The sequence below is a fragment of the Streptomyces sp. NPDC029292 genome (genome assembly GCF_055569295.1).
This window is the reverse complement of the sequence record NZ_JBVHXR010000019.1, coordinates 159,435-250,413: the sequence shown is the minus strand read 5'-3', so window position 1 is coordinate 250,413 and position 90,979 is coordinate 159,435. Positions and strand designations below refer to the sequence as shown.

Annotated in this window: 90 protein-coding genes and 2 pseudogenes; 34 read left to right on the top strand and 58 right to left on the bottom strand. The window is 71.1% G+C overall.

The features are described 5' to 3' along the window. Positions 1-107: 107 nt before the first annotated feature. The 4 genes from ACZ4WS_RS35225 to ACZ4WS_RS35210 all read right to left on the bottom strand — a co-directional run bounded on the left by ACZ4WS_RS35225 (position 108) and on the right by ACZ4WS_RS35210 (position 7,569). Entirely contained in the window at positions 108-1,550 is a 1,443-nt protein-coding gene (locus ACZ4WS_RS35225) for a GNAT family N-acetyltransferase (RefSeq protein ID WP_467986886.1), read from the bottom strand. 161 nt (positions 1,551-1,711) lie between these two features. Next, complete coding sequence (locus ACZ4WS_RS35220; RefSeq protein ID WP_467986885.1) at positions 1,712-4,363, bottom strand: DUF7824 domain-containing protein; 2,652 nt, start codon at positions 4,361-4,363, stop codon at positions 1,712-1,714. Next, positions 4,360-5,763: an SWIM zinc finger family protein gene (locus ACZ4WS_RS35215; RefSeq protein ID WP_467986884.1), complete on the bottom strand. Its 1,404-nt coding sequence runs from the start codon at positions 5,761-5,763 to the stop codon at positions 4,360-4,362. The genes ACZ4WS_RS35220 and ACZ4WS_RS35215 overlap by 4 nt, the downstream gene beginning before the upstream one ends. Positions 5,764-5,973: 210 nt before the next feature. After that, entirely contained in the window at positions 5,974-7,569 is a 1,596-nt protein-coding gene (locus tag ACZ4WS_RS35210; protein WP_467986883.1) for an alkaline phosphatase D family protein, read from the bottom strand. On the opposite strand from ACZ4WS_RS35210, the pseudogene ACZ4WS_RS35205 reads away from it, so the two are divergent. After that, positions 7,568-8,011 (top strand): annotated as a pseudogene (locus ACZ4WS_RS35205) (EamA family transporter); the annotation flags it as partial. The gene ACZ4WS_RS35210 and the pseudogene ACZ4WS_RS35205 overlap by 2 nt on opposite strands. 498 nt (positions 8,012-8,509) lie before the next feature. Here the strand turns inward: ACZ4WS_RS35205 and ACZ4WS_RS35200 are convergent. Both ACZ4WS_RS35200 and ACZ4WS_RS35195 read right to left on the bottom strand, forming a co-directional pair. Then, the gene (locus tag ACZ4WS_RS35200) at positions 8,510-9,343 is read right to left on the bottom strand and encodes an alpha/beta fold hydrolase (protein WP_467986882.1); all 834 of its coding nucleotides are present in this window, start codon (positions 9,341-9,343) and stop codon (positions 8,510-8,512) included. A 112-nt stretch (positions 9,344-9,455) separates the two neighbouring features. Then, complete coding sequence (locus ACZ4WS_RS35195) at positions 9,456-10,109, bottom strand: NADPH-dependent F420 reductase (protein WP_467986894.1); 654 nt, start codon at positions 10,107-10,109, stop codon at positions 9,456-9,458. 113 nt (positions 10,110-10,222) lie between these two features. On the opposite strand from ACZ4WS_RS35195, the gene ACZ4WS_RS35190 reads away from it, so the two are divergent. Both ACZ4WS_RS35190 and ACZ4WS_RS35185 read left to right on the top strand, forming a co-directional pair. Beyond that, the gene (locus tag ACZ4WS_RS35190; protein ID WP_467986881.1) at positions 10,223-11,107 is read left to right on the top strand and encodes an RNA polymerase sigma-70 factor; all 885 of its coding nucleotides are present in this window, start codon (positions 10,223-10,225) and stop codon (positions 11,105-11,107) included. A gap of 265 nt (positions 11,108-11,372) precedes the next feature. After that, positions 11,373-12,134 carry a GntR family transcriptional regulator gene (locus ACZ4WS_RS35185; protein WP_467986879.1) on the top strand — a complete coding sequence of 254 codons (762 nt, stop codon included), beginning with the start codon at positions 11,373-11,375 and terminating at the stop codon, positions 12,132-12,134. 73 nt (positions 12,135-12,207) lie between these two features. On the opposite strand, the gene ACZ4WS_RS35180 is transcribed toward ACZ4WS_RS35185, so the two are convergent. From ACZ4WS_RS35180 to ACZ4WS_RS35170, 3 genes are all read right to left on the bottom strand, one after another. Then, positions 12,208-13,365 (bottom strand): ROK family transcriptional regulator, encoded by a 1,158-nt coding sequence (locus ACZ4WS_RS35180; RefSeq protein WP_467986878.1) that lies wholly within the window; start codon positions 13,363-13,365, stop codon positions 12,208-12,210. Between the two features lie 121 nt (positions 13,366-13,486). Next, entirely contained in the window at positions 13,487-14,149 is a 663-nt protein-coding gene (locus ACZ4WS_RS35175; RefSeq protein ID WP_467986877.1) for a response regulator transcription factor, read from the bottom strand. Positions 14,150-14,163: 14 nt separating this feature from the next. Then, positions 14,164-15,354 carry a sensor histidine kinase gene (locus ACZ4WS_RS35170; RefSeq protein ID WP_467986876.1) on the bottom strand — a complete coding sequence of 397 codons (1,191 nt, stop codon included), beginning with the start codon at positions 15,352-15,354 and terminating at the stop codon, positions 14,164-14,166. A 108-nt stretch (positions 15,355-15,462) separates the two neighbouring features. On the opposite strand from ACZ4WS_RS35170, the gene ACZ4WS_RS35165 reads away from it, so the two are divergent. The 3 genes from ACZ4WS_RS35165 to ACZ4WS_RS35155 are packed head-to-tail and all read left to right on the top strand — an operon-like array spanning position 15,463 to position 17,624. Further along, positions 15,463-16,398, top strand: coding sequence for an ABC transporter ATP-binding protein (locus ACZ4WS_RS35165; RefSeq protein WP_467986874.1), 936 nt, complete (start codon positions 15,463-15,465; stop codon positions 16,396-16,398). Between the two features lie 2 nt (positions 16,399-16,400). Continuing rightward, positions 16,401-17,126 (top strand): ABC transporter permease subunit, encoded by a 726-nt coding sequence (locus ACZ4WS_RS35160; RefSeq protein WP_467986873.1) that lies wholly within the window; start codon positions 16,401-16,403, stop codon positions 17,124-17,126. 54 nt (positions 17,127-17,180) lie between these two features. Then, on the top strand, positions 17,181-17,624 hold the full coding sequence (locus ACZ4WS_RS35155) for a hypothetical protein (protein WP_467986872.1): 444 nt from the start codon (positions 17,181-17,183) through the stop codon (positions 17,622-17,624). A gap of 24 nt (positions 17,625-17,648) precedes the next feature. Here ACZ4WS_RS35155 and mug read toward each other — a convergent pair whose 3' ends face one another. The 14 genes from mug to ACZ4WS_RS35085 form a co-directional block, all read right to left on the bottom strand. After that, on the bottom strand, positions 17,649-18,200 hold the full coding sequence (mug, locus tag ACZ4WS_RS35150; protein WP_467986893.1) for a G/U mismatch-specific DNA glycosylase: 552 nt from the start codon (positions 18,198-18,200) through the stop codon (positions 17,649-17,651). Continuing rightward, positions 18,197-19,639 carry an adenylosuccinate lyase gene (gene purB / locus ACZ4WS_RS35145; protein ID WP_467986870.1) on the bottom strand — a complete coding sequence of 481 codons (1,443 nt, stop codon included), beginning with the start codon at positions 19,637-19,639 and terminating at the stop codon, positions 18,197-18,199. The genes mug and purB overlap by 4 nt, the downstream gene beginning before the upstream one ends. Positions 19,640-19,719: 80 nt before the next feature. Next, on the bottom strand, positions 19,720-20,955 hold the full coding sequence (locus ACZ4WS_RS35140) for a cytochrome P450 (protein WP_467986869.1): 1,236 nt from the start codon (positions 20,953-20,955) through the stop codon (positions 19,720-19,722). 24 nt (positions 20,956-20,979) lie between these two features. Further along, the gene (locus ACZ4WS_RS35135; protein WP_467986868.1) at positions 20,980-22,374 is read right to left on the bottom strand and encodes an NAD(P)/FAD-dependent oxidoreductase; all 1,395 of its coding nucleotides are present in this window, start codon (positions 22,372-22,374) and stop codon (positions 20,980-20,982) included. Further along, positions 22,364-22,603: a ferredoxin gene (locus ACZ4WS_RS35130; RefSeq protein WP_467986866.1), complete on the bottom strand. Its 240-nt coding sequence runs from the start codon at positions 22,601-22,603 to the stop codon at positions 22,364-22,366. The genes ACZ4WS_RS35135 and ACZ4WS_RS35130 overlap by 11 nt, the downstream gene beginning before the upstream one ends. Positions 22,604-22,643: 40 nt before the next feature. Then, on the bottom strand, positions 22,644-23,288 hold the full coding sequence (locus tag ACZ4WS_RS35125) for a hypothetical protein (protein ID WP_467986865.1): 645 nt from the start codon (positions 23,286-23,288) through the stop codon (positions 22,644-22,646). A gap of 151 nt (positions 23,289-23,439) precedes the next feature. After that, the gene (locus ACZ4WS_RS35120) at positions 23,440-23,778 is read right to left on the bottom strand and encodes a DUF4326 domain-containing protein (RefSeq protein WP_467986864.1); all 339 of its coding nucleotides are present in this window, start codon (positions 23,776-23,778) and stop codon (positions 23,440-23,442) included. A gap of 51 nt (positions 23,779-23,829) precedes the next feature. Beyond that, on the bottom strand, positions 23,830-24,612 hold the full coding sequence (locus ACZ4WS_RS35115; RefSeq protein WP_467986863.1) for an SGNH/GDSL hydrolase family protein: 783 nt from the start codon (positions 24,610-24,612) through the stop codon (positions 23,830-23,832). Between the two features lie 119 nt (positions 24,613-24,731). Next, positions 24,732-25,745, bottom strand: coding sequence for a hemolysin family protein (locus ACZ4WS_RS35110; protein WP_467986862.1), 1,014 nt, complete (start codon positions 25,743-25,745; stop codon positions 24,732-24,734). Next, entirely contained in the window at positions 25,742-27,067 is a 1,326-nt protein-coding gene (locus ACZ4WS_RS35105; RefSeq protein WP_467986861.1) for a hemolysin family protein, read from the bottom strand. The genes ACZ4WS_RS35110 and ACZ4WS_RS35105 overlap by 4 nt, the downstream gene beginning before the upstream one ends. 159 nt (positions 27,068-27,226) lie before the next feature. Beyond that, entirely contained in the window at positions 27,227-27,652 is a 426-nt protein-coding gene (locus tag ACZ4WS_RS35100; protein ID WP_467986860.1) for a GNAT family N-acetyltransferase, read from the bottom strand. Between the two features lie 84 nt (positions 27,653-27,736). Continuing rightward, positions 27,737-28,654, bottom strand: a complete 918-nt coding sequence (locus ACZ4WS_RS35095) for an LLM class F420-dependent oxidoreductase (RefSeq protein ID WP_467986859.1) — start codon at positions 28,652-28,654, stop codon at positions 27,737-27,739. A 38-nt stretch (positions 28,655-28,692) separates the two neighbouring features. After that, on the bottom strand, positions 28,693-31,260 hold the full coding sequence (locus ACZ4WS_RS35090) for an ABC transporter permease (protein WP_467986858.1): 2,568 nt from the start codon (positions 31,258-31,260) through the stop codon (positions 28,693-28,695). 7 nt (positions 31,261-31,267) lie between these two features. Continuing rightward, the gene (locus ACZ4WS_RS35085) at positions 31,268-32,149 is read right to left on the bottom strand and encodes an ABC transporter ATP-binding protein (RefSeq protein WP_467986857.1); all 882 of its coding nucleotides are present in this window, start codon (positions 32,147-32,149) and stop codon (positions 31,268-31,270) included. A gap of 219 nt (positions 32,150-32,368) precedes the next feature. Here ACZ4WS_RS35085 and ACZ4WS_RS35080 point away from each other — a divergent pair, with 219 nt between their 5' ends. Both ACZ4WS_RS35080 and ACZ4WS_RS35075 read left to right on the top strand, forming a co-directional pair. Further along, positions 32,369-32,608 (top strand): toxin-antitoxin system HicB family antitoxin, encoded by a 240-nt coding sequence (locus tag ACZ4WS_RS35080; RefSeq protein ID WP_369256349.1) that lies wholly within the window; start codon positions 32,369-32,371, stop codon positions 32,606-32,608. Between the two features lie 4 nt (positions 32,609-32,612). Then, the gene (locus ACZ4WS_RS35075; protein WP_467986856.1) at positions 32,613-32,987 is read left to right on the top strand and encodes a fic family toxin-antitoxin system, toxin component; all 375 of its coding nucleotides are present in this window, start codon (positions 32,613-32,615) and stop codon (positions 32,985-32,987) included. On the opposite strand, the gene ACZ4WS_RS35070 is transcribed toward ACZ4WS_RS35075, so the two are convergent. Both ACZ4WS_RS35070 and ACZ4WS_RS35065 read right to left on the bottom strand, forming a co-directional pair. Then, positions 32,988-33,674, bottom strand: a complete 687-nt coding sequence (locus ACZ4WS_RS35070; RefSeq protein ID WP_467986854.1) for a class I SAM-dependent methyltransferase — start codon at positions 33,672-33,674, stop codon at positions 32,988-32,990. A gap of 79 nt (positions 33,675-33,753) precedes the next feature. Beyond that, complete coding sequence (locus tag ACZ4WS_RS35065) at positions 33,754-34,440, bottom strand: esterase/lipase family protein (protein WP_467986853.1); 687 nt, start codon at positions 34,438-34,440, stop codon at positions 33,754-33,756. Positions 34,441-34,555: 115 nt separating this feature from the next. On the opposite strand from ACZ4WS_RS35065, the gene ACZ4WS_RS35060 reads away from it, so the two are divergent. Further along, positions 34,556-36,832, top strand: coding sequence for a helix-turn-helix transcriptional regulator (locus ACZ4WS_RS35060; protein ID WP_467986851.1), 2,277 nt, complete (start codon positions 34,556-34,558; stop codon positions 36,830-36,832). 92 nt (positions 36,833-36,924) lie between these two features. Here the strand turns inward: ACZ4WS_RS35060 and bioD are convergent, their stop codons facing one another. The 3 genes from bioD to bioB are packed head-to-tail and all read right to left on the bottom strand — an operon-like array spanning position 36,925 to position 40,175. After that, positions 36,925-37,641 carry a dethiobiotin synthase gene (gene bioD / locus ACZ4WS_RS35055; protein ID WP_467986850.1) on the bottom strand — a complete coding sequence of 239 codons (717 nt, stop codon included), beginning with the start codon at positions 37,639-37,641 and terminating at the stop codon, positions 36,925-36,927. Between the two features lies 1 nt (position 37,642). Next, complete coding sequence (locus ACZ4WS_RS35050) at positions 37,643-38,932, bottom strand: adenosylmethionine--8-amino-7-oxononanoate transaminase (RefSeq protein WP_467986849.1); 1,290 nt, start codon at positions 38,930-38,932, stop codon at positions 37,643-37,645. Further along, a complete protein-coding gene (gene bioB, locus ACZ4WS_RS35045; protein ID WP_467986848.1) occupies positions 38,925-40,175 on the bottom strand; it encodes a biotin synthase BioB in 1,251 nt (416 codons plus the stop codon). Before bioB ends, ACZ4WS_RS35050 begins: the two co-directional genes overlap by 8 nt. A 160-nt stretch (positions 40,176-40,335) precedes the next feature. Between bioB and ACZ4WS_RS35040 the strand changes: the two genes are divergently transcribed. Further along, positions 40,336-41,460: an 8-amino-7-oxononanoate synthase gene (locus ACZ4WS_RS35040; RefSeq protein ID WP_467986847.1), complete on the top strand. Its 1,125-nt coding sequence runs from the start codon at positions 40,336-40,338 to the stop codon at positions 41,458-41,460. 18 nt (positions 41,461-41,478) lie between these two features. Here the strand turns inward: ACZ4WS_RS35040 and ACZ4WS_RS35035 are convergent, their stop codons facing one another. Both ACZ4WS_RS35035 and ACZ4WS_RS35030 read right to left on the bottom strand, forming a co-directional pair. Continuing rightward, a complete protein-coding gene (locus ACZ4WS_RS35035; RefSeq protein ID WP_467986846.1) occupies positions 41,479-41,703 on the bottom strand; it encodes a DUF397 domain-containing protein in 225 nt (74 codons plus the stop codon). Positions 41,704-41,715: 12 nt separating this feature from the next. Continuing rightward, a complete protein-coding gene (locus ACZ4WS_RS35030) occupies positions 41,716-42,573 on the bottom strand; it encodes a helix-turn-helix domain-containing protein (protein WP_467986844.1) in 858 nt (285 codons plus the stop codon). A 212-nt stretch (positions 42,574-42,785) separates the two neighbouring features. On the opposite strand from ACZ4WS_RS35030, the gene ACZ4WS_RS35025 reads away from it, so the two are divergent. Continuing rightward, positions 42,786-43,244, top strand: coding sequence for an ATP-binding protein (locus ACZ4WS_RS35025; RefSeq protein ID WP_467986843.1), 459 nt, complete (start codon positions 42,786-42,788; stop codon positions 43,242-43,244). Between the two features lie 8 nt (positions 43,245-43,252). Here the strand turns inward: ACZ4WS_RS35025 and ACZ4WS_RS35020 are convergent, their stop codons facing one another. Continuing rightward, positions 43,253-44,170 (bottom strand): LysR family transcriptional regulator, encoded by a 918-nt coding sequence (locus tag ACZ4WS_RS35020; RefSeq protein WP_467986842.1) that lies wholly within the window; start codon positions 44,168-44,170, stop codon positions 43,253-43,255. A 122-nt stretch (positions 44,171-44,292) separates the two neighbouring features. On the opposite strand from ACZ4WS_RS35020, the gene ACZ4WS_RS35015 reads away from it, so the two are divergent. Then, positions 44,293-44,910 (top strand): LysE family translocator, encoded by a 618-nt coding sequence (locus ACZ4WS_RS35015; protein ID WP_467986841.1) that lies wholly within the window; start codon positions 44,293-44,295, stop codon positions 44,908-44,910. Here the strand turns inward: ACZ4WS_RS35015 and ACZ4WS_RS35010 are convergent. The 4 genes from ACZ4WS_RS35010 to ACZ4WS_RS34995 all read right to left on the bottom strand — a co-directional run bounded on the left by ACZ4WS_RS35010 (position 44,849) and on the right by ACZ4WS_RS34995 (position 47,416). Beyond that, positions 44,849-45,382 carry a DUF6328 family protein gene (locus ACZ4WS_RS35010; protein WP_467986892.1) on the bottom strand — a complete coding sequence of 178 codons (534 nt, stop codon included), beginning with the start codon at positions 45,380-45,382 and terminating at the stop codon, positions 44,849-44,851. The two genes, ACZ4WS_RS35015 and ACZ4WS_RS35010, sit on opposite strands and share 62 nt — an antisense overlap. 79 nt (positions 45,383-45,461) lie before the next feature. Next, positions 45,462-45,935, bottom strand: a complete 474-nt coding sequence (locus ACZ4WS_RS35005; protein WP_467986839.1) for a C40 family peptidase — start codon at positions 45,933-45,935, stop codon at positions 45,462-45,464. A 532-nt stretch (positions 45,936-46,467) separates the two neighbouring features. Next, the gene (locus ACZ4WS_RS35000) at positions 46,468-46,773 is read right to left on the bottom strand and encodes a hypothetical protein (protein ID WP_467986838.1); all 306 of its coding nucleotides are present in this window, start codon (positions 46,771-46,773) and stop codon (positions 46,468-46,470) included. Positions 46,774-46,780: 7 nt separating this feature from the next. Further along, positions 46,781-47,416, bottom strand: coding sequence for an ATP-dependent Clp protease proteolytic subunit (locus ACZ4WS_RS34995; protein ID WP_467986837.1), 636 nt, complete (start codon positions 47,414-47,416; stop codon positions 46,781-46,783). A 165-nt stretch (positions 47,417-47,581) separates the two neighbouring features. Here ACZ4WS_RS34995 and ACZ4WS_RS34990 point away from each other — a divergent pair, with 165 nt between their 5' ends. Next, positions 47,582-47,860 (top strand): type II toxin-antitoxin system Phd/YefM family antitoxin, encoded by a 279-nt coding sequence (locus ACZ4WS_RS34990; RefSeq protein ID WP_467986836.1) that lies wholly within the window; start codon positions 47,582-47,584, stop codon positions 47,858-47,860. Positions 47,861-48,022: 162 nt separating this feature from the next. Here ACZ4WS_RS34990 and ACZ4WS_RS34985 read toward each other — a convergent pair. Next, a pseudogene (locus tag ACZ4WS_RS34985) lies at positions 48,023-49,146 on the bottom strand (ABC transporter permease). On the opposite strand from ACZ4WS_RS34985, the gene ACZ4WS_RS34980 reads away from it, so the two are divergent. From ACZ4WS_RS34980 to ACZ4WS_RS34945, 8 genes are all read left to right on the top strand, one after another. Then, positions 49,145-49,351, top strand: coding sequence for a hypothetical protein (locus ACZ4WS_RS34980; RefSeq protein ID WP_467986835.1), 207 nt, complete (start codon positions 49,145-49,147; stop codon positions 49,349-49,351). The pseudogene ACZ4WS_RS34985 and the gene ACZ4WS_RS34980 overlap by 2 nt on opposite strands. A gap of 132 nt (positions 49,352-49,483) precedes the next feature. Continuing rightward, on the top strand, positions 49,484-49,786 hold the full coding sequence (locus ACZ4WS_RS34975; protein WP_054229180.1) for an urease subunit gamma: 303 nt from the start codon (positions 49,484-49,486) through the stop codon (positions 49,784-49,786). 16 nt (positions 49,787-49,802) lie between these two features. After that, positions 49,803-50,114, top strand: a complete 312-nt coding sequence (locus tag ACZ4WS_RS34970; RefSeq protein WP_467986833.1) for an urease subunit beta — start codon at positions 49,803-49,805, stop codon at positions 50,112-50,114. Continuing rightward, the gene (locus ACZ4WS_RS34965; RefSeq protein WP_467986832.1) at positions 50,107-51,828 is read left to right on the top strand and encodes an urease subunit alpha; all 1,722 of its coding nucleotides are present in this window, start codon (positions 50,107-50,109) and stop codon (positions 51,826-51,828) included. The genes ACZ4WS_RS34970 and ACZ4WS_RS34965 overlap by 8 nt, the downstream gene beginning before the upstream one ends. Then, positions 51,828-52,508, top strand: coding sequence for an urease accessory protein UreF (locus tag ACZ4WS_RS34960; protein WP_467986831.1), 681 nt, complete (start codon positions 51,828-51,830; stop codon positions 52,506-52,508). Before ACZ4WS_RS34965 ends, ACZ4WS_RS34960 begins: the two co-directional genes overlap by 1 nt. A 142-nt stretch (positions 52,509-52,650) precedes the next feature. Then, positions 52,651-53,334, top strand: a complete 684-nt coding sequence (gene ureG, locus ACZ4WS_RS34955) for an urease accessory protein UreG (protein ID WP_467986830.1) — start codon at positions 52,651-52,653, stop codon at positions 53,332-53,334. After that, on the top strand, positions 53,331-54,089 hold the full coding sequence (locus ACZ4WS_RS34950) for an urease accessory protein UreD (protein WP_467986829.1): 759 nt from the start codon (positions 53,331-53,333) through the stop codon (positions 54,087-54,089). The genes ureG and ACZ4WS_RS34950 overlap by 4 nt, the downstream gene beginning before the upstream one ends. Before the next feature lie 137 nt (positions 54,090-54,226). Continuing rightward, a complete protein-coding gene (locus ACZ4WS_RS34945) occupies positions 54,227-55,822 on the top strand; it encodes an alpha/beta hydrolase (RefSeq protein ID WP_467986827.1) in 1,596 nt (531 codons plus the stop codon). Positions 55,823-55,868: 46 nt separating this feature from the next. On the opposite strand, the gene ACZ4WS_RS34940 is transcribed toward ACZ4WS_RS34945, so the two are convergent. From ACZ4WS_RS34940 to ACZ4WS_RS34920, 5 genes are all read right to left on the bottom strand, one after another. Continuing rightward, entirely contained in the window at positions 55,869-56,894 is a 1,026-nt protein-coding gene (locus ACZ4WS_RS34940) for an NAD-dependent epimerase/dehydratase family protein (protein ID WP_467986826.1), read from the bottom strand. A gap of 43 nt (positions 56,895-56,937) precedes the next feature. After that, entirely contained in the window at positions 56,938-57,663 is a 726-nt protein-coding gene (locus ACZ4WS_RS34935) for a lysophospholipid acyltransferase family protein (RefSeq protein WP_467986824.1), read from the bottom strand. Between the two features lie 100 nt (positions 57,664-57,763). Then, the gene (rocD, locus tag ACZ4WS_RS34930; RefSeq protein WP_467986823.1) at positions 57,764-58,990 is read right to left on the bottom strand and encodes an ornithine--oxo-acid transaminase; all 1,227 of its coding nucleotides are present in this window, start codon (positions 58,988-58,990) and stop codon (positions 57,764-57,766) included. Further along, positions 58,987-59,808: a dimethylargininase gene (ddaH, locus tag ACZ4WS_RS34925; RefSeq protein WP_467986822.1), complete on the bottom strand. Its 822-nt coding sequence runs from the start codon at positions 59,806-59,808 to the stop codon at positions 58,987-58,989. Before ddaH ends, rocD begins: the two co-directional genes overlap by 4 nt. 135 nt (positions 59,809-59,943) lie before the next feature. Beyond that, complete coding sequence (locus tag ACZ4WS_RS34920; protein ID WP_467986821.1) at positions 59,944-60,435, bottom strand: Lrp/AsnC family transcriptional regulator; 492 nt, start codon at positions 60,433-60,435, stop codon at positions 59,944-59,946. Positions 60,436-60,512: 77 nt separating this feature from the next. Here ACZ4WS_RS34920 and ACZ4WS_RS34915 point away from each other — a divergent pair, with 77 nt between their 5' ends. From ACZ4WS_RS34915 to ACZ4WS_RS34900, 4 genes are read left to right on the top strand one after another with little or no spacing between them, the layout of a single operon-like run. Further along, on the top strand, positions 60,513-61,268 hold the full coding sequence (locus tag ACZ4WS_RS34915; protein ID WP_467986819.1) for a LytR/AlgR family response regulator transcription factor: 756 nt from the start codon (positions 60,513-60,515) through the stop codon (positions 61,266-61,268). An 11-nt stretch (positions 61,269-61,279) separates the two neighbouring features. Next, positions 61,280-61,639, top strand: coding sequence for a hypothetical protein (locus ACZ4WS_RS34910; protein ID WP_467986817.1), 360 nt, complete (start codon positions 61,280-61,282; stop codon positions 61,637-61,639). A 3-nt stretch (positions 61,640-61,642) separates the two neighbouring features. After that, positions 61,643-63,370 (top strand): sodium/solute symporter, encoded by a 1,728-nt coding sequence (locus ACZ4WS_RS34905; protein WP_467986816.1) that lies wholly within the window; start codon positions 61,643-61,645, stop codon positions 63,368-63,370. Beyond that, complete coding sequence (locus ACZ4WS_RS34900; RefSeq protein WP_467986815.1) at positions 63,367-64,572, top strand: sensor histidine kinase; 1,206 nt, start codon at positions 63,367-63,369, stop codon at positions 64,570-64,572. Before ACZ4WS_RS34905 ends, ACZ4WS_RS34900 begins: the two co-directional genes overlap by 4 nt. 84 nt (positions 64,573-64,656) lie before the next feature. On the opposite strand, the gene ACZ4WS_RS34895 is transcribed toward ACZ4WS_RS34900, so the two are convergent. From ACZ4WS_RS34895 to ACZ4WS_RS34865, 7 genes are all read right to left on the bottom strand, one after another. Beyond that, complete coding sequence (locus tag ACZ4WS_RS34895) at positions 64,657-64,815, bottom strand: hypothetical protein (protein WP_467986813.1); 159 nt, start codon at positions 64,813-64,815, stop codon at positions 64,657-64,659. A 93-nt stretch (positions 64,816-64,908) separates the two neighbouring features. Continuing rightward, a complete protein-coding gene (locus tag ACZ4WS_RS34890) occupies positions 64,909-67,005 on the bottom strand; it encodes a serine/threonine-protein kinase (protein ID WP_467986812.1) in 2,097 nt (698 codons plus the stop codon). A gap of 39 nt (positions 67,006-67,044) precedes the next feature. Further along, complete coding sequence (locus ACZ4WS_RS34885) at positions 67,045-68,493, bottom strand: DUF6777 domain-containing protein (RefSeq protein ID WP_467986811.1); 1,449 nt, start codon at positions 68,491-68,493, stop codon at positions 67,045-67,047. 263 nt (positions 68,494-68,756) lie between these two features. After that, positions 68,757-69,710, bottom strand: a complete 954-nt coding sequence (locus tag ACZ4WS_RS34880; RefSeq protein ID WP_467986809.1) for a cytochrome c oxidase assembly protein — start codon at positions 69,708-69,710, stop codon at positions 68,757-68,759. Positions 69,711-69,814: 104 nt separating this feature from the next. Beyond that, positions 69,815-70,840, bottom strand: coding sequence for a 6-phosphofructokinase (locus tag ACZ4WS_RS34875; protein WP_467986808.1), 1,026 nt, complete (start codon positions 70,838-70,840; stop codon positions 69,815-69,817). Positions 70,841-71,031: 191 nt separating this feature from the next. Continuing rightward, positions 71,032-71,760, bottom strand: a complete 729-nt coding sequence (locus tag ACZ4WS_RS34870) for a type 1 glutamine amidotransferase (protein WP_467986807.1) — start codon at positions 71,758-71,760, stop codon at positions 71,032-71,034. 19 nt (positions 71,761-71,779) lie between these two features. Further along, on the bottom strand, positions 71,780-73,018 hold the full coding sequence (locus ACZ4WS_RS34865) for a MurT ligase domain-containing protein (protein ID WP_266417041.1): 1,239 nt from the start codon (positions 73,016-73,018) through the stop codon (positions 71,780-71,782). A gap of 154 nt (positions 73,019-73,172) precedes the next feature. Here ACZ4WS_RS34865 and def point away from each other — a divergent pair, with 154 nt between their 5' ends. Beyond that, positions 73,173-73,712 (top strand): peptide deformylase, encoded by a 540-nt coding sequence (gene def, locus ACZ4WS_RS34860; protein ID WP_467986805.1) that lies wholly within the window; start codon positions 73,173-73,175, stop codon positions 73,710-73,712. 24 nt (positions 73,713-73,736) lie between these two features. Here the strand turns inward: def and ACZ4WS_RS34855 are convergent, their stop codons facing one another. Beyond that, positions 73,737-74,381: a TetR/AcrR family transcriptional regulator gene (locus ACZ4WS_RS34855; RefSeq protein WP_467986804.1), complete on the bottom strand. Its 645-nt coding sequence runs from the start codon at positions 74,379-74,381 to the stop codon at positions 73,737-73,739. A gap of 170 nt (positions 74,382-74,551) precedes the next feature. On the opposite strand from ACZ4WS_RS34855, the gene ACZ4WS_RS34850 reads away from it, so the two are divergent. Then, a complete protein-coding gene (locus tag ACZ4WS_RS34850; RefSeq protein WP_467986803.1) occupies positions 74,552-75,781 on the top strand; it encodes an acyl-CoA dehydrogenase family protein in 1,230 nt (409 codons plus the stop codon). Here ACZ4WS_RS34850 and ACZ4WS_RS34845 read toward each other — a convergent pair. Genes ACZ4WS_RS34845 through ACZ4WS_RS34835 form a run of 3 tightly spaced genes read right to left on the bottom strand, consistent with a single transcriptional unit; the run spans position 75,778 to position 78,591 of the window. Beyond that, the gene (locus ACZ4WS_RS34845; protein WP_467986801.1) at positions 75,778-76,299 is read right to left on the bottom strand and encodes a cupin domain-containing protein; all 522 of its coding nucleotides are present in this window, start codon (positions 76,297-76,299) and stop codon (positions 75,778-75,780) included. The two genes, ACZ4WS_RS34850 and ACZ4WS_RS34845, sit on opposite strands and share 4 nt — an antisense overlap. Before the next feature lie 7 nt (positions 76,300-76,306). Beyond that, positions 76,307-77,521: a cytochrome P450 gene (locus ACZ4WS_RS34840; RefSeq protein WP_467986891.1), complete on the bottom strand. Its 1,215-nt coding sequence runs from the start codon at positions 77,519-77,521 to the stop codon at positions 76,307-76,309. 5 nt (positions 77,522-77,526) lie between these two features. Beyond that, positions 77,527-78,591: a type III polyketide synthase gene (locus ACZ4WS_RS34835; protein WP_467986800.1), complete on the bottom strand. Its 1,065-nt coding sequence runs from the start codon at positions 78,589-78,591 to the stop codon at positions 77,527-77,529. Positions 78,592-78,792: 201 nt separating this feature from the next. Here ACZ4WS_RS34835 and ACZ4WS_RS34830 point away from each other — a divergent pair, with 201 nt between their 5' ends. Next, positions 78,793-79,467: a transcriptional regulator gene (locus ACZ4WS_RS34830; protein ID WP_467986799.1), complete on the top strand. Its 675-nt coding sequence runs from the start codon at positions 78,793-78,795 to the stop codon at positions 79,465-79,467. 99 nt (positions 79,468-79,566) lie between these two features. Here the strand turns inward: ACZ4WS_RS34830 and ACZ4WS_RS34825 are convergent, their stop codons facing one another. The 5 genes from ACZ4WS_RS34825 to ACZ4WS_RS34805 form a co-directional block, all read right to left on the bottom strand. Next, the gene (locus ACZ4WS_RS34825) at positions 79,567-79,818 is read right to left on the bottom strand and encodes a DUF6213 family protein (protein WP_467986797.1); all 252 of its coding nucleotides are present in this window, start codon (positions 79,816-79,818) and stop codon (positions 79,567-79,569) included. A gap of 25 nt (positions 79,819-79,843) precedes the next feature. Beyond that, the gene (locus tag ACZ4WS_RS34820; RefSeq protein ID WP_467986796.1) at positions 79,844-81,238 is read right to left on the bottom strand and encodes an NADP-dependent succinic semialdehyde dehydrogenase; all 1,395 of its coding nucleotides are present in this window, start codon (positions 81,236-81,238) and stop codon (positions 79,844-79,846) included. Positions 81,239-81,335: 97 nt separating this feature from the next. Then, positions 81,336-81,800, bottom strand: coding sequence for an NUDIX hydrolase (locus ACZ4WS_RS34815; protein WP_467986795.1), 465 nt, complete (start codon positions 81,798-81,800; stop codon positions 81,336-81,338). Beyond that, the gene (locus ACZ4WS_RS34810) at positions 81,797-83,335 is read right to left on the bottom strand and encodes an ATP-dependent DNA ligase (RefSeq protein ID WP_467986793.1); all 1,539 of its coding nucleotides are present in this window, start codon (positions 83,333-83,335) and stop codon (positions 81,797-81,799) included. The genes ACZ4WS_RS34815 and ACZ4WS_RS34810 overlap by 4 nt, the downstream gene beginning before the upstream one ends. A 57-nt stretch (positions 83,336-83,392) precedes the next feature. Beyond that, complete coding sequence (locus ACZ4WS_RS34805) at positions 83,393-84,337, bottom strand: NAD(P)/FAD-dependent oxidoreductase (protein WP_467986792.1); 945 nt, start codon at positions 84,335-84,337, stop codon at positions 83,393-83,395. A 77-nt stretch (positions 84,338-84,414) separates the two neighbouring features. Here ACZ4WS_RS34805 and ACZ4WS_RS34800 point away from each other — a divergent pair, with 77 nt between their 5' ends. The 6 genes from ACZ4WS_RS34800 to ACZ4WS_RS34775 all read left to right on the top strand — a co-directional run bounded on the left by ACZ4WS_RS34800 (position 84,415) and on the right by ACZ4WS_RS34775 (position 89,715). Continuing rightward, complete coding sequence (locus ACZ4WS_RS34800; RefSeq protein WP_467986791.1) at positions 84,415-85,017, top strand: helix-turn-helix domain-containing protein; 603 nt, start codon at positions 84,415-84,417, stop codon at positions 85,015-85,017. A gap of 86 nt (positions 85,018-85,103) precedes the next feature. Continuing rightward, entirely contained in the window at positions 85,104-86,081 is a 978-nt protein-coding gene (locus ACZ4WS_RS34795) for an NADPH:quinone oxidoreductase family protein (protein ID WP_467986789.1), read from the top strand. Beyond that, the gene (locus tag ACZ4WS_RS34790; protein ID WP_467986788.1) at positions 86,078-87,286 is read left to right on the top strand and encodes an acyl-CoA dehydrogenase family protein; all 1,209 of its coding nucleotides are present in this window, start codon (positions 86,078-86,080) and stop codon (positions 87,284-87,286) included. Before ACZ4WS_RS34795 ends, ACZ4WS_RS34790 begins: the two co-directional genes overlap by 4 nt. Beyond that, positions 87,283-88,368: an acyl-CoA dehydrogenase family protein gene (locus ACZ4WS_RS34785; protein WP_467986787.1), complete on the top strand. Its 1,086-nt coding sequence runs from the start codon at positions 87,283-87,285 to the stop codon at positions 88,366-88,368. Before ACZ4WS_RS34790 ends, ACZ4WS_RS34785 begins: the two co-directional genes overlap by 4 nt. A gap of 174 nt (positions 88,369-88,542) precedes the next feature. Then, positions 88,543-89,406, top strand: coding sequence for a phosphatidylinositol-specific phospholipase C/glycerophosphodiester phosphodiesterase family protein (locus ACZ4WS_RS34780; RefSeq protein WP_467986785.1), 864 nt, complete (start codon positions 88,543-88,545; stop codon positions 89,404-89,406). Between the two features lie 114 nt (positions 89,407-89,520). Beyond that, entirely contained in the window at positions 89,521-89,715 is a 195-nt protein-coding gene (locus ACZ4WS_RS34775) for a hypothetical protein (RefSeq protein WP_467986784.1), read from the top strand. Positions 89,716-89,728: 13 nt separating this feature from the next. Here ACZ4WS_RS34775 and ACZ4WS_RS34770 read toward each other — a convergent pair whose 3' ends face one another. Further along, on the bottom strand, positions 89,729-90,862 hold the full coding sequence (locus tag ACZ4WS_RS34770) for a phosphodiester glycosidase family protein (RefSeq protein ID WP_467986783.1): 1,134 nt from the start codon (positions 90,860-90,862) through the stop codon (positions 89,729-89,731). Positions 90,863-90,979: the final 117 nt, after the last annotated feature.

Sequence of the window (90,979 nt, the reverse complement as noted above, 5' to 3'; positions counted from 1 at the left end):
CCCCCCCCCCCCCCCCCCCCCCCCCCCCCCCCCCCCCCCCCCCCCCCCCCCCCCCCCCCCCCCCCCCCCCCCCCCCCCCCCCCCCCCCCCCCCGCCGCCCCCGCCAACTAGTCCCGCACCACCTGCTCCCCACGCTGCCCCTCGTCATACGGCAGCCGTGATGTCACCGGAGTCGCGTCCAGACGGGCGGTGATGACCAGGGTGCCCTCCTCGATCTGGTAGTCGAGGGGGAGGCCGAGGCCGCGCATGGCAGCGACCATGCCGGTGTTGGAGGCCTGCGTGACGGCGTACACGCTCTCGCAGCCGGCCTCGACGGCCATCGTCACGAGGCGGCCGAGCAACTCGCTGCCGATGCCGCGCCGCTGCCAGTCGTCCTCGATGAGGAGCGCGATCTCGGTCTCGTCGCCGTCCCAGAGGAGGTGGCCGAGCCCGACGATGCGCCCGGATGCCGTCTGTACCGCGAGGGTGCGTCCGAAGCGGGGGCTGAGCAGGTGGTTGAGGTAGCGGTCGGCGTCGCCGATGGGACCGTGGTAGCGCATGCTGAGCGTGCGGGGCGAGCAGCGCTCGTGCATCGACTTGGCGGCCTCGAGGTCGGAGACGTCGGCGCGCCGCACGGTGATGGCGTTGCCCGCGGGCAGCGTCAGCATGTCCTGGCTGCGCGGGATCCGCGGACCGAGCCGCGCGTCCAGCTCCACCAGCGCCCGCGCCCGCGCGAACTCGGTCGGCGTGAACGGCAGATACGGCCGCTCCACCGTGATCACCCCACCCTCCGGCGCCCGCAGCCGCATCACCGTGTTCTCGAGCGCCCCCTCGACGGGAGCACCCTCCTCCGCGCGCCCGGCCCCCGGGGACTTGGCAGGCAGCGAGCGGATGGTGCAACGGCCGAGCAACTGCCGCAACGCGAGGGGCAGTTCCGCGGCGTCCAGCGCCGTACGCGTGGCCAGCCCCAGCACACGCGTCGGCGCGTCCACCAGATCGTGGGCGTCGGCCCGCTCGATCCAGGTCCCGGCGCCACCCGCCTGCGACACCGCGCGGGTGATCTCGGACGCGGACAGCTCGGCGGGAGCGCGCAGCAGGAACTCGTCCACCGTGCCGTCCGCCAGCGGATGTGTCTGCAGGCTCAGGATGTCGACCTGCCGCTGTGCCAGCGCCGTGCACAGCGCGGCCAGCGAACCCGGCGCGTCCTTCACCGTCGTCCGCATCCGCCACAGCACGGTTGCCTCGGCGGCGACCTCCGGCGTGGTCGTCGATGCTTCGGACTGCCCGGCCCGTCGCCCATCGGCGAGCGGCCGGGCACCGGTATCGCCCGTCGGCGGCGCGTGACCGTGGCGCCGTGCCCACCATGTGTGGAACCCGGCCGTGGCGACCAGGATCACGGCCGAGATCACCAGCAGGGCCGGTCCGTCGGGTCCGTGCCCGATCAGGTTGGCGGTGGCGTCCGCGACCGCTACCGCCGTGAACAGCGCGGCGAGTTCGACGAGGTCCCGCCGCCAGTGGTGGACGGGGCGACCGTGCTTCGCACGCGTCACATCAGAGATGTCTGGAGTCATGCAGCCACTGTGGAGGAACGGTGTTGCGTGATCACGAACGGTTTGTGACTGATCGGTAAAGTGTCGTTCTGCCCCTTTTGCAGTTCTTTTTACGGGCGTTTTGCTTCGGCCGGACGCGTGGGTTACATGCCTGGTCAGGGCGGTGGCCGACATGGCGCGCGTCAGGCGGCGGCCGGCTGCGTCAGCGCCGTCCGCAGCCGGCGGGCCTGCGTCACCAGCTTGGACGAGCCCCGCCGTCCGGCGGCCTGGGACAGATGCGGGAACTCACCGAGTGCCCCGGACCGCTCGGCGCACTCGGCGGCGACGGCCAGCAGATCCCCGAGCCCGCGGGCGGGCGTGGTGCTCGTCCCTTCCGTCGCGAGATCGGCCAGCAGGATGGGCAGCGCGTCGCGGAGCACCGCCCAGACGGTGGCGTACGCGCCGGTGGCCGCCGCCGTCCGTATCGACTCGGCCAGCCGCAGCGGCTTCACGGCACCCCGGCGCACCAACTGCCCGAGATCGGCGCCGAGCCGCCCCGCGTCGAGCTGTCCTCGCGCGGCCAGAACCAGCAGCGCGTCCACGGCGGAGAGCCGGTCCTCCGGATGCCGCGCTCCGAGCCCGTACGCCAGACACAGGTGCACCGCCTCGCCCGCTTCGCCGTCGGCTTCGGCGAGAGGCGGCAGGAGGGCGGCCCCTCCCCGGATCTCGCCCACGGCGACCGCGGAGAGGTCACGCAGCATCCGTGCCGCCACGAGCTCCCGCCGACCGGGCAGGACACCGAGCCAGTGCCGCGCTTCCATGGCGACCCAGTGACCGCAGTACTGGTGCTCCTTGAAGGGCGTCAGGGGGTGGTCGAGAGCGCGGAACTCCGGCGGGAACGACGGCTGCGTCTCGTCCAGTTCGCCGAGTTCGACCAGGATGCGGGCACCCGACGTCCGTCGTCTGCTGAGCGGCAGCACCGGGCCCTCATAGGTGAGCCACTGGGCGAGCCGCTCGCCCTCGGCAGTGCCCAGCTCCCGCGCTCGGTCGGCCGCCCCTTCGGCGCTCACGCGGTCGTCCCTGCGCACCCGCAGCAGTGCCTGCGCGAAGTCGGCCTGTCCGGGGCGTGCCCCGAGCCGCCGGTAGGTGTCCAGCCGGTCCACCAGGTCCGCCGCCTCCAGCAGCCCTGTGGACCAGGTCGGTGTGGCCAGCAGGAACGGCAGTGGCTCGATGCGGATCCGGTGGGCGACCTCCCGCAGCCGTGCGTGGAAGGGATCGGCGAGCCCGCTGTGCACACAGTGGGATCCCGCGACGCCGCGCTGCACCGCGTCGTGCAGCGAGCCGGTACGGGTGGCGCCCAGCAGGGTCGCGAGGATCAGTTCGAAGTCATGCACGTTGGCCCGGAAGTAGCGGTCGATGTAGTCCGGTTCGGCAGTCGCCCACCAGCAGCGCGCGGTGACGGGCTGCAACGCCTCGGCCAGTCCTTGCCTGTCCCGGTACGCATGGCGCACGAGTCCGTCCAAGGTGCGCTCGAACGCGTCGAGTTCACCGCCGGAGGCCAGCAGTGCGCCGACCTCCTCGGCGACCTCGGACACCGACTCCGGAGGCGGCGCGAGCCGCGTCCGCTCCGGCACGGGAGGCAGTACCTCCTCGTGGACGACCGGTGCGGAGTCCAGCGTCCCGGCGCCGAACAGCTGCTCGGCGCGGGTCCGCAACCCCTGACTCAACTGGGCTGCGGCGTCGACAAGTTCTTCCCGAACGCCGTCCGCGGCGTCGAACCTGCCGAAGTGCCGCTCCACGAGCTTCAGCGCGCGCTCCTGCATCTCCGTGTCCTCGTGTCCGAAGGCCTGCGCCGCCGCGGGCAGCAGTTCGGACGCGGTGGACGGATCGCGCCTGAGGACCTTGCCCAGCAGCATGAGCTGCGCCCGCACAAGCTTCTTCTCGGTGCGGAACAGCACGCCGGAGGACATCTCGGCGAGCTGCCGGGGCGTCAACTCACCGTCCAGCGCGAGGGCGGCGAGAACCGACTGCGCGTGCCACGCCACCGTCGACGTCGCGTCGGAGGCCAGCGCAGTCCAGTCGGCGGAGCGCTCCCGCTCCTCCTCCCGCGTCAGGTCGAGGCACGTCAACAGCCGCAGGAACACTCGCTGATCGGCGGGGGTGCCGCCGCGCAGCAGCCGGGCCACGCAGGTGTCGACCATGAGCTTGCGGTCGAGGGTGCCCTCCCGGGCGAGCTGCGCGAGCGCGTTGAACCAGCTGCCCGGCCCGTCACCGAACAGCCAGGCGACCCGGCCGGTCACCTCCACGGACTCGAACAGCGCGGCGACCATCTGGGCCAGGTGCGGCTCCTGGCGAAGACGTTCCACCACGGTGCCCCCGCCCCCGTGGTGCCACGTACTGCCGATGTGCTCGACCCAGCCCTCCACGTAGGCATCGGTCGTGGGCACATCACCACCGGACAGTTTCACCAGCCCGGCCAGCAGCACGTAGGGAATCCGGGACGTGACCGGCCGTTCGGCGAGGCGGTGGGTCAGGTCGCCGAGCCAGTCGGGCTCGCGGTCGTCGAGCACATGGAGGAGCACACCGGGGGAGGCCTGGGACCAGCGCATGTCGGAAGCCGCGATCCAGGTCGCCGCCCCGGCAGCGCCCCCGTGACACCCCGCTCCGGCCGCGTGCAGCGCGGGATACGCCTTGCGGGACCCCGGGCTCCACGGCGCGCCGCGCAGCTCCTTGCGGAGTTCCTTCAGCGCGGGCAGACAGGCCCGGCGCTCGGCATCGGTCATCGCGTCCAGGAGCCCTGTGACCTCGATGGTCTGCCCCTCCCGTACGGCTTTCATCAGCGCGTCGCCGCTCATCGTGCACCCCCGTCGACCAGAACCTCTGCCTGCCGCGCCATGGCTCCCCGCCGCACCATCCGCACCGCGAGCGCGTGCTTGCAGGGCCCACGACCTCCCCGGTACTTCGCCCACCACAAGCAGGAGCAGCTCAGGGTCCCGGCGTCGTCGCGGACCCGGTGCACATGCCCGTCGTCGGCGGTCACCGTGCCGAGGGCACCCTCCAGGACGACCGCCCCCGCGGCCACCAGCGCCCGGGCCGAACGCAGCCGCGGATTGTGGCGCTCCACGCGCTCGGCGTCGTAGGGCAGTTCGCGGTGGAAGTACGCCGCCTCCGCAGTGTCGTACCCCACGCGCCCCGACGTGCCCAGACGGACCAGGGCCGCTCGCACCCTCTCGCCCGGCAGCCCGGACGCGGCGGCCAGCTCGGCGACGTCGATGCGCGGCTCCCACGCGAGGAGTACGGCGATCAACTCCGCGTCCTCGGCGGCCTCGTCGGTGGCGAGGGCGTCCAGGACCCCGCCTTCCCCGGAGAACCCGCGGGAGGCATCCGGAGACAGGGTGAGCGTGAGTCGCATGCCGGGCAGAACGGCTTCCCAGGCGCCGGCGGCCGTGGCGTCACCGGAGACCGGTGGGCCGTACACCCGCAGGGCCGTCGCATGGCGCAGTACCCGCTGGAGGGCGATCAGCCGCTCCGGACCGGGCAGGCACACGGCCCCGGGCACCGGCCGGGTCGTCGGTCGCAGGCCGCGTCCCGCGGGCACCACCCAGCGCGCGCCGCGGGAGGCCCCGCGCGCGGTGGTGCGCGGAAGAGAGCGCAGGAACCGCACGGCCTCGGCCGCCGGCAGTTCGGCCCGCAGATCGAACCCGGCCGCTATCACCTGGGCCTCGGCGAAACCGCGCAGCCAGCGGTCCGGAAGCGGCACCTTCTTCTCCACGACGGGACCGTCCAGAGTCGTCACGGCCATCTCCTCGGGGCCGACCCGAAGATGCAGTGGATCGTCCGTGCCGACCCGTGAAAGTGCCTCGCGCAGCGGGTTGTTGACGTCGACATTGGTCGTGCCGTGTCCCACCTCGTCGCCGTCGAGGCCGGACTCCAGCACGTCCAGCCGCGCGTACACCCCGCCGCAGCCGGAGAAGGACTCGAAGCGCAGCCGGTCGCCGTTGCCCGTCACCACCGGGTCCAGTGACGCCGCCAACTGCCGCTGGTAGTAGCGGGCCGCCGCCACGTCGGCGACCGCGAGCAGCCCGGCGGCCGCCATCTGAGGCGACGTGAGGAAGCCCGCGAAGAAGCGCGGATGGTCCTCGATCCCCGTGGGTGTCGCACCCCGTGAGGTCTCAAGTCCCAGGCGCCGTCCGCTCGGTGCGGACTCCAGCGCGGAGGGTCGGGTATAGGCCACGGCCTGCATCGATCGCGTCATGGGAAAAACCGTAGAGGCGACCACTGACAATCGGCTCTGACCTGCGGGAACTTGCTCGTCGGCGGATGCCGGCCGGTGTCGGCGGACGGCGAACGGGGCCCCGCACCGGGGGATGACTCCGGTGCGCGGCCCAGCCGTTCGAGGGTACGGGAGTGGGACGGGCGTTGCCGCCCCACGCGCCCCGGCTGGCCAGTGGCCTCTCGGGCCCTGCTACTGCCCCACGCGCCCCGGCTGCAGCACCTGCGTGAACAGCACGGTTCCGTCCTGCTCGCGCAGCCGCACCGTCAGTTCGCCACTGTCGCCGTCGATGTCGACCTCGCCGAAGAACTGGTAGCCGCCGGCGGGCGAGACGTTCGAGGCGGTCGGCGCCTTCACGAACACCCGCTCCGGACCGAACGTGTTGTCCAGCGCGTTCGCGGGGAAGGCGCCGGCGTTGAGCGGACCGGAGACGAACTCCCAGAACGGCTCGAAGTCGGTGAAGGCGGCCCGCGACGGCTGGTAGTGCTGCGCCGAGGTGTGGTGCACATCGGCGGTCAGCCAGACCGTGCCGGTGATCCGGCGGTGCTTGATGAACCGCAGCAGCTCGGCGATCTGGAGCTCGCGGCCGAGCGGCGCGCCCGGATCGCCCTGGGCCACGGCCTCGATGTTCGGTTTCCCCTCGGTCGTGTCGGGCACGACCAGACCGAGCGGCATGTCCGCGGCGATCACCTTCCACACGGCACGCGACCGCGACAGCTCTCGCTTGAGCCACTCCAGCTGCTCGGCGCCGAGGATGCCCTGCGGGTCGGTGGTCTGGTTGTCGGGGGAGTTGGCGTTGCGGTACGTCCGCATGTCGAGCACGAAGACGTCCAGCAGCGGCCCGTGGCGCATGACGCGGTACACGCGGCCGTCCTGGTCGCCCGGTCGCAGCGTCGAGAGGGGGAAGTACTCGCTGAACGCGCGGCGGGCGCGGGAGGCCAGTACGTCGACGCTCTTCTCGGCGTAGCGGGTGTCCGAGGCGGCGATCACCTCGCCCGGGTACCAGTTGTTGCGCACTTCGTGGTCGTCCCACTGGATGATGGACGGCACCTGGGCGTTGAAAGCCCTGAGGTTGTCATCGAGCAGGTTGTAGCGGAAATTGCCGCGGAACTCGGCCAGGGTCTCGGCGACCTTGGACTTCTCCTCGGTCGTGATGTTCCGCCAGGTGCTGCCGTCGGGGAGCGCCGCAGTTGCCGCGATCGGGCCGTCGGCGTAGATGTTGTCGCCGCTGCACAGGAAGAAGTCCGGGTCCAGCGCGGCCATCGCGTCGTAGATCCGGTAACCGCCGATGTCCGGGTTGATGCCCCAGCCCTGCCCCGCCAGGTCGCCCGACCACAGGAACCGCACTCCGCCGCGCCGTCCCACCGGTGTCGTACGGAAGGTCCCGGTCACCGGTTCGCCGGTGCGCCGCGGGTCGTCGGGGTCGGCGAGCAGGACGCGGTAGTGGATCTGCTCGCCCGCGGGCAGACCGCGCAGCCGTGTCGTGCCCGTGAAGTCCGTGTCCGCGCCGAGCAGCGGTCCGTGCCATCTGCGGGGGTTGCGGAACGACTCGGTCGCGGACGTCTCGACGATCATCCGGGCCGGCCGGTCGGACCGGACCCACACCAGGCCGGAGTCGGCGGTGACGTCTCCGGCCTGGACGCCCCACCCGGCCTTCGGCCGCCCGGAGAGGGCGAGCGCCGGTGCCGCGCCGAGTGTGGTGGGCAGGGCCAGCGCCGCGGACGCGGCGAGGGAGCCGCGCAGAACACTGCGGCGACCGGGGAAGGGGCTCTGCGGTCGGTGTGACATGAATGCGCCTCCAGGGACGGATTCGGCCAGTGTGCAGTGCCACAACTACTGGTGCGCCGCAGCGCACACGGAAACCACAAGTGAACAACTCGTCGGAGGCTCCTTCACCGCAAACAGCGTCCTGGGCCACTACCCGTACGCGGGCGGCCAGTTCCTGCGCTACGGCCTCGCCTGTGTGCTGCTCCTGCCGCTGGTCGGCCGGGGCGGCACGGTACCGCTGCGACGGCTGGCGCCGCGCCAGTGGGGGCGTCTCGCGCTGCTCGCGGCCGTCGGCATGATCGGCTTCAACATCTCGGTGATCGCCGCCGAACGCACGGCGGAACCGGCGGTTCCCGGCGTCTTCGTGGGCTGCGCCCCGGTGGTCGTGGCCGTTGTCGTACCTCTTCTGGAGGGCCGCCGCCCGCAACGCCTGGTCCTGTACGGCGCGTTGCTCGTCGCGGTGGGCGCCTTCACCGTCCAGGGGTGGGGGCGCACGGACGCGACGGGGATCGCGTACTCCGTGTGCGCGCCGGCCGGAGAGGTCGGTTTCGCGGTCCTGGCCGTGCCCGTCCTGCGGCCGCTCGGGCCACGGCTGCTGTCGGCCACCGTCTGCGGGATCGTCGCCGCAGAGTCGGCGGCGGCCGGAGTGCTCAGCGGACGCGCCGCGTGGCTTCGGATGCCGGACGCCACCGAGGCCGCCGCGCTGCTGTGGCAGGCGGCGGTCGTCACGGTCGTCGGCTTCGTGTGCTGGTACATGGGCATGCAGAGAATCGGCGCGGAGCGCGCCACGCTCTTCTCCGGCCTCATCCCCGTCGCGGCCGCCTGCACCGCGCCGCTCGTCGGTACGGGCGCGTACGGCGCCGCACAGGCCGTCGGCAGCGCCCTGGTCGGCGCCGGAGTCGCCCTTGGATCCGGTGCGTTGGGCCTCGCGGGGCGACGCTCAGCGGCTTGCCTCAAGCGCTCAGCGGCTGCCGTCGAGGATGACACGGGCGACGAGCGCCGGATCGTCGTTCATCGGGACGTGCCCGCACCCGGGCAGCCGCACCAGCCGCGCCCGGGGAATGATGTGCTTGGCGCGGATCCCCTGGCGGCGCACGAGCAGCCGGTCCCGGGTGCCCCAGGCCACGGTGACCGGGAGCCCGGGGATGTCGTCCGTGAACTGGACGGAGCTGCCCGCCCGGAGAGTCTCGGCGAATCCCTCGGCGTGGGCCAGCGCAAGCGTCTCGGCGACCACGGCCTCGGGTGAACGGCGGCCCGGACGGGCGTAGATGGTGCTCGTCAGCACCGTCCGCCCGGCCGCCGTACGCGAGAGCCGCTCGACCACCGGGAGGGGCAGCCGCCGCGCGGCCTGCCGCATCGCGATCAGCACGCCGAACGCGTACCGCCGCTCGACCGGCGACCAGAAACCGGCGGGCGACAGCGCCGTGACGGACCGTACGAGCTTCTCGCGCCCCAACTCCAGGGCCAGCAGGCCGCCCAGGGAGTTGCCCGCGACGTGCGGCCGCTCGATCTCCAGCGCCTCGCACAGCGCGCCGAGCGCGGGCACCACCGTCGACAGGTCGTGCGTGAGCCCGTCGGGCAGCGCCGGGGACTCGCCGAACCCGGGAAGGTCGACGGCGATGACGTCGCGCTCGGTGGCCAGGATGTGGATGACCGGGTCCCAGGCCTGCCGGTGGTGACCGATGCCGTGCAGCAGGAGCAGGGGTTCACCGGTGCCCACGCGCGCGTAGGACATGGTCACGGTCCTCGGGCCGCGCGGAGAGGGGAGGCTGAAGGAGACCGTGGTGGCGGACATGGGGCTGCTCCTCGTCTGGGACACGCTGACGGACCGTCTTGTAGACAGCTTGTCAGCAACCGCTACCGACGGGTAGCCCCCGGTCGCCGCGAACCACGCGCGCGTACGGCACTCAACGCGCCCGGCGCACCTCCAGGTTGAACTCCGCGTCGCCGAAGTGCTGGAACAGGGCGACCCACAGGGGCAGCATCATCTCCACGGCGCGTGCCCGCTGGATGCCGCCCAGGTCGAACACCCGGTGCGGGGGCCAGCCGAACTCGCCCAGCATGGCCGTCACCCGCTCCTTGGCGTCCGTGTCCTCGCCGCAGACGAACACCTGATGTTCGCCCGGGATCAGTGCCGGATCCACCATCACGTGGCAGTTGACGGTGTTGAGGCTCTTCACCACGCGCGCGTGCGGGAAGGCGCGCTGGATCTGCTCACCCATGCTGTCCGACTCGACGGGCGACAGTCGCAGCTGACCGTCCTCGAACGCCATGGGGTTGGAGACGTCGACGACGACCTTGCCGGCCAGATTCTCCTCGCCCGCGGCCCGCAGCACGTCGAGCGCCGCCCGTCCGCCCACCGCGTTCACGACCACCTCGCCGAACGCCGCCGCCTCGGCGAACGTACCGTGGCTCGCCCGGGGACCCGCGTTCCCGGCCCACGCCACGGCGCCCGGATTGTCCTTGGTCCGCGAACCCAACGACACCTCGTGACCCAGCTCGACCAGCTTGCCGCCGAGGGTGCGCCCCACTTCGCCCGTGCCCAGAACCGAGTACCGCATCGCCACTCCTCCGGTGCCGAGGCCGCCGGCCACCGGCGGCCCGCGGGTCATTGTGCTCCGGTAGGCACTGATTCCGCCTGGACATGGCGCGATGTGTCGGATGGGATGGAACCGTGGCCACCGACATCGCGACCGAGGTCTTCGAAGAGCACCGTCCCGTCCTGATGGGCGTCGCCTACCGCATGCTCGGCCGGGTGGCCGACGCGGAGGACGTCGTCCAGGAAGCCTGGCTGCGCTGGTCCGGCGCCGACCGGACCGAGGTGCGCGAACCGCGCGGCTACCTGGTGCGCATCACCACCCGGCTCGCCATCGACCGGCTGCGCCATGTGCAGTCGCGCAACGAGGCGTACGTGGGACCGTGGCTCCCCGAGCCCTACGTCACCGACTTCGGGGACACCGTCCCCGACACGGCGGAGCGGGCCGTGCTCGCCGACTCCGTGTCGCTCGCCGTCCTCGTCGTCCTGGAGTCCCTGTCGCCCCTGGAACGCGCGGTGTTCGTCCTCAGGGAGGCGTTCGGCTACCCGTACGCGGACATCGCCGCCGTCCTCGACCGCGGCGAGCCCGCGGTGCGCCAGCTCGCCGGGCGGGCGCGCAAACACGTCGACGAACGGCGGCCGCGCTACGAGGTCGATCCGGCCGAACGCCGCGATCTGACCGAGCGGTTCCTCGCGGCGGCCGCCGGGGGCGACCTGGAGGGGCTGATGTCCCTGCTGGCCCCCGACGTCCGTCTGGTCGGCGACAGCGGCGGCCTGTCCAAGGCGCCGCTGCGGGTCATCGAGTCCGCCGACAAGGTGGGGCGCTTCATCCAGGGCGTGGCGCAGAAGGGTGTCCCGGACGGGTCGTTCCGCCTCCTGGAGCTCAATGGCGGCGCCGCGGTCCTGGCCCTGTCCGGCGAGAAGCCCGACAGTGTCTTCCAACTGGATGTCGTGGACGGCCGGATCCAGTGCATCTACATCATGCGCAACCCCGAGAAGCTGGTGTCCCTGGCCGCCGATTAGCCACACCGGCCCACGCGCCGCCCCTGTAGGGCATCGAAAGCCTCCGTCTCCTGGACGGGGGCTTTCCGCGTTGTGTCGCGAATATCGCCCAGCACGAACACCCTGTGAACGCTCTGCGGCACCGCATCTGTGCAATCCGTAAGGGATCGAGGATTGGTCTTGACCAAGGGTGAGGGCGGCCCTATGGTCGCAGGGATAGTGCAGGAACCTTTAATAAACAAGGGCGCTAAAACGCCGCCGGGCCACGGCGATTGCGGAGGACAGGGTGGGGACCCAGCAGCTCGAATCGGTGCCGGAGCCTAAGTACCGGCATCTCAAGACCGTGCTCAGTGAGGCACTGGACTCCGAGTTCTCCGTGGGCGAGATCCTGCCCAACGAGCGCGACCTGGCGGCCCGGTTCGGTGTCGCCCGCGCCACGCTGCGCCAGGCTCTCGAACAGCTCGAACTGGAAGGGCGTCTGCAGCGCCGTCGCGGGGTGGGCACCACCGTCGCCCCGCCGCGCGTGGGTGTGGCCGTGGGGTCCGAGCAGCACGCCTGGCCGGGCGCGGCCGGCGACGCCTGGCAGCCCATGGACTGCTCCGTGGCGGTCCCGCCCGCGTCGGTCGCCGACATCCTGGAGACGAGCCACGGCGAGCAGGTGCACACGGTGCGCCGCTCCCGGGTGACGCACGGCCAGCCGGTCGCCGCCGAGCTGCTCTACATCCCGGCATCCTCGGTGCCCGACCTGTCCGCGATCGACGCACCCTCGGGTACGGCACGCGCGCGTGCCGTGCTGCGCGAGCTGCAGCGCCTTGAGCTGGAGGGCCAGGACCGCGCCGTGGAGCTCGGCTCGGCCCGCGCGGACGACGCCAAGGAACTCGACCGGCTGCCCGGAGCGCCCGTCCTCGTCGTCACGACCCGCTTCTTCGCCGAGGGGCGCACCGCGGCGGTCTCCGTGGCCACGTACCGCGCCGACACCTGCCGGCTGACCTTCGGCGACTCCGGCGGCGTGGAGATCCACCACGACCCGGAGCGCCGGGCTTCCTGAGCCGCGCAGCAGACTGCCGGCAGAGCCGCACCCGTCGCGTCCTGGAACACTCCGGGGCGCGACGTTTCTGCTCTCAGTGCCGCGCGGTCACGGTTCCCTCCACCGCGAACAGCTGTTCCTCCACATGGTCGAGGGCCAGCCGCAGCGCTCCCGTCGCCACGGCCGCCTCGCCCAGGAGGGAGAGCGCCACCTTCGGAGGGCGCAGACAGTAGCGCGCGAGCTCGCGCCGCAGCGGCTCCAGTACGCCGTCCAGGCCTGCCGCCCAGCCGCCGATGACGACCAGCTCGGGGTCGAGGGCCAGCACGAGGGCCGCGACGTCGTGCACCAGACGCTGGATGAAGCGGTCGACCGCCGCGCGGGCCCGGTGGTCGCCGTCGCGGGCGTGCGCGAAGACCTGGGCGACCGCCTGCTCGTCGAGCGGGTGCAGCGGCTCGTCCGTCGTGGAGAGCAGCGTCTCGGGAGTCGCCCCCCGGCCCAGCAGATGCAGCGCGCCGATCTCCCCGGCCGCGCCCCCGAAGCCCCGGTGCAGCCGCCCGCCTATCAGCGAACCGGCGCCCGGACTCAGCCCCGCCAGCACGAACACGACGTCGTCGGACTCGGTGGCCGCGCCCTTCCAGTGCTCGGCGACCGCCGCCGCGTTGGCGTCGTTCTCGACCAGCACCGGGCACTTGAAGGAGCGACTCAGCCGCTCGCCGAGGCGCAGGCCCGTCCACTCCGGCAGTGCCGTGCCCAGGCGTACGGTGCCGTCCGCCTCGACGATCCCGGGGCTGCCCACGCCGACCGCCCGCAGGGCGCTGCGGGCGACGCCCGCCCGGCGCAGCAGCTCGGCGACCGCCGTACGCAGCCGTTCGAGCCGCTCGTCTGCCGACGCGGTCTCGTCCACGTCCTTGGACATGGCGCCCATCACGCGGCCGTCCAGATCGGCGAGCAGGGCGGCGACGCGGTGCGGGCCGATCTCCAGGCCCAACAGATGGCCCGCCTCGGCCCGGAACCGGAACCTGCGTGCCGGACGCCCCTGGCGTCGGGCGGCACCTTCCTCGGCCGCCTTCTCGACCACGAGTCCGTTCTCGATCAGCCCTTCGACCACGCCCTCGACCGTGGGCCGGGACAATCCCGTCACCCGGGTGATCTCGGTGAGGGTCGCACAGTCCGTGGCACGCAGCGCGTGCAGCACCACCGCGGAATTGATCCTTCGCAGCAGAGAGGGGTCCCCGCCGGTCAACCGCCCCAACGTCCGTCCTCCCAGCTCGTGCGCGTGTTGGGCGGATCGTACTCGGCGCCGCGCACCCCGGCGAGTGCCGGGGACCCCTTACCTACCGAGGAGTCGGAATCGACCTGCCGACGGGTCGGAATCAGCCGGGTGCCACGAACCCCGACTCGTACGCCGCGATGACCGCCTGCGTACGGTCCCGGGCCCCCAGCTTCGCCAGTACGGCGCTGACGTGGGACTTGACCGTCTCGGTCCCCACGATCAGCCGCGTGGCGATCTCCGCGTTCGACAGCCCCCTGGCCATCAGCCGCAGTACCTCCGCCTCCCGCTCGGTCAGCGCGGCCCGTTCCATGGCCGCCCGCGCCGCGGGATTCCCGGCACTGTCCCCGTACTCGGCGGCCAACTGCCGTACGGAGGCGGGGAACAGCAGCGACTCGCCCTCGGCGACCAGCCGTACCGCGTGCACGATCTCGGCGGGCCGCGACCGCTTCAGCAGAAACCCGTCGGCACCCGCCCGCAGCGCCTCGTAGACGTACTCGTCGTTCTCGAACGTCGTCACCACGAGGATCTTCGGCGGATCGCTCACGGTGCGCAGCACCGCGCGCGTGGCCTCGATGCCGTCCAGCAGGGGCATGCGGACGTCCATGGCGACCACGTCGGGCCGCAGCTGCCGCACCAGCGGGATCACCGCGGCCCCGTCGGCCGCCTCCCCGACGACCTCGATGTCCGGCTGCGCCTCCAGGATGGCGCGCAGACCCGCGCGTACGAGGGGTTCGTCGTCGACGAGCAGAACGGTGACCGGCATCCGGCCAGCGTAGATCAGCGCAGCGGCAGCTCTACATGCACCTGCCAGTCACCTTCGTCCGGTCCCGTCCGCGCGCGACCGCCGAGCAGCGCCGCACGCTCCCGTATGCCGCGCAGACCGCTGCCCCGGCCGGGCCCCGATATGTCCGCGGTCAGCGGATTGCGGACCTCCAGGCCGAGGGCGCCGTCCGCGACCTCGATACGGACCCGGACCGGGACGCTCCCCGCATGCCGCAGCACATTGGTGAGGGACTCCTGGAGGATGCGGTAGCCCTCCCGGGACACCGGCCCCGGCACGGTCTCCACCGGGCCCGTCACCTCGGCGTCGACCTTGGCTCCGGAGGTACGCGCCGACTCCAGAAGCCGGTCGGCCTCGCTCAAGGTGGGGCGGCTGCTCGCGGGGCGCTCCGCCTCGCGCAGGATGCCCAGCACCCGGTCCAGGTCTTCCAGGGCGGCCCGGCCGGTGTCCTCGATGGCGCCCAGGGCCCGGTCGGTGAACGCGGGGTCGCCGGCCGCCCGTGCCGCGCCCGCCTGGACCACCGCGACCGTCAGCGCGTGACCGATCGTGTCGTGCAGCTCACGGGCGATGCGGCTGCGCTCCAGGAGTTGCTCGGTGCGCTCCTCCAGGGCGGCGAGCCGCTCGGTGGGGGAGGGGCCCAGGAGACGGCGCGCGATCGCCGTGATCAGCTCGCCCAGGCCGACGACCCCGCCGTACAGGGCGAGCAGCGGTACCGGGACGAGCAGGGCGTAGGCCCAGTGCGGGTGCAGCATCGACACCACCGGGTCGTCGAGTGGTCTGTATCCCGAGGCCACCCTGGCCAGATCGACGGCGATCATCGGCAACCAGACGGTGAGGGGACCCGTGACCCACCCGAAGGCCATCCGTACTTCCAGCCAGAGCACGGTCCGCCACCGGTCCCGCCAGGTGACCGACGGAGCGACCGAGAACACCGCGTCCCCGCCGCCCCGCTCACCCGGCGCCAGCATGAACTGCGCCTGCACGCCCTCGCCCCGCCGCACGGCCGGGATCAGCCCCAGCGGAATCAGCAGCACCGCGGGCACCCAAGGCTTCGACATGTCGATGAACAGCCACACACTGACGAACAGCATCGGCACCCACAGGTGCAGCAAGCGTGTGTACGTCGTCCCCCGGACCAGCGGGTGCCAAAGGGTCCCCCGGACCGGCGGACGCAGAAAGCGGGCCATCCCGTCATCGTGCCAGGCTGCACTGACAGCGGGCTTCCCCCGAGCGGGGGAGACCATCTCCACCCGCGGGGGAGGTGACGCCCCCTCAGCAACGGCCAGGCTGGGGCCATGACCAGCATCGACGTCCAAGACCTCACCAAGGAGTACGGCAGCAAGCGCGCCGTGGACCACCTCACTTTCAGTGTCCTCCCCGGCCGCGTCACCGGTTTCCTCGGCCCCAACGGCGCCGGAAAGTCCACCACCATGCGGCTCGTGCTGGGCCTGGACCGGCCCACGTCCGGCACCGCCACCATCGGGGGCCGTCCCTACGCCGCGCTCGACGAGCCGCTGCGTCACGTGGGTGCCCTGCTCGACGCGCAGGCCGCGCACGGATCGCGGACCGCCCGCGACCATCTGCGGGCGCTCGCCGCGAGCAACCGCATCCCCGAACGCCGGGTGGACGAGGTGCTGGAGGAGACGGGGCTCGCGTCCGTCGCGCGGCGCCGGGTGAAGACGTACTCCCTGGGCATGCGCCAGCGTCTCGGCATCGCGGTCGCGCTCCTCGGCGACCCGTCCGTGGTGCTGCTCGACGAACCGTCGAACGGGCTCGACCCCGAAGGGATCATCTGGATGCGGGAGTTGATGCGCCGGCTCGCCAAGGAGGGCCGCACCGTCCTCGTCTCCAGCCATCTCATGAACGAGACCGCGTCCTTCGCCGACCACTTGGTCGTCCTCGGCCGGGGCCGGCTGCTCGCCGACATGCCCATGAGGGAGTTCATCGACGCGCGGGTGCGGCCCAGCGTCCGCGTGCGCACCACGGACGGCGGGGCGCTGAACGGTCTGCTCGCACGGCACGGCCACGAGGCCGTCGAGGGTGAGGACGGACGGTGGACCGTGCTCCACGCGCGCGTGGAGCACATCGGGCGCCTCATGTCCGACGCGGGCGTACCCGTCCTCGAACTCGCGGCGGAGGAAGGCACGTTGGAGCAGGCCTACCTGGATCTGACGGCCGCCGAGACCGAGTTCGCCGCCACCCCGTCCCCGACGCAGCCCCTGGAGGCCTGACCATGCCGTTCGCGCCCGTGCTCCACGCGGAGTGGATCAAGATCCGCACGCTGCGGTCGCTCGTCTGGGGACTGCTCGCCGTCCTCCTCGCCACGACGGCCTTCTCCGCGATCGCCGGCCTCGACGACTCCGGGGACCAGGACTTCGACCCGCTGTTCTCGGCGTTCTTCGGCGTCACCTTCGGGCAGATCGCAGCGATCACCTTTGGTGCGCAGGCGGTCTCGGCCGAGTTCCAGGGCGGAGCCTTGCGCCTCTCGCTCGCCGCGGTCCCCGACCGCGTGCGGTGGTTCATGGCCAAGGCGGTGGCCATCGGTGGACCGGCGCTGATCGTCGGTCTGGTGACGGGAGGCGTGAGCCTGGTCGTGGGCAAGGCCGTGCTCGGAGCGGGGGCGAGCGGGCTGACCTGGGGTGAAGAGCTCCGTGGTGTGGTCGGCTGCGGCATTTACGTGATGCTGATGGCCCTCCTCGCGGCCGGAATCGCAGCCCTCCTGCGCAGCGGAGTCACCACGTTGAGCATCCTGATCCCGTTCCTCCTGATCGTCTCCTTCGTGGTCGGGACGGCATCGGCCGGCGTGGCCGACTTCCTGCCGGACAAGGCGGGCCAGGTGGTCTTTCACGAGTCGTGGGACGGCGCGCTCGGGCCGTGGACGGGGCTCGCCGTGACCGCAGCCTGGACGGCGGTGGCCTTGGCGGCCGGCGCGTGGAGCCTGCGGCGCCGCGACGCCTGAGGCAAGGCCCTGACGGCACGCCAATTGTCAGTGGCAGCCGCTTTACTGGATCTCATGACCAGCGCAGAGCAACTCGCCGCGATCGTGAGGCTGTGCTCCGAGGACTTCCCCGCGGAGCACAGCCGGTCGGGCGTCGGCACCGGGGGACCTGGTTACCACGTCGTCGAGTTAGCGACGAGCGAGGAATTCTGGGAGGACGACGGCACGGCCCGGGAGGAGACAGAGGAGCAGTACGAGGCTGATCGCGACGGTCTCGCGGAGCTGCTCACCAACCGCTGGGGGCATCCCCAGGTCTTCAGTCTGGCAAGCATGTTCGAGCGATCCGAGGGCGGCGAGGACATACCCGAGCCGTGGGGCACCCTGAGTGCGCATGTGCCGGACGTGCACCTCTGGACGGCGGACGGGCACGGCCGCTGGGTGGCCCTCGGTGTCTCGCAGTGGGACAAGGAACTGCCGTTCCAACTCGTGGCAGTGATCACGGAGATCGACCCGCCGTGATCACGGCGATCGACCCGCCCTGACCTACCGTTGAGTCTGCGCGGCCTCCCGCAACCGCCCGAACTCCTCCGCCATCGTCGCCGCCGTCCAATGGGCGTTGAGCCCACTGGGATTCGGCAGCACCCATACCCGGCTGGCCCCGATCGTCCGCTCCTGGGGGCCGACTTGGGCCTTGCGGTCGTCGAAGGCCGCTCGATACGCGGTCACGCCCACCACCGCCAGCCAGCCCGGCCGCAGCCGCTCCACCTTGGCACTCAGCAGCCGCCCGCCCTCCCGGTACTCCGCAGAGGTCAGCTCGTCGGCCCGAGCGGTCGCGCGCGCCACCACGTTCGTGACGCCGAGCCCGTACGTGAGCAGCTCGCCCTGCTCCGACGGCTTCATGAGCCGGGGCGTGAACCCGGAGAGGTGCAGTACCGGCCAGAAGCGGTTGCCGGGGCGGGCGAAGTGATGGCCCGTCGCGGCCGTCATCAGCCCCGGATTGATACCGCAGAAAAGCACCTTGAGGCCGTCCGCGACGACATCCGGTACGAGCCGGTCGCGGGCGGCCTCAAGGTCCGCGGGAGTCAGCCGCGTCAGAGGATCGCCCCCGGGGTGTAGCCCGCGGCCTCCGGGTGCTGCTTCACGATTTCCTCGATACGGCCGACAATGGCGGCGACCTGGTCGGCCGCGGCGCCCGTGAAGGACAGCTTGTCGGCCATCAGCTCGTCGAGCTGGGCGCGGTCCAGCGGGATGCGCTCGTCCGCGGCGAGCTTGTCGAGGAGTTCGTTGCGTTCGGCGCCCTGCTCGCGCATGGCGAGGGCGGAGGCGACCGCGTTCTCCTTGATGGCCTCGTGCGCGACCTCGCGGCCGACGCCCGCGCGCACCGCGCCCATCAGGACCTTGGTCGTGGCGAGGAACGGCAGGTAGCGGTCCAGCTCGCGCGCGACGACGGCCGGGAAGGCGCCGAACTCGTCGAGGACGGTGAGGAAGGTCTCCAGCAGGCCGTCCAGCGCGAAGAACGCGTCCGGCAGCGCGACCCGGCGTACGACCGAGCACGACACGTCGCCCTCGTTCCACTGGTCGCCCGCCAGCTCGCCGGTCATCGAGGCGTAGCCGCGCAGGATCACCATCAGGCCGTTGACGCGCTCACAGGAGCGGGTGTTCATCTTGTGCGGCATCGCGGAGGAGCCGACCTGGCCCGGCTTGAAGCCCTCGGTCACCAGCTCGTGCCCGGCCATCAGACGGATCGTCTTGGCCGTCGAGGACGGGGCGGCCGCCAGCTGCACCAGCGCGGTCACGACCTCGTAGTCGAGCGAGCGCGGGTAGACCTGGCCGACGGAGGTGAAGGCCTGCGAGAAGCCGAGGTGCCGGGCGATGCGCTGCTCCAGGTCCGCGAGCTTCGCCGCGTCCCCGCCCAGCAGGTCCAGCATGTCCTGCGCCGTGCCCACCGGGCCCTTGATGCCGCGCAGCGGGTAACGGCCGAGCAGCTCCTCGACCCGGCCGTACGCGACGAGCAGCTCGTCGGCGGCGGTCGCGAAGCGCTTGCCGAGGGTGGTCGCCTGCGCGGCGACGTTGTGCGAGCGGCCCGCCATGACCAGTTCGGCGTACTCGCCCGCGAGCTTGCCAAGGCGTGCCAGGACGGCCACCGTACGGTCTCGCATGAGCTCCAGCGAGAGCCGGATCTGCAGCTGCTCGACGTTCTCGGTGAGGTCCCGGGACGTCATGCCCTTGTGTACGTGCTCGTGCCCGGCGAGGTCGTTGAACTCCTCGATCCGCGCCTTCACGTCGTGCCGCGTGACCTTCTCGCGCTCCGCGATCGAGGCGAGGTCCACCTGGTCGAGGACGCGCTCGTAGTCGGCGATGGCGGCGTCGGGCACCTCGATCCCGAGGTCCTTCTGAGCCCGCAGCACGGCGAGCCAGAGCTGGCGCTCCAGCTTCACCTTCTGCTCGGGAGACCAGAGCGTGGCGAGCTCGGCGGAGGCGTAGCGTCCGGCGAGGACGTTGGGGATACGGGGCTTTGCGGGCGCGACAGTCACGTGTAGGGAGTTTACCCGGCGTCCGGTGGGGCTCTGTACGTCCACACAGTTCAGAGAGCCCAGGTCAGTCTGGTGAAGCTCTAAGGACGGATGCCGTCACAGGCGATCGGCAGATGGCGCGGGCCGCGGAGGACCGCGTTCTGCCGGTAAGGGGGCGGGTCCTCCAGGAGTCGGGGGTTCTCCAGCCTGCGGGCCAGCTCGCTCAGCGCGAGCTGCGCCTCCAGCCGGGCCAGTGGGGCGCCGAAGCAGCCGTGGATGCCGCTGCCGAAGCCCAGGTGCTGGATGTCCCCGCGGTCCGGGTCGAACCGGTCCGGATGCTCGAAGCGGTCGGGGTCGCGGTTGCCCGCAGCCAGCACCAGCCACAGCGACGCGCCCTTGGGGATGGTGACACCGCGGACCTCGATGTCGGCGAGTGTGCTGCGCTGCGGCACCAGCTGCACCGGTGGCTCGAAACGCAGCAACTCCTCGACGATGGGGACGGACAGCATCGGGTCCTCGCGCAGCCGCTTGAGGACGTCAGGGTTCCGCAGCAGGGTCAGCATGCCGTTGGTGATGAGGTTGACCGTCGTCTCATGACCGGCGATCAGCAGGAGTGCCGCGGTGCTCAGGACTTCCATCGTCGTCATGGCACCGTCAGGACCCTGCGCGGTGGCCAGCTGCGACAGCATGTCGTCGCCGGGCTTCTTGCGGCGTTCCTCGATGAGCCCGGCCAGATACATGCCCAGCTCCGTGCGGGCGTTGTGCGAGACCTTGGCGCGCTCGTCGGAATCGGCGCCCGGGTCGGGGTCCAGGCTGGCGGCGATGATGTCCGCCCAGGAGTGGAAGCGCGCCTCGTCCTCGCGCGGCACTCCCAGCAGCCGGCAGATCACCGTCACGGGGAACGGGTAGGAGAACTGGTCGACCAGATCGATCCGTTCCGGGGCGTCGATACCGTCGATGAGCCCGGAGACGATGTCCTTCAGCTCGCCGTGTATCTCGTAGACACGCCGAGGGGAGTGCGGGGGCCCGAACGGCCGGTTCGTCATACGCCGCAGCCGGTCGTGCTCCGGAGGGTCGAGCCGCAGGAAGCTCGGCGGCAGGGCCGACTCCTCCTCCGTGTCGGCGGCCAGCGGATCGCCCGCCGTCGCCTTCAGATTGCGGGCGTCGGAGCTGATCCGCGGATCGTGGAGAAGGCTCTGGATGTCGTAGTACCTGCTGACGACGTACGGCCCGTCCGCGTCGTGGTACACCGGCGTCTTACGGAGCTCCTCGTACAGGGGGTACGGATTGGCACGGTGGGCGTAGTCGGTGATCTGCCGCAGGATGGCTTGCGTCATGAGTGCGTCCTCGTGAGCGTCGGATCAGTGCCTGGCGGGGGTGAACGTCAGCCGCCGGTCGTCCGGCGCGTATCCGCTGACGGTCACGGTCGGGCCGTGCGTGGGCAATGACGGGTCGGGGAAGTCCGCGTCCACCGGCTGCTGCCCCTCGGGGCGACGGTCCACCGTGGGGAAGGACGGGGGGAATGGCGCCGTGGTCTCGATGAGCTGCTGGTAGAACTGCAGCCACTTCGTCTGGTCGAAGGTGACGGCGCCGATGACGCGTCCCTGATACCCGTACACGCCGGTGAATCTGCGCTCGTTGAGGGCGCCCTGCGCGATGAGGATCTCCTCCCCCATCGACGGCACCCCGACGGACTTGATGTTCACACCGAACTGGGAGGACCAGAAGGCGGGCACCCAGATGTGGGGGCGGCGGTCCGTGCTTTCGCTCACCATGTTGTGTGCCGCGGTCTCGGCCTGCGCGACGGCGTTGCCCCAGTGCTCCAGGGACAGGAACTGGTACCCGAACAGCGGATGCGGGGATCGTGCGACGTCGCCGGCCACGAAGATGTCGTCGGTCACGATGCCCCGGATGTCGAAGGCCCGGCAGCCCGCGTCGCACGCGATGCCCCGAGGGCCCGCGCCGAGGCCGGATCCGGAGAGCCATTCGGTGTTGCGCTGGGCGCCGAGGGACACGACCACCACGTCGGCCTCGACGGTGTTCCCGTCGGAGAGATGGGCGACGCGGACGCGGTTCGCGGAGTCGCCCTCAAGGCTGGTCACCATGACGCCGCAGCGCAGGTCGACGCCGTGCTCGCGGTGCAGCTCGGCCGCGACCTTGCCGATGACTCCGCCGAGCGCTCCGACCAGGGGTGCGTCGGCCCGTTCGGCCACGGTGACCGCGATCCCGCGTTCCCGGCAGGCGGAGGCGATCTCCGAGCCGGTGAACCCGGCGCCGATGACGAGCACGCGGCGGGGGCCCTGCGCGAGCGAGCGCTCCAGTGCGTCGGCGTCGTCGCGGGTCCGCAGCACGAACACCCCGTCGAGCTCGGCCTCATTCTCCTGCGGCCACGGTCTGGCCCGTACACCGGTGGCGATGAGCAGCCGGTCGTACTCCACCTCGTCGCCGTCGGCCAGCCGTACCCGTCTGGCCGCCATGTCGAGACCGGTGGCCGGCACCCCGAGGCGCCACTGTGCGTCGATCGCCCGGCGGCGGGGGAGGAGGGTGCGGTCCGCCGTGGCCTTGCCCAGCAGGACCTGCTTGGACAGCGGGGGGCGGTCGTACGGCTCGTACGGCTCGTCCCCGATCATCGTGAGCGAGCCGGCGAACCCCTCCTCGCGCAAGGTTTCCGCGGCCCGCAGTCCCGCCAGGGAGGCGCCGACGACGACGATGCGCCCTTCGCGCTTGAGCCGGTCCAGGTATCCGTCAGTTGTCACCGGTTGCCTCCCGGTCGGGTCCGGGGGTCTCGTCCAGGTCGTCCGCGGCCACCATGATGGCCTGGACGGGGCACGCGGCGACGGCTCGCGCGACTTCGTCGCGCCGCTCCTCCTCGGCCTGTGGGTCGTAGAGCAGGGATTCCTCTCCGTGCATGGCGAAAACGTCGGGAGCGAGGAAAGCGCACTGCGCGTATCCCTGACAGCGGTTGAGATCGACGACAAGCCTCACCCAGGATCAGCCTCTCCGTGGCCACTTCGCCCCCTGCGTCTCAGGATGCGCGCGAGGGCGCAGAGCCGCTCGCCGAGGAGCCCGAGGGGCCGACGCGCAGGATATGGATGCTGACGACCAGCGCCCAGGCCGGGAACACCAGCTCGGACCAGGGCAGGCCGGACCCCGCGACGAGCAGGACGAGGCCCGCGAGGTATCCGAAGACGGCGAGCGGACGGGGGAAGGTGCCGAGGCGGTGTCCGATGTTCGAGGTCGTGAAGACGAACACGGCCGCCATACGGAGCGCGTACGTCGTCATCAGCGTGTACGCGAAGTGGCGGCCGAAGCCCGAGGGCGGAGTCTCGTTCAGTACGGTGCCCGCCGCGGCGCCGGCCCCGAACATGGTCGCGACGAAGACCAGTCCACTGCCCAGGAACACGGTGGCGATGAATCTGTCCTCGGCGTCGCCGACCTGTGCGCGCAGGGCGCCCATGAACCACAGGAAGAAGATTCCCGCGAACGGGAGGATCTCCAGTGCCACCCGCACCGCCCACCGCTCGTCCGGTTCGACCGTCGCGCTGGCGGCGTTCCCCGCGGGGATGGCGATCCGTATCAGCACGATGGCCGCCGCCAGCAGTACCGCGAACACCGTCCCTGCCATCCCGGCGGCCCGCGGCGTCCGCAGCCGCTCGTCCTTCGGCTCCATCGACGCTCGCCTTCTTTCCCGATTCCCCTCTCGTCCCCTCTCGCTCCAGCAAGCAGGTACGGGCGCGCTCACGCCACCGGGGACACCCGCGGGGGTGACAGCCCGGGCAGGCCGCGGCCGGCAGCTGCCCCTGCCCTCCGAGTCCGCGGCCCTACGAGGCGTCGGCCAGCTCCGCCAGGATGTCGCCGTGGCACAGCTCGGGCGCGCACCAGCAGGCCAGCGTCTTGCCGCGCAGGGCGGGCACCTGGGCGAGGAGCTCGGGGCGTTCGAGGAGATACGCCCGGTACTTGGCCATGATTTCGGCGCGGGTGCCGTCGCGTTTCTTGGTGGGGGTGTCGTAGGCGAACGGGTTGTAGAGCGCGTGCTGGGGGAGGTCCCAGTGGCCCATGGTCCAGCGGCGGCCGATGTAGACGAGGTCCGCGGGGGCGTGTTCGAGCCGGGGACCGAAGTCGTGGATACGGCCCTTGAGGTTGATCACGGTGGTGGGCATGGAGATCCCTTCGGCCGTAGGTCTACTCCACGGTGTCTACTCCACCGGTGTTTACCTCACGGGCCCCTCGTACGGCAGCAGCTCCGGCCGCTTGGCCGGGCGTCCGTCACCCGATGAGCGCCCTGACAGCCGCCGTCCGATCCAGGGCAGCAGGTGCTGCTTGGCGAATCGCGCGTCGGCCGTGCGGCGGGCGACCCAGCCGGGCGGCGCCGTCGGCGGCATCGGCGTACGCCAGTCCGTGTCCTGCGGCTCGTAGCCGAGCGTCTGCCAGACGGCTTCCGCGACCCGGCGGTGCCCCTCGGCCGTCAGGTGCAGCCGGTCCACGTCCCACAGCCGGGGGTCGGCGAGCGAAGGCGCCCCGTAGAGGTCGACCACCAGCGCGCCGTGCCGCTCCGCGAGGTCGTCGACGACGGTGAAGAGCTCCTCCATGCGCGGCCGGAACCGTGCCTGCACCGGACCGGTGCGGCCGGGGCTGCGCATCAGGACGAGCTGCTCGCACGAGGGGGCCAGCCGCTCCACGGCCTCCTCCAGGAGGCCGCGGACGCGTCCCATGTCCACCTTGGGCCGCAGCGTGTCGTTGAGCCCGCCGACCAGCGTGATCACGTCGGGCCGCATCGCGGCCGCCACGTCCACCTGCTCGTCGACGATCTGGCCGATCAGCTTGCCGCGCACCGCGAGGTTGGCGTAGCGGAAATCAGGGGTCCGCTCCGCCATCCGGGCCGCGAGGAGATCGGCCCAGCCGCGGTACGAGCCGTCGGGCAACAGGTCCGACATGCCCTCGGTGAAGGAGTCGCCGACCGCGACAAGGCTGGTGTAAGTGGCATTCGTCTGCATGGCGGAAAAGATGGTAACCCGCGTGCATACTCGTCGGTCGGTCGGGCCTCCGACTCCCGTCGGCCGCCCAAAGACGCAGGCCACTTCCGGAAGGCACAGGCCACCGCCCGGAGGTCACCTCACACCTGTTGCCCGAACAGCTCCCGCAGCACGTCCTCCATCGTCACCAGTCCCGCGAGCCGACCGTCGCTGCCCATGACCGCGGCGAGATGCGTACGACTGCGCCGCATCGCCGTGAGTACGTCGTCCAGCGGTGTGCTCTCCCGGACGCGCGCGATGGGCCGCATGTCCTGCACCCGGAACGGCACGTCGCGCGGCATCTCGTCCAGCGCGTCCTTGACGTGCAGATAGCCGACGATGCGGCGGCCCTCGTCCACGACGGGGAAGCGCGAGAAGCCGGACTCGGCGGACAGCCGCTCCAACTCCTCCGGGGTGACGCCCACGTGCGCGTAGACGATGCGTTCCAGCGGGAGGACGACGTCACGCACGGGCCGGCGGCCCAGTTCCAGCGCGTCGTGCAGCCGCTCCTGGGCGCGGTCGTCGATGAGTCCCGCGGCACTGGAGTCCTTGACCAGGCGGGCCAGTTCGTCGTCCGTGAAGGTCGCGGCGACCTCGCCCTTCACATCGACCCTGAGCAGCTTCAGCAGCCCGCTCGCGAAGGCGTTCACCGTGAAGATGACCGGGCGCAGCGCGCGCGAGAGAGCCACCAGCGGCGGGCCGAGCAGCAGCGCCATGCGCACCGGCTCCGCGAGCGCGATGTTCTTCGGCACCATCTCGCCGAGCAGCATGTGCAGATACGTCGCCAGGGTGAGCGCGATGACGAACGAGACCGCGTGGCCCGCGCCCTGCGAGACGCCCACCGCGTGGAACACCGGCTCCAGAAGGTGTGCGATCGCGGGCTCGGCCACGATGCCGAGGACCAGCGTGCACAAGGTGATGCCGAGCTGAGCGGCGGCCAGGAGAGCCGACACGTGCTCCAGACCCCACAGCACGCTGCGCGCGCGCCGGTCGCCCTCCTCGGCGTACGGCTCGATCTGGCTGCGGCGCACCGAGATCAGCGAGAACTCGGCCCCCACGAAGAAGGCGTTCACGACGAGCGTCGCGAGGCCGATCAGCAGTTGTACGGCGGTCATCGCTCCCCCTCCTGCTCGGTGCGCGGCGCGTGCAGCAGCACCCGTGCCGCCCGCCGGCCGGACGCGTCCACCACGTCGAGCCGCCACCCGGCGACCTCGACGGTGTCCCCGGTGGCGGGAATGCGGCCGAGCTCGGTCGCGACGAGACCCGCGAGGGTCTCGTACGGCCCGGCGGGCGCCCGCAGCCCGACCCGTGCCAGCTGGTCGGTGCGGGCGGAGCCATCGGCCGAGTACAGCGCGCGCCCTTCTTCATCCGTGCCGACCGGGGCCAGGTCGGGCGTCTCGTGCGGGTCGTGCTCGTCCCGCACCTCGCCGACGACCTCCTCGACGATGTCCTCCAGCGTGGCGACCCCGGCGGTGCCGCCGTATTCGTCGATGACCACGGCCATCGTGCGCTTGCCGGACAGCCGGTCGAGGAGCCGCTCGACGGTCAGCGACTCCGGTACGAGCAGGGGTTCGCGCATGATCTGGGCGACGGGCGTCTGCGCCCGGCGTTCGGCGGGCACGCGCAGCACGTCCTTGATGTGCGCGACGCCGACGACCGAGTCGAGATTGCCGCGGTACACGGGGAAGCGGGACAGACCCGTCGCCCGGGTCGCGTTGGCGACGTCCTCGCAGGTCGCCTGGACGTCCAGCGCGATGACCTGGACGCGCGGGGTCATCACGTTCTCCGCGGTCAGATCGGTGAGGTACAGCGTGCGCACGAACAGCTCGGCGGTGTCCGCCTCCAGGGCGCCCTCCTTGGCGGAGTGCCGGGCGAGGGCCACCAGTTCCTGGGGGCCGCGCGCGGAGGCCAGCTCCTCGGCGGGTTCGAAGCCGATGCGTCGTACGAAATGGTTCGCCGTGTTGTTGAGATGCGTGATGAACGGGCGGAACGCGGCGCTGAACCAGCGCTGCGGCGTCGCCACCCGCTTCGCCACCGCGAGCGGCGAGGAGATCGCCCAGTTCTTGGGCACGAGCTCTCCGACGACCATCAGGAAGACCGTCGACAGAGCCGTACCGATGACCAGTGCCACCGAGTTCGACGCGGAGGGCGAGACGCCGATCGACTCCAGCGGGCCCGCGATCAGCTTGGCGATGGACGACTCGGAGAGCATGCCGACCACCAGGTTGGTGACGGTGATGCCGAGCTGGGCGCCGGACAGCTGGAAGGTCAGATTCCGTGCGGCCTTGAGGGCGCCCGGCGCTCCGCGCTCACCACGCTCGACGGCCCGCTCCAGCTCGCTGCGCTCGACCGTGGTCAGCGAGAACTCCGCCGCGACGAAGGCGCCGCAGGCCAGCGAGAGCAGCACCGCCACCAGGAGGAGGAGCACTTCGGTCATCGGGTCACCTCCGTCCCATGATCGGACAGGGGCGAAGGGATCGCGCGATGTCGGGTACTAGGAGGCTCGCCCATGGGCGGACGCTCACACCTTTCATTGGGGGATCGAGTGATCCTCCAATGGTAAAGGATGGGCAAAGCGCTTTCTTCGGTGGTAGCCCTAGTCGGTGAGCGGCTTCACCCAACGGCGCCACTGCTCCTCGGGCGCGTACCCGGCGGCTCGCCACGCATGCTGCGCGGACTCGTTCCGCTGGAGCACCATCGCGTCCCCACGACGACCCCCGAGGCGTACGAAACGCTCCTCGGCGGCGGCCAGGAGCGCCGAGCCGATGCCCAGGCGCCGCCGCTCGGGATGCACCGCCAGCCGGTAGAGATGGCACCGCCAGCCGTCGAATCCGGCGATCACCGTGCCGACCAGCTCGCCGTCCTGTTCGGCGAGGATCAGCGCCTCGGGATCGCGGCCGACAAGCCGCTCCACGCCGTCCCGGTCGTCGCTGATGCTGGTTCCCTCGGCGGCCACCTTCCAGAAGGCCAGCACGGTGTCGAGGTCGTCGGGCGTCGCGGCCCGTATGCGCAGGTCGGTCATACGGTGATCCCATCACGCACGGCGGATCGCGACCCGGAATTCCAGCATGCGGACCGCCGGCTCACTCCCCGCGCAGCGCCGTGCTCACTCCCCGCGCAGCGCCTCGACGACGGGAGCGAACACCTCCATGTTCGGCTCCAGAACGGTCAGATACGAGAATCCGTACCGCTCCCGCTGCGCCCGCACCTGCTCGACGACCTGCTCCAAGGAGCCCACCAGGACGATCGGCAGCTCCAGGACCTGTTGTTCCGTCAGGAGAGGAATGCGGGGCAGCCACGGCTGAATCGCGGCACCGCGGTCGTCGGTGACGATGACGATCTGGATCAGCAGGTTGAACTCGGCGGGCTCCTTGCGGTCGGCGGCGAACCGTTGGTACGCGGCGACGCGTTCGTCGAGTTCCTCGGCCGTGAGCGGATCCAGCCTGCCGCTCGGATTGGTGCGCGCGCCGGTGAAGGCGGCGATGTCCGCGTGCTCGGCGGTGAGCCGAAGCATCCGGTCGCCCTTGGCGCCGATCAGCAGCGGCACATGTGGCTTCTGCGCGCCCTGCGGCATCGGGGTCCCCCCGCTCGAGCGCAGCCGAGGGTGGAGGAGCTCGTCCGAGCCGAGCAGCCGGTCCAACTCCTCGACCGTACGCCGGAGATGCTCGACCCGCTCACCCGGCGAGCCCCACGGGAGGCCCGCGGTGTCGTGCTCCGCCTGTACGTACCCCGTGCCCAGGCCGAGTTCGAGGCGGCCGCCGGTCAGCGCGTCCGTGGTGGCCACCTCGCGGGCCAGCAACGTGGGGTTCCAGAAGCCCGCGTTGAGCACGAACGTGCCGAGGCGGGGCCGCTCGGTGGCCTCGGCCGCGGCGACCAGTGAGGGGAAGGGGGCGGGCATGCCGAGATGGTCGGCGACCAGGATCACGTCGTAGCCGAGTTCCTCGGCCCGGCGGCACTTCGCGCGCCACTCGTCGGCGGGTGCGGGGGTGAGCATGTTGACGCCGAAACGGAAGGGACGCGGCATGAACTCTCCTTGCCCAGGGGCGAATTGACGCGAGTCAATCACTCGTGGGCGATCGCCGCCAGCACGTTCATACGGGAGGCGCGCAACGCCGGCAGCAGCGCCGCCACGATGCCCACGACCGCCGAACCGACCACCACCGCGATGATCGTCGTCCAGGGGATGGCGAGCGCCTTCATGCCCTGCAAGGCGAGTACCTGCTGTACGCAGACGCCCCAGACCAGCCCCAGCGCGAGACCCAGGACGGCACCGAACACCGCGATCACGACTGATTCGAGGCGGATCATCCGGCGCAGCTGGCGCCGGGCGAGCCCGATGGCACGCAGCAGCCCGATCTCCCGGGTGCGCTCCACGACCGACAGGGCGAGGGTGTTGACCACGCCGAGCACCGCGATGACGATCGCGAGTCCGAGCAGTGCGTACACCAGGTAGAGCAGCACGGCGATCTGATCATGGATCAGTTTCTTGTAGTCGGCCTGGTCGCGGACCTGTACCTGCGGATACGGGTCGAGCGTCTTCTCCAGACGCGCGCGCAACTGGTCGGCGCCGGTGCCCGAGGCCGCGTTCACATACAGCGCGGAGTCCTGTCCACCGGGCACGTACCTCTCGATCGTGCCGAGGCCGAAGTACAGGCCGCCCTGCATCCCGAAGCCCTCGGCGGCGTCCTGGTCGCTGAGCGCGCCGACGGTCAGCTCGGTCTTCCGCCCGGCGGGGAACTCGACGGGGATCGTGCTGCCGACGCGCACGTCGTGCTTCTTCGCGAAGCCCACGTCCATGGCGATGTGCCCGTCCGCGAGCGCCACGGCGGTGTCCCCCTGCGCGTACTTGATGTGGGCGACGTCGTCGAGCCGCGGGTCGTAGCCCGCGGCGGTCGTCTCGATCCGCTTGCCGTCCGGCAGCCGCACCGCGACGGGCGTGAACCGCTGGCGGACCACGAGCCCGGCGCCCTGCGTGCCGCGCACCTTGTCGGTGAGCTCCTGCGAGAACGGCACGAAGTTGCTGTTCTGGATCACGAAGTCGGCGCCCAGCGTCTTGTCGATCTGCTGGTCGAAGGACTTGGTCATGGACGCGCTGGCCACGGACATGCCGCCGACCAGGGCGAGGCCCACCATCAGGGCGGCGGCGGTGGCTCCCGTGCGCCGTGGATTGCGCAGCGCGTTGCGCTGGCTCATCCGCCCGACCGAGCCGAACAGGGCGGGGAACGCGCCGCCCAGGACCCGGATCACCGGCCGTACCAGGAGCGGGCCCGCGATCACCGTCGCGATGAGCGTGAGGACGACACCAAGTCCCAGCAATGAGGCGGACGTCGAGGTCTTCGACGACGCGGCGCACCCCGCGAGCGCGGCGGCACCGGCCGCGCCGACGACCGAGCCCACCACGGCCCGCACGCGCAACGGACGTCCCACACCGGCGACTTCGGCGTCCGAGAGGGCCGCCATGGGGGAGACGCCCGCCGCGCGCCTGGCCGGGAGGTACGCCGCCACGAAGGTGACGCCGACTCCGACGACGTACGCCGCGACAGGTGTCGCCCAACCGATCACCATCTCGGTGGACTTGAGGTTCATGCCGAACGCGGTCATGAGCTTGATCAGCCCCAGCGCGAGCCCGATGCCCGCGGTCAGGCCGAGCGTCGAGCCGACCAGACCGAGGAGCAACGCCTCGGTGAGCACGGACCGGCGCACCTGCCGCCGGTCGGCGCCCAGCGCGCGCAACAGGCCCAGCTCGCGGGTGCGTTGCGCGATGAGCATCGAGAACGTGTTGACGATCAGGAAGACGCCCACGAGCACGGCGATCCCGGCGAAGCCGAGCATCACGTACTTGATGACGTCCAGGAATCCGCCGAGATCGGAGGCGGCGGACTTGGCCTGCTCGTCGGCCGTCTTCAAGTCGTAGGTCTTCGTGCCGAGCTCGGCGGCGATGCGCTGCTTCAGCTGGGCGTCGCTGACACCCGGCGCCGCGTCCACCGAGATGCTCGTGGCGGCTTCGGTGCTGCCGAGCAGTTTGGTCTGCGCGGTCGGGGTGTCGAGGAACATCAGCGCGGCACCGGGGTTGGTGGTGGTGAAGGTGGCGATCCCGACGATCCTCACCTTGAACGAGCCGGGCTGTGCCTGCACCGTCAGGGGGTCGCCGACGCGGACGTGCTTCTTCTTGGCGGTGTCCGCGTCCAGGAGTGCCTCGCCGTCCCCCTTCGGCTCATGGCCTGAGGTCAGCTTCACCGGACTGCGTTCGGTGACCTCCCAGTTGGTGACGATGGTGGGGGCACCCGTGGTCGGCCCGACCGACTCGTTCTTGCGGTCGACGACCGTGGCGTTCTCGACCGCCGCGTCCACATGGGTGGCCGCGACGCCGTCGACCTTCGCCAGGCGGTCCGCGAGCGCGGCGGGCACGGTCTCGGTGGCGCCGGTCGGAATCTGCGAGTTGAGGTCGTTCTTCGGCTCGACGGTCACATCGGCCGAGGTGGAGGCGAAGAGCCGGTCGAAGGTGCGGGTCACCGTGTCCGAGAAGATCAGGCTGCCCGCGACGAACGCGACGGACAGAACGACGGCGAGCGCCGAGAGCAGCAGCCGTCCCTTGTGCGCGAGAAAGCTCCGCAGTGTCGCCTTGAGCACGACCGCCTCAGTCCTTGTCGAGGGTTACGTCGCCGGAGCCGCCGGAGTCGCCTTCGGAGGTGGCGTCGCCGTCGGGAGCCGCGTCACGGGTGCCGCCCCCGCCGTCGAAGGTGACCCGGATCGTGTCAAACCGCTTCATACGTTCGAGCACCGCCTCCGCCGTGGGCCGCTCCATCTCGTCCACGATCCGCCCGTCCCCGAGGAAGAGCACCAGGTCGGAGTGGGCGGCCGCGCCCGGATCGTGGGTGACCATGACAACCGTCTGGCCCAGCTCGTCGACCGCCTCGCGCAGGAAGCCGAGGACTTCGAGCCCCGCGCGGGAGTCGAGATTGCCGGTCGGCTCGTCCGCGAAGATCAGCTCGGGGCGCGAGGCGAGCGCCCGGGCGCAGGCGACGCGCTGCTGCTGGCCTCCGGACAGCTGCGCGGGCCGGTGCTTGAGCCGGTCGCGCAGACCGAGCGTGTCGATGACCTGGTCCAGCCACTTCTGGTCCGGTTTCTGGCCCGCGATGTCCATGGGCAGAGTGATGTTCTCGGCCGCGTTCAGCGTCGGAATCAGGTTGAACGACTGGAACATGAAGCCGATGCGGTCCCGCCGCAGCCGGGTCAGCTCGCGCTCCTTCAGCCCCGTGATCTCGGTGTCGCCCAGCCACACTTGTCCGGCCGAAACGGTGTCGAGTCCCGCCAGGCAGTGCATGAGGGTGGACTTCCCGGATCCCGACGGCCCCATGACCGCGGTGAAGCGGCCGCGCGCGATGTCCGCGTCGACAGAGTCGAGGGCGAGCACCGTCGTCTCGCCCGAGCCGTAGGCCTTCGTCAGGCCACGGGCGCGGGCGGCGATCCCGTCGGCGTCCGCGAGCCCGACGGCTTGCTCCGCAGCAGGTGTGGACAAGGCCGCCTCCTAGGTCGTGGACGTCCCGACTCCCTTGTCCCGGCCGAGCCTAATGTGATCGGGGGCACACCCGGTATCCCCCCGAGGTGCCGGGCGGTCTCCGCCTCAGGTCGTGCCCCTGATATCCGTGTAAGGGGCACTCTCCACCGTCGCCTCTCCACCTCGCGTCCACCCGAGGCCCCCTTGCCGGTGCTAGCAATCCGGCGCTAGCTTCGAGGTATGGCGAAGACTCAGCTGAACGTACGGGTGGACGAGGGCACGGCCCGAGCCGCTCGCGAGCGAGCCCTGGAGCGTGGCATGAGCGTGAACCGCTACATCGAAGAGCTGGTCAGACAGGACACCGGGGAGGTGGGCCACACCTTCGTCGAGGCCGCCGCCGACTTCATGAAGCAGTATGAGAACGTCTTCGCCGAGGAATTCGGCGCGGACCGAGAAGGCGCGCGCGAAGGTCGTCGTTGATCCCTTGAGCAGTCTCAGAGTCGACCTTGCCTGGCTCCTCATGATCGCCGAACAGAAGACACCCGGAGATCCCCAGGTCACCGACTGGGGAGCCCTCGTCGCCGCCGTCAGCCGGCACGAGGCGGAGATATTCGGCATTCCCGTCTACGACAGCCCGCACGCCCGCGCCGCCGCGCTGCTCCAGCTCCTGCTGCACGTACCGGCACTCGAACGCTCCAACGCGATGTTCGCCTCGGCCGTCGCGTACGCCTATCTCGTCGCGAGCGGCCTCAAGGTCGTCACCTCTCCCGAGCAGGTGCGCGAACTGGCCCGCCTGGTGAAGAGCGGCGACGCCACGGTGCACGACATCGCACGCGAGCTGCGGCAGTGGAGTCTGTGACTACTCCGCGGGCCCCGGGCGCCACGCGCTGCCCAGCACGCAGTACGACGTGGGCAGCCGCGGCCCTCTTTCGGGCATCAGCATCCGCCGGTACGGGCCCAGTTCGAACCCGGCGTCCCGCAGCGCGGCGATCGGGTCGCGGGCCAGATGACAGCCGCCGTTGAGCCGCGGCCACACCGTGCGGTCCAGGCCGCGCTGGGTGTACGTCATCGCGCGCCCGCCGCCCTTGCCGTGCTCGAAGAAGCGCACAATGCCGCCGGGCCGCAGCACACGCCGTAGCTCGGCGAGCGTGCGCGGTACATCGCGGACGCTGCACAGCACCAGCGAGACCACGGCCGCGTCGAACGCCTCGCTCTTGACCGGCAGGGCCTCCGCCGCGCCCGGCACCACGTCCACGGGCACGTCGGAGCGCAGCGCCGCCTCCACGGCCAACTGCCGCAGCAGGCGCTCGGGTTCGATGGCGACGACCTCCGACACGGTGCCCGGATAGTGCGCGAAGTTCAGGCCATTGCCCGCGCCGATCTCGATGACCCGCCCCGACAGCCCGGCGAGCAGCCGGTCGCGTACCCCGCCCATGCCCAACCGTGTCTCGGCGGTCACGCTGATACGGGCGTAGTAGCGGGCGAACAGCGGATGGTGCACGGCGTCCCGCGTCACCTTGCCGGAGTCGGCTGATCCGAGTGGCATGCGCGGCATGACGGACCTCCCGGGAGGACGGGCCTTACCGTGATTCTCCCCCCTGGACGTCCGCCACACGCGCCGCGCGTCAGGCGATGAAGTCGCGCACCTGTTCGTAGACGCCGTAGTCGTTGTTCATGTCGGTGTGCGAGATGCAGCCGACCTCCACATTGGTGGCGCCGTCCAGGATCGCGCTGGTGTCCGGGGTGAGCATGTCGTCGCAGTTCGACCAGTAGCTGGCGTACGAGACGCTGCCCGGTGTCTCGTCACCGGAGTTCAGTGAGGTCAGGAACGAGCTGCCGGTGTACATCTCGGCGCACGACGTATACAGCCACTTGCACCACGAGGCGACGGTCGTCCCGTGGTTCACCCCGGCGGTGGACACGAAGTCGTCGACGTACGACGTCCCGCCGAGGTTCTTGAGGTAGTAGCGCGCGCTGAGCGCGCCCATGGAGTGCACGACCAGGTCCACCTTCGAGGCGCCGGTCTGCGCGAGCACGCTCTTGACCTCGGTGGCCAGTTGCTGGGCGGTGCTCACGTTCGACTGCGACCAGTCGTACGACCACGCGAACAGCTCGGAAGAGGAGTAGCCGTCCGCCTTGAAGTCGGCGACCCAGTCGTCCCAGCTGCTCGACGAACTGCTCAGACCGTGGACGAAGACAACGGGGTTGTGGGTGGCCGCCTGAGCGGGGGCGGCGGAGAGGGAGAGTGACAGAAGGAGCGCTGCCGCCACGGCGGAGAAGAACGTGGCGATACGGCGCATGCGGCGTTGCATGGTGCCTCCTGAAACGGGTGGGGTTGCCTGGAGTGTCAGGCGGGGTCTACGCGCGCCGCATCGGCGAAATCGCCGGTCTTTACTTGCCAGTTAACTCGCCAGTAACGTCATACGTGTGGTGACTTCGGTGAACCCCCCGCCTCTCCCGCACGCTTCGCCACCGCAGCTCACGCACGCGTGGCAGCGCCTCGGCCCCCAACTCCCCGACGACGTACGTGCTTCTGACGGCGTACGCCCTGCCGACGGGGTACGACACCCCGACGGCGTACGCGCTGCCGACGGCGTGCGATTTCCAGATGGCGTGCGCGTACGGGTCCTGCGCGCCGCGCACGGCGACGCACGCGCGGCCGCCGAGCTCGCCTCCGTGCTGACCGAGCGCCAACGCGCCGGTCTGGACCCGCTTCCCGCGCAGCCCCCGACACTCCTGCGCGGCTGCCGCCAGGAAGTCCGCGCCCTGCCCGACAGCACCCGCCTCCTGCTGCTCCTCGCGGCGGCCGATCAGCACCCGGTCGCCACGCACGCCTTCCTGCGCGCCGTCACCGCGGCCCGGCTCGACACCCGGCCCCTCGACCTCGCCGACACGGCGGGGCTCGCCCACGCCACGGCCGGCGGAGTCGTCTTCCGTGACCACTGGACCAGGATCGCGGCGTACGAGACCGCGTCCGCAGGGGACCGGCGCGCCGTTCATCAACTGCTCGCCCGAGTCCTGCGAGGAGAGGGTGAGTCACCGCGGCGGTCCTGGCACCGCGGTGCGGCCGCGCTCGGCCCGAGCCGACGGCTCGCGGCGGAGCTCCGGACCGCCGCACACGCGGCGCGCGGCGCGGGCGAACACGCCTTGGCCTGCGCCCTCGTCGAACGCTCCGCCGCGCTGTCGCCCGACCCGCAGGAGCGGACCCGGCTGCTCGCACGCGCCGCGGCCGACGCCTGGCGGTCGGGCGACGGCGACCGCGCCCGCCGCCTGGTCGTGTCCACTCACGACGAGGCCCTGAGCGGCCTGCTGGCGCTGCGCGCCGGGAACGCGACGGACGCCTTCGACGCGCTGCTGACCGCCGCGATGCGGTACGCGAGCGGCGACGCGGCGGCGTCCGGTACCCCCGACGCCCCCGCTCACCTCCTCGCCCGGGCCACCGAAGCGGCCATCTACACCGGCGACTTGCGGCGCTGCCGGGAGGCGGCCGCCGTCGCCGACCGGCTCGGGATCGTGCCGCCGGGCACGCTGGGCGGCCTCGCCGCCGCCTTCGAGGGCCGGTACGACGACGCGCGCGACGTGCTGAAGGCGTCGGCCGGGCGCTGCGGTCCCGGTGGCGACCCCACCCTCCTGATCCACTCCGGTATCGCGGCGCTGCTGCTCGGCGACCACACCGGAGCCGCCACCGCCACGGTGCGGGCGGCCGCTTCGGCCCGGGCCAGGGGAGAGGCGGTCACCGTGCCGCAGGCCATGGAGTTCCGGACCTACGCGGACTTCTGGACCGGGCGCCCGCGGGCCGCCGAGGCCGCCGCCCTGGAGGCGCTGCACCAGGCGTACGCCACCGGTCAGGACAACGGGGCCTGTCATCTGCAGGCCGCCCTCGCGATGTTCGCCGCCGTCACCGGTGACGAGGACGTCTGCCGGGAGCGCGCCGAGGCCGCCCGCTCCTACGCCCTGGCGCGCGGGCTCGGCCTGCCCGCCGCACTGGCCCTGTTCGCGCTCGCCTTCCTCGACCTCGGCGCCGGCCGCTTCGCCGCCTCCGCGGCCCGGTTGCGCGCCCTCGCCGGGTTCGGCCCCGGGCACGGGCACCGCGCCATCCGGCACCTCGCCACCCCGATCTACGTCGAGGCCGCCGTCCGCACCGGGGACACCAGGGTCGCCCGCGCCGCCCACGCCGACTACGACCATTGGGCGCGCACCATCCGCAGTCCCGACGAACTGGCCCTCAGCGCGCGCTGCCGGGGCCTCCTCGCGGGCGGTGAAGAGGCCGTGGAGCACTACCGAACCGCTCTCGACCTGCACGCCTCCGGCAGCCGTGATTTCGAACGGGCCCGCACGGAGCTGCTGTTCGGTGGTGCGCTGCGACGACTGCGGCACCGTACGGAAGCGCGCGATCGGCTGCACAGTGCGCTCGAAGCGTTTGAGTACTTCGGGTCGCCGCGGTGTGCTGCGCAGGCGCGGGCCGAACTCCGGGTCCTTGGTGAACCGGCCGCCCCGGTACGAGGCCAGGAGGCCCTCGTGGCCCTACTGACCGCTCAGCAGTTGATGGTGGCCCGTATGGCTGCGGAGGGGGCCACCAACCGGGAGATCGCCGCGCGGCTCGCGCTCAGCCCGCGGACGATCGATCACCATCTGCGGGGGGTGTTCGCGCGGTTGGGGATTCGGTCGCGGATCGAGTTGGTGAGGTTGCTGGGGGAGGGGTGAGGGGGCTCTTGTGGGGTTCGTCGGCTGCTGGTTGTTTGTGGCTGGTCGCGCAGTTCCCCGCGCCCCTTACGGGGCGCAGTCCCTCCCGCTTCTTACGGGGCGTAGGACGCCGCGAAGGCGCTCGCGTTCCAGTTTCCGCCCAGCTGGGGGGCCAGCCAACTCGGTGCCTCCGAACGGAAGTCGGCAGGTGTACGAGTCCCGGCGCCGGACGGCACCGCGCCGAGCAGCGGGGCGCCGGTCACCATCGGCAGGTCCGCGAGATTGCAACGCATCGCCAGATCGGGAGAGCTGGGCCAGCTGCCGATCACGACACCGGCGAAGTCCAGCCCACGGCCCCGTAGTTCATGAGCCGTCAGCTCCGTCGTGTTGAGTGTGCCCAGCCCTGCCGAAGCGACCACCAGTACCGGCGCGTCGAGCAGCCGTGCCGTGTCCGCCAGCGTGCCGCCCTCGTCGTCGAACCGTACGAGCAGGCCGCCCGCTCCCTCGACCAGCACCAGGTCGTGCTCGGTGGCCAGCTTGGCCGCGGCCTCCGCCACCTCCCGCGGGTGCACGGGCGCCAGGCGTGCGCGCCGGGCAGCGGTCGCGGGGGCCAACGGCTCGGGATACCGGGCGAGTTCGAGCGTGGTGACGGTGCCCGCGAGCCGGGCCACCTCGTCGGCGTCCCCGCGCTCGTCCGGACGTACACCGGTCTGCGCGGGCTTGAGTACGGCCACGGAGCGCCCGGCGGCGAGGGCAGCGGCGGCGACGGCGGCGGTGGCGATCGTCTTGCCGACCTCCGTGCCCGTCCCCGTGATCACCAGTACCGGCATGTCATCCCTCCCGCGCCGCCGCGCACACCGCGCGCGCGATCCGTGCCACGTCCTCGTCACCCGTGACGTACGGCGGCATCGTGTAGACGAGGTCGCGGAACGGCCGCAGCCACACGCCCTCGCGTACGGCGGCCGCCGTCGCCGCCTTCATGGCCGCCTCGTCAAGGGCGCGGTCGAGCTGGACGACGCCGATCGCCCCCAGGACGCGTACGTCCCGAACGCCCGGCAGTGACGCGGCCTCCGCCAGTCCTTCCCGCAGCCCCGCCTCGATCCGCTTGACCTCGCTCTGCCAGTCCTGCCCGAGCAGCAGGTCGATCGAGGCGCAGGCCACCGCGGCGGCGAGCGGATTGCCCATGAAGGTCGGGCCGTGTGCGAGCACCGGGACCTCGCCGCGCGAGATCCCGTCCGCCACCCGCGCCGTGCACAGCGTCGCCGCCATCGTCATATAGCCGCCGGTCAGCGCCTTGCCCACGCACATCACGTCCGGCGTCACGCCCGCGTGCTCCGCCGCGAACAGCGCGCCCGTACGGCCGAAGCCGGTCGCGATCTCGTCGAAGACCAGCAGCACGTCGTGCGCGTCGCACGCCTCACGCAGCACGCGCAGATACGCGGGGGAGTGGAACCGCATCCCACCCGCGCCCTGCACCACCGGCTCCACGATCACCGCGGCCAGCTCGTCGGCGTGCCGTTCGATGAGTTCGCGCAGATGGTCGGCGTACGACTCCTCGTACGCGACCGGCGGCGCGTCGGCGAACACCTGGCGCTGCAGCACGCCCTGCCACAGCTCGTGCATCCCGCCCTCGGGGTCGCACACCGACATCGGCTGCCAGGTGTCGCCGTGGTAGCCGCCGCGCCAGGTCAGCAGCCGCTGCTTGCCGGGGTGGCCGAGCGAGCGCCAGTGCTGGAGGCACATCTTGACGGCGACCTCGACCGAGACCGAGCCCGAGTCGGCCAGGAAGACGTGCTCGAGCCCCTCGGGTGACATGTCGACAAGGCGCTTCGCCAGTCGCACGGCCGGCTCGTGCGTGAGCCCGCCGAACATGACATGGCTCATGCGGTCCAGCTGGCCGCGCACCGCGTCGTTCAGGACCGGGTGGTTGTAGCCGTGGATCGCCGACCACCACGACGACATGCCGTCGATCAGTTCGCCCGAGCCGTCCGCCATCCGCAGCCGCACCCCGCTCGCGGACTCCACGACCAGCGGCTCCTGGCGGCCGGGCATCGGTCCGTACGGATGCCAGACGTGCCGCCGGTCGAGGTCCAGCAGCTCGCGCACGGACAGCTCAGGCATTGGGCGCGAGGTCCGTTCCGGCACCTCGGCGGCGTACGGCGACGAGATCCGTACGTGCGTCGGACGCCTGCTCTGTCGATGCGGCCGAAGCAGCCGAAGTGGCGGCCGGGACGGATCCGCACACACCGGCGCCGCTGTGGGATCCGCACACATCGCCACCGTCGTGGGATCCGCACCCCGCACTCTCGTGCGAGCCGCATCCGCCGCCTTCGTGGGACCCGTAGCCCCCGCCCACCGAAACCCGGTGCTCCGGCAGCGTCACCTCGCCCGCGCCCTCCACCTCGAACCCGGCGTCCGCGATCATGTCGAGGTCCGCCTTGCCGGCCTGGCCCTCACTGGTGAGGTAGTCGCCGAGGAAGATCGAGTTGGCCAGGTGCAGGGCCAGCGGCTGCATCGTGCGCAGGTGCACCTCGCGGCCGCCCGCGATACGGACCTCGGCGTCCGGGCAGACGAACCGGACCATCGCCAGGATGCGCAGACAGCGCTGCGGGGTGAGGTTCCACTCCTTGGCGAGCGGGGTGCCCTCGAACGGGATCAGGAAGTTCACCGGAACGGAGTCCGGGTCGAGCTCGCGCAGCGAGTAGACGACGTCGACCAGGTCCTCGTCGCTCTCGCCCATGCCCGCGATCAGGCCCGAGCAGGCGGACAGGCCCGCCGCGTGCGCCTTCTGCACCGTGTCCACCCGGTCGGCGTACGTGTGCGTGGTCGTGATGTCCCCGTACGTCCCCTCGGACGTGTTGAGGTTGTGGTTGTACGCGTCCGCGCCCGCGTCCCGCAGCCGCTCGGCCTGGCCGTCGGAGAGCAGGCCGAGGCAGGCGCACACCTCGACGTTCTCGTTCTGGTCCTTGATCGCCTTGATGGTGTCGGAGACCCGGTCCACGTCACGGTCCGTCGGACCGCGGCCGCTGGCCACCAGGCAGACCCGCTTGGCGCCCCCGGCGAGCCCGGCCGCCGCGGCCTGCGAGGCCTCGTCGGGCTTGAGCCAGGTGTACTTCAGGATGTCGGCCTTGGAGCCGAGTCGCTGCGAGCAGTACGAGCAGTCCTCGGGGCACAGGCCCGACTTCAGGTTGACGAGATAGTTGAGTTTCACCCGTCGGCCGAACCAGTGCCGGCGCACCTTGCCGGCCGCGGCCACCACGTCGAGCACGTCGTCGTCGGAGGTGGCCAGCACGGCCAGAGCTTCGTCCCGGGTCGGCAGCTCGCGCCGAAGCCCCTTGTCCACCAGCGTGTTCAGCAGGTCCATGAGGTCCGATCCTGGACCATGCGACCGCTCCCGGCCAAGGAGAGTTCGCACAAGAGAGTCGGTTCGACGTGTGGGTATTGCCACATCCTGGGCTGCGGGTCCGGCCGCTAGGGTCTGTGCACTGCCTACAAAACACCCGTCACGACGGTCCGGAGGACAGATGGCGTTCGGCTGGATCGACGAGCAGGCGCGAGCGCGCGGCCGGGCCGGACTCGTACGCACCCTGCGCCCCCGCCCCGCCGACTCGCCGCTCCTCGATCTCGCGAGCAACGACTACCTCGGTCTCGCCCGCCACCCGGAGATCACCGAGGCCGCGGCGGAGGCCGTGAGACGCTGGGGCGGCGGCGCCACCGGCTCCCGGCTCGTCACGGGCACCACCGAACTGCACGCAGAACTCGAACGCGAGCTGGCCGACTTCTGCGGCTTCGAGTCCGCGCTCGTCTTCTCCTCCGGATACGCGGCCAATCTCGCCGCCGTGACCGCGCTCGCGCCGCACGGCTCCCTCGTCGTCTCGGACGCGGGCAACCACGCCTCGCTGATCGACGGCTGCCGGCTGGCCCGCGGCACCACCCAGGTCGTCGCGCATGCCGACCCCGACGCCGTGCGCAAGGCGCTGGGCACCCATGAGGGGCCCGCCGTCGCCGTCTCCGACACGGTCTTCTCGGTGGACGGGGACGCGGCGCCGCTGTCCGAACTCGCCCTCGCCTGCCGAGAGTACGGAGCCGGGCTGATCGTCGACGACGCGCACGGGCTCGGCGTCCTGGGCGACGGCGGCCGGGGCGCTCCGCACGCGGCGGGGCTCGCGGGCGACCCGGACGTCGTCGTGACGGTCACGCTCTCCAAGTCGTTCGGCAGCCAGGGCGGCGCCGTCCTCGGTCCCGCACCGGTCATCGACCACCTGGTCAACGCGGCGCGCACCTTCATCTTCGACACCGGCCTGGCCCCCGCGGCGGCGGGCGCGGCCCTCGCGGCGCTGCGCCTGCTGCGCCGCGAGCCGGAGCGGGCCGCACGGGCCCGCTCGGTGGCGACGGCACTGCACACCCGCCTGACGGCCGAGGGCCTCGAAGCGGTACGACCGGACGCCGCCGTCGTCTCCGTGCGCGCGCCGTCCCCCGAACGGGCCGTGCGGTGGGCGGCCGACTGCCGAGAGGCGGGACTCGCCGTCGGCTGCTTCCGCCCCCCGTCCGTGCCCGACGGCATCTCACGGCTGCGGCTGACCGCCCGCGCGGACCTCACCGACGAGCAGGTCGGCGATGCCATCCGTGTGATCAGCGCGACGCGATGACGGGCAGCTCGGTGATGGTCAGCTCAGTGCGGCGATAAAACCCTCCCAGGCGGCAGGGGCGAAGAGCAGGGCGGGGCCCGTCTTGTTCTTGGAATCCCGCACGGCCACCAGTCCGGCCCAGGGTCCTGGGCCCGGTCGTGCGGTCTCGACGCAGTTGTTCATTCCCGTACTCCGGCTGCTGCGCAGCCATCGCACGTCGTGGAGTGAAGTACTGGAAGGTACGTACCGAGGCAATGCAGACATGGGGGTGCCTCCTTACACGCCGTCACCTATCCCGGCGATGTAGTCCAACGAGTCCTCGGGCGAAAGGGCGTGGAACTGAAGGGCGTTGAAAGCCTCGCTGTAGGCCTGAAGGTCTTCTTTCCGCTCGAGGTAGAGGCTACTCGTCAAGTGGTCGAGAACAACCACATCCAGATCAGTTGTGTTCGGAAATGAGAAGATTACGAAAGGGCCGGTGATTCCGATGTGAGCCCCTGCGGCGAACGGCAGTACCTGAAGTCGCACTTGAGGCAGAGCCGCCGCCTCCCGCAGCCGCAGCAATTGCCGCGCCATGACCTCGGGGCCGCCGACCTCCCGGCGCAGCACCGCCTCGTCCAGGACCGCGCTGAGCTCCAGCGGCGGATTCGAACGCAGCACGTCCTGCCGGGCCAGGCGCACCTCGACGAGCGCGTCGAGCTTGCCGTCCTCCAGTCCGCCCACGGCTGCGTGGGTGACCGCCCGGGCGTACTCGGGTGTCTGCAACAGCCCCGGCACCACGGAGGTCTCCAGCGTGCGCATTCCGCTGGCCTGCGACTCCAGACTGATGAAGTCGCGGTACGTCGATGGCAGGACGCCGCGGTAGGCGTGCCACCAGTGGTGCCGTCCGTTGCCTTCGGCTCCCGCCAACACGACCAGGAGATCGCGTAATTCGGGATCATCGACGGCGTACGCGTCCAGTAAGCGCTCTACGTCCGCCGGCTTCACCCCGCTGGTGCCGGTCTCGATCCGGCTCACCTTCGACTGGTGCCAGCCGAGGAGGCGGGCCGACTCACCACTGGTGAGGCCCGCTTGGGCGCGCAGCGCGCGCAGTTCGGCACCGAGCTTGCGGCGGCGCACCGCGGGACCGTGCTGCATGGCCGTACTCCTTACTCCTTCCGAGCCGCCCAAATACGCTCTGCCGTCGCAGAGTTCACCGCATCGAGCGACAGATATATGCATATCTCGGTGGATCGCACCTGTGACCGGCCCAGTAATGGCAGTCTGTCGCGAAGCACCAGTCCGGGACCGTACTCGAACCATCCGCTCCGTGTCGGGCTCCGGTCCCGTGGGAAAGGGACGACGTCGCCATGGCAGATCACCAGGAAGCATCCGTCACTCTGCCGAGCGATCCCGCCTCGGTCTCCGCGGCCCGGAAGTTCGTCGCCGACGTGCTGGCCGAATGGGGCCTGCCGTGCGACTGCGAAGTCGCCGACACCGTACGCCTGATCGTGTCCGAACTAGCCACCAACGCCGTCCAGCACACGCTCGGACAGTCGCCCACCTTCACGGTCGATGTCCGGCTCGACCGAGAAGAACAACTGCGCATCGGCGTCACCGACAGCCACCCGCGCTTCCCCAAGCGTCTGCCCGCCGCCGTCGCACAGGACAACGGCCGAGGCATGGTGATCATCCGCTGGCTGACCGCCGAGTGCGGCGGCAGACTCACCGTCCGGCCCACTCGGGAGGGTGGTAAGACCGTCTCCATCGAACTGCCGTGGACGGCACCGGTCCAGCCGGTGCCCGCCGGAGGCCCGCAAGAGCCCTGAGCGGTGGCCTAGTTGTGCTGTGCGGCGCGTCCGAAGGCGCCGCGCAGCAGAGCCCGGAAAGCATCGGCCGCGGGTGCCGCCTCATCGATCCGGTGGACGACCGAGATCGTCCGGCGCAGATCTCCCGGCTCCAGCAGCCGCGTCCCCACCGGTGTCGCCGCGGTCCTCGCTACCATCTCCGGTACGACCGCGACCCCGAGCCCGGCGCTGACCAGCGCGCACACCAGGGCGTACCCCGGGGTCTCGACCAGCACCGACGGGGTGGCCCCGGCCCGGGCGAGCGCGGCCTCCACGCCCTGCCGGGGCGGATGGTCCGGGGCCATGCTGATCAGCGGCTGCCCGGCGAGTTCGGTCAGCGGCAGCCGCGCCGAGCCGCCCGCGAGGACATGCCCGGGAGCGGTCACCAGCACCAACTCCTCGACCAGCACCGGCTCCACGCCCACGGACGAAGGAAGGGGTACGGGCGCCGCGGGCTCGTAGGTGTGGGTCAGTGCCAGGTCCACCTCGCCCGCCGCGACCGCCGAAATGCCGGCCGGAGGCTCGTAGTTCGCGACCGCCAGCTCCACGTCCGGGTGCGCCCGGCGAAAGGCGCTGAGTACGGGCGGCAGCAGATGGATGCCCGCCGTCTGGAAGGTGCCCAGCCGCAGCGTGCCGCCCGACAGGCCCGCCAGACGCGCCAGTTCGTGCCGGGCCCGCTCCATCTCGTCGAGAATCCTGCGGGCCCGCGTCACCAGCAGCTCGCCCGCGCCCGTCAGCCGCGCCCCACGATGGGACCGCACCAACAGGGTCGCGCCCGCCTCCCGCTCCAGCTTCGCCAGCTGCTGGGAGAGCGCGGGCGGGGTGTAGCCGAGGCGCTCGGCGGCCCGGGTGATCGACCCTGCCTCGGCGACCGCCACCAGCGCCGCGAGCCGCGTCGGGTCGTACATGGCACCTCTCCACTAGCTCTGCCGCACTCGTCCGGGCCTGAACGGGCCTAAACGATTGCTTAAGACAGACCCAGGATATTCGACATACCTTCTGAAGGCCCGGTGCGGGCAGCCTGGTGTTCATGAACGCACAGCTCATCGCCTTCACGGGGGTCGCCGCGGGCATGGTCGCCATGCCGGGCGCCGATTTCGCCGTCGTCGTACGCAACGCCCTGGTCTCGCGCCGGGCCGGGGTCGTGTGCGCGCTCGGGGTCACGGGCGGGCTGCTCCTGCATACGGCGCTCGCCGTCGCCGGGGTCGCCGCGGTCCTCACGGCCGTCCCCGCGCTGTTCCGGGCGCTACAGGTCCTCGGCGGCGCCTATGTGCTCTATCTCGGGGTGCGGACGCTGCGGTCGCTGGGACGACCGCGCGAGACGGTCGCGGACCAGGCGGCACCCCGGGCGCGCCCGCTGCGACAGGGCTTCGTCACCAACGCGCTCAACCCGAAGGCGCCGATCACCTTCCTCAGCCTGCTGCCGCAGTTCGTGCCCGCGGGCAGCCCCGCCATGCCCCGCACCCTGCTGCTGGCGCTGATCGTGGTCGTCCTCGCCCTGCTGTGGTTCCCGGCGGTCGCGCTGCTGGTGGACCGGCTCGGCCGGTGGCTGCGCCGGCCGCGTACCGCCCGGGCCGTGGAGGGATTCACCGGTGCCGCGCTGACGATTCTCGGTCTGGTGCTTCTCCTGGAGCCGCTGCGGGTCTGATGTCCCGCTGCAGCAGCCAGGGCAGCACCCGCCACAGGGCCAGGCAGACGGCGAGCGTCCCCGCGCCCGCGGCGATGCCGGCGCCGCGGCCCAGCGTGACGTCCACGACGAGCAGCACCGATCCGGTGAACGCCAGCATGAGCACGCTCAGACCGACGGTGGCCAGCCGCGAGGAGACCCGCACGATGGTCGGCTTGACGTTGCGCTGGAACAACGAGCGGTGCAGGGCGGCGGGAGCCGTGAAGAGAGCGGCGGCCAGGACCGAGAGCAGCAGCGTGGTGACGTAGGTGGCGCGCTGCACCGTGTCGAGGGACGGGAAGCGCTGTGTGAAGGCCAGCGTCAGCAGGAAGGCGAAGAGGATCTGCACTCCGGTCTGCGTGACGCGCAGCTCCTGGAGCAGTTCGGCGAAGTTGCGGTCGGCGCGTTCGAGGGGCGTCTCGTGGCGTGCCGTCCGGGGAGGCTGATCGACCATGGTGAACGAGTAACCGTTCGGTCCCCGGTTCACGCCCCGTCATGGGCGGCGGCGCGGGCCACCGCCCCTGACGGGCGGATCAGCTGACCCGGCCGTACCAGACGCTCTTCGTCCAGATCTTCTGGAGCTTCACGACCTCTCCGGTCTTCGGGGAGTGCCAGATCTTTCCCTTCCCGGCGTAGATGCCGACGTGGTACACGCTCCGGCCCGAGTGGAAGAACACGAGGTCTCCGGCCTTGCGGTGCGAGGCGGAGACATGGTGGGTCTTGTTGTACTGCGCCGCGGCCGTACGAGGCAGTTGCTTGCCCGCCTTCTTGTACGAGTAGAGCGTGAGCCCGGAGCAGTCGAAGCGGCGTGGCCCCGCGGCGCCCCACTTGTACGGGGAGCCCTTCTTGGAGGCCGCGACCTGAAGTGCCTTCGTCGCGAGGGTGGCCGCCTCGGCGTCGGATGCGACGCCCGGGACCACCAGGCTGCCGCCCACGGCGGCGATGGTGAGGGCCGAGGCCGTACCGGCCCTCGTCCACAGCGACGGGACACGATTGAGCGCAGTCATGCGCAACCCTTCGTCAGCCGCCTGTGAAGGATGACCTGTCGGATTCGGACTGGCGAAGTAGCCCGGCCGCGCTGTGCGGCTTCACCCCAAGGACCGCCCGGATCTCTCCGGCGGCCCGCCGTGCTGGGTCCTCCACTCCTGCCGATCCACTTCTGTCGACCGGTCATCCGGGCGGCGGCAGGACTCGGCGTCCGCCCGGACCGCCCCGCCGCTTCGGCGGGGGCTTGTCGTCGGAAGGGATCTTCACGCATCTGTGTCGCAAATGCCGAGCGGAATCGGCGATTTGTGGGGTTACTCACCACTCACCCGTTCGGGTGGACACTCCTCCGTTCGAGGGGGTGTTGAGGGGGTCGACGATGCCCGTACCAGCATCGGAACACTTCATTCCGCCTCAGCGCTACGCCCGTTGCGCAACTTCTGCGCGCCTTTGGAAGGACCGGTGTCTACGCCATCCGGGGGTACACCATCCGGTCCGTTTGAGACCCGGGCCGGACGCTTCGTCGGCGCGTGCCGCGGCCCGGGTGTGCCTGCGTCAACTGTCGGAGTCGGGGGGCAGGGTGACCCGGGCCGCCCGCCGCTCGCCGTCGAGGACGCGCAGGGCCTGTGCCAGGGTCGGGGCATGTACCTCGCTCTCGCCCCGCTGGTGCATCAGCGCGAGGGCGTCACGCAGCGCCGTCGCCTTGCCGACCAGCGCCTGAGCGGCCCTCAGGCCGCGGTAGGTGTCACCGGGGCGGGCCGGGTTGATGCGGCCGAGCAGATCGACCACGTCGAGGTAACGGTCGATCAACTCGGCCTCGGCGCGCGTCAGCGCGGGCAGCGGGGGCAGATCGGGGATCATCGGGCGATCACCTCGCGCCGGGCGCGGTGCGCGAGGCCTTGCGGCTCGGGATGATCCGGTCGACCAGTCCGTACGCCACGGCCGCCGGCGCGTCCAGGATCTTGTCCCGCTCGATGTCCGCGGCGACGCGCTCCGGACTCTGCCCCGTGTGCCGTACGAGCATCTCCTCCAGCATCCTGCGGGTGCGCACCAACTCCTCGGCCTGGATGGCCAGATCACTCGCCTGCCCCTGCACCGGTTCGGGGAACGACGGCTGGTGCATGAGCACGCGCGCACCCGGCAGTGTGAACCGCTTGCCCGGTGTGCCCCCGGCCAGCAGCACGGCCGCGGCCGACGCCGCCTGACCCAGGCAGATCGTCTCCACGTCGCAGGTGACGAACTGCATCGTGTCGTAGACCGCCGTCATCGCGCTGAACGAGCCGCCGGGGGAGTTGATGTACAGCGAGATGTCCCGGTCCGGCGCCAGGTACTCGAGGTGCATGAACTGTGCCATCACATCGTTCGCCGATGTGTCGTCGATCGGCGTCCCGAGAAACACGATCCGCTCCTCGAGCAGCTTCGAGTACGGGTCCAGGGTCCGGTGCCCCGCGCTGGTGCGTTCGGTGAACTCGGGCAGGACATAGCGGGCGGACGGGCTGTCCATGGCGCGCGCCTCCTCTGATCGACGTCCGTAAAAAATGTACAGGACGTACGTCTCTGGGGAAGGGGGCCATGCTGAGAGCGAAAGCGGCGGCGGCCGCCCTCCGTGGGTGCTCGCGGAATCTTCCGCTGACCAGGGGCGTCAGAGCCCCGGTCTAAGCTGGACGACATGGCCTACGAGATTCCGGTGACGCAAGCCAGGGCTGAGCTCGCCGATCTGATCAACCGCGTGGTGTACGGCGGTGAGCGCGTCGTCGTGACGCGGCACGGGAAGCCCCTCGTCGCCCTGGTCTCCGCCGCCGACCTGGAGCGCCTCGAAGAACTCCCGGATCCCGCCGAGGAGCAGGTGGTCAGCTCCCTCTCCAGCGTCCGCGAGGTCGCGTCCGCTCCGCGCGAGCGCCAGCGCTTCGGCATCGCCGCGGAGCACCGGGGGCCCAACGCTTCCTGAGCCGCAGGCGGTTCGGACAGAGAGACAGAGAGACAGAGAGACAGAGAGAGACCGTGCGCCCCCGTCCGCTAGAGCGGGGGCGCACGGACGGTTCTGTGGGGGTGGCCGGTCGGCGGGGGCGGATCGCCGGGCCGATCCGGGAGGGCGGGGCCTCGCGTCGGTTCACGCGGGCGTTTTCCGGCGCGGTTCATATGGCGGTTCCTGAGGGCCCTCTTCCTGGAGAGGGGTAACCGCGCGGGATCCTGGGGCTCGCCGACGCGGGCTTCGCCCGGCGATGGTCCCCGCGGTCGCGGGGCGAGCCTTGAGCGTGCTGCCCAGCAGTACCGCTCCCAGGCCGAGCACGGCCCACCAGGTCAGGGTCAGCGCGGGCCCGGTCGCGGCGGCGCCGTCGAAGAACGACACCGAGAACGACACCGAGCGCAGCAGCGACACGCTCGCGCCCTGCGGCAGCCACTGGCCGATCGTCCCGACCGGCACGGGCAGCATCTGCGGAGCGGACCCGCGCCGGAGAAGGGGTTTCCGAGCAGGACGACCAGGAGCGCGCCGAGCCCGATGCCGGCCGGCCCCATGAGCGCCGCGAGCCCGGCGACGGCGCCGCTCACCGCCGGCGTCGACAGGCTCAGCGAGACGGCCTCGGCCCACCAGTCACCGGAGAGGATTCCCAGCCGGCTGTGCGCGATCGCGGTGGCCACCAAGCCGACGGCGACGGCGGCACCGGTCAGTGCGGCGGCCGCCCGGACACCCCGCAGACCGAGCAGGGTGATCACCGATCCCGCGGCCACACCGGCCAGCGCAAGCGGGAGCACGCTCGCGGTCAGGGCCGCGCCGCGCGGGTCCTTCGCGGAGGCGGGGACCACGTCGACGGTCGTCACCTTCGTGCCCTGCGGAGCCTGCTGCGCCACCGTCGGCTGGAGAATCTGGGCGACGAGCGGACTCGCCGCGGTGGCGGTCAGCAGTTCGGGGCCACCCTGCGCGGTGGCGACGACCGCGCCGTATACGGTCCGGTCCTCGATGGCGTTCCGGGCGGCCGCCTCGTCGGCGTAGCGGTGGATCTCGAACGCGCCCTCGTGCCGCGCCAGTTGCTTCTGGAGCTGGGCGGTCGCGGTCGCGGAGCCCGCCACGCCGAGCGGCAGGTCGCGGGGTGTGGTGCGGGCGGCCGGCCAGGTGAAGGCCCACATTACCGGCGCCACCAGTGCGGGGATCAGCGCGATCACGGCGACCGTAAGGCGGCCGAACGCCGGCGGCGGTGCGACGGCGCCGGAGGGCGTGGCGGAGGCGGCGGTCATGATCTTCCTGGTTTCCCTGGGGCGTGGGTCTCACGCCGGTCTGATGCACGCGGATGCCGATGCCGATGCCATGGCGCGGACGATGATCGCGCTCGCGCAGGGATTCGCGGCGCAGATGGCGCTGTTCCCCTCCGTACCGGCGGAGACCCTCCGGGACGGCCTGCGGGCTCTGATGAGCACGGGAGGGCCCGTCTCCCGGCCGTGAGTGGATCACAGCCTGGTTAACGTCCTTGAAACTCCGGCCAACTACCGTGCGCATCCATGCCACCAGGGGTTTTGGTGGCTGCGGCCACCGGACCCCGCACGGTCCGGAGCGAGGACTGTGAGGTGGGACGCCGTGCAACTGACCCCGCACGAGCAAGAGAGGCTGCTGATCCATGTGGCAGCCGACGTGGCCGAGAAGCGGCGCGCCCGCGGGCTGAAACTCAACCACCCCGAGGCCGTGGCGCTCATCACGTCGCACATCCTCGAAGGTGCCCGTGACGGCCGGACCGTCGCCGAACTGATGTCCTCCGGACGCAAGATCCTCACCCGGGACGACGTCATGGAGGGCATCCCCGAGATGATCCACGACGTCCAGGTCGAGGCGACCTTCCCGGACGGCACCAAGCTCGTCACCGTCCACGACCCGATCGTCTGACGGGGGAGGGAACGCCATGATTCCCGGAGAGATCCTCTTCGCCGACGGTCCCGTCGCCTTCAACGAAGGCCGCGAGATCACCACCCTGACCGTTCTCAACGCGGCCGACCGGCCCGTTCAGGTCGGCTCCCACTACCACTTCGCCGAGGCCAACCCCGGTCTGGACTTCGACCGCGCCGCCGCGCGCGGCAAGCGGCTCAACGTCGCCGCCGGCACCGCCGTGCGCTTCGAGCCCGGGATCCCCGTCGACGTCGAACTCGTTCCGCTCGCCGGCGCCCGTGTGGTGCCCGGACTGCGCGGTGAGACCGGAGGTGCCCTCGATGCCTGAGATCTCGCGTGCCGCGTATGCCGATCTGTTCGGCCCCACCACCGGCGACCGCATCCGGCTCGCCGACACCGATCTGCTGATCGAGATCGAGGAGGATCGTTCCGGGGGTCCCGGGCTCGCCGGTGACGAGGCGGTGTTCGGCGGCGGCAAGGTCATCCGCGAATCCATGGGTCAGGCGCGTGCTACGCGCGCAGACGGCACCCCGGACACGGTCATCACGGGTGTCGTCATCGTCGATCACTGGGGGATCGTCAAGGCCGACGTCGGCCTCCGCGACGGCCGGATCACCGGCATCGGCAAGGCGGGCAATCCCGACACGATGGACGGGGTGCACCCCGATCTCGTCATCGGCCCGGAGACCGAGATCATCGCGGGCAACGGGCGGATCCTGACGGCGGGCGCCATCGACGCGCACGTCCACCTGATCTGTCCGCAGATCGCCGACGAGGCGCTCGCCTCCGGCATCACGACGCTGATCGGCGGCGGCACGGGTCCCGCCGAGGGCTCGAAGGCGACGACCGTCACTCCCGGCCCCTGGCATCTGGCCCGGATGCTGGAGGCGATGGAGCAGTACCCGCTCAACTTCGGTCTGCTCGGCAAGGGCAACACCGTCTCGCACGACGCGATGCTGTCGCAGATCCGCGGCGGCGCGCTCGGCCTGAAGATCCACGAGGACTGGGGGTCGACGCCCGCGGCGATCGACGCCGCGCTGACCGTCGCCGACCGGACCGGCATCCAGGTCGCCATCCACACGGACACGCTGAACGAGTCCGGGTTCGTCGGCGACACGCTCGCCGCGATCGGCGGCCGCGGTATCCACGCGTACCACACCGAGGGCGCGGGCGGCGGGCACGCGCCCGACATCATGACCGTGGTCTCCGAGCCGCATGTGCTGCCCAGCTCCACCAACCCGACCCGGCCCTACACCGTCAACACCGCCGAGGAACACCTCGACATGCTGATGGTCTGCCACCACCTCAACCCGGCCGTCCCCGAGGACCTCGCCTTCGCGGAGTCCCGGATCCGGCCCTCCACCATCGGGGCCGAGGACATCCTGCACGACCTGGGTGCCATCTCGATCATTTCGTCCGACGCCCAGGCCATGGGGCGGGTGGGTGAAGTCATCATGCGGACCTGGCAGACGGCTCATGTGATGAAGCGGCGGCGGGGTGCGCTGCCGGGCGACGGCCGCGCGGACAACCATCGCGTACGTCGCTATGTCGCCAAGTACACGATCAACCCGGCGCTCGCGCAGGGGCTCGCCCGCGAGGTCGGCTCCGTCGAGACCGGCAAGCTCGCCGACCTCGTGCTCTGGGAGCCCGCGTTCTTCGGCGTCAAGCCGCATCTCGTCATCAAGGGCGGACAGATCGCGTACGCGCAGATGGGCGACGCCAACGCGTCCATCCCGACGCCGCAGCCGATCCTGCCCCGGCCGATGTTCGGGGCGATCGGACGGGCCCCGGCCGCGAACTCGTTCAACTTCGTGGCGCCGCTCGCCATCGAGGACGGGCTGCCGGAGCGGCTCTCGCTCGGGAAGCGGTTCGTCGGCATCGAGTCGACGCGGGCGGTCACCAAGGCGGACATGCGCGAGAACGACGCGCGGCCGCGGGTGCAGATCGACCCCGACAGCTTCGCCGTGCACATCGACGGGGAGCTGGTGGAGGCCACGCCCGCCGCCGAACTGCCCATGGCCCAGCGCTACTTCCTCTTCTGATGTCCAGGGCAGCGCTACTCGTTCTGGCCGACGGCCGCTTTCCCGCCGGAGGGCATGCGCACTCCGGCGGGGCCGAGGCCGCCGTCAAGGCCGGGCGGATCACCGGGGCGGCGAGTCTGGAGGACTTCTGCCGCGGGCGGTTGCATACGGCGGGGCTGGTGTCGGCCTCACTGGCCGCGGCGGCCGCCATCGGGGTCGACCCGGTGGCGCTGGACGCGGCTGCGGATGCCCGTACGCCGTCGCCCGCGTTGCGGGTTGCCGCCCGCAGGCTTGGGCGGCAGTTGATGCGGGCGGCTCGGGCCACCTGGCCCTCGGCCGAGCTTGACGCGCTGGCTCGGGAGTTCCCCAAGGGGGCGCATCAGCCGGTTGTGCTGGGGCTGGCCGCGCGGGGGGCCGGGCTCGGGCCCGATGATGCCGCGTACTGCTCCGCGTACGAGAGTGTCAGTGGTCCGGCGACCGCGACCGTCCGGCTGCTGAGCCTTGACCCGTTCGATGCCACGGCGGTTCTTGCCCGGCTCGCTCCGGAGCTGGACCTTGTGGCCCATCAGGCGGCGGACGCCGCCCGCCACGCGCTCGACGACGAGGTCGGGGTCGATGCCTTGCCTGCGGCGTCCGCGCCGCTGTTGGAGATCAGTGCGGAGGCGCATGCGGCTTGGCCTGTACGTCTGTTCGCGTCGTAGGGGTTTTCGCCCCCTCCGCCCCTGCCCTTCCCGTATCTGGGGGCTGCCGCCCCCAGACCCCCGCTTCGGCCTGAACGGCCTCGTCCTCAAACGCCGGACGGGCTGAAAACCCCGGCCGGAGCTGAAAACTGGAGCCGCCATCATGCACCTCGACCACACCCACTCCCACGACGGCCCCTCCGCCGTCAGCGCCGACGCGCACCGCGCCGACGGCTCGCGCCGTGCCCTGCGGATCGGGCTCGGCGGACCCGTGGGTTCCGGGAAGACCGCGACCGTCGCGGCGCTGTGCCGGGTCCTGCGCGAGGAGTTGTCGCTCGCCGTCGTCACCAATGACATCTACACGCGTGAGGATGCCGAGTTCCTGCTGCGGGAAGCCGTGCTGCCGCCCGAGCGGATCACCGCCGTGGAGACGGGGGCGTGTCCGCACACGGCGATCCGGGACGACATCTCGGCGAACCTCGAAGCGGTGGAGGATCTGGAGGACGAGGTGGGGCCGCTGGATCTCATCCTCGTGGAGTCCGGGGGCGACAACCTCACCGCGACGTTCTCCAAGGGGCTCGTCGACGCGCAGATCTTCGTGATCGATGTGGCGGGAGGGGACGACATTCCGCGCAAGGGCGGGCCCGGTGTGACCACTGCCGATCTGCTCGTGGTCAACAAGACCGACCTCGCGCCGTACGTGGGCTCCGATCTGGGGCGGATGGCCGCGGACGCCAAGACGCAGCGGGCCGAACTGCCCGTCGTCTTCCAGTCGTTGCGGACGGAGGACGGGGTCACGGCGGTCGCCGGGTGGGTGCGGGAGCGGCTCGCCGCGTGGGCGGCATGACGGCAGCGGGGGTGCGGGCCACCGCACGGATTTCGGCGCGGGACGACGGACGGGGCGGCACCTCGTTGCCCGTCCTGGAAGGTCATGGGCCGCTCGCCCTGCGCCGGACCCGGGCGAGCGGCTCCGAGGCGCGCGTCATGATCGTCGGTGCGATGAGCGGTCCGCTCGGCGGGGACCACTTCACCGTCGAGGCGGAGGCGGGCGAAGGAGCGCGGCTGCACGTCGGATCGGCCGCCGCCACCATCGCCCTGCCGGGACAGGCCAAGGGCGAGGCCCGCTACGACGTGCGCCTGAGCGTCGCGGACGGGGGCGAACTGCTGTGGCTGCCCGAGCAGTTGATCTCCGCCAACGGGAGTGATCTGTACGTCTCCTCGCGCGTCGACCTGGCGGCGGGTGCCCGGCTCGTCTTCCGGGAGGAGCAGGTACTCGGGCGCGCCGGTGAGGAACCAGGGCGGCTCAGCAGCCGTCTTACCGTGCGGCTCGACGGACGGCCGTTGCTGGACCAGGAGTTGTCGTGCGGGCCGGGTGCGCACGGAGGGTGGGACGGACCCGCTGTCCTCGGGGGCCGGCGCGCCGTGGGGCAACTCGTCGTCGTACGGCCGGAGTTCGAGAAGGAGCCGCCGCAGGGGCGACTGCTGGGGGAGTACGCGGCACTCACGCCGCTTGCCGGGCCCGCCGTGCTCGTGACCGCGCTGGCGTCCGACGCGCTGCGGCTGCGGCGCGTGCTGGACGAGGCGTTGCGTGTGCTCGGCTGAAACAAACCTCTCCGCTCAACGGAGCATCGCGCACCGGTTATCGGATTAGTAAAGAAGGCCGGTCACCTCTGTTCTCAGGGACCTCACAGCCGAAAGGATCCCCGTACCAATCGCAACGATGTACGGGGAGGTCCCACTTGAGGGCTATGAGACCGACGAGACGGGTGACAGCGCTCGGTTCGGCCGGAGCGCTCGTCACGGCGACCCTGATAGCCGGAGCCGTCGCGGCGCCGTCGGCCACCGCCGACTCGCGCCACGGCCAGAGCCGCGAGCAGCGCGGAGCGGCGATCGCCGCGGACCGGGCCGCCAAGGCCGGGATCGACTGGCAGGACTGTCCGGCGGACTGGGGCTTGGAGAAGCCGATCCAGTGCGGCTGGGTCACCGTCCCGCTCGACTACGCCCACCCGAACGGCAAGCAGATCAAGCTGGCCGTGGACCGCATCGGGAACACCGGCACCCAGGAGGAGCGCCAGGGCGCCCTCGTCTACAACCCGGGCGGCCCCGGTGGTTCGGGCATGCGCTTCCCGCGCCGCGTGACCACCAAGAGCGCCATCTGGGCGAACGCCGCCAAGGCATACGACTTCGTGGGCTTCGACCCGCGCGGTGTCGGCCACTCGGCGCCGATCTCCTGCATCGACCCTCAGGAGTTCGTGAAGGCGCCCAAGGCCGACCCCGTCCCCGACACGGAGGCGGACAAGCTCGCCCAGCGCAAGCTGGCCGCCGAGTACGCGGACGGCTGCGCCGAGCGCAGCGGCGACATGCTGCCGCAGATGACCACGCCGAACACCGCGCGCGATCTCGACGTCATCCGGGCCGCCCTCGGTGAGAAGAAGCTCAACTACCTGGGCGTCTCCTACGGCACGTACCTGGGTGCCGTCTACGGCACGCTCTTCCCGGGGCACGTCCGTCGCATGGTCGTCGACAGTGTCGTCAACCCGGCGCGGGAGAACATCTGGTACCAGGCCAACCTCGAGCAGGACGTCGCCTTCGAGGGACGCTGGAAGGACTGGGAGGACTGGGTCGCCCAGAACGACGCGGCCTTCCACCTCGGCGGCACCCGGGCCGAGGTCCAGGACCAGTGGCTGAAGCTGCGGGCCACCGCCAAGGCGAACCCGCTCGGTGGCGTCGTGGGACCGGCCGAGCTGATCTCCTTCTTCCAGAGCGCCCCGTACTACGACTCGTCGTGGGTGCCGGTCGCGACGGTGTTCAGCAAGTACGTCGCCGGTGACACCCAGGCGCTCGTCGACGCCGCCGCCCCCGACCTGTCGGACACCGCGGGCAACATCTCCTCGGAGAACGGCAACGCCGTCTACACGGCCGTCGAGTGCGCGGATGCCAAGTGGCCCACCAGCTGGAGGAAGTGGGACAAGGACAACACGCGGCTCAACAAGGACTACCCGTTCATGACGTGGGCCAACGCGTGGATGAACCTGCCCTGTGCCACCTGGCCGGCCAAGCAGCAGACCCCGGTGGACGTCAGGACCGGCAAGGGTCTGCCGGCCGTCCTGATCGTGCAGTCCACGCGTGACGCCGCCACCCCGTACGCCGGCGCCGTCGAACTGCACAAGCGTTTCCAGGGCTCCCGCCTGATCACCGAGCAGGGCGCGGGCTCGCACGGCGTGACCGGCCTGGTCAACCCGTGCATCAACGGGCGGGTGGACACCTACCTGCTCACCGGAAAGACGGACGCGGCCGACGTGACGTGCACGCCGCACGCCACACCGAATCCGTAGTTCCCCGCGGACGAGGGGGCGGCCGGGTTTCCGGTCGCCCCCTCCTTCATGACGTCAGCCAGGCGTCTTCCGCCGCGTAGTCGAAGAGATCCCCGTACGTCCGGAACATCGCGGGGTATGCCTCCCGCCAGTCCCGCCCGGCCAGTCGGCGCTCGATCCAGGCGATCGACTCCGGGAGCGACTCGGCGTAGCGGATCACCGGGCGGTAGCCCAACTCCCGTTCTGCCGCGGTCATGTCGCAGATGACGGGCAGCGGAACCGACCAGGGCGTGTCGCCCACGGTGGGGGCGGGAGCGGGGCCGTCCACCAGAACGTCCTCGTTCTCCACGCCCATCACGGCGTCGATCGCCGCGCCGATCTCCGCCACCGTGGGCGCGTCGGGGTCGCAGGCGTTGAGGACCCGCGATCCCGGTCGTGCGGCCGCCAGGCGGATCAGCTCCGCGATGTTGCGGACGTTCGCCGGATGGAAGCGGCTCTCACCGCCGAACGCTAGGATCCGCCGGCGACGGCCGTCGAGATTGCGCTTGACGAAATACAGCTCGCGGGGCGAGCGGCAGTACGGGCCGTGGATCGCGCCCGCGCGCAGCAGGGTCGTCGGCAACTGGTCACCCGCGGCGAGGAGTTCACGCTCGAGGGCCACCTTCTGAGTGCTGTACGTGGCAGCACCGGGCGGAACGGTGCGTTGCCCCTCCGGAATCGGCACCGGGTACTCGGGAAACCCGTCCGGTTCGGACTGCGTATCGAAGCCGCGCCCCTTGTCGTCCTCGTACACCGACACGCTGGAGATCACCACGGCCGAGCCGACCCGATCGGCCAGACCGGTCAGCTGGCGTGCGTGTTCCGCCCCGTACGCGACCATGTCGACCAGCACGTCGCAGCCGTCGCCGATCACCGCGCCCAGTGCCGCGTTGTCGTCGCGGCCGAGCTGTGCCGCACGTACCTCCGCGGGCCAGGTGTCGTCCCGGCCCCCGCCGCGCGACGCGGCCGTCACCTCCCAGCCGTCCCGCGCCAGCGCGCCCACAGCCGCGCGCCCGATCTGTCCGGTCGCTCCGATCACTACAGCACGTCTCATACGTAGAAAATGTACAGGACGTACGCTCTAGTTGGCGGTCTCATCAACTCAGCGGCATCCGGGGGAATTTGCGACCCGCCTCCACCTTCTCGGCGGCCTCCTCCGCCTTGACGACGGCCGCGTACCGGTCGACGTACTCCTGCTCGGAGAGGGTGAGGATGGCGTACATGATCTCGTCGGTGATGGCGCGCAGGATGGCCTTCTCGTTCTCCATCCCGGCATAGCGGGAGAAGTCGAGGGGCTTGCCGAAGCGGATCACCACGGGGTGGAAGTTCGGGATCTTCTGACCCGGGGGCTGGGCCTCGAAGGTGCCGATCATCGCGCAGGGGATGACCGGCACTTGGGCCTTGAGGGCCATCACCGCGACGCCGACCTTGCCCTTGTAGAGGCGGCCGTCGTGCGAGCGGGTGCCCTCCGGGTAGATGCCGAGCAGTTCGTTCTTGCGCAGCACGCCGAGGCCCTCACGGATCGCGGCCTGGCCCGCCTCCTTGCCGGAGCGGTCCACCGGGATCTGCCCGGCGCTGCGGAAGAAGGCGGCCGTGAGCCTGCCCTTGATACCCGGGCCCGTGAAGTACTCGGCCTTCGCGAGGAAGGTGATGCGCCGCTTGAGGATCGCGGGCATCAGGAAGTGGTCCGAGAACGACAGATGGTTGCCGGCGACAATGGCCGCGCCCGACGACGGTATGTGCTCAAGTCCCTCGATCCGAGGCCGGAACACCAGCCTCAACAACGGCCCAAGAAGGACGTATTTGAGGACGTAATAAAACACTGCGGCACTCCTCTGTTCCCCCGGGGAGCGATCAGTGTAGGCGCGGCCGTCGCCGGGCGTAACCGTTCCGGTGTCATGCTCTGTGGCCTCTTGGCCGGTATCAGACCCCTTCCGTCAGAACCTTCTCAAGGGCCCCGAGAGCTGACCGGAGTTCCTCGCCGGTGATGGTCAGCGGCGGGGCCAGGCGGATCGTCGAACCATGGGTGTCCTTGACCAGAATCCCTTCGCGCATCAGACCCTCACTGATCTCGCGGCCGGTGCCGATGGCGGGGTCGATGTCGATGCCCGCCCACAGCCCGCGCGAGCGGAATCCCTCGACGCCCTTGCCCACGAGCGCCGCGAGGCCGCCGCGCAGCACCACACCCAACTCGGCTGTACTGCGCTGGAATTCACCGGTCTCCAGCAGCCCGATGACGGCCGAACCGATCGCCGCCGCGAGCGGATTGCCGCCGAACGTCGAGCCGTGCTCGCCGGGCCGCAGTACTTCCAGCACGTCCCGGCGTCCGACCACCGCGGAGACCGGCACGATGCCGCCGCCGAGCGCCTTGCCGAGCAGCAGCAGGTCCGGGACGACGCCCTCGTGCTCGACGGCGAGGGTGGTGCCCGTGCGGCCCAGGCCCGACTGGATCTCGTCCGCGATGAACAGGCAGCCGGTACGGCGGGTCAGTTCGCGTACGCCGGTGAGGTAGCCGTCGTCCGGGATGACCACGCCCGCCTCGCCCTGGATGGGCTCGATCAGCACGGCCGCCGTGCTCTCGTCGACGGCCGCTTCGAGCGCGGCGAGGTCGTTGTACGGGACCACACGGAAGCCGGGCGTGAAGGGGCCGAAACCGGTGCGGGCCGTCGCGTCCGTGGAGAAGCTGACGATGGTGGTCGTACGGCCGTGGAAGTTGTCGGCGGCCACGACGATCGTCGCCCGATCCGGCGCGACGCCCTTCACCTCGTACGCCCACTTGCGGGCCACCTTGATGGCGCTCTCCACCGCCTCCGCGCCCGTGTTCATCGGCAGGACCATGTCCAGGCCCGTCAACTCGGCCAGGGACTCGGCGAATTCGGCCAGCCGGTCGTTGTGGAAGGCGCGCGAGGTGAGCGTCAGCTGGTCGAGCTGGCGGTGCGCCGCCTCGATCAGCACGGGGTTGCGGTGGCCGAAGTTGAGGGCCGAGTAGCCCGCCAGCATGTCGAGATAGCGGCGGCCCTCGACGTCCTCGACCCAGGTCCCCTCGGCGCGGGCGACGACCACGGGCAGCGGGTGGTAGTTGTGCGCGAGGACGGGGGCCTCGGCGCGGATGAGGTCGGCGGACGTACGCGTACGCGGGGGAGCGGTCATGAACGGATCTCCTGAGTGCAGCACTTGATGCCGCCGCCGGCCTTGTGGAACTCCGAGAGGTCGACGGGGACGGGGACGTAGCCGTGGCCTGCGAGCTGGTCGGCGAGCGCCTCGGCGCGCGGCGCGATGAAGACGTGGCGGCCGTCGGAGACGGAGTTGAGGCCGAAGGCCAGCGCGTCCTCGCGGGTCGCGCGCACCGCGTCGGGGAAGAGGCGGGCCAGTACCTCGCGGCTGCCCGGCGAGAACGCCTCCGGGTAGTACGCAATGTTTGCTTCGTGCCCGTCGTCGAGGACGAACAGCGCCGTGTCCAGGTGGTAGAAACGCGGGTCCACCAACTGGAGGCTGATCACCGGGACGCCGAAGAACTCCTGCACCTCGCGATGGGCCTCGCGGGTGGTACGGAATCCGGTGCCGGCCAGGACGTACCGGCCCGTGGGGACCAGATCGCCCTCGCCCTCGCACACCGACTCGGGGCGGTAGACGTCGAAACCGGCCGCCTTGAACCAGGTCTCGTACGCGGTGGACTCGGGACGGCGCTGGGGCGCGTGGAAGAGCGAGCCGAAGACGCGGCCCGCCAGGACGAGCGCGGAGTTCGCGGCGAACACCATGTCCGGGAGATCCGCGACCGGCTCCACGGAGTCGACGGTGTGGCCGTGGGCACGGTAGGCGCGGATCAGCGCCTCCCACTGCCCGCGGGCGAGATCGACATCCACCGGTGTGTCCGGGTGCATCCAGGGGTTGATCGCGTACTGCACGGCGAAGTGTCTGGGGTCACAGACGAGAAAGCGCCGAGGGCGCGGCACACGGCTGTCGGGCACAGAGAGGTTCCTCCGCTTCCTGCGGTGTCGACTGGGGATGCCTCCACGGTAGGAAACGGGGGATACAGGCGACAAGCGACGAAAGCTGCGCGTGTACGCAGCTTTACTGCGTAGTTCTGGCGGTCAGCGCACGGTTCATGCGTCGGTCGGTGCGGCGTGGGTCGCGCCCGCCTCCGGGGCCTCCGGCAGCAGGTGGGACAGCACCATGTAACTGATCGTCTTCCGGATGAACGGCTCGATACGGATCCGCTCCAGGACCTCCTCGAAGTGCTCCACGTCGATCGCCCGCACGTGCAGCAGCGCGTCCGCGCCCCCGGTCACGGTCATCGCCGCGGTGATCTCCGGATGGTTGCGCACGACCTCCGCGAGCCGCCGGGGCGGCGCCGCGCCCTCGCAGTACACTTCGACATACGCCTCCGTGCGCCAGCCGAGCGCCGCGGGCTTCACGGTGGCCGTGAAGCCGGTGATCACGCCCGTCTCGCGCAGCCGGTCGACGCGGCGCTTGACCGCGGTGGCCGACAGGCCGATCGCCGCGCCGATCTCGGCGAAGCTCGTCCTGGCATTGGCCATCAGGGCCGTGATGATCTTGCGGTCGAGGTCGTCGAACATCGCGGGCTTGCTGTTCATGGCGGCACTGTATCCAGCGGCAACGTCCACGCCCCGCACATGTCCAGGTGTACGAATCGCTCTTACACTCCACTCTCATGCTGCGCTCGCTCGCCGTCGACGACGAACAACCGTCCCTCGAGGAACTCCTCTATCTACTGAACGCCGATCCACGGGTCAGCAGCGCCGAGGGCGCGAGCGACGCGACCGAGGCGCTGCGCCGGATCAACCGGGCACTGGAGTCGGGACCCGACGGGCCCGAGGCGATCGACGTCGTCTTCCTCGACATTCACATGCCGGGCCTGGACGGGCTCGACATGGCCCGGCTGCTCACCGGGTTCGCCAAGCCGCCGCTCGTCGTGTTCGTCACAGCCCACGAGGGCTTCGCCGTGCAGGCCTTCGACCTCAAGGCCGTCGACTATGTACTGAAGCCCGTACGCCGGGAGCGGCTCGCCGAGGCCGTACGTCGCGCCGCCCAACTCATCGACGCCGCCCCGCTGATACCCGTGCACGAGCCCGACCCGGACCAGATATCCGTCGAACTCGGCGGTGTGACGCGCTTCGTGGCCGTCGAGGACATCACCCACGTCGAGGCGCACGGCGACTACGCCCGTCTGCACACCGCCCAGGGCAGTCACCTCATCCGCATCCCGCTGTCCACCCTCGAAGAGCGCTGGCGTTCCCGCGGCTTCGTCCGCATCCACCGGCGCCACCTCGTCGCCCTGCGCCACATCGGCGAACTCCGCCTGGACGCGGGCACGGTGAGCGTCCTCGTCGACTCCGTCGAACTCCAGGTCAGCCGTCGGCACGCCCGCCAACTGCGCGATCTGCTGCTGCGCCGGACCACGAGCTGAGGGGGAACGACATGCCGCAGGACCCGACCGAACGTCGCGTGGTCGTCACCGGAGTGCCCCGGCGCACCCGCCGGACGTCCGGCTACTACCGGCCCAGGACCGAGATCGACGAGCAGACCACACTCGGCCACACCTATGTCCGCTCCCTGATGCGCAGTCAACTACGGGTCGCGCTCACGGTGTTCGCCGTCCTGATGCTGCTCGTCGGCCCGCTGCCCCTGGTCTTCGCCGCGCTGCCGGACGGCGCGGGTCTGGAATGGGCCGTGCTCGGATTTGGTGTGTACCCGCCGCTGGTGCTGCTCGCGCGCTGGTACGTGCGGCGCGCGGAGCGCAACGAGAAGGACTTCGTGCGGCTCGTCGAGGACCGCTGAACCGTGGATCAGAACTACGCCGTTCCCGCAGTCGCCCTCGTGGTGGTGTCGACCGTCCTGGTAGGCGCGTTCGGCCTGCGCATCTCCCGCACCACCTCCGACTTCTACGTCGCCTCGCGCACCGTGGGACCCCGGCTCAACGCGGCCGCGATCAGCGGCGAATACCTCTCCGCCGCCTCCTTCCTGGGTATCGCGGGCCTCGTGCTCGTCCAGGGCCCGGACATGCTCTGGTACCCGGTCGGGTACACGGCCGGCTATCTCGTCCTGCTCCTGTTCGTCGCGGCCCCGCTGCGCCGCTCGGGCGCGTACACACTGCCCGACTTCGCGGAGGCGCGGCTCGGATCTCAGGCGGTGCGGAGGCTTGCCGGCGCCTTCGTCGTCGGGGTCGGCTGGCTGTATCTGCTGCCCCAACTGCAGGGAGCGGGGCTGACATTGGCGGTGCTGACCAACGCGCCCGACTGGTTCGGCGGGGTGCTCGTCGCCGTCGTCGTGGTCGCCACCGTCGCCGCCGGCGGGATGCGCAGCATCACCTTCGTGCAGGCCTTCCAGTACTGGCTCAAGCTCACCGCCCTGCTGGTCCCCGCCCTCTTCCTGGTCCTCGCCTGGCAGGCCGACGGGGCACCGCGCGAGGCCTTCGACGAACCGGCGACCTTCCGCGAACAGCGGATCGTGCGCGTCGAGGACACCCTCGACCTGAAGCTCTCGCGTCCGCTGGTCATCACGGCGACGGGCAGCGTCGACGGTCGCCGGTACGAGGACGAGCGCGTCCGACTCCCCGCAGGCGCCCACCACATCGAGCGCGGCACCCGGTTGGCCTTCACCAAGGGCGACCCGGTACCGGTGGCCGACCGCGGCAGCAACGGCGGCATGTCGACCTCGCTCGCCGCAGGCCGCGAGGAACGCCCGCTGTACGCCACGTACGGACTGATCCTCGCCACCTTCCTCGGCACGATGGGACTGCCGCACGTGGTCGTCCGCTTCTACACCAGCCCGCACGGTGTCGCCGCCCGCCGCACCACGGTCGCCGTGCTCGGCCTGATCGGCGCCTTCTATCTCCTCCCGCCCCTCTATGGCGCGTTGGGCAGGCTGTACGCCCCCGAACTCACCCTCACCGGGAATACGGACGCCGCCGTACTGCTGCTGCCCGACCGGATGATCGGCGGAGTCGGCGCGAACCTCCTGGGCGCGCTGGTGGCGGGCGGGGCCTTCGCGGCGTTCCTGTCCACCGCGTCCGGACTGACCATGGCGGTGGCCGGCGTGCTCACCCAGGACGTGCTGCCCTCGCGCGGGGTACGGCACTTCAGGCTCGGCACCGTGCTCGCCATGGCGGTGCCGCTCGCGGCGAGCGTCCTGGTGGGCGGGCTGCCGGTCGCCGACGCCGTGGGGCTCGCGTTCGCCGTGTCCGCGTCGTCGTTCTGCCCGCTGCTCGTCCTGGGCATCTGGTGGCGGCGGCTCACCCCGCCGGGTGCGGCCGCCGGAATGCTGGTCGGCGGTGGCTCCGCGCTGGTCGCGGTGGGCGCGACCATGGCGGGCTATCCGGGCACGGGCTCGCTGCACGCCCTCCTCGCCTGGCCCGCGCTGTGGTCGGTGCCGCTCGGCTTCGTGACGATGGTGCTGGTGTCACTGGCCACGGCGGGCCGGGTGCCGGTAGGTACGGCGGCGATTCTGGCGCGGTTCCATCTGCCGGAGGAACTCGCCGGGGGACAGGTACGCGCGGAGGCCGAGGCATGAGCGGGTTCCTGGCGGGGCTCTGCGTCGCCGTACTCCCGCTGCTCGCGGCCGGATTCTGGCTCGGCAGGCGCACCGCGCGGCCCGAGAGCCTCGGCGGGCTCGGCACGCCCGTCGAGCACGCCACCTTCCAGACCCTGCACACCGCCTCGCTCGCCGCGCCCCCGCTGCGCGCGGGCCTCACCGAGGAGACGGCAGGACGCTCCGCGCGACGGCTGCGCACCCTGCTCGGCACGGACGCGCTGTGTCTCACCGACCAGGAGACGGTCCTCGCCTGGGACGGTGTGGGGGCACATCACCGCAGCGAGATCATGGAGCGGCTCGGCGGCCCGCTGGAGACCGGCCGCGGCGAGGCCTTCCGGCTCACGTGCGACGAGCCGGACTGCCCGCTGCGCTGGGCCGTCGTCGCGCCGCTCACCGTCGACGAACGGGTGCACGGAGCGCTCGTCGCCTGCGCGCCCCGCGAGTCCGCCGTCCTCGTACGGGCCGCGGGCGAGGTCGCCCGCTGGGTCTCGGTGCAACTCGAACTCGCCGACCTCGACCGGTCCCGTACCCGGCTGATCGAGGCCGAGATCAAGGTACTTCGCGCCCAGATATCCCCGCACTTCATCTTCAACTCGCTCGCGGTGATCGCCTCGTTCGTCCGCACCGACCCCGAGCGCGCCCGCGAACTGCTCCTCGAATTCGCCGACTTCACCCGCTACTCGTTCCGCAGACACGGTGACTTCACCACGCTCGCCGACGAACTGCACGCCATCGACCACTACTTGGCCCTCGTCCGGGCCCGCTTCGGGGAGCGTCTCTCGGTCACCCTGCAGATCGCGCCGGAGGTGCTGCCGGTCGCGCTGCCGTTCCTCTGCCTCCAGCCGCTCGTGGAGAACGCCGTCAAGCACGGCCTGGAGGGCAAGACCGACAAGAGCCACATCAGCATCACGGCGCAGGACGCGGGCGCCGAGGCCCTGGTCGTCATCGAGGACAACGGCGCCGGAATGGACCCCGACCGGCTGCGCCGCATCCTGTCCGGAGATGTCAGCCCCTCGGGCGGCATCGGGCTGTCCAACGTCGACGAACGGCTGCGCCAGGTGTACGGGGACGACTACGGCCTCGTCATCGAGACCGCGGTGGGCGCGGGCATGAAGATCACCGCCCGGCTGCCGAAGTACCAACCGGGCGTGCACTCGGCGGGACGGCTGCCCAGGGAGTGAAGGCCGGGACGGCTGCGCAGAGAGTGAAGACCGGGACGGCTGCCCAGAGAGTGAAAGTCGGGGCGGCTGCCCAGGCGGTGCCTGTCACGTGCTGGGCGAGGCCACCATCCCGAGCGTGATCAGACCCAGCACCACCCAGCCGAACCACAGCCAGCCGTTGCTGCCGAGCGCCACCGTATAGGCCGTCACGACGACGAGCCCGCCCACGGTGAGCACCCCCATCGTCTTCGTCGAACCGGGCATCGCAGCACCCTCCTCCAGGCGGGTCCGCGACGCGGGCCGTGGCCTTGGGCCCATTTTCACCCGGCGGGAGGCGGTTCGCCAGGGCCGGGCGGCCTACTCGGCACCGTGCATCAGCGTCTTGTCCAGGTGCTCAATGCTGCAGACCACCAGGTAGTACCCGTTCGCCCACCGTGTTGCGCTGCGCAGACCATGACTCCAGTAGACGTCGGAGCTGTACCGGTAATTCTCCGGCGGGGCGTCCTTCGCGCACTGTTCGTCCGCCTTGGCGTTGGCGGCATCGCCGGACGCGTCGGTCTTCAGGTGCGTGATCTGGACGACCCGTCCCGCGTGGTCCTTGTCGCAGGCGACCAGTTCGTAGTGCGTGTTGGTGAGTGCGTCACCGTCCACGTGGCCGACGCAGTCCTCCTTCTGTATCTGGGCCGGGTCCTTGAAAGGCGTCCCGTACGAGCGGTGGTTTCCGAGTGGGCCGTACACCGGGCCGTGCTCTCCGACCAACAGGCACGCGACGTTGCCGCCGGTGGTGTCGAAGCCCTGGCGCGTGGGCACGACGGCCATACTCTTCACGTTCCACGCGAGCTTGCCCGCCGTCTCCTTCGTCCGCTCCTCGCACACGTCCGAGCCCCGGCGCTTGGCGACCTCGTAGGTGGGAGCCTTGTACAGCTCCATCACCTGCCCGTCGGGGGACTCCTTGCAATCAGGGCTCAGCTCCAGACGTGGGACACCCGCCACGGACGCGGGGGACGGGATGCCGCGGACGCAGTCGCCCGACCGGAGCGGTTCGGAGAGTCCGACCGCGTCGCCGTACGGCAGTACGGCCTTGCGCGCCATCGCGTACCAGACTCCGCCCGCGGTCAGCCCCAGTGCGAGGAGCAGCGCCGCCAGTCCCTGCAGGACGCGGTGGCGCTTGCGCCGCCGCCTGCCGGTCCCGGTCCCGGTCCCGGTCCCGGGGACAGGGGTGCCCGGCGCTCCGTACCAGGGCGGGCCGAAACCATGGGCGGGCTCCGGCGGGGCCGCGGACGGCGCGCCAAAGCCGCCGGCCGACCGCGGAATGCCGGGGGCGCGCGGACCGATGCCTTCCGTCGGCTGTGGAATGCTCGGGGTCGGCGGGCGGATGCCCTCCGCCGACTGCGGGGTGTACACGAGTGGTGCGGCGGAACCTTGCGCCGTCGGGCTGTACCAGGCCGGTGTGGCGAAGCCCTGGTCCCGCGCCGGGCCGCCGGAGCCCTGCCCCGGAGGTGTCGGACCAGGAGTCCCGTCGGAGGTGACGAGCCCCGCCCACGGCGGCTGTGAGCTCGTGTCGACGTGGGTCGGCGGATGGGGCTCGGGCGTGATGATCCGGGCCAGGGCCGCCGCCGCGTCCTCCGCGGAGATGCGCCGGGCGGGATCCTTGACCAGCAGTGCCTCGACGACCGGCCGCAGGGCCCCGGCCCGGGCCGGCGGCGGCGCCTCCTCCAGGACCACGGCGGTGAGCGCGGCGAGGTCGGTGTCGCGGTCGAACGGTCCGAAGCCCTCCACGCCGAAATACAGGGTGCAGCCCAGCGAGAACAGGTCGGCCGCCGCGGTCGGCGGCCCGCCCGTGGTCCGCTCCGGCGCCAGATAGCCGACCGTGCCCACCAGCATGGACGTCCTCGTCCAGCGTGTCTCGTGCGAGTCCGGCTGGACGGAGATGCCGTAGTCGGTGAGCAGGATCCGGGAGCCCGGCATGCCCGTGCGGTCCGGGGCGAGCAGGATGTTGGCGGGCTTGACGTCCCGGTGCATGATGCCGCGCTCGTGCCCGGCGGTCAGCGCGTCCAGGACCGCGAGGCCGATACGGGCGCACTCGTCGGGGGCCAGCGGGCCGCGCCGGTGCAGCCAGCCGCGCAGATCCTCCGCGCCCGCCACATACTCCATCACGATCCACGGCAGGCCTTCGTGCTCCAGGACGTCGTGCACGGTCACCACGTGCGGGTGCCCCCGCAGCACCGCCGCGTGCCGCGCCTCGGCGCGGGCGCGCGCGATGCGGGACTCGTGCTCCTCGCCGCCCTCCGGCATGTTGCGGAACCTGATCTCCTTGAGCGCGACATCGCAGTCGAGCCGCTGGTCGCGGGCGAGCCAGACATGGCCCATCCCGCCGGAGCCGACCTGGTCGACGAGCAGATACCGGCCGGCGATGATCCGGCCCACTCCCGACTGCGGTGATCCTGGTGCCATCCGGTTGCTCCCCGGGTTCTGCGCTGGTTCGTACGCGGGTCAGGACATGACTCCGGTGAGCCCACCGGAGTCGGTCGCGTCGGTCGCGGCGGGGTCACCGGACACGGAGTCGCCGGCGCCGGGGTCGCTCGAGGCCGGGTCGCTCGACGCGGGTGCGCTGCTGGCCGTCGGCTGGGTGGAGGCCGGGTCGCTCGTGACGGACTCCGACGGGGTGGCCGCCTCGCTGGTCGGGATGTCGGGCGGAGAACTGCTCGACGCGGGCGGCGAGTCCGTCCCGCCGCCCGAACCGGGCGGTGTGGACGTCCCCGGCGACCCGGTGTCGCCGCCCGAGGGCGATGCGCCGCCCGGTGGCGAGGACGAGGAGCCGGACTGCGGCGGTGGCGTCGTGTCGGTGCCCGTACTCGACCCGTCGGTGCCCGTACTCGACTCGTCGGGTCCGGTGCTGGACTCATCGGGTCCGGTGCTCGACCCGTCAGGGCCCGTGGTCACCCCGCCGGAGTCCGGGGGAGAGCTCTGCCCGCCGGTGTCGTCGGACTGCACGAACAGCGTGACGGGCGCGCCCCACTCCAGCGTGCTGCCCTCGACGGGCTGGGAGGCGGTGACCTGGGCGTCGTCGGGCGGCAGGGAGCCGCCGCCGTATTCCATGGCGAGCCCCGCGTTCGCCAGGTTCTGGGTCGCCTGGGCGAACGTCATGGAAGTGACGGTCGGGACGGTGTGTTCCGCGTGGGTGTCGAAGGACGTGTCGCCACCGCCGATGCCGAGCTCGCGGGAGATGCCGTGGTCGGGGTCGTTGACGTCGATGAGTTGGAGCTGGTTGATGTCATGGTTCCCGGGCGGCGGCTCGACGACCACGATGTGGTTCTTCTGATAGCCGGGCCACTGCTTGTTTCCGCCCTTGAACCGCACCTTGGTCTTTCCGACGGCCTTCTTGTAGGGACGCAGCGGATTACCGCACGAGCACTTCACCGCGGGCAGTCCCTGCTGGTCGACCAGAATCGCGATCCCCGTCTGCAGCAAGGCGCCGAAGGGGACGGCCTTGCCGTTCTTGTACTCGTGGTTCGTCGCGAGAGTGTCGTGGCGCAGTACGACCGGTGTGAGTCGATCGATATAACTCGGTATCTCGGCGGTGGTGATATTCAGGATCCGTGCCCATTCCCGCGCCTTCGCGGAGTTCTCGGGTGCGGTGAGGAATTTCTTCAGCTGCGTCACGACACAGGTGCCGGGCTTGGTCGAGCCGCCGAACTCGCCGGTGGCCCCACCGCCATCATCCTGTCCAGTGCCACCACCTTGTCCTGTGTCACCACCTTGTCCTGTGCCACCACCTTGTCCCGGCGAGCCGTTGTCCCCGCCGGTCGCACCCCCGTACAACCCCGGATTGTTGCTGGCCTGCACGCCACCGCTCGGTCGTGCCTCAGGGAGGTGGATGTCCTTGCCGAGCTTGCCGTCCTCCTTGAAGAAGGGATTGGCCTGCGAAATCCCGGCAGCCACGGCCCGCACTACGAACAATTGATCGGATTTGCTGCACCCGCTGACTATCAGCACGGAAACCAGCACCAGAGCCATCCTGCGGGCCGCCGATATCCCAGCCCTTTGCATGGACGCGCGAAATGTCATGACCGCTCCCCCTGCGGTTTCCCCCGTGGACCCCGCAGACCGGAAGCTGGACTTCAGACACAGACCGGACGCGGAGCTTCGCATCTCATGCTACTGAACGGAAATGCCTTTCACGCAAGGTGAATCGCAAAGTTAATTCAGCGACCGCGTGCGTTGAGTGAGGCCAGATATGCGTTGTACGCCTCGAGTTCCTTGTCGCCGTCCCGGTCGGCGGCCCGGTCCGTGCGGCGGGCCTGCCGCTTCTCGGAGGCGTACCACTGGAAGAGCAGCGCGAGCAGTACGAGGACGGAGGGGATCTCGCTGAACGCCCAGGCGATGCCGCCCGCCGCGCTCTGGTCGGCGAGCGCGTCGATGCCGAGCGAGGCGGGCGGGTTCTTGTACGTGGCGACCATCGGCTCGGACCCCATCATCAGCGCGATGCCGAAGAACGCGTGGAACGGCATGCCCGCGAACAGCTCCAGCATCCGCATCAGATAGCCGGGGCGGTGCGGACCCGGGTCGACGCCCATGATCGGCCAGAAGAAGACCAGGCCGACGGCGAGGAAGTGACACATCATCGCGATGTGTCCCGCCTTGGAGCCCATCAGGAAGTCGAAGATCGGCGAGAAGTACAGCGCGTACAGGCTCGCGATGAACAGCGGGATGGTGAACGCGGGGTGCGTGATGATCCGCATATAACGGCTGTGCAGGAACATCAGCAGCAGCTCACGCGGCCCCTTGTTGCCGCGTTTCGCCGCGACCGGCAGCGCACGCAGCGCCAGCGTGATCGGCGCCCCGAGCAGGATCAGGATCGGCGACAGCATGCTGATCACCATGTGCTGCACCATGTGCACGCTGAACATGACCATTCCGTAGTCGTTCAGCTTGGTGCACATCACGAGCATCACGGTCAGCACGCCGATGACGAAGGCGACGGTCCGCCCCACCGACCACTTGTCGCCGCGCCTGGCCAGCCGCACGACCCCCCAGCCGTACAGGCCGAGCCCGAGCAGGCAGGCGACGAGGAAGAACGGGTCCGCGGACCACTCGAGCCCCCGCCCCAGCGTGAACGGCGGCAGATCCATGGTCATGCCGTGCCCGCTGTGATCCATCCGCCGGCTCCTGTTTCGTACGGGTTGTGCGCTGTCTGTCCGCACCAGAGTAGAACTGCCCCCGGCCGCAGCTGCGACCGGGGGCAGTTCCAGCTACGTACGGATCAGAGCACGCACTCCGCCTCGGCGTACCGCTCTTCGGGCACCGTCTTCAGCGTCTCCACAGCCTCCGCGAGCGACACCATCACGATGTCGGTCCCCCGCAGTGCGGTCATCTTGCCGAAGTCCCCACGGTGTGCGGCCTCCACGGCGTGCCAGCCGAAGCGGGTGGCGAGGACACGGTCGTACGCCGTCGGCGTGCCGCCCCGCTGCACGTGCCCGAGGATGACCGGCCGCGCCTCCTTGCCGAGGCGCTCCTCCAGCTCCAGCGACAGCTGCCGGGCGATCCCTGCGAACCGCTCGTGCCCGTAGACGTCCTTGCCACCCTCGTCGAAGGCCATGGTGCCGGCCTTCGGCTTGGCGCCCTCGGCGGCGACGACGATGGCGAACCGCTTGCCCGCCTCGAAGCGCTCGCCGACCTTGGCGGCCAACTCCTCGATGTCGAAGGGGCGTTCCGGTACGACGATGGCGTGCGCGCCGGCGGCCATTCCGGAGTGCAGCGCGATCCAGCCGGTGTGGCGGCCCATGACCTCCACGATCAGCACGCGCTGGTGGGACTCGGCCGTCGTCTTCAGCCGGTCGAGGGCCTCGGTCGCGACGCCGACGGCCGTGTCGAAGCCGAAGGTGACGTCCGTGACCGCGATGTCGTTGTCGATGGTCTTCGGCACGCCGACGATCGGCAGGCCGCTGTCCGAAAGGAGCCGGGCCGCCTTCAGCGTGCCCTCGCCGCCGATCGGGATGATCGCGTCGAGGCCGAGCTCCTGGACATGCCCCTTGGCCCGCTCCACGCCGTCACGCAGATGCGCGGGCTGGACCCGGGAGGAGCCGAGCATGGTGCCACCGCGCGCCAGGATGCCGCTCACCGCGTCGAGGTCGAGCTTGAGGTAGTCGCACTCCAGAAGGCCCTTCCAGCCGTCCCGGAAGCCGATGACCTCGTCGCCGTGGTCCACGACGGCGCGATGCACGACGGACCGGATGACGGCGTTCAGACCGGGGCAGTCGCCGCCGGACGTGAGGACACCAATGCGCATAGCCCGAAATACCTTCTCAACGTGGGCCGGGGACCGGACCACGCTGTCCGGCAAGTAACCCCGCCACCCTACCGGCGGGAGGGGGCGGGGCCGTAGCGGGCGTCCGCCTGCTGGACGCCCCCGCACACGTGAGCGGAGGCCCTGTCAGACGGGCTGCCGCGCAGGTTCTGCGGAACCGTTTCGCAGGAGCGTCAGGCGGGCTGCTGCGCAGCCGCGATGCGCTCGTTGCGGAGCGACTCGTACCACCGGTCGTCGATCGGCGGCAGCGCGTTCACGTCCAGCGCCAGCTTCAGCAGCAGGTCCGCGATCTGCGGGTTTCGCGCGAGGACGGGCCCGTGCATGTACGTACCGAAGACCGTGTCGTTGTACGCGCCCTCGGTGCCGTCGCCCGTGCCGTTGCCCTTGCCGAGCCGCACCTGCGCGAACGGGCGCGCGGTGGGGCCGAGGTGGGTGACGCCCTGGTGGTTCTCGAAGCCGGTCAGCTGCGGCAGGCCCAGCCGCGGGTCGATGTCCGCGAGGACGTCGCCGACGCACCGCTCGCCCTCGCCGCGCGCCGAGACCACGTCGAGCAGGCCGAGGCCCGGCTCGCGCTGTCCGAGGTCGTTGATGAACTCGTGGCCGAGGATCTGGTAGCCGGCGCAGACCGAGAAGACGATCGCGCCGTTGCCGACCGCGCGGTGCAGTCCGCCGTCGCGGCGCAGCCGCTCGGCCGCGAGCCGCTGCGGCCGGTCCTCGCCGCCACCGATCAGATAGATGTCGCCGGAGGTGGGGATCGGCTGGTCGCTGCGCACGTCGAGGCGGGCCACGTCGAGGCCGCGCTGGCGGGCCCGGCGCTCCACGACGAGGGCGTTGCCCTGGTCGCCGTAGGTGCTCAGCAGGTCCGGGTAGATCCACACCAGACGCAGGCTGTTGTCACTCATTCTCTTCGTCCTCCGTGGCTCAGTTGCCGACACGACGCCGCAGATCCTGGAAAGCGGTGTAGTTCGCGATGACCTCGATCCGGCCCGGCGGCGCGAGCTGCACCGCCTGGTCGAGGTTCTCGCACACCTGGAACGACTGGTTCGCGACCTCCAGGCGCACGGCGAGGTCCAGCTTGCGGTCGCCGAGAACGAAGATCGGGTGCCCGGTGAGCCGTGTGTAGTCGACGTCCCACAGCCACGAGGTGTCGGTGCCGTCGGCGCCGCGCGCGTTCACCGAGAGGATGACCGGGGTCGGCGGCGGGTCGATCAGGGAGAACGTCTCCAGCCAGCCCGCGGGGTTCTTGGCGAGCAGCAGACGCAGGTCGCGCTGCATGAACTGCACCACGTCGTAGCGTCCGGCCACCGCCTGCACCTGGTACATGCGTTCCAGGGCGACCTGTGGCGGTACGCCGAAGACGGCGGCGACGGCGGCCGACGAGGCGGCGTTCGCCTTGTTGGCGCGGCCGGGCAGCTGGAGGTGGATCGGCCAGGCCGAACCGTGCGGGTCGAGGACGTGGTCGCCGGAGAGCGCCCAGGTCGGCGTCGGACGGCGGAAGCCGCAGTCGCCGCAGAACCAGTCGTCGCCGGGGCGCTGCATCACACCGCCGCAGGACGGGCAGGACCAGGCGTCGTCCTTCCACATCTGCCCGGCGGCCACCCACATCACGTTCGGTGAGGAGGACGCGGCCCACACGACTAGCGGGTCGTCCGCGTTGGCGACGACCACGGCCTTCGAGCCGGCGAGGCCCTCACGCCAGTGCTCGGCCATCATCCGGGTTTCGGCGGCCCGGTCGAGCTGGTCGCGGGAGAGGTTGAGCAGCGCGATGCACTTCGGGTCGGTGTCGCGCGCGACACCGGAGAGGTACTTCTCGTCGACCTCGATGACCGCGTACTTGGCGTCCGAACCCCCGGCGAGCGCCGAGGTGATGCCCGCGGGCATGTTCGCGCCCAGCGCGTTGGACACCACCGGTCCGGCGGCGCGCAGCGCCTCCGCGATCAGCCGGGTGGTGGTGGTCTTGCCGTTGGTGGCCGACACCAGGATCACGTCCAGGTGTGTGGCCAGCCGGGCCAGCAGGTCGGGGTCGAGCTTGAGTGCCACCCGGCCGCCGATCACCGATCCGCTGCCGCGTCCGGCGGCACGCGAGACGGCCGCCGCCGCCTTGCCCGCCGTCACGGCCAGCTTGGCCCGCGGCGTCAGCGGGTCCGAGTTGCCTGACATCGTTTCTCGATCCTCCTTGCGTACGCGCCGCGCCTCTGCCCCCGGCACCGTGTGGGCCTCAGCCTATCGAGATCCACTCACGCGCCCGAATCGCGGCACCATCACGGTGCCCGCGCGACATGCGCGCGCCTCCCAGGACCGTACCCTTGCCGCCATGCGACACGGCTCCATCCCGGGCACCCACGGGCGCGTCCGGCCTCTGACCCTGCTCGGTGACCCCATCCTGCACACACGGTGTGAAGAGGTCACCGACTTCGGCCCCCAACTCGCCCGGCTCGTCGAGGACATGTTCGCGACGATGTACGCCGCGGAGGGGGTCGGCCTCGCCGCGAACCAGGTCGGCGAGCCGCTCAGAGTCTTCGTGTACGACTGCCCGGACGACGACGATGTCCGGCATCTGGGATATGTGGTGAACCCACGCCTTGTCGAGGCGGATGGTGTGGTGCTGCGCGGGCCGGAGGGGTGTCTGTCGCTGCCGGGGCTGGAGGCGGGCACGGAGCGGTACGACCATGCCGTCGTCGAAGGCTTCACGGTCACCGGCGAACCGGTCCGCGTGCATGGCGTCGGCTGGTTCGCGCGGTGCCTGCAGCACGAGTGCGATCACCTTGACGGTGGGGTGTACGTGGACCGGCTGAGCGGCTGGCGCCACCGCCGGGTGATGCGGCAGGTGGCGCGGGCGTCTTGGGGGCGCTGAGCTTTGCAGCTCAAGGACGGCCGGTCAGAATCCCGGACCGCCGATCCGATCTCCGGCCGCAGCGAGCCGACCCCACAACAGATCAGCCAGACTCCGTACCAACTCGGCCCGCGAGCAAGGCCGTTCGCCCAGCCACCAGTCCCCGGCGGCATGCATCATGCCGACGATCCCGTGACCCCACACCCGCGCGAGCTGCTGGCTGCCGGGACCGAGATCGACCCGCTCCTCGATGACCTCGGCCAATTCCTCGCCCATGCGGCGCAGCAACGGCGCGGAGTGCTTGCCCACGTCGAATCCGGTGTCACCGGGCTGCCCGCCCTCCGCCGGATGCATCAGGAAGCGGTACACCTGAGGGCGTGCCTCGATGGCCGCCAAATACGTGTCCAGCGTCTGCTCCACCCGCTCGCGGCGCTCGGCGGGCGCGTCCAGCGCGGCCCGCAGCGCTTCGAGGAGGGCGTCGGTGTGCCGCTTGGCGAGCGCGGCGTACAGTCCGCCCTTGTCGCCGAAGTGGCGGTAGAGGATCGGCTTGGTAATGCCCGCCTCGGCGGCGATGGCGTTCATCGAGGCCCCGGGGCCGTCGCGGAGTACCACCCGGTCGGCGGCCTCCAGCAGCTCGCGCCGGCGGCGGTCGGCGGACCTCTGCTGATCGGTCCGCTGTGTGGTGTCCATGACTCTCTCCCCACCCGTGCTGATTCGGTGACGCCTGGGCAAACTAACACTCATCGGCGTATGCGTATCGAACGGGCTGCCGAGCGTGGCTCGGGAGTTGACTTTTCCTACTGGTCAGTAACACACTCCAGTTACCGCAAGTAACACTTTAGCGCAGCGCTGGAGGGGCCGTGGCCGAGTTCACTATGGATCTCAACGACGAACAGAAGGAGGTCCGGGACTGGCTGCACGGCTTCGCCGCCGATGTGATCCGCCCCGCGGCCGCCGAATGGGACGAGCGCGAAGAGACTCCCTGGCCGGTCATCCAGGAGGCCGCGAAGGTCGGCATCTACTCCCTGGACTTCTACGCCCAGCAGTACTTCGACCCCACTGGGCTCGGCATACCGATGGCCATGGAGGAGCTGTTCTGGGGTGACGCGGGCATCGCCCTGTCGATCGTCGGCACCGGCCTCGCCGCCGTGGGCGTCCTCGCCAATGGCACCGAGGAGCAGATCGGCACCTGGATTCCCCAGATGTACGGCGATGCCAATGATGTCAAGGTCGCGGCCTTCTGCTCCTCCGAGCCCGACGCCGGCTCCGACGTCGCCTCCATGCGCACCCGTGCCGTCTACGACGAGGCCAAGGACGAGTGGGTCCTGAACGGCACCAAGACCTGGGCGACCAACGGCGGCATCGCCAACGTCCACGTCGTCGTCGCGGTCGTCGACTCGGAGCTGGGCTCCAAGGGCCACGCCTCCTTCATCGTCCCGCCGAACACGCCGGGCCTGTCCCAGGGCCAGAAGTTCAAGAAGCACGGCATCCGCGCCTCGCACACCGCCGAGGTCGTCCTGGAGAACGTCCGGATCCCCGGCTCCTGCCTGCTCGGCGGCAAGGAGAAGCTGGACCAGCGCCTCGCCCGCGCCCGTGAGCGCGCCAAGGCGGGCGGCGGCGAGCGCGTGAAGAACGCTGCCATGGCCACGTTCGAGGCGTCGCGTCCGGCTGTCGGTGCGATGGCGGTCGGGACCGCGCGGGCCGCGTACGAAGAGGCCCTCGAGTACGCCAAGACGCGTGAGCAGTTCGGGCGGCCGATCATCGACAACCAGGGTGTGGCCTTCCAGCTCGCCGACATGCGTACGTCGATCGACGCGGCCCGGCTGCTGGTGTGGCGTGCCTCCTGGATGGCGGTCAACGGCAAGCCGTTCACGGCGGCCGAGGGGTCGATGTCGAAGCTGTTCGCCAGTGAGACGGCGAAGAAGGTCACCGCTCAGGCGGTGCAGATCCTTGGCGGGAACGGGTTCACTCGTGAGTACCCGGTGGAGCGGATGCACCGTGACGCCGCGATCTACACGATCTTCGAGGGGACGAGTGAGATCCAGCGTCTGGTCATCGCGCGAACCCTGTCGGGGATGCCGATCCGCTAGCGGTGTTTCAGGGGCGTGAGTTGCTCGATGTCGTACCTCGCCCTGAGCTCCTCGATCGCCGCATGGTCGGGCGGTCCCCCCGACCCCAGGATCTCCAGCAACTCCTCGAAGTAGCGCTCGTGGTCCGGGGGCGGTGATGCCTGGAAGAACATCTTCGCCGGGGTCTCCATGGGGTTGGAGAAGGCGTGCGGGCACCCGGGCGGTACGACGATGACCGTGCCCGGTGTAGCCCGGACCGCCCGGTTGCCCGAAGGGGACTCCCACTTCTGCCAGTGGTCGGGTGTGCGCACGCGCGGCTCGAAGGCGAGCACGTCCAGCTCGCCTTCGAGCACGTAGAACAGCTCCTCGCTGCGCGTGTGCACATGGGCGCCGACGTCGAATCCGGGCGGCACGACCACCTCGAAGGTGGAGGCCGTGCGCGAGTGCGAGCCGGTCACCTTGAACGTCACGTGCTGGGCGGGTGTGCGCACCACGCGGCCGTGCCCCGGCGGCACGAGCAGCCCTTCGGTCGCCGTCATCGGTCGCTCACCACATCACGGGCAGGGCCTCGGGGCCGCGGATCAACGCACCCTTCCTGAAGGGGACTTGGTCCGGTGGGACGGCGAGCCGCAGCCCCGGCATCCGGTCGAGCAGCGCGTCGACCATGAGCTCGGACTCCAGCCTGGCCAGCATCCCGCCCGGGCAGTAGTGCGGGCCGTTGCCGAACGTCACGTGCGGATTGGGGCTGCGCGAGAAGTCGATCGTCTCCGGGAAGGGGAAGACGTCCGGGTCGCGGTTCGCGGCCAGATAAGACACGTAGAGCGCGTCGCCCGCCCGGATCCGTACGCCCTTGATGTCCACGTCCTCCATCGCGATGCGCGACAGCCCGACCGAGTTGCGGTGCGGGATGTAGCGCAGGAGCTCGTCGATGGCCTGGGGGCGGATCGCCGGGTCGGCGCGGAGCCGCTCGCACAGGTCGCGGCGGGTCAGCAGGATGTAGAACATCTGCCCGCTGTTGTTGGTGACCGCCTCGCCGCCGATCTGGAGGAGCACGGCCAGCCCGACGGCCTCGTCGAGCGTGATCTCGTCCCGGCCCACGGCGGAGCCGAGCAGCGAGGTGACGTCCTCGCCCGTGCTGCCGCCGCGTTCGCCGATGAGCTTCGCGAAGTACGCACCCATCTCGTCCTTGGCCTTCTCGCTGACCTCGGCGCCGTGCGAGGAGGACAGGATCAGCTGCGTCCAGAGGTGCATGCTCTGCCGGTCGACGGCCGGGACGCCCATCAGCTCGCAGATGACCGCGATGGGGAAGGGGCTCAGGACCGCCGCCGTGAGATCGGCGGGTGGCCCCTCCTGGAGCATTTCGTCGACCAGCTCTTCGAGCAACCGCCGGGACTTCTCGCGCACCCGCTCCACCCCGCGCGCCGTGAAGGCGGCGGCCACCGAGCGGCGCAGCCGGGTGTGGTCGGGCGGGTCGAGGAAGCCCACCGCGCCCCGGGCCGGGATGAAGTGCGGGGCGAGCCGCGTGACCTGCTGGTCCATGACCGCCTCACGGCTGAACCGAGCGTCGTTGGTGACCATGCGGACGTCGTCGTACCGCGTCACCAGCCACGCCCAGCCCTCGCCGTTGGGCAGCTGGATCCGGGTGACCGGGCCCTCGCGCATCAGCTCGGTCAGGACCGGGTCGAAGTCCACGCCGTTCAGGTCGAGGGCGGGCCAGTGACGGACGGGAGGGAGTGCTTGGGTGATCGTCTTCTCGGTCATCGCGGTCACGCCCTCCCGTCGCTCGAGGAATGCCAGCGGCCCAGGGCCATCTCCGCGGTGATGCCGGGGCCGAAGCCCGCGAGCAGTCCGCGCGCGGTGTGCTCGGCGCCGCCCTCGTCGAAGAGACGGCGCAGCGCGTCCAGGACGACGGCGCTGGCGATGTTGCCGTACTCGGTGAGGGTGGCCCGGCTGAACCGGAAGGCGTCCGGCGGGACTTCGAGGAACTTGCTGAGGTCGTCGAGGATCCTGGGGCCTCCCGCGTGGATGATGTAGAAGTCCAGGTCGGAGGCGTCCCAGCCGTGCTGTCGCGCAAGGGCGTGGAGCGCGGGAGCGAGCGGTTCCATCGTCCCGGGCACCCGCTTGTCCAGCAGGAAGTGGAAGCCGGTGGCCCGGACGTCGTACATGATCCAGTCTTCGGTCTTGGGGACCAGGTACGAGCCGTTGCGCTCCAGGTGGATGCCGGTGCCGCCCTTGCCGCGTACGACGGCCGCGGCGATACCGTCCCCGAACAGGCCGTTGCACAGGAGCGAGCCGACGCCGAGGTCGGTCGGCTGGTAGCAGAGGGAGCAGAACTCGCAGGCCACGATGAGCGCGTTGGCGTCGGGGTAGGCCGTGCAGAAGTCGTGTGCCCGGTTGATCGCGGCGCCTCCGGCCGCGCAGCCCAGCTGGGCTATGGGTATCTGCCGGGTGTCGCTGCTGAAGTCCATCGAGTTGATCAGCCAGGCCGTGAGCGAGGGCATCATGAACCCGGTGCACGACACGTAGATGATCATGTCGATGTCGGTGGTGAGCATCTCGGCGTCGTCCAGCGCCCGCTGCACGACCGCGGGGACGCGGGCCTTCGCCTCCGTCTCGTAGACCTTGTTGCGTTCCTCGAAGCCCGGGTGTTTCAGCGTCTCTTCGATGGGTTGCACGATGTGCCGGGTTTGGACGCCGGTGTTCTCGATCAGCCGGAGTGCCAACGGCAGTTGGGGGTGGTCCGCGTGACGGGAGCTGGCCAGCTCCAGAGTCTCCTCCATCGTGATCACGAATTCCGGAACCGAGACCGAGGGTCTGCACAAAGTCGCCATGGAGCCCGCCTTCTTTCGCCTTCCGGGGAATGCTTCGTCCCCCGGCGGAAGAGCTGTTCACCCACGATGCGAAGGGTGGTTCACCCACGATCACCCGAAAGGGCGGGGATATCGCGTCGAATTACTCCATTCCGGGGAATTTCGGGTGAGTGTGGGAATCTGGTGGAAGGGCCCCGGACAGCCGAACCGAAGGAGTACGCGATGACGCGGACGGCCAGGGAACTGCTGGACAGCACCACCGGGAAGCTCGCCCCGGACCCCCATGCCAACCGGCTTCTGCCCCTGATCGCCCGGGGCGCGGCGCAGCGCTCCACACTCGCCGCGCTCGCCCTCGAACAGCGCCATGTGATCGCCGCGGACCGCCGGGCTTTCCTGTATCTGGCCGAACGACCGGCCGACGGCCCCGAGGCCTCCGCCTTCTTCGCCATGCTCGCGGAGGGTGAGGCTCTGGCCCAGGACCGGCTCGGCGCGTACGCCGCCGCGGTCGGGGTGGACGAGGCGCGGGCAGCGGCGTACGAGCCGCTCGCGGACTGCCAGACCTATCCCGCGTACGTCGCCTGGCTCGCCCTCAACGGTTCACCGGCCGACGTCGTCCTCGCGCTGAGCGCCAACTTCGCGGCGTGGGGCGGCTATTGCGCGACGATCGCCGGGGCGCTGCGTCGCCATTACGGCTTCGACGACGAGGCCTGCGGCTTCTTCGACTTCTTCGCCGAACCGGCGCCGGAGCTGGAGCACCGGGCTCTGGCGGCCGTGCAGGCGGGGCTCGACGCAGGACGAGTGGACGAGACCGAGGTGTACCGGTACGGCCGCCTGTTGCAGGGCTACGAGGCAGGGTTCTGGCACGCCCTGTGGGAACTCGACCAACGCGTCCTGTGACGAGCGCCCCATCGGGGCGTGGGCTGTGACACTGTGCGGCTGTGCCGCGTGGGCGCGACCTGCCACGTACGGCCTGCGGACTGCATCGAACCGCACCCCCTACGGCGCACCCTGGCCAGGGGCGGACCCGCTGCTGTGCGCGATGCAGGCCACGTCGATGCGATCGGCGAGCTTGGCGAGTTCGATCGTGAGCGCGGCCACCGTGTCCTCGTCGAGCCCGTCCTGGCCGGCCTCCACCAGATGCAGCCACCGGCCGCCCACCGTGCGCAGCAGCTTGCTGACGTCGGCGGCCGCCACCTGCAACGTGCCGCGGTCGTCGACGATCAGAGGCAGGGTCACTTCGCGGTTCACAGAGGGGATCGTAGCTGCGGAACGCTCACGCTCCGTGCCATACGGTGGTGATGTTGCAGAACTCGCGGATTCCGTGCCCCGACAGCTCACGCCCGTAGCCGGACCGCTTGACCCCGCCGAAGGGGAACGCCGGGTGGGACGCCGTCATCCCGTTGACGTACACGCCACCCGCCTCCAGATCACGGACGAACCGGTCCACCTCGGTCTCGTCGCGCGTCCAGACGTTCGAACTCAGCCCGAACGGGCTGTCGTTGGCGAGGGCCACCGCCTCGTCCAGGTCGGCGGCGCGGTAGAGCGTCGCCACGGGCCCGAAGGCCTCCTCGTGGTGGATGCGCATGTCGGGGGTGATGTCGGCGAGGACGGTGGGCGCGTAGTACCAGCCGCGGTCCGTGAACCCTTCGGGGCGTTCGCCGCCGCACAGCACGGTCGCACCGCCTTCCACGGCGTCGTCGACCAGCACCTCCAGGTCGCCGCGGCCCTGCTCGCTGGAGAGCGGCCCGACGTCCGTGTCCTCGTCCAGCGGGTCGCCCACCTTCAACGCCTTCATGCCCGCCGTGAACCGCTTGGCGAAGGCGTCGAACACGTCCGTGTGCACGATGAACCGCTTGGCGGCGATGCACGACTGCCCGTTGTTCTGCACACGCGCCGTCACGGCGACCTGCGCGGCCCGGTCGATGTCGGCGGACGGCATGACGACGAACGGATCGCTGCCGCCCAGCTCCAGGACCGTCTTCTTGACCTCGTCCCCGGCGACCGAGGCGACGGCCCGGCCCGCCGGTTCACTCCCGGTGAGCGTGGCCGCCTTGACACGCGGGTCGCGCAGGATGTCCTCGACCGCGCCGGAGCCGACCAGCAGCGTCTGGAAGCAGCCCTCGGGGAAGCCCGCCCGGCGGAACAGGTCCTCCAGGTAGAGGGCGGTCTGCGGCACGTTCGAGGCGTGCTTGAGCAGGCCCACGTTGCCCGCCATCAGCGCGGGCGCGGCGAACCGGACCACCTGCCAGAGCGGGAAGTTCCACGGCATGACGGCCAGGACCGGGCCCAGCGGCCGGTAGCGCACCAGGACGCGGGAAGCGCCGGAGTCCTTGGCGTCGGACTCGGCGGGCTCCTCGTCGGCGAGAAGGCCCTGGGCGTGGTCGGCGTACCAGCGCATCGCCTTCGCGCACTTCGCGGCCTCCGCGCGGGCCTGCCTGACCGGCTTGCCCATCTCGGTGGTCATCACCCGGCCGATGTCGTCCTGGTCCTCGTCGAGGAGGTCGGCCGCCCTGTGGAGCAGCCGCGCCCGCTCGGCGAAGGACGTGGTGCGATGGATACGGAACGCGGCCTCGGCGGTCGCGAGCCTGCGCTCGATCTCCTCGGCGCCCAGGGCGTCGTACGTCTTGAGCGTCTCGCCGTTCGCCGGGTTCACCGTCGCGATGGGCATGGCCGACCTCCTGAAAGCGGGCTGTGTTTCGACCCTCCCGCGCGGCGGGGTGCGGCGCAACGCGGAGGGCCCCCGTGCCGTGCGCGGACCTGTGCTCTCAGTCCGAGTGTTCCACGAGCCGGTCGAGAAACTCCGCCTGCGCCTTCACGATCAGCGCGCGGGCGCGGTCCAGAGCGAACCACTCCACCCGGTCCAGCTCGGGGAACTCCTGACGGCGGCCCGACTTCGGCGGCCACTCCATCTCGAAGGTCCCCGGGACCACGGCCGCCGGGTCGAGATCCGCCTTGATCGCCCAGGCCGTGACGACCTTGCCGTTGGTCTGCGTGACCTCGCCGAGCGGGATGGCCTCCCCGTCAGGCGGCGGCAGGCCCAGTTCCTCCTGGAACTCGCGGCGCGCCGCGTCCCAGGCGGTCTCGTCGGGCTCGTACTCGCCCTTGGGCACGGTCCAGGCCCCGGCGGTCCGCCGCGCGAAGAAGGGGCCGCCCATATGGCCAAGCAACACCTCCAGGCCGCCATCGGTGTGCCGGAACAACAGCAGTCCGGCGCTGCGCTTCCCCCTCACCGGGACACCTCCGGGTGTGCGGCGAGCAGCGTCCGGACCGTGTCGGCCTCGGCGGGGGTCTTGTCCTCGCGGTAGCGCACGACACGCGCGAAGCGCAGGGTGACGCCGGCCGGGTAGCGGGTGGACTTCTGCAGACCGTCGTACGCGATCTCGACGACGAGTTCGGGCCGTACGGTCACCACATGGCCGTTGTCCTCGACGGCCAGCTCCTGGAGCCGCCCGGTCTGCCAGGTCAGCATCGCGTCGGTCATGCCCTTGAACGTCTTGCCGAGCATCGCGAAGGATCCGTCGGCGGCGCGCGCCCCGAGGTGCAGATTGGACAGCTTGCCGGTGCGCCGCCCGTGGCCCCACTCGGCCGCGAGCACCACCAGGTCGAGGGTGTGTACGGGCTTGACCTTCAGCCAGGAGGCACCGCGCCGGCCCGCGCTGTAGGGGGCGTCGAGGGCCTTGACCACGACACCCTCGTGGCCGCGTGCGAGCGTGTCCGCGAGGAACTTCTCGGCGGCGGCGACATCGTCCGGACCGGACACCAGCGTGCGCCGCACGCGCATCGGCTCGGGCACCAGCCGCGCCAGCTCCGCGTGCCGCTCGGTGAACGGCAGATCGAGCAGATCCTGGCCGTCGACGGACAGCGCGTCGAAGAAGACGGGGGAGACGGGCACGCTCTTGGCGGCCGTGGCCACGTCCACGCGCGAGCCCACCCGCCCGGCGGTCTCCTGGAAGGAGCGTGGCCGCCCGTCCTCGTCCAGCGCGATCACCTCGCCGTCCAGGATGAACCTGGTGTTCTTCAACTCCACTGCGGCGGAGGTCAGTTCGGGCAGACGGTCGGTGATGTCGTCGAGGGTGCGGGTGTAGATGCGTACGTCCTCGCCGTCGCGGTGGAGTTGTACGCGGATGCCGTCGAGCTTCTCCTCGACGGCACACGCGCCCAGCTTGCCGACGGCTTCGGACACGGAAGCCGCCGTGTGCGCCAGCATCGGCAGGACCGGGCGGCCGACGGTGAGCCGGAAGCCGTCGAGTGCCCCGGGCCCTTCGGCGAGCAGCGCCCGTGCCACCGTCTGCAGCGATCCCGCGAGCATCACCGCCCGTCGTACGTCCGTGGCGGGCGCGCCGGTCGCCTCGGCGAGCCCCTCGACCGCGACCGCGTCCAGCGCGCCCTGCCGCACCTCGCCGGTGAGCAGCCCGAGCAGGAACCGCTGCTCGTCCTCGGTGGCCGCGCCCATCAACTCCCCGACCAGCCGCGCCCGAGCGGCCTGCGAGCCGGTGCCGGAGACCTCGCCGAGCTCCGTCAGACGGGCGTCCACCTCCCGCACCGTGAGCGAGGGCTCCGACGCGGGCGGGACCGGCCTGCTGAGGATCTTCCAGCCGATGCCGAGCCGCCCCTGCGGCAGCCGCCCCGCCAGATACGGGATGACGATGGGCACGTCGTCCGCCTCCGCGTCCCGGAACAGCTCCGCGAGCAGAGCGGTCTTCCGGGACCGCGCCGAGGTGGCGGCGACCTCCTGGGACACACGGGCCAGCCGGGTCAGCAGCATGCAGCCATGGTGCAACGGAGGCGCCGGGTCCACACCCGTACGGCAGGGCGCGGGGTTCTAACCCTGTCCCCGCGCGACGGCCGCGTCGAGGTCCGCGAAGAGCAGTTCCCCGTTGAGCGAGGCCGCCGCGCGGTATCCGGCGCCGGCCGCGTTCACGACCTGCTCCGCGAACCCCATCGCGTTCCCCGCCGACCAAACGCCGGGCACGGTCGTCAGCCCCGTGGCGTCGACCACCGGATACGTGCCGAACGGCGTCTCCCGCAGCTCCGCGCCCAGCCGCTCCAACAGACCGGTCTGCGGCACGGCGCGGGGCGCGACGAACAGCACCGAGCGGTCGTGCGTCGTGCCGTCCGCGAGGCGCACCCCGGTGAGCCGGTCGCCGTCGACCACCAGCCCCGCGACCTCGCCGGGCACCACGGCGACCCCGGCCGCGGCGAGCCGGCGCAGGTCGTCGTCGGAGAGCTCGTCCTCGCCGACCGTGTGCAGGAACAGCGTCACGTCCTTCGACCACTGGCTGACCATCAGCGCCTGGTGCACGCTCATCGGCGTGGCGGCCAGCACACCGAAGGCCTCGTCGCGGACCTCCCAGCCGTGGCAGTACGGGCAGTGCAGCACGTCCCGGCCGAAGCGCTCGGCGACGCCCGGCACCGGCGGCAGCTCGTCGACCAGGCCCGTGGCGACGACCAGCCGTCGCGCGTGCACCGTGCGCCCCGCCGCGAGCGTCACGTCGAACTCCCCGGCGCCGTCCCGGACCACGTCCACCGCACGGTCCCGGACCAGCTCGACGCCGTACCCCTCGATCTCCCGCCGCCCCTCGGCGAGGAACTCGGCGGGCGGCATCCCGTCCCGCGACAGATAGCCCTGCAGATGCGCGGCGGGCGCGTTGCGCGGCTCGCCCGCGTCGACGACGAGTGTGCGGCGCCGGGCCCGTCCGAGGACCAGCGCGGCGGACAGCCCGGCCGCGCCACCACCGATGACGACTGCTTCGTACCTCTCGGTCATGGTGACCACCTCCACGGAAAAGGTCGCCCTACTCTGGCCGTATTGACAAATGGCTTTGCCGATTCTGCAATAAGGGCATGAGTGGCACGAGTGGCATGAGTGAGGACGCGCAGACGGACGAGGTGCTGGCCGAGGTCGGGCCGCGGCTGCGGCGTATCAGGAAGGAGCGCGGGGCGACTCTGGCGGGGCTGTCCGAGGCGACCGGCATCTCCGTGAGCACGCTGTCACGCCTGGAGTCCGGGCTGCGCAAGCCCAGCCTGGAGCTGCTGCTGCCGATCGCCCGCGCCCACCAGGTGCCGCTGGACGAACTGGTCGGGGCGCCACCCGTGGGCGACCCGCGCGTGCGGTCCAAGCCGATCGTCCGGCACGGTCGTACGCACTGGCCGCTCACCCGGCAGCCCGGCGGGCTCCAGGCGTTCAAGGTGCTCGAACCGCAGCGGAAGGCGGTACCGGACCCGCGTACGCACGAGGGCTACGAGTGGCTGTATGTGCTGTCCGGGCGGCTGCGGCTCGTGCTCGGGGAGCACGACGTGGTGCTCGGTCCGGGGGAGGCGGCCGAGTTCGACACCCGGGTGCCTCACTGGTTCGGCTCGACGGGGGACGGGCCCGCGGAGTTCCTGAGCCTCTTCGGGCCACAGGGGGAGCGGATGCACGTCCGGGCGCGCCCCACCCGTTCGTGACGCACGCGACTGTTCCCTGATGGGCAAGCGACCGCTTAGTATGCAGTCGAGCCCGGTCAGACGAAGCAGTCCCGTGGAGGCCCCGCATGCAGGCATGGCAAGTGCACCAGAACGGCGAGCCGAGCGAGGTGATGCGCCTCGAAGACGTGGAGCGGCCGGTGCCCGCCGAGGGTCAGGTCCTGCTCAAGGTGCGCGCGGCGAACATCAACTTCCCCGACGCGCTGCTGTGCCGCGGGCAGTACCAGGTCAGGCCGCCGCTGCCATTCACGCCCGGCGTGGAGATCTGCGGCGAGACCGAGGACGGGCGCCGCGTGCTCGCCAACCCCGCGCTGCCGTACGGCGGTTTCGCCGAGTACGCCGTCGCGGATGCCACGGCTTTGCTGCCCGCGCCCGACGCCCTCGACGACGCCGAGGCGGCAGCGCTGCACATCGGCTACCAGACGGGGTGGTTCGGTCTGCACCGGCGCGCCGGGCTGGAAGCGGGGGAGACCCTGCTCGTGCACGCGGCCGCCGGAGGTGTCGGCAGCGCCGCCGTGCAGCTCGGAAAGGCGGCGGGCGCCAGGGTCATCGGCGTGGTGGGCGGGGCGGACAAGGCCGCCGTCGCCCGTGAGCTGGGATGCGACGTCGTCATCGACCGGCGCACCGAGGACGTCGTCGGCGCGGTCAAGGAAGCCACCGGCGGCCGGGGTGCGGACGTGATCTACGACCCCGTCGGAGGCGCGGCCTACGCCCAGTCCGCCAAGGTCGTCGCCTTCGAGGGCCGGATCGTCGTCGTGGGCTTCGCGAGCGGGACCATCCCGAGTCCGGCGCTGAACCACGCCCTCGTGAAGAACTACTCGATCCTCGGCCTGCACTGGGGCCTCTACAACACCAAGAACCCGAAGCTGATCCAGCACTGCCACGAGCAGCTCACCGAGCTCGCCGCGCGGGGCGCGATCAAGCCGCTGATCAGCGAGCGCGTGCCGCTGAGCGGCGCGGCGGCCGCAGTGCAGCGGGTCGCCGACGGTGTCACCACCGGCCGGGTCGCCGTGGTGCCCTCACTGGAGAACGGAGCAACCGCATGACCGACGCCGCACACGAGGGCGGTGCACTGGACGCCACCGAACTGCGCCGCCGTACCCAGGAGTTGCTGGCCGCGCACCCGCCGCTGGCGACCGACCGGCTGGACTTCCTCAAGGCCCGCTTCGACGCCGGACTCGCCTGGGTCCACTACCCCGAGGGCCTCGGTGGCCTCGGGGCCCCGCGCACCCTCCAGGCCGTCGTGGACGCCGAGTTGGAGGCCGCGGGCGCGCCCGACAACGACCCGCGGCGCATCGGCATCGGCCTCGGCATGGCCGCGCCGACGATCCTCGGCTTCGGCACCGAGGAGCAGAAGCGGCGCTTCCTCAGGCCCCTTTGGGTCGGTGAGGAGGTCTGGTGCCAGCTCTTCAGCGAGCCGGGGGCCGGGTCCGACCTCGCCGCGCTCGGTACACGGGCCGTCCGTACCGGCGACAGCTGGGTGGTCAACGGGCAGAAGGTGTGGACGTCCAGCGCCCACGTCGCCCGCTGGGCGATCCTCATCGCCCGCACCGACCCGGACGTGCCCAAGCACCGCGGCATCACGTACTTCATCTGCGACATGACCGACCCTGGTGTCGAGGTGCGGCCACTGCGCCAGATCACCGGCGAGGCCGAGTTCAACGAGGTCTTCCTCACCGACGTGCGCATCCCGGACGCCCACCGGCTCGGTGAGGTCGGCGACGGCTGGAAGGTCGCGCAGACCACGCTCATGAACGAGCGCGTCTCCATCGGCGGCATGCGCATTCCGCGCGAGGGCGGCATGATCGGCCCGGTCTCCCAGACCTGGCGCGAGCGCCCCGAACTGCGCACCCACGACCTGCACCAGCGCCTGCTGAAGCTGTGGGTCGAGTCCGAGGTGGCCCGGCTCTCCGGCGAGCGGCTTCGCCAGCAGCTCGCCGCGGGCCAGCCCGGGCACGAGGGCTCCGGCATGAAGCTCGGATTCGCCCGCCTCAACCAGGAGATCAGTGGCCTGGAGGTCGAACTCCTCGGCGAGGAAGGCCTGTTGTACGAGGACTGGACGATGCGCCGCCCTGAACTGGTCGACTTCGTCGGCCGGGACGCGGGTTACCGCTACCTCCGCTCCAAGGGCAACAGCATCGAGGGCGGGACCAGCGAGGTCCTGCTGAACATCGTCGCCGAGCGCGTCCTGGGCCTGCCCCCGGAGCCGCGCACCGACAAGGACGTCGCCTGGAAGGACCTGGCCCGATGACCGACCTGCTCTACTCGGAGGAGGAAGAGGCGCTGCGCGCCGCCGTCCGCGACCTCCTCACGGACCACTGCGACGCGGCGGGCGTCATCGCCCGCACGGAGTCGGACGCGCCGCACGACCGTGCGTTGTGGAAGGCGCTGGCGGACGGGATGGGCCTGGCGGGCCTGCTCGTGCCGGAGTCGCAGGGCGGCCAGGGCGCCACCCACCGCGAAGTCGCCGTGGTCCTTGAGGAGCTGGGCCGCGCGGTCGCGCCCGTGCCCTATCTGACGAGTGCCGTCGTCGCGACGGAGGCGCTGCTTGCCTGCGAGGGCGCGGAGGGCGCGGAGCTGCTGGCCGCGCTGGCGTCGGGGCGGACGGTGGGCGCGCTCGCCGTCGCGCTGAACGTCGGACCCGGCGGCGCCTACAAGGCCGTACGCCATGAAGACGGCGCGCTGCACGGGGAGTTGACGGGCATCGCGGACGCGCTGGCCGCCGACGTCCTGCTGGTGCCCGCGGAGGACGGCGGGCTGTATGCCGTCGACGCGGACGCCGTCACGGTCACCCCGCAGGTCTCCCTGGACCTCACCCGGCCCGTCGCCACGGTCACCTTCGACGGGGCGCGGGCGCGCAGGGTGGGCACCGCCGAACCCGCCGTACGCCGGGCCCTGCGCGCCGGTGCCGGACTGCTCGCCTCCGAGCAACTCGGCCTCGCCGACTGGTCGTTGACCGAGACGGTCCGCTACCTGAAGGAGCGCAAGCAGTTCAACCGGCCCGTCGGTGGCTTCCAGGCGCTCAAGCACCGGCTGGCGCAGCTGTGGCTGGAGGTCGTCAACACGCGCGCCGCGGCCCGGGGTGCCGCCGACGCGCTGGCCACCGGCAGCGACGACGCCGACGTGGCGGTCGCGGTCGCCCAGGCGTACGCGGCGCCCGTCGCCGTGCACGCCGCCGAGGAGGCGGTGCAACTGCACGGCGGCATCGGCATGACGTGGGAGCACCCGGCGCACCTGTACCTGAAGCGCGCCAAGGCCGACTCCCTCGCGTACGGCACGGCGGGCGCGCACCGTGAGGCGCTGGCCGGACTGGTCGACCTCCAGGCACCCTGACGCACACCCATGAGAAGCCCGCCCCACCGGGGGCGGGCTTTTCGGTGTGCCTTGCCCAAAACAAGTGAACGTACGGCGGCAGTCCGGCCAACTCCCCGCACGAGACTGCTCCTTGGGTCCTGAAGGACCCCATACTCGCTGGGGTCCCGTACGGCACTTCCAGGGAGGCAGAGCATGGCCCTTACCACCCGTCGCAGAGCCCTCACCACCCTCGGCGCCGCCCTCGCGGGCTCGGTCGCGCTGCCCGCGGCGTACGCGCGGGCGGGTGAGCGCAAGCAGGGACCGCGCCCGCTGTGGCGCGCTCACGCGCACAACGACTTCGAGCACCCGCGCCCGCTGTTCGACGCCCTCGACCACCGCTTCGGCAGTGTCGAGGCCGACATCTACCTGGTCGGCGACCAGCTCCTCGTCGCCCACGACCCCGTCGAGCTCGACCCGACCCGCACCCTCGAATCCCTCTACCTCGAACCTCTCGCCGCCCGCGTCAAGGCCAACCACGGCTCGGTGTACCGGGGTTACCGCACGCCCCTGCAACTCCTCATCGACATCAAGACCGAGGGCTCCTCCACGTACCTCGAACTCGACCGCCATCTGAACCGCTACCGGCACCTGTTCACGACGTACGCGCACGGTCGCGTGTACCGCGGTCCGGTCACGGCCGTGATCTCCGGCGACCGTGCCGCCCGTACGCCCATGGAGGCCCAGAGCGTCCGGCGCGCCTTCTACGACGGCCGGCTCACCGACCTCGGCAGCGCGGCCCCCGCCTCCTTCGTCCCCCTCATCAGCGACAACTGGACACTCAACTTCACCTGGCTGGGCGACGGCCCGTTCCCGGACGCCGAGCGCGAGAAGCTGCGCGGCATCATCGGCGCGGCGCACGCGCGCCGGCAGAAGGTGCGGTTCTGGGCGACGACCGATCTGGCGGGCCCCGCCCGTGACGCACTCTGGGGCGAACTCCTGGCCGCCGACGTCGACTACCTCAACACGGACGACCTCGCGGGCCTCGAAACGTTCCTGGACGCCCACGAGCGGGCGTAGCCACCGCACGAACATCACACGTTCGGGGGACACGTCAGCCGCCCGGACGAACCCTCCGCTACGCGACACTTGCGGCCGAAAGCCGCGGTGTCGACGTGGCGGAGGAGGTTGACGATGGCCATTTCCATCTCTGTGGTGGTACTGCTCCTGATCCTCGCGGTGATCTTCCTGCGCAACGGCGCGCTGAAGCTCTCGCACGCCCTGGTCTGTGTGCTGCTCGGCTTCTATCTGGCGAGCACGAGCATGGCGCCGACCATCCACAACGGGCTCACGGCGACGGCGAACATCGTGAGCAGCCTGAACCCATGAGGTCGCAGGTCCGCTAGGGCCGTGAGAACACGCCGATGCCGTTCGGGACCGGGCGTTCGGCGCCGCCACTGGGGTGATTGAGGACGCTGACGGCGTCCGCCCCCGGCTCTCGGGCGACCATCGTGGTGGAGCCGCCGCCGTCGAGACTGAAGGCATCGTCGGAGCCCAACTTCCGCATGGTGTCCGCGACCTCGGCGATGGTGAGCCCGCTGCGGAACTCGGGCGCGCCGTCGAGGGCGAGGAGCAGCAGACGCCGGCCGCCGTGCGAGATGCCCACCGCGGTCCGTACGGCCGCGGTCGTGTTGTCGAGGCCGGGCAACGGCTGACCGTCGGTGAGCACCGGGTAGCCGCCGAGCGCGAAGCGGTACGGGATCCGGGTGGCCTCGGCCACCAGACGGTGCCGCACCCCGACCAGCTCGCCCCACGACAACTTCCGCAACTGCTGCGCGCCCGCTTCACGGCCCACCAGAACAGTGGTGCCGGGAGCGATGGAACCACTGCCGGGAGTGTTGGCCGACGACACGACGCGGCCATGCCGGACTGTCACCTCATAGGTGTCGGAACTACACGGCGCGGCCCGATTGGTGTCCGTGCCACACGTGGCCCGCACTCGGGAGACACCGCCCCAGTCCGAGGTGAACGCGCCGATCGAACCCTCCGGCAGCGCGTACTGGTTGAGCCCGCCGAGCGGCCACCGCCCCTCGTGACTGCGTACGGAACCGGCGAGCGCCAGGCTGTCCAGCCGGGCCCTGCGGTCGACGCCCACGCCGAGCACCTCCTCGGTGGTCGTGCCGGGCGGCAGGGCGGGCCCGAAACGCTGGCCGTTCGGGACCGCCGCCTTGAGCTCGTGGCCGCTCGCCATCGCCGGGCCCACGGTCGAGCCGGTCGCCTCGACCCCCGGATGCTGGGTCTCCGTGATGTTGAAGAAGTCGCCGTTGACGCCCGCGACGGCACCCGCGGAGTCGGCCAGCTGGGAGACGGGCGCCCGGGACGCCACGGCTCCGGGGTGGAGGAGGTCGACCCGCACCCGCGGATTGCGCAGATCGACGGTCAACACATGTGCGTGCGCCACACCTTTGGCGGCCGGGATGTCCAACTCCGTGTAGACGACGCCGGATGCGAGGGCGGTGCCCGCGGTGCCCTCCACGCCGCTGGGCGGGGGGGGGCCCCCAAAAGGGGGGAGAAGAGAGGCACAACCCCTCCCCAGAACCCCCCACAACCCCCCTCCGAAACCCCCTCGCCACACCCCCCTCTCCCCCCCCCT

Excerpts from the sequence above, each read along its gene's own strand:
- ACZ4WS_RS34940 (WP_467986826.1), bottom strand. The coding sequence starts at position 56,894 with ATGAGACGTGCTGTAGTGATCGGAGCGACCGGACAGATCGGGCGCGCG.
- ACZ4WS_RS35105 (WP_467986861.1), bottom strand. The coding sequence starts at position 27,067 with ATGACCGAAGTGCTCCTCCTCCTGGTGGCGGTGCTGCTCTCGCTGGCC.
- ureG (WP_467986830.1), top strand. The coding sequence starts at position 52,651 with ATGCACCTCGACCACACCCACTCCCACGACGGCCCCTCCGCCGTCAGC.
- ACZ4WS_RS35160 (WP_467986873.1), top strand. The coding sequence starts at position 16,401 with ATGCCGTTCGCGCCCGTGCTCCACGCGGAGTGGATCAAGATCCGCACG.
- ACZ4WS_RS35000 (WP_467986838.1), bottom strand. The coding sequence starts at position 46,773 with ATGATCCCCGATCTGCCCCCGCTGCCCGCGCTGACGCGCGCCGAGGCC.
- ACZ4WS_RS35215 (WP_467986884.1), bottom strand. The coding sequence starts at position 5,763 with ATGACGCGATCGATGCAGGCCGTGGCCTATACCCGACCCTCCGCGCTG.
- ACZ4WS_RS35005 (WP_467986839.1), bottom strand. The coding sequence starts at position 45,935 with ATGACTGCGCTCAATCGTGTCCCGTCGCTGTGGACGAGGGCCGGTACG.
- ACZ4WS_RS34835 (WP_467986800.1), bottom strand. The coding sequence starts at position 78,591 with ATGGCGACTTTGTGCAGACCCTCGGTCTCGGTTCCGGAATTCGTGATC.
- ACZ4WS_RS35065 (WP_467986853.1), bottom strand. The coding sequence starts at position 34,440 with ATGCAACGCCGCATGCGCCGTATCGCCACGTTCTTCTCCGCCGTGGCG.
- ACZ4WS_RS35070 (WP_467986854.1), bottom strand. The coding sequence starts at position 33,674 with ATGCCACTCGGATCAGCCGACTCCGGCAAGGTGACGCGGGACGCCGTG.
- ACZ4WS_RS34890 (WP_467986812.1), bottom strand. The coding sequence starts at position 67,005 with ATGGCACCAGGATCACCGCAGTCGGGAGTGGGCCGGATCATCGCCGGC.
- ACZ4WS_RS34840 (WP_467986891.1), bottom strand. The coding sequence starts at position 77,521 with ATGACCGAGAAGACGATCACCCAAGCACTCCCTCCCGTCCGTCACTGG.
- ACZ4WS_RS35120 (WP_467986864.1), bottom strand. The coding sequence starts at position 23,778 with ATGCCCACCACCGTGATCAACCTCAAGGGCCGTATCCACGACTTCGGT.
- ACZ4WS_RS34895 (WP_467986813.1), bottom strand. The coding sequence starts at position 64,815 with ATGCCCGGTTCGACGAAGACGATGGGGGTGCTCACCGTGGGCGGGCTC.
- ACZ4WS_RS35015 (WP_467986841.1), top strand. The coding sequence starts at position 44,293 with ATGAACGCACAGCTCATCGCCTTCACGGGGGTCGCCGCGGGCATGGTC.
- ACZ4WS_RS34805 (WP_467986792.1), bottom strand. The coding sequence starts at position 84,337 with ATGACCGAGAGGTACGAAGCAGTCGTCATCGGTGGTGGCGCGGCCGGG.
- ACZ4WS_RS35155 (WP_467986872.1), top strand. The coding sequence starts at position 17,181 with ATGACCAGCGCAGAGCAACTCGCCGCGATCGTGAGGCTGTGCTCCGAG.
- ACZ4WS_RS35080 (WP_369256349.1), top strand. The coding sequence starts at position 32,369 with ATGGCGAAGACTCAGCTGAACGTACGGGTGGACGAGGGCACGGCCCGA.
- rocD (WP_467986823.1), bottom strand. The coding sequence starts at position 58,990 with ATGACCGCTCCCCCGCGTACGCGTACGTCCGCCGACCTCATCCGCGCC.
- ACZ4WS_RS35040 (WP_467986847.1), top strand. The coding sequence starts at position 40,336 with ATGGCGTTCGGCTGGATCGACGAGCAGGCGCGAGCGCGCGGCCGGGCC.
- ACZ4WS_RS34915 (WP_467986819.1), top strand. The coding sequence starts at position 60,513 with ATGCTGCGCTCGCTCGCCGTCGACGACGAACAACCGTCCCTCGAGGAA.
- ACZ4WS_RS34800 (WP_467986791.1), top strand. The coding sequence starts at position 84,415 with ATGAGTGGCACGAGTGGCATGAGTGAGGACGCGCAGACGGACGAGGTG.
- ACZ4WS_RS35020 (WP_467986842.1), bottom strand. The coding sequence starts at position 44,170 with ATGTACGACCCGACGCGGCTCGCGGCGCTGGTGGCGGTCGCCGAGGCA.
- ACZ4WS_RS34830 (WP_467986799.1), top strand. The coding sequence starts at position 78,793 with ATGACGCGGACGGCCAGGGAACTGCTGGACAGCACCACCGGGAAGCTC.
- ACZ4WS_RS35175 (WP_467986877.1), bottom strand. The coding sequence starts at position 14,149 with ATGCCGGTCACCGTTCTGCTCGTCGACGACGAACCCCTCGTACGCGCG.
- ACZ4WS_RS34795 (WP_467986789.1), top strand. The coding sequence starts at position 85,104 with ATGCAGGCATGGCAAGTGCACCAGAACGGCGAGCCGAGCGAGGTGATG.
- ACZ4WS_RS34780 (WP_467986785.1), top strand. The coding sequence starts at position 88,543 with ATGGCCCTTACCACCCGTCGCAGAGCCCTCACCACCCTCGGCGCCGCC.
- ACZ4WS_RS35225 (WP_467986886.1), bottom strand. The coding sequence starts at position 1,550 with ATGACTCCAGACATCTCTGATGTGACGCGTGCGAAGCACGGTCGCCCC.
- ACZ4WS_RS34810 (WP_467986793.1), bottom strand. The coding sequence starts at position 83,335 with ATGCTGCTGACCCGGCTGGCCCGTGTGTCCCAGGAGGTCGCCGCCACC.
- ACZ4WS_RS34820 (WP_467986796.1), bottom strand. The coding sequence starts at position 81,238 with ATGCCCATCGCGACGGTGAACCCGGCGAACGGCGAGACGCTCAAGACG.
- ACZ4WS_RS35140 (WP_467986869.1), bottom strand. The coding sequence starts at position 20,955 with ATGACGCAAGCCATCCTGCGGCAGATCACCGACTACGCCCACCGTGCC.
- ACZ4WS_RS35100 (WP_467986860.1), bottom strand. The coding sequence starts at position 27,652 with ATGACCGACCTGCGCATACGGGCCGCGACGCCCGACGACCTCGACACC.
- ACZ4WS_RS34865 (WP_266417041.1), bottom strand. The coding sequence starts at position 73,018 with ATGTCAGGCAACTCGGACCCGCTGACGCCGCGGGCCAAGCTGGCCGTG.
- ACZ4WS_RS35220 (WP_467986885.1), bottom strand. The coding sequence starts at position 4,363 with ATGAGCGGCGACGCGCTGATGAAAGCCGTACGGGAGGGGCAGACCATC.
- ACZ4WS_RS35050 (WP_467986849.1), bottom strand. The coding sequence starts at position 38,932 with ATGCCTGAGCTGTCCGTGCGCGAGCTGCTGGACCTCGACCGGCGGCAC.
- ACZ4WS_RS35110 (WP_467986862.1), bottom strand. The coding sequence starts at position 25,745 with ATGACCGCCGTACAACTGCTGATCGGCCTCGCGACGCTCGTCGTGAAC.
- ACZ4WS_RS34845 (WP_467986801.1), bottom strand. The coding sequence starts at position 76,299 with ATGACGGCGACCGAAGGGCTGCTCGTGCCGCCGGGGCACGGCCGCGTG.
- ACZ4WS_RS34880 (WP_467986809.1), bottom strand. The coding sequence starts at position 69,710 with ATGGATCACAGCGGGCACGGCATGACCATGGATCTGCCGCCGTTCACG.
- bioD (WP_467986850.1), bottom strand. The coding sequence starts at position 37,641 with ATGCCGGTACTGGTGATCACGGGGACGGGCACGGAGGTCGGCAAGACG.
- ACZ4WS_RS34855 (WP_467986804.1), bottom strand. The coding sequence starts at position 74,381 with ATGGACACCACACAGCGGACCGATCAGCAGAGGTCCGCCGACCGCCGC.
- ACZ4WS_RS35200 (WP_467986882.1), bottom strand. The coding sequence starts at position 9,343 with ATGTCCGCCACCACGGTCTCCTTCAGCCTCCCCTCTCCGCGCGGCCCG.
- ACZ4WS_RS35115 (WP_467986863.1), bottom strand. The coding sequence starts at position 24,612 with ATGCAGACGAATGCCACTTACACCAGCCTTGTCGCGGTCGGCGACTCC.
- ACZ4WS_RS35210 (WP_467986883.1), bottom strand. The coding sequence starts at position 7,569 with ATGTCACACCGACCGCAGAGCCCCTTCCCCGGTCGCCGCAGTGTTCTG.
- ACZ4WS_RS34965 (WP_467986832.1), top strand. The coding sequence starts at position 50,107 with ATGCCTGAGATCTCGCGTGCCGCGTATGCCGATCTGTTCGGCCCCACC.
- ACZ4WS_RS35170 (WP_467986876.1), bottom strand. The coding sequence starts at position 15,354 with ATGGCCCGCTTTCTGCGTCCGCCGGTCCGGGGGACCCTTTGGCACCCG.
- bioB (WP_467986848.1), bottom strand. The coding sequence starts at position 40,175 with ATGGACCTGCTGAACACGCTGGTGGACAAGGGGCTTCGGCGCGAGCTG.
- def (WP_467986805.1), top strand. The coding sequence starts at position 73,173 with ATGCGACACGGCTCCATCCCGGGCACCCACGGGCGCGTCCGGCCTCTG.
- ACZ4WS_RS35025 (WP_467986843.1), top strand. The coding sequence starts at position 42,786 with ATGGCAGATCACCAGGAAGCATCCGTCACTCTGCCGAGCGATCCCGCC.
- ACZ4WS_RS34980 (WP_467986835.1), top strand. The coding sequence starts at position 49,145 with ATGATCTTCCTGGTTTCCCTGGGGCGTGGGTCTCACGCCGGTCTGATG.
- ACZ4WS_RS34775 (WP_467986784.1), top strand. The coding sequence starts at position 89,521 with ATGGCCATTTCCATCTCTGTGGTGGTACTGCTCCTGATCCTCGCGGTG.
- ACZ4WS_RS34790 (WP_467986788.1), top strand. The coding sequence starts at position 86,078 with ATGACCGACGCCGCACACGAGGGCGGTGCACTGGACGCCACCGAACTG.
- ACZ4WS_RS34950 (WP_467986829.1), top strand. The coding sequence starts at position 53,331 with ATGACGGCAGCGGGGGTGCGGGCCACCGCACGGATTTCGGCGCGGGAC.
- ACZ4WS_RS34990 (WP_467986836.1), top strand. The coding sequence starts at position 47,582 with ATGGCCTACGAGATTCCGGTGACGCAAGCCAGGGCTGAGCTCGCCGAT.
- ACZ4WS_RS34875 (WP_467986808.1), bottom strand. The coding sequence starts at position 70,840 with ATGCGCATTGGTGTCCTCACGTCCGGCGGCGACTGCCCCGGTCTGAAC.
- ACZ4WS_RS35095 (WP_467986859.1), bottom strand. The coding sequence starts at position 28,654 with ATGCCGCGTCCCTTCCGTTTCGGCGTCAACATGCTCACCCCCGCACCC.
- ACZ4WS_RS35125 (WP_467986865.1), bottom strand. The coding sequence starts at position 23,288 with ATGGAGCCGAAGGACGAGCGGCTGCGGACGCCGCGGGCCGCCGGGATG.
- ACZ4WS_RS35010 (WP_467986892.1), bottom strand. The coding sequence starts at position 45,382 with ATGGTCGATCAGCCTCCCCGGACGGCACGCCACGAGACGCCCCTCGAA.
- ACZ4WS_RS34970 (WP_467986833.1), top strand. The coding sequence starts at position 49,803 with ATGATTCCCGGAGAGATCCTCTTCGCCGACGGTCCCGTCGCCTTCAAC.
- ACZ4WS_RS34785 (WP_467986787.1), top strand. The coding sequence starts at position 87,283 with ATGACCGACCTGCTCTACTCGGAGGAGGAAGAGGCGCTGCGCGCCGCC.
- ACZ4WS_RS35030 (WP_467986844.1), bottom strand. The coding sequence starts at position 42,573 with ATGCAGCACGGTCCCGCGGTGCGCCGCCGCAAGCTCGGTGCCGAACTG.
- ACZ4WS_RS34995 (WP_467986837.1), bottom strand. The coding sequence starts at position 47,416 with ATGGACAGCCCGTCCGCCCGCTATGTCCTGCCCGAGTTCACCGAACGC.
- ACZ4WS_RS35035 (WP_467986846.1), bottom strand. The coding sequence starts at position 41,703 with ATGTCTGCATTGCCTCGGTACGTACCTTCCAGTACTTCACTCCACGAC.
- ACZ4WS_RS34960 (WP_467986831.1), top strand. The coding sequence starts at position 51,828 with ATGTCCAGGGCAGCGCTACTCGTTCTGGCCGACGGCCGCTTTCCCGCC.
- ACZ4WS_RS34910 (WP_467986817.1), top strand. The coding sequence starts at position 61,280 with ATGCCGCAGGACCCGACCGAACGTCGCGTGGTCGTCACCGGAGTGCCC.
- ACZ4WS_RS34920 (WP_467986821.1), bottom strand. The coding sequence starts at position 60,435 with ATGAACAGCAAGCCCGCGATGTTCGACGACCTCGACCGCAAGATCATC.
- ACZ4WS_RS35195 (WP_467986894.1), bottom strand. The coding sequence starts at position 10,109 with ATGCGGTACTCGGTTCTGGGCACGGGCGAAGTGGGGCGCACCCTCGGC.
- ACZ4WS_RS35165 (WP_467986874.1), top strand. The coding sequence starts at position 15,463 with ATGACCAGCATCGACGTCCAAGACCTCACCAAGGAGTACGGCAGCAAG.
- ACZ4WS_RS34900 (WP_467986815.1), top strand. The coding sequence starts at position 63,367 with ATGAGCGGGTTCCTGGCGGGGCTCTGCGTCGCCGTACTCCCGCTGCTC.
- ACZ4WS_RS34870 (WP_467986807.1), bottom strand. The coding sequence starts at position 71,760 with ATGAGTGACAACAGCCTGCGTCTGGTGTGGATCTACCCGGACCTGCTG.